Here is a 115,343-nt window from a genome sequence, read left to right on the forward strand (position 1 = left end):
GGTGGCGCGATTGCGGTTGGTCATCCGTATGGCGTGTCGGGTGCGCGGTTGACGGGCCATGCGCTGATCGAAGGAAAACGTCGCGGCGCAAAGCTGGTGGTCGTGACGATGTGTATCGGCGGCGGCCAGGGCGCGGCGGGCCTGTTCGAAGTAGTGTGAACGGGCGCGTTCGGCGGTGAAGTGCGAAAGGCGGGTGCCACTGGTTCAAGCTGATAACACTGAACTGGCAGCGCCCGTTTTTACCCGCGCGCGTTACTGCAAGCCCATGTCCGCCATCGGCAGCTTCAAGCTTCCCTGATCGACGAATCGCGTGGTGCCGGTCAGGCCGCTCGCGAGCTTGCCGCGTAGCGTGTACGGGACTTGCCCCGACTGCATCGCGCCGGGCAGCGCGAGCGCCTGGCGAACCACGGTGAACGCAGGCACGGTCAGCGGCACGCTCACCACTGTTTCGCCGAAGCGCGGCACCGTGCCGCTCTGGTCGCTGACGCCGCTAGCGAACGGCTTGCCGTTCAGATCGAGATCGACCGAGATGCCGTTGAAACTGATCGTGGAGTCGTTCGGATTCTGCACGCGCAGTTTGATGTTGAAGCGCATCTCGAGTCCCTGGTTGTCGATCGGCTCGATGCCGGCCACATTGACACGCAACGGGTCGGCGCCGAACAGCCCGGCGCAACCGTTGAGCGTCAGCGTGACGACCGCGCCGATCGCAACCAGGCGGGCAACGCGGGAGAAGGGTCCGGACAGCAGCGTGCGAACGAAGGACATGACCGGCACCTCGATGGAAGCGGGTTGGTCATGCATTGTAGCCGGGGGCAAAGTGCGACCGGAGACCGTTCAGGCGATACGCCGCAAGCGCGCGTTGACGATACTGCCCAGATGGCGAACGGCTCGATGGAAAACACGGCGGATCGAGTTTTCCGAGCCAGAAGCCTGCACGACGAAGGTCGCGCTACGGGCATCGGCAGCGTGAATCGAAACGACACCGCGTTGCGGCGTCACGAACCGTTCGCCTTCGCGCAAGGTGACCGATGTGGGCTGGACCGTATCACCGAGCCATGCGAGCGAATGATCGCGGAAGCCAAGTTGCAGATCACCTTCCACGGCCACGATCGACGTACCGGCCTGCAGGTCGTGCACGCCGATCTGACCGGCGGCGAGATGAGACAGAGCAGGGGCGGCATCGTCGAAAAGCCGGCCGCTGCTGGATTGAAGTACTGGCATGACTGGCTTCCTGTAAACCGTTTTCATGTCACCCAGCTTATTGAGTCCGTTCGCATGAAAACAGCCACAGCTTTCGACAATCTGAACCGGTACAGGATCGTGATTTATCGCGCTGTATCGGTTGGAATCAGGCCGATCTGTATCTGTCGCGGCGTGCAAACTGTCCGCACCATCGGTTCATGACCCAAGCCAACTTCAATCACACCAATCCGGCCGGAACCCGTCCAGCGGATACCGACCCGCTCTATCGGCAACTCGCCGACCAGTACCGGCGTGCCATCGGCAGCGGCGTGCTGCGTCCGGGCGACCGTATGCCGTCGATGCGCGCGTTCATGCAGCGCCACGGTGTGAGTCTCGCGACGGCAACCGAGAGTTATCGCGTGCTCGAGCGGGCGGCGTTGATCGACGCACGGCCGCGCGCCGGCTATTTCGTGCGCGCGCAGCACACGGCGGCGTTGCCCGCCGCGTCCGAACCCGACCTCGCGAACTTGCCGCGCGCCGCTCAATTCGTCGGCATTCACTCGACGATTTCGTCGATCGTGTCGACTTTCCAGCGCTATCCAGATGCGTTGAATCTTGGCGGCGCAACCGCATCGCCGGATCTTTTCCCCACCGACGCATTGCAGAAGGCTGCACTGCGCGCATTGCGCAGCAAGCCGACGTTGCTGACCGCCGCCGGCCCCGATCAGGGCGATCCGGGCTTGCGGGCAATCATCGCGCGCCGGGCGCTTGCGGCGGGCATCCAGATCGGTCCCGACGACATCATCATGACGCACGGCGGCATCGAGGCCGTGAACCTCGCGTTGCGCGCGGTCACGCAGCCGGGCGACACCGTCGCGGTCGAGTCGCCGTGTTTCTTCGGCTTGTTGCAGGCGCTCGAAAGCCTCGGCCTGCGTGCGCTCGAAATTCCTGTCAGTCCGACCACCGGCCTTTCCGTCGAAGCATTGGCGTTCGCGCTGCAAACCCATCCCGACATTAAAGCCGTGGTGGTCGTGCCGAATCTGCAAAATCCGCTCGGCAGCGTGATGCCCGACGCGCACAAGGCGAGCCTCGTCGAACTGTGCTCGCGGGCCGGCGTTGCGCTGATCGAGGACGACCCGTATCGCGAACTGGTCGATGCCGCGCAGCCGCCGAAGTCGCTGAAAGCGTGGGACACGGATGGCACCGTGATTCATTGCACATCGTTCAACAAGTCGCTCGCGCCAGGGATGCGGGTCGGCTGGCTGAACGGCGGGCGCTGGCATCCGCGAATCGGCATGCTGAAGTTCGCGCAGTCGCGGCATAACGAGCAGTTGTCGCAAGTGGTGCTGGCCGGGTTTCTCGAAACGAACGCGTACGAGCGGCATCTGCGGCGTTTGCGGGAGAGCCTGCGGATTCAGCGTGAGCGCATGGCCGCAGCGGTGGCCGCGTCGTTCCCCGATGGCACGCGATTCACGCCGCCGCGCGGCGGGATGTTTTTCTGGATCGAATTGCCACGCAAGGTGTCGTCGGCGGCTTTTTTTGAGGCCGCTCTCGCTGACGACATTCGCGTGATGCCGGGCACCGTGTTTTCGAACAGCGGGCGCTTCGATCATTTCATCCGCCTGAGTTGTCCGAGCACCGATCTTGATCTCGCGGACGAAGCGATACGCCGGCTCGGGCGGCTCGCGGCGCGGATGCCGGAGCATGCGTCGGTGCCATAGCGGGTATCATTTCCTGCTGCGCGTGGGCGTCCGTGAATTCGAATCGACGTGATTCATCGGGTATGCGTCCAGGCAGTCTGAAGTTCAACGAATCCGTCGATGGCGCTTGCCGCCGTCGGCTCCGAAATCCGAATACCGCAATGACCGATTCCTCTTCATCCACTCAATCCGGCAACGCAACGCTGCCCGAAAGCCCGTTCGTCGACCGGCTCGGCGCAAAACTGCTGTCGGCCGCCGACGGCGTCAGCGAAGTCGTGCTGCCGTTGCAGCCGGACCATATGAACACCTGGGACGTCGCGCACGGTGGCGTCACGATGACGCTCGCCGACGTTGCGCTCGCGATGGCCGCGCGCAGTCTGGCCGGCGACGGCGTGGGCGTCGTCACCGTCGAAATGAAGGTCAACTTCATGCAGCCGGGCCGTGGCGAATTGCGCGCAACCGGCCGCGTGCTGCACCGCTCGACCACGATGGCGTATTGCGAGGGCGAGATTCGCGACAGCGAAGGCCATTTCGTCGCCAAGGCGCTCGGCACCTTCAAATACATGCGACGCCTCGCCGTGGGCCGCGACGTGACGCAGCAGCGCCTGCGCAGCGACCCGTCGGCGAAACCCGGTCCTAGCGACTGATCGTGCCGGCCGTGTCGTTTCGATCGGCCGCACAACCGCGCGCGCGGGAAACGGCGCGCGGGCTTCGCAGAAGTTTCGCTGAGGTTTCACACAACCGCCGTTTAAATCATTCACTGGTCACCCGGCAGATCATCGCCAGCTTATTCACGCATAACTCAAGGAGACGCCCGTCATGACCCAGATCAACCGTCAACTCGTGCTCGCTTCGCGTCCGCAAGGCGCGGTGACGCCCGACAATTTCCGTCTCGTCGAAACGCCGCTTGCACCGCTCGCCGATGGCGAGGTGCGTGTGCGCAATCACTACCTGTCGCTCGATCCGTACATGCGCGGCCGCATGAGCGACGCCAAGTCGTACGCAGCGCCGCAAGCGCTCGACGAAGTGATGATCGGCGGCACGGTCGGCGAAGTGGTGGAGTCGAAGAATCCGAAGTTCGCGGTCGGCAACAAGGTCGTCGGCATGTTCGGCTGGCAGGAATTCGGCACCTCGAACGGCACCGGCATCCAGAAAGTGGACGACACGCATGTGCCGCTGTCCGCGTATCTCGGCCCGGTCGGCATGCCCGGCGTCACCGGCTGGTACGGGCTGAACCGGATCATCGCGCCGAAAGCGGGCGAGACGGTCGTGGTCAGCGCGGCGAGCGGCGCGGTGGGCAGCGTGGTCGGCCAACTGGCGAAGCTGGCCGGCGCGCGCGCGGTCGGCATCGCGGGCGGCGCGGACAAATGCCGCTATGTGGTCGAGACGCTCGGCTTCGATGCGTGCGTCGATTACAAGGCCGGCAATCTGTACAAGGACCTGAAGGCCGCGACGCCGGACGGCGTGGACGGCTATTTCGAGAACGTCGGCGGTGAAGTGCTCGACGTGACGCTCGCGCGGATGAACGCGTTCGGCCGGATCGCGCTGTGCGGCTTCATCGCGGGCTATGATGGCGAGCCGATCCCGCTCAAGCATCCTTCGCTGATGCTCACGCAGCGGCTGCTGGTGCAAGGGTTCATCGTCAGCGAGCATATGGACGTGTGGCCGGAAGCGCTCAAGCAGCTCGGCACACTGGTCGCGCAGAAAAAGCTGCAATATCGCGAGACGATCGCCGAAGGGCTCGACGCCGCGCCCGAGGCTTTCATGGGTCTGCTGAAGGGCAAGAATTTCGGCAAGCAACTGGTCAAGCTGATCTGAACGATGTGAAGTCGCGGCGCGTCGACCACGCGCCGCTCAACCCGGAGTCGGTTATGTTCGAATTCGCAGACAAGGTGGCGGTGATCACCGGCGCGGCCAGTGGCTTTGGCCGGGCGTTCGCGCAGAAGGGGGCGGCGCTCGGCATGAAGCTCGTGCTGGCCGACGTGAACCCCGACGCGCTTGCGCAAACCGTCGATGCGTTGCGTTCGAACGGCGTCGAAGTGATCGGCGTGCCCACCGACGTGTCGAATGCGGCCCAGGTCGAAGCGCTGGCGCAAGCGGCGCTCGACGCATTCGGCAAGGTGCATCTGCTGTTCAACAACGCGGGCGTGGGCGCGGGCGGCTTCCTCTGGGAAAGCTCCGCGAACGACTGGGCGTGGGTGTTCAACGTCAACGTGATGGGCGTCGCGCACGGCATCCGCGTGTTCACGCCGATCATGCTGGCGCAGAACGAACCGGCGCATATCGTCAATACGGCGTCGGTGGCGGGCTTGCTGTCGCCGCCTGCGATGGGGATTTACAACGCGTCGAAGCACGCGGTGGTGTCGCTGACGGAGACGCTGTATCACGATCTGCAACTCACCCAGGCGGGGCAAGTGTCGCAGGCGGCTCAGGGTGCTGCGGATGCATCCGCCGTGGTTCCATTCGTCGGCTGCTCGCTGTTGTGCCCGGCGTTCGTGCCGACCGGTATCGCCGATGCGGAACGCTCGCGTCCCGAGCAATTGCGCAACGACAGCGGACCGACCCGTTCGCAGATCGCCGCCGACAAGCAACTGCAGCGCGCAGTGCGCTCGGGCAAGCTGACCGCCGACGATGTCGCCGACATCACCTTCGAGGCCATCGCCGTGCGGCGGTTCTATATCGTCACGCATCCGGGCATCATGGCGACGGTGGAACTGCGTCACGAGGACATCGAACATTTGCGCAATCCGACCGATCCGATGTCGCTGAAACCGGAAGTGAAGAACGCTAACTGAGCGCGCGGTAATCGCAGCGGTCTGGTGTTTGTCCAAACGCTTATCCGAACGTTTATCCGATGGCCGGCGTGCGGTTCCTCGCGCCGGCTTTTTCAATTTGCGGCGCGTTTGCGCCATCGAACCCACATGCGCCCATGCCGCTGAATCCGAAGATCGAGCAGGTGCTCGATATGATCGCGCGGGCCAGGCGCCCGCAGTATCACCAGATGTCCGCGCAGCAGGCGCGTGCGTCGTACGAAAAAAGCGCGCCGATTCTGGAAATCGCGAGCGCGCCGATGGTCACGCTCGACGATCTGCACATACCGGTCCGCGACGGCGCGGCGATTCGCGCGCGTTTGTATCAGGCGGTCGAACCGAGTTGGGCCGAACCTGCGCCCGCGCTGGTGTATTTCCATGGTGGCGGCTTCACGGTGGGCAGCGTCGATACCCACGACGCGCTATGCAGGATGTTCGCGCGCGACGGCCAATGCACGGTGTTATCGGTCGATTACCGGCTCGCGCCGGAGCACAAATTTCCCACCGCCGTCGACGATGCTTTCGATGCGCTGATTTGGCTTCACGCGCATGCCGCCGAGTATGGCGTCGACGCGAACCGGTTGGCGATAGGCGGCGACAGCGCGGGTGGGACGCTGGCCACAATTTGCGCCGTGCTGGCCCGTGACGCCGGTATCCGGCTCGCACTGCAATTGCTGATTTATCCGGGTACGACGGGTTATCAAAACACCGTGTCGCACGCGCGGCTCGCCGACGGTTTTCTGCTGACCGCCGACACGATTCAATGGTTCTTCGAGCAATACGTACGCGATAAAAGCGATCGTGACGACTGGCGTTTCGCGCCGCTCGACGGCCAGCGCGGGGCGCCCGATTTCCGCGGCGTCGCGCCGGCGTGGATCGCGACTGCCGAATACGATCCTCTGAGCGACGAAGGGCAGGCGTATGCGGAAAAGCTGCGCGCGGCGGGGAATCGGGTGACGCTGAAGTGCTATGCGGGCATGATCCACGAGTTCTTCAAGATGGGTGGATATGTGCCCGAGGTGGCCGCCGCTCATGCAGATGCGGCTGCGGTGTTGCGCAGGGCGTTCGGTATCGGGTGATGCAAGCGACGCCCGGCGGTGTTGCCCAGATCGACTAGCTCTGCGATGCCCAGTGTGTGCTCCGTGAGCCGCGCGCGTGAGCCCAGACAAAGACTGCCCTCACACCATCTCACGCTCGATATTGAATGCAAAGCTGCGTTCAAAGTCTCCGGGCCGCGCGATCCGGTGCGAGCCGTTATCGTCGCTGCGCTCGGCGACGGCCACGCTGACCACTTCGCCATGCGCGCTCACCCTCAACGCCGTCGTGCCACGCGTGCCGTATTCAGGCGTTTCGATAAACGCCGCCGACAACGCCCGCTCCCGTTCAAGCGGAATACCGGTGGACGGCAGTTCGTCATCGCGGGCAAGACGCGGGTCGCGCATCAGATCGATCAGACGTTCGAGCGTCGGCATGGCGTCGCGTGAGAGCAGGGTGCCGAGTTCGGTGCGCTTTTTGACCAGCTTCGGCCACGCAGTATCGAGTACCGCGTTCGAAATGCCGTGCGTACCCGGCGTCAGCAGAGCAGGCGCTGCGTCGGAGCGGTTGCAGTACCACGCGAGTTCGCGGCGCGTCCAGTCGCCGACCAGAAGATTGAAGCCGTTGTAGATGTCGCCGGTTTGCGCAACCTGTTGCAGATACGCGAGCGGGTTGTCGTGAGCGACGCCGTTCGCATCGCGCGCCGAGCCGCTCAGCCAGTCGCTCACCAGCGTGCCGCGCGTCGGCGCGTCGGCGCGCATTTCGTGCGGCGCCCGGTAGTTGGTCAGCGCGGCAAACCGGCCATCACGCGACATGCCGAGCCACGTGCCGCCGCCCACCAGATCGCGGCCCGCCAGCACGCCCGGCGCGTCCTGCCACCAGCTGATCGGATCGGCTGTGCGTCGAAAGAATTCGTCGCGATTTGCGGCGAGCGTGAAGAGCGGGCCGTCGACCGCGTTGGGTCGCCAGTCGAAAACGATCAGGCACATCGGGGACGATCTCCCGCTTGAAGTGAAGGGTGTGGTGAAGGCGCGTGGGTGTCGACGCGTCGACCCGACCAGCACGGACCAGTAAAAAGCGGCGCCAGATTGCGCCGCTTTTTACCATGCACGGGTATTAAACCTCGGTGGGCAAGCCGTACGGCAGCGTGAGGAACCGGAGCGCCGGACCGTCGGCCGCGCCCAGATGCACCGATCCGCTTTCCAGCGACGCGAGCTTGATCTCGACCAGCAGATCGACCCCGCCGCCTTGCGCAGAGGCCGCGTTGACAATCATTCCGCATGGCTGGCCGGGATCGTCTGAGTGGAACAGTTCCGTGCCCGCGCGGACTGCGTCCAGTTCGCCGGCCACATTCGCAAGCGACGTGCGGCGCTTGATCGTGCCGCGATACTGGCTGCGCGCGACCACTTCCTGACCGGGATAGCAGCCCTTGCGGAAGTTCACCGCGCCGAGCACGTCGAAATTGACCATTTGCGGCACGAACTGCTCGACCACCGGCTGCGTGATACGCGGTTCGCCCGCGCGAATGTCGAGCCAGTCCCACACGGCCGGCGACACGCGCGTGAGCTTTTCATCGAGCGACGCAAGGTGCGCGTCGACCTGCGCCTTCGGGCCGATCCACAGATAACGCAGTCGCTCCAACGCGTCGGGCACGCGGATCAGCGAACCGGTCGTGCTGTCGACCTGCACGTGCACGCCGTCGGGCAACGCGTCGAATACGCCGGACAACGCGCGGCGCACGTCGCCCGCCAGACCCACGACGGCCAGTTCGCCGCTCGCGTCGGTCAGCTTCGCCTTGGCCCGCAGCACGAACATCGAGAGCCGTTTCTGCACTGCCGCCTGCACGTCTTTCGACACCAGCAGGCGGATCGTGTCGCCGCTGCGCCACGTCAGGAACGACGCCAGCAAGCGTCCCTTGGCCGAGCAGTAGCCGGCGAGGCGCGCGGTGGCGGCGTCCAGATGCTGGGTGTCGTTGGTCAACTGGCCGTGCAGGAAGCTCGCCGCGTCGTCGCCGGTTGCGTCGATCACGCCGAATTGCGTGAGCGGCATGTAAGCGCCGCGCTGGAGCACGGCCTCGAATTCTTCAGCCGACGGCCGCGGCAGCACGGGCAAGCCAGTAGCTGCTGGGGTTGACGTCGTAGCTGTGGTACCTGATGCAGTGCCTGGAGCGGTAGCGAGCGGTGTGTTCATGGATTCCGGGAACAGTCAATTCTGACTTTGGCTAAGGCAAACAGCTATTATATGCAGTCAAACCACCTCCCGTTCCGCATGTCCCTGTTCAAGAAATGTTTCGTCGCCGGCTCAATTGTCGTTGTGCTGGCCGCAGCCGCAATTGCAGGCGGATATCACTGGGCCACCAGCCCGCTCGACCTGACCCCCGCGCAACTCGACGTCACCGTCAAACCGCACAGCAGCCTGCGCAGCGTCGCGCAGCAGCTCAATCGGGGCGGCGTGCCCGTCGAGCCGGAGTTGTTCGTCGCCATGACGCGGCTGCTCGGCCTGCAGACCGATCTGAAATCGGGCAACTACGAGTTCAAGAGCGGCGTCACGCCCTACGAAGTGCTGCAGAAAATCGCGCGCGGCGACGTCAACGAATACGTTGCGACGATTATCGAAGGCTGGACCTTCAAGCACATGCGTGCCGAGCTGGACGCCAATCCGGCGCTCAAACACGACACGCTCGGCATGAGCGACGCCGATCTGATGACCGCGATCGGCGCGCCGGAAGCGTCGATCGGCAACGGCGAAGGGCTGTTTTTCCCCGACACGTATCTGTTCGACAAGAACACCAGCGACCTCGACGTCTACCGTCGCGCGTACCGGCTGATGCGGCTGCGGCTCGACGAAGCATGGGTCGCACGCGCGCCGGACCTGCCGTACAAGACGCCGTACGACGCGCTGACCATGGCGTCGATCATCGAAAAGGAAACCGGCAAGAAGTCCGACCGGCCGATGGTGGCGGCGGTGTTCGCGAACCGTCTGCGCACGGGTATGCCGCTGCAGACCGATCCGACGGTGATCTACGGAATGGGTGAGAGCTATGCCGGTCACATCAGAAAGAAAGACCTGCAAACCGACACTCCCTACAATACCTACACCCGCATGGGCCTGCCGCCCACGCCGATTTCGCTGCCCGGTGTCGCGTCGCTGCAGGCGGCGATGAACCCGGCGCAGAGCACCGCGCTGTACTTTGTGTCGCGCGGCGACGGAAGCAGCATCTTTTCTGACACCCTCGGCGATCACAACAAGGCCGTGGACAAATACATTCGAGGGCAATGATGGCGCGCGGCAAATTCATTACGTTTGAGGGCATCGACGGAGCCGGCAAGACGACCCATCTCGGCTGGTTTCGCGAACGGCTCGAACAGAAGGTCGCGAGCACCGGCCGTTCGGTGGTCATGACGCGCGAACCGGGCGGCACGCCGCTCGGCGAACAGATCCGCGAGATCGTGCTGCATCAGAAAATGGACCTCGAAACCGAGGCGCTGCTGATGTTCGCACTGCGCCGCCAGCATCTGGCCGAGGTGATCGAACCGGCGCTCGCGCGCGGCGACTGGGTGCTGTCCGACCGTTTCACCGACGCGACGTTCGCCTATCAGGGCGGCGGGCGCGGCCTGCCGCGCGACAAGCTGGAAGCGCTGGAGCGCTGGGTGCAGGGCGGTTTTCAGCCGGATCTGACGGTGCTGTTCGATCTGCCGCCCGAAGTCGCCAACGAACGGCGCAGTGCGGCGCGCGATCCGGACCGGTTCGAGAGCGAATCGACGGCTTTTTTCGACCGGACTCGCGCCGAATACATGCGCCGCGCAGAAGAGGCGCCTTACCGATTCGCTATCATCGACTCTTCGCAGAGCATCGCCAGAATTCAGAAGCAGCTTGAGGAGTTGGTCGCAGGTCTTTGATTTTAAATAAATATAACTGTGATTTATAACTCTGCCATCAAGCTCGTATAGAACTTTAGATAACGGCATCAACTGATTGATTTCAAAGAGAAACGATGATTTATCCGTGGCAAGCCGATGACTGGAACCGCCTGCAGCAGCTGCGCGGCCACTGGCCGCATGCGTTGCTGCTGCATGGACAGGCGGGCATCGGCAAGCTGCGCTTTGCGCAGCATCTGGCGCAAGGCCTGCTGTGCGAAGCGCAGCAGGCTAACGGCGAGCCGTGCGGGAAATGTGTGGCGTGCAACTGGTTCACGCAGGGCAACCATCCTGATTACCGGATCATCGTGCCCGAGGCGCTGGCCGCCGAAGCGGGCCTGAACGCGACTGCACCGGACGAAAAAGCCGACGCCGACGAGAGCAAGAAAACCCGCACGCCGAGCAAGGAAATCAAGATCGAGCAGATTCGCGGCCTGCTCGATTTTGTCGGCGTGGGTTCGCATCGCGGCGGCGCTCGCGTCGTCGTGTTGTATCCGGCCGAAGGGCTGAATATCGCGGCAGCCAACGCGTTGCTGAAGACGCTCGAAGAGCCGCCTGCGGGTGTCGTGTTCCTGATGGTGTCGGCGCGGATCGACCGTTTGCTGCCCACTATCATCAGCCGCTGTCGCCAGTGGCCGATGACCGTGCCCGCGCCGGATGTGGCGACGAAATGGCTGGCCGCGCAAGGCGTCGCCGACGCGCCCGCGCTGCTCGCCGAGGCCGGTGGCGCGCCGCTCACGGCACTCGCACTTGCCAGTGACGAAAACCGCGCGCTGCGCGACTGGACGCTCAAACAACTGGCCGCCGGTCCCGATTGCGACGCGTTCGCATGCGGTGAAGCGCTGCAAAAGCTGCCCGTGCCGCTGGTGCTGGGCTGGCTGCAACGCTGGATGTACGATTTGCTGGCGCAAAGCACGGCAGGCGCACCGCGCTATTTTCCGCAGGCTGCCGGCGCGTTGACGCGCTGCGCATCGCAGGCCGACGCCGGCGCATTTGCGCGCTTCATCCGCACCGTGACGCGTCAGCGCGCGGTCGAGAACCATCCGCTAAATGCGCGGCTGGTGTTCGAGGAACTGTTTATCGGCTACCGCGAGTTGTTCGCATAAAGCCGTTACACGGAATCCGCCTGGCATCGCGCACACTGGCCGTGGCGCGACAGCCGGCCGGCTTCGCGTCCCGTTAAGTTGTCACTGTCTTTCATCACAATCAAACCAATTCGAACAGCACCATGAGCCTTTCCTACCGCGATGCCACGCTCGACGATCTGCCCACCATCGTCGCTATTTACAACTCGACCGTGCCGTCGCGGCAAGTGACCGCCGACCTCGAACCGGTCAGCGTCGAAAGCCGGCTGGCGTGGTTTCACGCGCATGGTCCGCAGAAGCGTCCGTTGTGGGTAGTGGAAGATTCCGAGCAGCCGGGCCGGGTGATCGCGTGGTTGAGCTTTTCGGATTTCTACGGCCGTCCGGCCTATCTGCGCACCGCCGAAGTCAGCATTTATCTCGACGAAAGCGCGCGCGGCAAAGGCCTCGGCAAGCAATTGCTGGCGGCGTCGCTCGCGGCGGCACCGGCGCTCGGCATCGACACCGTGCTGGGTTTTATTTTTGGTCACAACGACGCGAGCCTGCGGCTGTTCCGCGGCTTCGGTTTTGACACGTGGGGCTCGCTGCCGCGCGTGGCCGTGCTGGACGGCGTGGAGCGCGACCTCGTGATTCTCGGCAAGCGCCTCGATACGAAGCACGCCGACCCCGCCGCGCCTGTGAACCAGGCCACCGCCTGAGCCACCTCCGGCCAATTTTTTGCAGGACATCACCATGTTTGTCGATTCGCACTGTCACATCAACTTCGAAGGACTCGCCGACCGCCTGCCGCAAGTGCTGGAAAACATGCGCAGTCATTCGGTCACGCATGCGCTGTGCGTGTCCGTCGATCTGGAGACGCTGCCGTCCGTGCTGGAGATCGCCAGCCAGCACGAGAACGTGTACGCATCGGTGGGTGTGCATCCCGATCACGAGGACATGCGTGAGCCGAGCCTCGCCGAGCTGATCGAACTGGCTGAACATCCGAAGGTGGTCGCGATCGGCGAGACCGGGCTCGATTACTACCGTCTGGAAGGCCGCTCCATTGCCGATATGGAGTGGCAGCGCGAGCGGTTCCGCACGCATATCCGCGCCGCGCACGCGACGAAAAAGCCGCTGATCATCCACACGCGCTCGTCGTCGGAAGACACGCTGCGAATCATGGCCGAGGAGCGCGCGAGCGAGCCGGGCGGCGTGATGCATTGCTTTACCGAGCCGTGGGACGTCGCCGAACAGGCGCTGGCGCAGAATTTTTACATTTCGCTGTCAGGCATCGTCACGTTCAAGAGCGCGACCGACGTGCAGGACGTCGCGCGCCGCGTGCCGCTCGACCGTCTGCTGATCGAAACCGACTCGCCGTACCTCGCGCCGGTGCCGTATCGCGGCAAGCCTAATGAACCTGCGTACGTAAGTTATGTCGGACGCTTCATCGCTCAACAACGCGAGATGCCGGACGAGGCGCTGGCCGCTGCGACCACGCAGAACTTTTTCCGGCTTTTCAACATCCCTTCGCCGAACGTTGCCTGATAGGTTGGCAACGCAATACCGAGCAATATCAAAAGGATAGGGAAGTTTCCTAAAGCAAAACATGAAAACTATTTCGATGTCGACTGTCAGAGTTAATCCGATGTTTGCAGTAAGCGATGTGGCCACTGCAACGCTGGCTTCAATCAGGCGCCGCATGTCGCGTGGCGTTTTTGCCACCACGTTCGCCTGCGCGGCGTTGGCCTCGCTGGTCGCTTCGCCGGCGCACGCCGCGCCGATCGACTCGCTGATCAAGTCGGTCAAGTTCGACGACGTCGACGGCGTCAACAAGCTGCTCGCCAAGGGCATGGACCCGAATAGCGTCGACAACCAGGGCATTCCGCTGCTGGTCATCGCCGCGCGCGAAAAGTCCGACAAGGTCGGCGCGGCGCTGGTCGCCAATCCGAAGACCAACATCGAGATTGAGGATAAGGCTGGCGAGAACGCGATGATGATGGCCGCGCTGGGCGGCGATCTCGACTTCGTCAATCTGCTGATCGCGAAAGACGCCGAAGTGAACAAGAAGGGCTGGGCGCCGCTGCACTACGCGGCTGCGAACGGTCACGACGACATCGTCAAGGTGCTGCTCGACCATTCGGCCTACGTCGACGCCGGGTCGCCGAACGGCACCACGCCGCTGATGATGGCCGCGCGCGGCGGTCACGTGTCGACGGTGAAGCTGCTGCTCGACCACGGGGCGGACCTGACGGTGAAGAACCAGATCGGCTTGACCGCGCTCGATTTCGCGAAGACCTATAAGGAACCGGACGTCATCGAAGGCCTGACTGCACGGATGCAGCAGATGCAGCAGAAGTGACGTCAAGCGGACGTAAGGTGGCGAGCCGGCCATTCAGTCTGCTGATTGACTGGCAGACGCGCGGCTCACCCCCGGTTCACCACCGATTTGCCTGAAGATACGCGGTTGCCAGCCTGCTGCGACCCCGTAAAACAGTGCAAAATGACGACTTTGGCGCGCCGCACGGCGCGCCCTCTGGATGCGGCGAAAGACCGCCTGATAAACGACCCTGGAAAGGAACACCATGCTGCGGGCTTTGATTTTCGCCAGCGCGCTCGCCGTACCGCTATCGGCAGCCGCGTTTACGGGGGGCGACCTCAACAAGCTATGCACGAAGACGGACATAGCATCGCGTAGCGCATGCGCGGCTTATATCGAAGGCGCCGCCGACGGTATCTTCAACACGATCGACGCGATTGGCGGCACCACCGGTCCGCGTGTCGGCCAGTATTTCTGTCTGCCGCCCGACGCTCGCTCGGCCCAATTGACCGACGCCGTGCGCAAATACATCGCTGAAAATCCGAATGTTTCCGGCTACAACGCCAGCACGGCCATTTCGCTGGGGCTTGGCAAGGCATTTCCTTGCCGGAACGGAAGCTGAATTGTAGTGATCTGAAGGGCGGGTGCAGGCGCCGAAGGCCGCAGCTTTCGTCCTGTCCTGAGTTCGAGCTGAAAGCCGGGATTCCGAATGGGCGCGCGCTTCCAGACAACCCGGCCCTCCGGGGCGCCGGGCGCGAGCCGCCGGGACACCTTTTTCACTGTGCGTGGATGAACACCTAAGATGTCGATAACGGTGTCATCGATTTGCCACGCATTTACTGCCGAACCGCCACGTCAGCACGGCCGAAGCCGTGATGTGCCGATGTCGTGATTTCCCCGATTCGACCTGCGTAGGCACTACTGCCGCCGCACCACACGCAACGCCGCCCCCGCGCTTCACGCGCAGCGGTCCTGTCTACCCGTCAAGCCAGGAGGATCACGCCCGTTATGTTTACTTCCGACGACATCAGCCGCCTCGCCGATTCGCCTCTGCATACGTGGCTCGGCACGTTGATCGTCTCGATCATCTGCGCATCCCTCGCCGTGGCCGTTCACCGCTTCGGCTCGCGCATCGTGATGCGCCTCGCGAAGCCTCATCCGCTGCCCAGCGTCATCCTGCGTTATATCAACAAGCCTTCGCTGTTCGTCCTCGTGATCGTGGTGCTGGAAGGCATCTGGGCTGAAGCGCCCGACACGCTCAATTACATCGTGCCGCTGCGCGACGTCACCGCGATCGCGTTGATTGCCGCGCTCACGTGGCTGTCGGTGCGCTCGGCGGCGGCGATCGGCGAGGCGATCATCCGCGCCCATCCGCTCGATACCGCAGACAACCTGCACGCCCGCCGCATCCATACGCAGGCGCGCGTGCTGGCGCGCTCGGTGATGATCGTCATCGTGATCGTCGGGGTCGGCGGTGCACTGATGACTTTTCCGAACGTGCGGCAGATCGGCGCGAGCCTGCTGGCGTCGGCGGGGGTGGCCGGTCTGGTCGCCGGTATCGCGGCGCGGCCGGTGCTCGGCAATCTGATCGCGGGCTTGCAGATCGCGCTGTCGCAGCCGATCCGGCTCGACGACGTCGTCGTGATTTCAGGCGAGTGGGGGCGCATCGAGGAGATCACCGGGACCTACGTGTCGGTGCGGCTGTGGGACCAGCGTCGGCTGATCGTGCCGTTGCAATGGTTCATCGAAAACCCGTTCGCCAACTGGACCCGCAGCAGCTCGCAGATCATCGGCACGGTGTTTCTGTTCGTCGATTACCGGATGCCGCTCGCGCCGCTGCGCGAAGAACTGGCGCGGATCGTCGAGGGCGCGCCGGAGTGGGATCGTCGCGTGCAGGTGTTGCAGGTGACGGACGGCACCGAGCGCGCGATGCAGTTGCGCGCGCTGGTCAGCTCACTCGATTCGGGGCTGAACTGGGATTTGCGCTGCCGGGTCCGCGAAGGGCTGCTGGACTTCATTCAGCGGAACTATCCGCAGTATCTGCCGAGGGCGCGCGCCGAAGTGTCGGCGGAACTGGATGTGGGTCAGGCCCAGCCGCCGGTCGACTGGGTTCCGCGCAGTGCACAGTCGCCAGCGGGAAGTACCGCCGCGAATACCGAGGCGGATCCGGTGGCGAGCCGGATCGGCCGGCATGGTGTTAGCGACGTCGCGGAGAAGGCGAGGGAAAAGGCTTAGGTTACGCCGGGGCATAATCGTACGAATGTGTCGGCGTGATCGATTTTGTGAGCGGATGTAGTGCTTTAAGCGTTTGGGCGGCCTGCATGCAGATTTCGCAGCGAAGCGCACTGAAACTTGCGCCTGGGGCTGACAGGAATGCGCCCTCATCCGCAATGTGCGCATGACAAAAAAGCCTGCATTTTCATGGGCTAATTGCTCGGCAGACTCCCGGACGGCGAAGCCCGATAAGCCGTCGCATAGAACCGATCCCGCCTTCGCGCGGTCGAAACGTCCACTCACTCACGAATCCGGCGCGGCCTTGCGTGCTTCACCAGGCTTCGGGCGGTCGCGGTATCGCAACGTCATTGCGTCAGCGACACGCACCGGGTCCTGGCGCATCCGGCACGCGTCGTGCGAACCAAGGAGGACATGCAAGATGGGCCGATTGATCGTTGTGTCGAATCGCGTTGCAACACCGACGGAAACCAAAGGATCGGCGGGCGGACTCGCGGTCGGCGTATTCGGTGCGCTGAAAGATGCAGGCGGTGTGTGGTTCGGGTGGAGCGGCGATGTGGTCAGCGAGACCGTCGCCAATGCAGGGCCGACCCTCGAACAGGACGGCGCCGTCACCTTCGCGACCGTGGGCCTCACGCGCAAGGACTACGACCAGTACTACCGTGGCTTTTCGAACGCGACGCTGTGGCCGGTGTTCCACTATCGCAACGACCTCGCGCGCTACGAGCGCGAAGAATACGCGGGCTACCGGCGCGTCAACGCATGGCTCGCGCACAAGCTGATCAAGCTGCTCGAACCCGACGACGTGATCTGGATTCACGACTACCATCTGATCCCGTTTGCCGAAGCGCTGCGCAACGAGGGCATCACGAACCGCATCGGTTTCTTCCTGCACATACCGTTTCCGTCGCCGCAAATCCTGCTCAACATTCCGCCGCACGAGGAACTGGTCAAGTCGCTGTCGTGCTACGACCTGCTGGGCTTCCAGACCGCGACGGACCAGGAAGCTTTCCATGATTACGTCACGCGGCACGCGCGCGGCACGGTGAGCAAAGACGGCATTATCGAAGCGTTCGGGCGCAAGCTGCGCACCGGCGTCTACCGGATCGGCGTGTTCCCCGACGAAATCGCCGAACAGGCCAAACGCTACGAAAGCCGCCAGCACGTACTCGACCTGAAGCAGAGTCTTGAAGGGCGCAAGCTGATCATGAGTGTCGACCGGCTCGATTATTCGAAAGGGCTGGTCGAGCGATTCCGCGCATTCGAGCATTTGCTGGAGCGTTCGCCCGAGTGGCGGGGCAACGTCACGCTGGTGCAGATTGCGCCGCCCACGCGCTCCGATGTCGTCACGTATCAGAAGATCCGCCAGGACCTGGAGTACGAAGCCGGGCGAATCAACGGACGCTATTCAGGCCTCGACTACACGCCGATCCGCTATCTGAACCAGCAATACGACCGCTGGAAACTCATGTCCCTTTTCCGCGAATCGCAGATCGGCTTCGTGACGCCGCTGCACGACGGCATGAATCTGGTCGCGAAGGAATACGTCGCTGCGCAGAATCCCGACGATCCGGGCGTGCTGGTCCTGTCGATTTTTGCGGGCGCGGCGGCTGAACTGACTGGCGCGCTGCTGGTGAATCCGCACGACGCGATCGGCATGTGCGAAGCGTTGCAGCGTGCGTTGCAGATGCCGCTCGACGCGCGTCAGCGGCGTCACGAGATCAATATGGCGGCCTTGCGCAAGAACGACCTCGGGGTGTGGCGCGATACGTTCCTGAGCGATCTGCGCAGCGTGCCGGTGCAGAAGCCGGGCAAGGGCGGCGGGCATAAGTGATGGCGCGGGCCGACGTACCGGTTTTCAAGTCTGCTAAAGCAAAAGTAGGGCGGTTCGCAATCGCCATCAGGCCACGGGGGCATGCATGTTGAGCACGTTAGCCGTCGCGGGATACCGGTCGTTGCGCGAGCTGATCGTGCCGCTTGGCCGGCTGAACGTGATCACCGGCGCGAACGGCAGCGGCAAGTCGAGCGTATACCGCTCGCTTCGTCTGCTGGCGGAAACCGCACGTGGCGGCGTGATTACGTCGCTCGCCCGTGAGGGCGGTTTGCCGTCGACTTTATGGGCCGGTCCCGAGCGGTTTTCGCGCGCCATGCTGGCGGGTGAAGTGCCGGTGCAAGGCACGCGCCGTAACGAGCCGGTCAGCCTCCGGCTCGGTTTTGCCAGCGACGAATTCAGTTACGCAATCGATCTGGGGCTGCCTCCGCCCGAAATGCCCGCGAATCCGATACCGAGCAAATTTCTGCTCGATCCGGTCATCAAGCGCGAATGCATCTGGAGCGGTCCGGTGCTGAGGCCTTCGGCGTTACTGGTCGACCGGCACGGCGTGGCGCTGCGTACGCGTGACGAGAATGGCGAATGGCAGACCATTCCGCAGCCCGTCGCAAGCTTCGACAGCATGATGACGGAGTTCGCCGACCCTCGCAGCGCGCCCGAGATGATCACGGTTCGCGAACAGATCCGCTCGTGGCGTTTCTACGATCATTTCCGCACCGACGCCGACGCACCAGCGCGCTTGCCACAGATAGGCACGCACACGCCCGTGCTATCCAACGACGGCGCCGATCTGGCCGCTGCGTTGCAAACCATCCGCGAAATCGGCGATCCGGCCGCGCTCGACGCTGCCATCGACGACGCCTTTCCCGGCTCACGTCTCGACATCGACACGCATGACGGCCGTTTCGAAGTGGCGATGCAGCAGCACGGCCTGCTGCGGCCGCTCAAGGGCGCGGAATTGTCGGACGGCACGCTGCGTTATCTGCTGCTGGTTGCTGCGCTATTGACGCCGCGTCCGCCCGCGCTGCTGGTGCTGAACGAACCGGAGACGAGCCTGCATCCCGATTTGCTGCCGGCGCTCGCCCGTCTGATCGCACGGGCTTCGGTGCATTCGCAGGTGCTGGTGGTGTCGCATGCCGCGCGTCTGATTGCGGCGCTGGAACGCGAGGAGGCTAGCGAGTCGATCGTGCTGGAGAAGCACTTCGGCGCCACCCGCATCGCCGATGCCGACGAGCGCGATCTTCCCGCCTGGAAATGGCCGTCGCGTTAGTCGGCGACGACGGCGCGGATCCACGAGGGAATGTAAGCTGAATGTAACAGCGCGCAGGAAGTGCAAGACTCGGCGCCTTCGTTGCCCGGGACGCGAATAATGGTCGGAAGCCGTCCGCGCAATGACGCAGCTTGGCGCCTGCGCGGACGATCGCATTGATTGGATGTAACGGCGCTGTCATACTCGGCGTCGCTGATGTGCACCGCCACAAGGCGCAAGCCATCAGTCCACGGAGACAGACTATGAAGATTGCGCAGATCGCCCCCTTGACCGAATCGGTGCCACCCAAGCTGTACGGCGGCACCGAGCGTGTCGTGTCGTACATCACCGAGGCGCTGGTCGAGCTTGGCCATGACGTGACGCTGTTCGCCAGCGGCGACTCCGTCACCAGCGCGAAACTCGAGGCCGTCTGGCCGCGTGCGCTGCGCCTCGACCCGGGCATTCGCGACCGCGTCGCGCCGCACATGTTGCTGATGGAACTCGTGCGACGCCAGGCCGAAGACTTCGACGTGCTGCACTTCCACCTCGACTATTACTCGTTCTCGGTGTTCAAGCGTCAGGACACGCCGTTCGTCACGACCATGCACGGTCGTCTCGATCTGCCCGAGCAGCAGCCCGTGTTCGACACCTTCAATACCGCACCGGTCATCTCGATCTCGAACGCGCAGCGTCACCCGTTGCCGCAGGCGCGCTGGCTGACCACCGTCTATCACGGCCTGCCGGAGCAGCTTTACACGCCGCAGCCCGTCGAACAGAAGTACCTCGCGTTCCTTGGGCGTATCTCGCCGGAAAAGCGGGTCGACACGGCCATTCGCATTGCCGGCCGTTGCGGCATGCAGATCCGTATCGCGGCAAAAGTGGACGCGGCCGACCGCGAATATTTCGAACGCGAGATCAAGCCGTTGCTGGACTTGCCGCACGTGGAATTCATCGGCGAGATCGCGGATAACCAGAAGGCCGAATTCCTGTCTGGTGCGCATGCGCTGCTGTTCCCGATCGACTGGCCGGAGCCGTTTGGTCTCGTGATGATCGAAGCGATGGCGTGCGGCACGCCGGTGGTCGCGTTCAATCGCGGCTCGGTGCCCGAAGTGCTGGAAGACGGCGTGACGGGGTTTATCGTCGAAGATGAAATCGGTGCGGTGGCGGCGGTCAACCGTCTGCACAAGATGCCGCGCGCGGGCGTGCGGCAGCGCTTCGAAGAACGCTTCACGTCGCACCGGATGGCCCAGCAGTATGTCGACGCGTATCAGTCGGTGATTCGGGCGCAGAAGCGCTCACGCTTCAAGGTGATCGATACGTCGGGTAGTTGAGCGCACCGGGCGGGCCAATCGGTCCGCACAAAAAAAGACGGCGATGTGCGTGGCACATCGCCGTTTTCATGTCTGCCAGAGATTCAACGCCTGTGTTGACGCTGAACGCCTGCATCGGGGCAAAGCCTCGCCCCGATGACGCAAGCCGGCCGACCCGCTGCTAAACCCAGCCCGAGCTCACGCCTAGATCTTCAGACGCGACACCTTCGTGCCTTGCAGCGACAGGTCGCCCATAAGGCCGGCATTGGTCAGCACGAATACCTCGACCGGCGCGGTTGCCGTGTTCGAGTCGATCGCACCGTTTGCGCCGACCGTGACCAACGCAACCGACGCGTCGCCGCCGACCGACCAGCCATCCGTGTTGCGGAATTTGTCCAGCGCGTCCTGCGTCATGAACAGGAAGATGAGCGCTTTCGACTGCGCACCGGCCTGCAGGCCGAACGAGCCGGAAATCGTACTGTAGTAGCCGACCGTGCTGCCGCCGACGCGCAATGCACCTTCGCCATACTGGCCGCCGACAATGAAGCCGGCTTGCAGAACCGACGGGAACACGAGCACGCCGCGCGCCTTGGAAACCAGTTCACGCGAACCCTTGACGGTGGTGAAAAGCCGCGACATGGTGCCGTCGACGCTGGCATCGATCGACTGACGTTTGGATTCGTTGGTGGAGGCGGTGCCTTTGTTGCTGTCAGTGCCGGTGGTGGTACAACCCGCGAGTGCAAGGCCGCCGAAAGCGAGCGCAGCGGTGGTCTTCAGCATGAAGTTTCGTCTTTGCATCGTTTTTCTCCGTATGGTTCCGGGGCGCAACCCCAGTGGAAGTGCTAGGTCGCGTTTAAGTTATATCACACGCAAGCATAAATGGCGCATTCCGCAGACAGCCGAAAAGCCTTACGCGGCGGGGCTTTGCGGCAAATCGTAAGGCACGCCGAAGTAATTTTGACCGGCTTCGCAGAGTGCGGCGGCGCGCTTCGTACGATGTGTTTGAACAGGTTTTCCATGACGCGCGCCTGGTTGATGACTTTTGCCCACGCCCCGCTGCGAGGCCTGATGAAGGGCTTATGAGCCGGCCTTTTTTACCGATTCTGGATAACAGACTAATCGGCGAAATCGAATTGAAAGTGTTGCGGGGACGCCGCAGTCGCGCCTGCAAGCACGGGTGGCGCAAGGATTCGTTCCGCCGACGCTATCCATGATTGGCCGGGCTCTTCACCGGCGGCGGCCTGCGCAGCGCCCGCCGCACCATGCCGATCAGCACGCCGATCAGGAACAGCACGACCGCCGGCACGACCCAGTAGCCAACGAACGCGTGCCACAGATAAGACATCAGCGTCGAACGCCGAACGCTGTACTCATGGATCGCATCCTTCTGATGCGGCAGATTGGCGGCCAGCACGTCGGCGGGGCAGCCGGCGGCCTGCGCCTCCTCAGGCTTGCCGCGACAGCGCGCGGGAGCACCGGCGGCGCGTTGTGCGTCGGTGAAACTCCAGGTGGACAGCTCGCGGTCGAGGTCGACGGCGTTATAAGCCATTTCCTCGCGGATTTCGTTGACCGCCACGATCGCCACGGGCACGGCCCAGAACACGATGACGACCAGCCACCGCCTCAACCAGCGGTTTTTATGTTTCGATACCATCCTTGCCTCCAATCGATGCTCAGCGGCATCAACGACAAGATGGCGGCCCGTCTAATGTGATTGATTTATATCTGGGGGTGGGCCGTCTCCGCAGCCATCATAGAAGAAAACGGCAGGTTCAGGCGGGCGGACTGTAGCGGGAGGGGCAGACGGACAAAGGCCGCGCCAGACAGCAGCGCGGCCCGATCGGGACGATGCGTGTTTCAGTAATCAGATGAGCGCGAAGAGGGATGTTTGACTTCCGCGCCCGTCATGCATCGCTCATACGGCAATCACACGCAATCAGTTGGCCGGTGCGGACGACAGGCAGCTCTTCATGAATGCCTTGCGGTCGTCGCCTTTCTTGCCGGTGGCTTGCGTGTTGCACGCTTTCATCTTGTCCTGCTGGCTCATCGGTGCAGCGGCCGGTTTGGACGAGAGACACGTTTTCATGAACGCCTTGCGGTCGTCGCCTTTCTTGTCGGCGGCCTGCTTGTTACAGTCGGCCATTTTCGTTTGCTGGCTGTTCTGTGCGAATGCAGGTGTGAACATCGGGGACGCGAGAACAGCGCCGAGCGCCAGCGTAGCAATAGCGGATTGGATTTTCATGTGACACTCCATCGGTGGTGAAAACGTTTTTGGTCGTTCATGCGCGTGGGCGTCAACGGCATCCAGGTACCCCCGGCGCATCCATTATGGCAAATGCTGTCTGCCAGAACGGACAAAAGCGCATTCCGGTTGACAGCCGATTCCGCTCGTTTTCCCTGACTACAAGGGACATCACAGAGGGGTTCACACAGCCTTTCCGTTTGAAACAGGCGAATGGAAATCGTAATAAATTATCGTATGCATTCCAGATCAATTGAAATGGCAATTTCAAACGATTTATTCCATGCTTTATTCAAAGCGGATGAAAAAAATTGAAAATGCTTTTCGCATTGCTGCACATGCACCTGAATAGTAAATCGGAAAAAAATCCCACGGCCGATCCTGCGGGTAATTCTGGCCTCGCAGCCTGCAATGGATCGTCTTTTACCTGTAACCGAAGAAGGCCATAGGAGGTTCTTCATGCACTACCTGTTGATGTATGAGCTTGTCTCCGACTACCTCGACCGTCGCGGCGAGTACCGCGATGAGCACCTGAGACTCGCATGGACAGCGTCCGAACGCGGCGAACTTTTGCTGGGCGGCGCGCTAGCCGATCCTGTCGACGGTGCCGTGCTGCTCTTTAAAGGCGATTCACCCGCAGCCGCCGAAGCCTTTGCCAGAGCCGATCCGTACGTGCGATCGGGACTCGTCGGAAGCTGGCGGGTGCGTGAATGGACGACCGTCGCCGGTGAGGGCGCTACCAAACCTGTGCGTCCCGCATAGCGCGGATAGAGGCATCCACGTATCGATGGGAGGCGGGTGGGAGCACGTGTACCAACACCGAACGCGCGCTTCCCGTCGCGCAATTTCCCTCAGGCATGTTTGCTGCTGAATGCCCGTCAGACTGTGCTACGCCCAGCATCTTCGGCCGGAAACAATACTTCGAAATAGCATCCCGGCCATGCTATAGATTCCTAAATCAATTCAGTGATGCTGCATACCGTTGTGCCGTGCAATAACGTATTCCGTTGCCCGATAACACAGTGCTTTTGTTACCGCAATGCGTGAAGCGACGCAGCGAAAAGGACAAGATTGTTTCTATCCGTAACACTTGTCTCAACCGTATTCACGCAAACCCTGGTGGTGGTATGCTTCGTGCACAAATTCTCCCATGCACGAGTGAGACCACGTTTTGTGCTTCGGAATAGGGACAAACCGCACTAACTCAGGGCGGTATTGACCAGCCAACAGAACGTACAAAACATATTTGTGCAACCGCGGGCTGCACACGAATCGTGAAAGCTGAATTCGTGGCAAGTCCAAAGCCGCGGCCAGGCCAGGCTGCGTGGAGAAAACCCAATGTTTTTCGATGAGCTAAGCAATGACGAATGGGCGCTGCTGGCAGTGCTTGTCTCTGACGAGCCGGCCGTCCGTCTGAACCGACGCGGCCGGCCCCGCGCCGAACCGCGCATCGTCGCGAATGCCGTCCTGTGGATTCTGACAACCGGCGAACCCTGGTCGAAACTGCCAGGCCGCTATCCGTCCGGGCCAACGTGCCGGCGGCGGTTCGAAGAGTGGCAACTGAACGGCACTCTCCTCGAGATGGTTCGGCTGTTGTCGCAAACCGGGCGCACGTTCGCGTACATTCCGCCACCGGCACCGCCGGTTGCGGCCAAACCCGTGGCTCCGGTCACGGAAACGCCCAGCATGCGTGACGAAGGTCTGCGTGGTGTGTCGTGGAAAAGCCCTGAATCGTGGCAGGCGCCTCGTGTGTCGAACACGCTGGGCAACTGGCGCTCGGCCGATCCGATTGCCGATATCACGCGTCAATTGTCCGGTCTCTCGAACGAGGCGCCGGTGGCGCGCGCGCGTCCAATGCCTGCAACGCCGGCAGCGGTCGTTGCGCGCTCAGCGGCGCGCGTCGATCTGCCGGTCAGAACGGGAGAGGCGGGCGCGGTGGGCTCGGCAATGGCGCAACTCGATTTCGCTATTGCGTCGGCACGCCGTACGCCGAATGCGCCCAACGACGACCTTCGCAGTCCACTGTCGATGAGTCTCGCGCCGCGCGGCACGCAGGTGGCCGGCAGCAACGGCTATCTGATCTGTACCGTCGCCGAGCAGGTGCCTGGCGCGATGTATCGCGCGTCGGCGGAAATCGTGAAGGACGGCAAGCGTGTCGAACGCTCCGGCCTGATCGGCCCGCGCTTTGCCGAGGCGGCCGAAGCCGAGCAGTACGCGCTCGACTGGGCGCAGCAGTGGATCGACCGGAAATGCGTCGCGCAGGGAGCGGCAGAGCCTGCTTTGGCGGCGTCGAATCAATCCGCCGAAACGCATGCCGAAACTCATCCGCGCGTGGCTCGTCCATTGCCCGCGCTGCGTCACGTGCCGGAACCCGTCACTGTGAATCACGGCGCGCCGCTGCACGGTCCGATCAATGCGTTTCGCGGACCACTGCGTCGTTATCCGGGCGAACCGGTTGCCGCAACTGTCACGGCGTCGTCCGTTGCGGTGAACGCGGTGACCGACAGCACGGCATCGGATCGTTTTTCGTCGGCCTATATAGAACTCGTCTCCCACGTGGGATGAGCATGTAGTACCCCGCGGCCGGTAGGAGCAACCGCCGCAGGTTCCCGCTTCATTCGTTGTGATCTACCGCTGTTGCCCTGAATGTCGTCCGCGCTGTTGCACGTGCCCGCTGCTGTTGCCGGTGCCTGAGCCTGCCTGACTTGATGAGTCGTCGACGACACCCCGCCGACGACTCCCAATGGCCTGGTTACTGGCGACCGTACGTGTCGTCGAAACGCACGATATCGTCTTCGCCGAGATACGAGCCGGACTGCACCTCGATCATTTCGAGCGGCATCTTGCCCGGATTTTCGAGGCGGTGGGTGACACCCAGCGGAATATAAGCCGACTCGTTTTCGGAGACGATAAAGCGCTCTTCACCTCGCGTGACGAGCGCTGTGCCGCGCACGACGATCCAGTGTTCCGCCCGGTGATGATGCATTTGCAGCGACAGGCGCGCGCCCGGCTTCACCACAATGCGCTTGACCTGGAAACGCTCGCCGGTATCGACGGAATCGTAATTGCCCCACGGACGATGCACCTTGCGATGGTTGGCCGCTTCGGCGCTGCCATCTTCGCGAAGGCGTCCGACAATCTTCTTGACGTCCTGCACGCGCGATTTGTCGGCAACCAGAATCGCGTCCGGCGTTTCGACGATGACGAGATCCTGCGTGCCCACGCAGGCAATCAGGCGTCCTTCCGAGTGGGCGAAGGTCGATGCCGCGCCTTCGAACATCACGCGGCCGCGCGCCACATTCTGATCCGCGTCTTTCTCGGAGATGTCCCAGATCGCGTCCCACGAACCCACGTCGGACCAGCCGGCTTTCAGCGGCACGACCACGCCCGATGCCGCGCTTTGATCGCCGCCGAGTTTTTCCATCACCGCATAGTCGATCGAATTCGACGGCGATGCGCTGAACGCGTCACGCTGCAGGCGGAAGAAGTCGCCGTCCGATTTACCGCCCGCGAAAGCTGCTTCGCAGGCTTCGAAAATGGCGGGCTGGAAGTGACGAATCGCCTTCAACCACGTCGACGCACGCATGATGAAAATGCCGCTGTTCCACCAGTATTCCTGCGATTCGATGTAGCGCTGCGCCAGTTCGAGATGCGGCTTCTCGACAAAGCGGTCGAGTTGGCGAGCAACAATCGACGCAGATGATTCGCCATCCGAATCAACGGCCGCGTTACCGCCTTCAGTTGTGCCAAGCGCCGCGCCGATGCGAATGTAGCCATAGCCGGTTTCCGCGCGGGTCGGCACGATACCCATCGTGACGATATGACCGGCTGCCGCGTGCCTGACGCCTGCAGCAACGGCGGCCTGAAATCCCTTGCCGTCGGTGACCGCGTGATCGGCGGGCATCACGACCATGATGCCGTCCTCGTCCTGCGCGGCGATCGACAACGCGGCCACCGTCAGCGCCGGAGCCGTATCGCGGCCGGCCGGCTCGAGAATCAGACGCGTCGGCTTGCCGCTCGTGCGCAATTGCTCGGCGGTAGTGAAGCGCTGTTCTTCATTCGCGACCACGACGAGTTGTCCACTTAGCGGATAACCCGCTTCGAGTCCATCGAGTCGGCGCGTGGTGGATTGCAGCAGCGAATCGTCGCCGAGCAGTCCGATCAACTGCTTCGGATGCTGCTCACGCGACATCGGCCACAACCGCGTGCCGGAACCGCCCGCAAGAATCACGGGATGAACCTTGAGCTTGACGTTCAGGGGCGTAGCTTGGGTGGACCGGGTGTCGGCAGACTTGGCCGTGACCGGAGCTGTCATGATGAACTCCTCGAGGCTGGGTGAATGCGTCGAGATTTAACACGACTTCTTCAATCAATAAAAGCGCGTTAAATGAAAACTATATAAAACGAATAATAAAATTCACCCGTCGATGAAGGAAAAATGTCCGGTTAATTTATAAAAAAGAAAAATTACCCGAAAAAATTCGGAAGAGATTTTTTTACATCATTTTCTGCGTCAGAATAACGCCACAGGGTGTTGCGTAAGTTTCGTAGGGAAGCTGGCAGTCTTGCCCGCAGATGCTTACAGGACGGCCTGAAAATGCATACGAGAGCGACAAAAGCGGTAACAATTGCCGTACAAAACTCGGAAAAAATGCCGAAATATTGACCGATACAATTTGAGATATTTTGCGGTCTTGCAGCGCGAATTTTAATATCGCTTTATCTATACCTGTACAAGGGTATTCACTCATTCCGACACATCTTTTCTGATCCGGGCATTCCGCTAATTCGGCGGCCGATTCCGGATCGGGAAATGGAAGGGCAATCGCACCGGTTCAATCAGTTTCGCGTGGCGTATTGATTTACGCGACGCGGATACCGGCGTTGCGCGCCCATCCGGCGGACTGACGTGCAACGTAATTTCAACCTGGCAACGGACGACACTTGACTGACGAACTGAGGGGCCGCGCATGCTGAGCGTTCTATCGAGAATCATCGACATCGCCATGGTCGCGCTTGGCGCCGCCATCGCGGCGGCCGTGCACAGCGGGAAAGTGGTGTGGCTGGACGACATGCAAAGCGTGTCGCTCGCGTTCGGCTGCCTGCTGATGGTGGTTTTTTTCCCGGCGCTGGGCATCTATCAATCGTGGCGCGGCAAGCCGCTCTACGACCTGCTGTCGCGCGTCACGGGCGGCTGGCTGATGGTGGAGATCACGGGTGTGCTGATCAGCTTCAGCCTGCACCGCTCGGACGGTCTGTCGCGTCTATGGCTCGTGTACTGGGCGCTCGCCACGGTGGTGCTGCTGATCATCACCAAGGTCATCGTCTATTCGATTCTGCGCGGGCTGCGGCGCGAAGGCTTCAACCAGCGCGCGGTGGCGATCGTCGGTGGCGCGCCGTATGGACGCTTTCTGATCGAGCAGATGCGCAGCCGCCCGGAAGCAGGGTTTAGTCCGGTTGTCGTGTTCGACGAGGACGGCACCATCAATCCGTACGAAGACCCGGATGCGGCCAACGCAATCGACGGCGTACCCGTCGAGCGCGACTATCAACGGATGATTCAACTCGTGCGTCAGCGTTCGATCCGCGAATTGTGGCTGGCGCTGCCGATTTCGAAAGAGAAGGCGATCCATCGCTTCGTGATGGATCTGCGCAACGACTTCGTGAATATCCGTTTCATACCGGACGTGCGCAGCCTCACGCTGTTCAATCAGCCGATGGTCGAATTGCTCGGCGTACCCGCGATCAACCTCGCCGCGTCGCCGATCACCGATCTGCGCGTGCTGCCCAAGCGTGTATTCGACCGGCTGTTCGCGCTTGCTGCGTTGACCGCGCTGTCGCCGCTGATGATCGTGATCGCCGTGATGGTGAAAGTCAGCTCGCCTGGGCCGGTGTTTTTCCGGCAGAAACGCAAGGGCATCGACGGCAATCAGTTCGAGATCTACAAATTCCGCTCGATGAAGATGCACAAGGAAGAGGCCGGCAAGATCACTCAGGCCACGCGCCGCGACCCGCGCATCACGGCGGTCGGCGCGTTCCTGCGGCGCACGAGCCTCGACGAATTGCCGCAATTCATCAACGTGCTGCGCGGCGAGATGTCGGTGGTCGGCCCGCGTCCGCATGCGCTCGAACACGACGACATCTACAAGGATCTGGTGAAGGGCTACATGCACCGCTACCGGATCAAACCAGGCATCACCGGCTGGGCGCAGATCAACGGCTATCGCGGCGAAACCGACCGCATCGAAAAGATGATGGGGCGCGTCAAGCTCGATCTGTACTACATGCAGCACTGGACCTTCTGGCTCGACATCAAGATCGTCGTGCTGACGCTGTGGAAGGGCTTCGCGGGCAGCAACGCGTATTGAGTCCGGGCCGTGCAGAACGCTTTACGCATGACTGCATGGGCCGTACTCCTGAATCAACTTCACCGAATCAACCCTTTTTTCCGAGGTGCAACACATGAACCTGACGATCATCGGTAGCGGCTACGTAGGCCTCGTGACGGGCGCATGTCTGGCCGACATCGGCCACGATGTGTTCTGTCTCGACGTCGATCAGCGCAAGATCGACGTGCTCAACGGCGGCGGCGTGCCGATCCATGAACCGGGTCTGCAGGAGATCATCGCGCGCAATCGCAAAGCGGGCCGCCTGAAGTTCTCGACCGATATCGAAGCGGCGGTCGCGCATGGCGATATCCAGTTCATCGCGGTCGGTACGCCGTCCGACGAAGACGGTTCCGCCGATCTGCAATACGTGCTTGCCGCCGCGCGCAATATCGGCCGGCATATGACGGGCTTCAAGGTGATCGTCGACAAATCGACGGTACCGGTCGGCACCGCTTCGCGCGTGCGCGACGTGGTGGCCGCAGAACTCGCATCACGCAAGGTCGATCACATGTTCTCGGTGGTGTCGAATCCCGAGTTCCTGAAAGAAGGCGCGGCGGTCGAAGACTTCACGCGGCCCGATCGCATTGTGCTCGGTTGCGATGAAGATGTTCCTGGCGAGAAGGCGCGCGAACTGATCAAGCGCCTCTATGCGCCGTTCAACCGCAATCGCGAACGCACGCTGTACATGGATGTGCGCTCGGCGGAATTCACCAAATACGCGGCCAATGCGATGCTCGCCACGCGTATCTCGTACATGAACGAACTGGCGAATCTGGCCGATCGCGTCGGTGCGGATATCGAAGCAGTGCGTCGCGGTATCGGCTCCGATCCGCGCATTGGTTACGACTTTCTGTATGCCGGTTGCGGTTATGGCGGCTCGTGTTTTCCGAAGGACGTGCAGGCATTGATCCGCACGGCGGCCGACCAGGGCTCGAATCTGCGCATTCTCGAAGCGGTCGAAGCCGTCAACGACTCGCAGAAAAAGATTCTCGCGAACAAGATCGTCGCGCGTCTGGGCGAAGACCTGTCGGATCGCACGTTCGGCGTGTGGGGCCTCGCGTTCAAGCCGAATACCGACGACATGCGCGAAGCACCGTGCCGTCCGCTGATCGCGGAACTGCTGCGGCGCGGCGCGACGGTGAAGGCGTACGACCCGGTTGCGATCGACGAAGCGAAGCGCGTGTTCGCGCTCGATCTGAAGGACGTGCCGCAACAGCACGCGCGCCTGCAGTTCGTGAACGACGAGATGGAAGCTGCCGACGGCGCCGATGCGCTGGTGATCCTCACCGAGTGGAAAGTCTTCAAGAGCCCGGACTTCGATTCGCTGAAGCAGATCCTGAAGACGCCGCTGATTTTCGACGGCCGCAACCTGTACGAACCGGATGCGCTGCTCGAACTGGGTATCGAGTATCACGCGATCGGCCGTCAGCACGCACTGCGCAACGCGCCGGCGCGAGTCGGCGCGAACGGCTTGCCGCTCGCGCACGCGGGTGTCGATGTCGATGCGCTGAAAGCCTCGGCGTTCAGCAACTGATCTCGTCGAGTCACATCGAGTGTTACCGGGTCGCCGCGCCACCATTCGCCTCACCAGGGAGCCTGCCATGTTCGCCAACGTTCTGATCGTCTGCCACGCCAACGTGTGCCGTTCGCCAGCCGCCGAGATGCTGTTCAAGGCTCGTCAGCGCGCGGCCGCGGAAGCGGGGCGGTCCACAGCGCCGATCGCGTTTCATTCGGCGGGCCTGCGTGCGATGAACGGTCACGGCATGGACCCGGTGATGCAACGCCTGCTCGCCGAGAAAGGCGTCGCCTCCGGCATTCACTACTCGCGGCGTCTCGACCGGCAACTCGTGCGTTCCGCCGATCTCGTGCTCGTCACCGAGCGTGCACAGGTGAGCCACGTCGAAGCGCTCGATCCGGCCTCACGCGGCAAGGTCTTTCCGCTCGGCAAATGGGAAGACGATTCCGATGTCGCCGATCCATACGGTGGCGAGGAAACCGCTTACAGGGAGAGTCTCGTGCTCATCGAACATCTGGTCATGGGATGGCTGAAAAAAATATGCTGATGAAAAAACTCATTGCAAACTCATTCGCGAATCGCGATTCGAAACCCGGTTCGCCGGTTCATTCGACCGTCGGATCGAAACTCGCCGCTACGCTTTTGCTGACGTCCTTTCTGTCGGCCTGCGCCACCGCACCGGGTAATTACCTCGACACGTCGCGTCTGCAGGACGATGGGCACGCGCCCACCGAGACCTACCCCGTTCATCTGATCGACGCGAATCTGATCGTTGCGCAGGCGCAAGCCGCTGCGTCGAAAACGCAGGTGCTGCCGACCTCGGCCATCAGCGATCCTTCGCAATACCAGTACAAGCTCTCACCGCAGGACATTCTCGGCATCACCGTGTGGGATCACCCGGAGTTGACGACGCCGCAGGGCAGCACGCTGTCGTCGGGCGGCAATACCACGCAGTCGATCGGCGGCGCTCTGCAGCAGCCGTACACGGCTGCGCTGCCCGGTCAGGCCGATCCGTACGGTCAAACCATTTCCTCCGACGGCACGATCTTTTTCCCGTTCGTCGGCCGGATTATGGCTGCCGGAAAAACCACCAGCGAGTTGCGCGAGCAACTCTCGCGCGGCCTCGTGCGCTATATCCGCAACCCGCAGGTCGACGTGCGCGTGCTGTCGTATCGTGGGCAAAAAATACAGGTGACCGGCGAAGTGAAGACGCCCGGTCCGCTCGCCATCAGCGACGTGCCGCTCACACTGGTCGACGCGATCACGCGTTCGGGCGGCACGAATTCGGACGCCGACATCCAGCGTGTGCGTCTTACGCGTAACAACAAGCTCTATGTGCTCGACGCCGACCGCATGCTCGATCGCGGCGACACCACGCAGAACGTGATGCTGCAAAACGGCGACGTGATCAACGTGCCGGACCGTACCGACAGCCGCATCTTCGTGATGGGTGAAGTGAAGACGCCGATCCAGTTGCCGATCATTCGCGGCCGCATGACGATTGCCGATGCGCTCACGCAAGGCGGCGGCATTCTCGACACCGACGCCAATCCGCGTCAGATCTTCGTGATGCGCGGCATGAAGGACCATCCGACCACGCCGGAAGTGTTCCGCCTCGATATGACGCAGCCGGACTCGATCATGCTGTCGTCGCAGTTCCAGTTGCAGCCGCTCGACGTCGTGTATGTCGGCACCGCCGCTTCGACCACGTTCAACCGTGTGTTGCAGCAGGTTCTGCCGAGCGTGCAGACGCTGTTCTATCTGAAACAACTGACGCGCTGAACGTCTGAGCCGTAGACAGGCCCGCATTGCATCGCTCGTCGAGGATGCGATGCGGGACCGAAGCAAACGCCGAGGCCCACCGCTGACGCACAACGCTGAAGCAGAAGCTTAAGCAACCGATACGGGATCGAATTGTGAGCAATCAAATCTCTCCACACATGGCTGCCGGTCCGATCAAGACCGAAGAAGAAGACATTGTCCTCGGACAACTGGTGCAGGTGATCATCGACGACATCTGGTGGTTGCTGGCCATTGCCGGGGTGATCGTCGCGCTGGCGGCGGCGTACTGCTACCTCGCCAAGCCGACGTATTCGGCTGACGCGCACGTGCGTGTCGAACAGTCCGACAACACGTCGCAGGCGCTCACGCAGACGCAAACGGGCGCCGCGATCAGCAGCGGTTCGACCTCGTTGCCGACCGACGCCGAAATTGAAATCATCAAGAGCCGGGGCGTGGTTGGACCTGTCGTGCAGCAGTTGAAGCTGAACTTCAGCGTCACGCCGAAGACCTTCCCGCTGCTCGGCAGCATCGCAGCGCGGATGGCGACACCGGGTCAACCTGCGCGTCCGTGGCTCGGGCTCAAGTCGTATGCGTGGGGCGGCGAAATCGTCGACCTCGATTCGATCGACGTGATCCCGGCACTCGAAGGCCAGAAGCTCACGCTAAAAGTGATCGACGACCAGCACTACGAATTGCGCGCGGAGAACGGCGCGTTGCTGCTGACCGGCCAGGTCGGCCAGCAGGTGCAGGGCGGCGGCGTCACGATGCTGATCAACAAACTGGTCGCGCGCCCGGGTCAGGAATTCACGGTGATGCGCGCGAACGACCTCGACGCGATCACCGCGTTCCAGTCGGCGATTACCGTGCAGGAGCAGGGCAAGCAGACCGGTGTGATCCAGATTTCGCTGGAAGACAAGAACCCCGAACACGCGGCGCTGGTTGCCAATGCGCTTGCGCAGTCGTATGTGCGCCAGCACGTCGAAAGCAAGCAGGAAGACGCGATCAAGATGCTCGCGTTCCTGAAGAGCGAGGAGCCGCGCCTGAAGTCCGACCTCGAACGCGCCGAAGCCGCATTGACCGCGTATCAGCGTCAGTCGGGTTCGATCAATGCGAGCGACGAGGCGAAGGTGTACCTCGAAGGCAGCATGCAGTACGAGCAGCAGATTGCCGGCTTGCGTCTGCAGATGGCGCAGTTGACCGAACGCTATGGCGACGACCATCCGACGCTGGTTGCCGCGCGCCAGCAGATGGCCGAGTTGCAGGCCCAACGCACGAAATACGCGGACCGTTTCCGCGATCTGCCCGCGACCGAAGTCAAAGCCGTGCAACTGCAACGTGACGCGAAAGTGGCCGAAGACATCTACGTGCTGTTGCTGAACCGCGTGCAGGAGTTGTCGGTGCAGAAGGCGGGCACGGGCGGCAACGTGCATATCGTCGATGTCGCGCTGCGTCCGGGCGCACCGGTCAAGCCGAAGAAGATGCTGATCCTGTCGGCGGCGGTGATTCTCGGGCTGATCGCCGGAACCGGCTTCGTGTTCCTGCGCCGCAATATGTTCAAGGGCATCGACGACCCGGATCACATCGAGCGCGCATTCCATCTGCCGGTGTTCGGTCTGGTGCCGCAAAGCGCGGAACAGGCACTTCTCGAAAGCGGTTTTGAGCGCGGCGGTGACCGTCTGCGTTCGGTGCTCGCCAGCGCGCGACCGAAGGACGTGACGATCGAAAGTCTGCGCAGCCTGCGTACGTCGATGCAGTTCACGATGATGGACGCGCGCAATCGCATCGTCATGCTGACGGGCCCGATGGCCGGTGTCGGCAAGAGCTTCCTGACGGCGAACCTCGCCGTGCTGCTCGCGAATTCCGGCAAGCGGGTGTTGCTGATCGACGGCGATATGCGGCGCGGCGTGCTCGAACGCTACATGGGCGGGGCGCAGGATATCGGCCTGTCCGAGTTGCTGAGCGGCCAGATCTCGCTCGAAGAAGCGATCCGCAGCACGAGCGTGGAAGGGCTGAGCTTCGTTTCCTGCGGCCGCCGTCCGCCGAACCCGTCGGAGCTGCTGATGTCGCCGCGTCTGCCGCAATACCTCGACGGCCTCGCGAAACGCTACGACGTGATCCTGATCGACACGCCGCCTGTGCTGGCCGTGACCGACGCGTCGATCATCGGCGCCTATGCCGGCTCGACGTTCTTCGTGATGCGCTCGGGCATGCACAGCGAAGGCGAAATCGGCGACGCGCTCAAGCGTCTGCGTGCCGCAGGCGTGCATGTGCAGGGCGGCATTTTCAACGGCATGCCGGCACGCACGCGTGGCGGTTATGACCGTGGTTATGCAGCGGTTCAGGAATACCTGAGCACCTGATGAAGCACCTGGGCGCCCGCGCCCAGCACCCAGCGCAACGACGATAAAAAAGGACATCACGATGAAAGTGACGGTACTGGTTCCAACTTACCGCCGCCCGGCCGATCTGGCGCGCTGCCTCGCGGCGCTGCAACGGCAGTCGCGCGCGCCGGACGAAGTGGTGGTGGTCGCCCGCGCCGACGACGATGCAACGCATACGTGTCTGCGCGATCCGGCGGTGACGGGCAAGCTGCCGCTGTCGGTGGCGCTGGTCGACGTGCCGGGTCAGGTCGCGGCGCTCAATCGCGGGCTGGACGCGGCCACCGGCGACGTCATCGCAATTACCGACGACGACGCCGCACCGCACGTCGACTGGGTCGGCCGCATTGCCGGCGCGTTCGAAAACGACGCGCGTCTGGGCGCCTTGGGCGGGCGCGACTGGGTCCACGAAAAAGGCCGCGTGCTGGATGGCGAGCGGCCGCTGGTCGGCAAGGTGACCGCGCACGGCAAGATCATCGGCAATCATCATCTGGGCGTGGGCGGCGCACGCGAAGTCGACATCCTGAAGGGCGCCAACATGAGCTACCGGCGCGACGCGGTGCGCAACATCCGTTTCGACGCGCGTTTGCGCGGCGCGGGCGCACAGGTTCACAACGACATGGCGTTCAGCCTCGCCGTGAAAAACGCCGGCTGGAAGTTGATGTACGACCCGCGCGTGGCCGTCGATCATTTCCCCGCCGAGCGTTTCGACGACGATCGCCGCGACGCGCAAACCATGAACGCATTGCGCAACGCCGCGTTCAATTTCCATCTGATCCTGCGCGACCAGTTGCCGCCGCTGCGCCGCGAAACCGCGTGGTGGTGGTGGACGCTGGTCGGCACGCGCGTGTATCCGGGGCTCACGCATGCGGCGCTCGGGCTGCTGTCGAAGCAGGCGGCGCTGAAGCTGTCGCGCTGGCGGGCGGTGCGCACGGGCGCGCATGAAGCGCGCCGGGCGCTGTCCTGACGCGCATGAGACCGGCTAACGCGATAGCAATGCCTATCACGCCCCCTACGCCCACGACGTCCCCGACGTTCGCGCATCGGCACACGGCCCGCCCCAAGGCCGCCGATGCCCCTTTCCACCGGCAGAGCGGAGTGTCTGCATGAGTACGAAAGTTCACGTTCACCTGTTTTACGGCGCCGACCCGCGCTATTACCGGCCCGGCGACGACATCGGCTGCCTGTACGGCTATCACCACGCGCAGTCCGACGCGTTCGCGCTGACCTATTCGCAGGACGCCCGCGAGAGCAAGCCGGTGCGGTTGATCCGCCGCGGCCTGAAGGCGATGCTCGGATTCGACATCATCCATACGTGGCGCAACCGCGCCGAGATGCTGCGCTCGGACGTGATCTGGACGCATACGGAACAGGAGTGGCTTTCTGCCGCGTTAATGCTGCTTCTGAGCGGCCGGAAGGCCGGGGCAGGGGCAAGCCCACTGCTGCTCGCGCAAAGCGTGTGGCTGCTCGATAAGTGGCCTTCCTATGGAATCGTGCGTAGCTGGCTGTATCGCAAGCTGATGACCCGCGCCGATCAGCTGACCACGCTCGCCAGCGAGAACGCCGAACTGTGCCAGCAATATTTCAACCGCGACGCCAAGCCGCTGCTCTACGGGCTGAACACGCAGGACTTCCCGGTCAAGTCGCCGTCGGAGTGGAAGCCGCACTCGCCGATCCGCATCGCCGCAATCGGCAACGACCGCGACCGCGATTGGGAGACGCTGATCAAGGCGTTTGGCAACGATCCGCGTTATACGGTCAAGCTGGCGACGCGGCGGCGGATTCCGTCGTCGCTGCGTGCACCGAATGTCGAGATCGCGCTGTTCTCGGGCATCAAGAAGCAACATGAGCTTTACGACTGGGCCGACGTGATCGTCGTACCGCTGCGGCCGAACACGCACGCGTCGGGCATCACCGTGATGCTGGAAGCGGCGGCGGTCGGCAAGCCGATGGTGGTGACGAATGTCGGCGCATTGCAGGATTATTTTCCGTCCGATGAAGCGGCTTATATCCCGCCGTTCAATCCGCCGGCCTTGCGCGATGCGGTCGATCAGCTCGCGGCGTCGCCCGCCGAAGCGCTGCGCCAGGCGCAAGCCGCCGCAGCAGGTCTGCTCGCGCGCGATCTGACCACGCAGCACTACGCGATGCAGCACGTGCGCATCACGCAGGAGATGCTGCGCGCGCGAGCCCGGACCCAGCCTGAAGGGCAAGCCCAGCAGCATGCCCCGGCGCAACGTGCCGCCACGCGCGAATCGCGCGGAGGACTCTGAACGATGTCGACGATTCCGCGAGCCGAAGCCGCTGTCGCTGTGCGTGCCGCGTCCGGCGGTGCGCAGGAATGGCTGCCGCCGCTGTTGCTGTGGCTGATCACGGCGGTGCTGATCATCGCGCATCAGGGCACCGTGCTCACGCTCGCGTTTCCGGTGCTCGCGATCCTGACAGGCCTGTGGCTGTATTTCAAAAGCCCGGCACGCTACATCGGTTTCATGTGGTGGCTGTGGTTCCTGAGCCCGGAAGTGCGGCGTCTGGCCGACTGGTCGAAAGGCTCGTTCACGCCAACCAGTCTGATCCAGGTCGCGCCGCTCGCGGTCACGATGATCAGCGCGCTGTCGCTGCTGCGCTATTACCGCCTGCTTGCGCAACGGCGCGGTCTGCCCGTGCTGCTGATTCTGCTCGGCCTGATCTACGCGTTCATGATCGGCGTGATGTCGAGCGGGCCCCTCGCGGCCACTTATGACCTCGCGAACTGGCTCTATCCGATCCTGATCGGCTTTCACATCATGGCGAATACGCGGCAGTATCCGCAGTATCGCGACACCATCGTCAACACGTTCATCTGGGGCATGCTGGTGATGGGCGGCTACGGGCTGATCCAGTTCTTCATCATGCCGCCGTGGGACGCGTTGTGGATGCTCGGCTCGCAGATGAACTCGCAAGGCGATCCGGTGCCGATGGGCGTGCGCGTGTTCAGCACGATGAATTCGTCGGGACCATTCGCGTTCGCGATGATGGGCGCGATGGTGTTCGTGATGGCGGCCACGCATCGCGTACGGTGGATCGCCGCGGCGCTCGGCTTCTTCTCGTTCGCACTGAGCCTCGTGCGCTCGACGTGGGGCGGCTGGGTCATCGCGCTGCTGATCCAGCTCGTCAAATCCAACAACAAGGTCCGCGTGCGGATCGTCGCCAGTGCGGTGCTGCTCGCCGGATTGTGCGTGCCGCTGCTTGCGGTCGGCCCGGTCGCCGAACGGATGCAGGCGCGTCTGTCCACCATCGTCAACCTGAACGACGATCAGAGCTACGCGGCGCGCAACGAGTTCTACGCGACCTTCGCGAAAACCGCCTTTACCGACGTATCCGGCGAAGGCATGGGCGCGACCGGCACCTCAACGAAGCTCTCGAACGACGGCGGCCAGCTCGGCCAGTACGGCAACTTCGACAGCGGCGTGATGAACATCCCGTTCGTGCTCGGCTGGCCCGGCACGTTGCTCTACATGTCCGGGATCATCTGGCTCGTGACGCGTGCGGTGCTCGCGTCGTTCAAGCTGCGCGACGACAAGTTCGTCTCAGCGTGCCTGAGCCTGAGCCTCGCGACGTTCGCGATGCTGGTGTTCACCAACTCGCTGGTGGGCACCGGCGGACTGCTGCTTTTCATGAGTGTTTTTTCGATTCTTTCCGCGGTTCATTACGAAAAGATGAACCGCCGACGCACGCTATTTCTCCACGGAGGCACTGATTGAGAGTCGCCATTGTCACGCACGTTGTGCGCCATAACGACGGCCAGGGGCGCGTCAACCACGAGATCGCGCGCGCGGCCCTCGACGAGAACATCGGCGTCACGCTGATCGCCTCGCATGTCGCGCCGGAATTGCTCGCTCATCCGAATGTCCGCTGGGTGCCGGTGAAAATCGGCCGCTGGTGGCCCACCAATCTGCTGCGCCAGCAGGTCTTCGCATTGAAGAGCGCGCTGTGGCTGCGCGCCCATCGCCGCGAATTCGACGTGCTGCACGTGAACGGCTTCATCACGTGGATGCCCGCCGATGTCAACACGTCGCACTTCGTGCATAGCGGCTGGTTCGGCAGCAAGTACTACCCGTTCGGTCTCACGAAGGGCGTGTGGTCCGCGTATCAGTCGGTCTATACGCGTTGCAATGCGTTGCTCGAAGGCTGGGCATACCGTCGCTCGAAGGTGATTACCGCGGTGTCGCAAAAGGTCGCCGACGAGATTCGTGCCATCGGGCTCACGCCGGACAACCGCGTCGATGTGATTTACAACGGCGTCGATACGCAGGGATTCGCGGCGGCCACCGGCAATCGCGAGAAATTCAATTTGCCGAAGGACGCGTTTCTGCTGCTGTTCGTCGGCGATCTGCGCACGCCGCGCAAGAACCTCGGCACGGTGCTGGCCGCGCTGAAGCATCTGCCCGAGCACGTGCAGATCGCAGTGGCCGGTTATCTGCCGGGGAGTCCGTATCCAGAACAGGCAAAGGCGTTGGGCATCGCGCATCGCGTGCATTTTCTCGGGCTCGTGAAAGAGATGCCGGTGCTGATGCATTCGGTCGATGCCTTCGTGTTTCCGTCGCGTTATGAAGCGATGAGTCTGTCGCTGCTCGAAGCGATGGCGGCAGGGCTGCCGGTGGTCACGGCACGCACGGCGGGCGGCGCCGAAATCATCACGCCCGATTGCGGGATCGTGCTCGACGATCCGGACGATCCGAAGGCGCTGGCCGGCGCGGTCGCCCGTCTCGCGGACAACGACGACGCGCGGCGCGCGATGGGCATCGCCGCCAACCAGCTCGCCACCGGTTTCGGCTGGGCGCGGATGGCCGAGCAGTACATCGCGCTTTACCGGCAGTTGGCGGGGCAGCAGAAAAACCGCCTGCGTAGCGAGGCGGAAGCGTCGGCGGTTGCAAAGACCGACGCATTGACGCTGAACACGCTGGCCGGACAGAAGAGCGCCGACTGACAGCGCCGCCTTTTATACAGCTTGTTCAGTGCTTGATCCACACAACTCTCAGAACGCACAGGGGCAATAACCATGACGACTAGCTCAATCAAATCGCTGCAGATCGGGATGCACTGGTTTCCCGAGCGCGCAGGCGGCCTCGACCGCATGTACTACTCGCTGGTCGGTGCGCTGCCGGGCGCGGGCGTCGCAGTGCGCGGCGTGGTCGCGGGTTCGCCGAAAGTCGCGGCCGATACCGGCGGCGCAATCAACGGCTTCGGTTCGGCCGCGCAATCGCTGCCGTTACGTTTGATGGCGGCACGCCGCGCGCTGCGCCAGGAAATCAGCACGTCGCGTCCCGACGTGATTTCGTCGCACTTCGCGCTGTACACGTTTCCAGGTCTCGACGTGACGCGCGGCATTCCGCAGGTCTCGCATTTTCAGGGACCGTGGGCTGACGAGAGCCATGTCGAAGGCGCGGATTCGCTCGGCCAGCGCGCGAAGCGTTATCTGGAGCAATCGGTGTATGCACGTTCTTCGCGGCTGATCGTGTTGTCGGAAGCGTTCGGCAAGATTCTGACTTCGCGCTATCGCATTGCACCGGACCGCGTCCGCGTGGTGCCGGGTTGCGTCGACGTCGAGCAGTTCAATCTGCCGATCACGCCTGCTGAAGCGCGTCTGAAGCTACAGTTGCCGCAAGACCGGCCGATCGTGCTGGCGGTGCGGCGGCTGGTGCGCCGCATGGGTCTGGAAGACCTGATCGACGCGGTGAAGCTGCTCAAGCACACCGCGCCCGATGTGCTGCTGCTGATCGCGGGTAAAGGGCGGCTCGAGGGCGAGCTTCAGGCGCGCATCACCGAAGCGGGTCTCGAAGACAACGTGAAGTTGCTCGGCTTCGTGCCCGACCAGCATCTGGCGGCCCTGTATCGCGCGGCGAATATTAGCGTCGTGCCGACGGTCGCGCTCGAGGGCTTCGGTCTGATTACCGTCGAATCGCTGGCGTCGGGCACGCCGGTGCTGGTCACGCCAGTGGGCGGTTTGCCGGAAGCGGTGGCGGGTTTGTCACCGAATCTGGTGCTGCCGGAGACGGGCGCGAAGGCGATTGCGGATGGGCTGGCGGGCGCGCTGAGCGGCAAGCTCAAGTTGCCGGACGCCGAAGCATGCCGCCGCTATGCGCGTGAGAACTTCGATAATTCGGTGATCGCGAAGCGGGTTGCGTCGGTGTATAGCGAGGCGATTCGCGCGGGTGAGATGCATTAAAACCAATGACGTGCTGCGGAGTGATGCAGCACGCCTTCAGCAAATATTCATCGAATAAAAAAATGGCCCGATCGTAATTCGATTCGGGCCATTTCTTTTGCGGCCACCTGCGTGGCCGCTCGCGTGATCTTGCTACTCGGAATCAGAACGTCTCGTGATGCTCGTTACGGCCGATATCCGCATGAACCATCATGTGGCAAAGCTGTTCCAGCGTGGTTTGCGGTTGCCAGCCGAGCGTGTCACGCGCTTTATCCGCGCAGCCGATCAGCAATTCGACTTCAGCGGGACGATAGAACTTCGGATTCACGCGCACCAGCGTCTTGCCGGTCGCCACGTCGATACCGGTTTCGCGTTCTTCCTTGCCCGACCATTCGATCTGATAACCCGCCGCGGCAAATGCCATGCGCACGAAATCGCGGACCGTTTCGGTGCGGCCGGTGGCGAGCACAAAGGTGTCCGGCTGATCGGCCTGCAGCATGCGCCACATGCCTTCCACGTATTCGAGCGCAAAGCCCCAGTCGCGCTTCGCGCTCAGGTTGCCGAGTTCGAGCGAGTCCTGCTTGCCGAGCTTGATCTTCGCGACCGTGTCGGTGATCTTGCGCGTGACGAATTCGCGGCCACGTAGCGGCGATTCGTGATTGAACAGAATCCCGCTGCTCGCAAACAGGTTGTACGACTCGCGATAGTTGATGGTCGACCAGTGCGCGAACAGCTTGGCGACACCATACGGGCTGCGCGGATAGAAGGGCGTCTCTTCGCGTTGCGGCACCGCTTGCACCAGACCAAACATTTCCGATGTCGATGCCTGATAGAAACGCGTTTTAGGGCTCAGAATGCGCAGCCCTTCAAGCAGATTCAGTGCGCCGATCCCGGTCACTTCGGCGGTGGTCACCGGCTGATCGAACGACACACCGACGAAGCTCTGTGCGGCAAGGTTGTACAGCTCGTCGGCCTGGGTGTTCTCGAGCAGTCGCAGCGTGGAACCGAGGTCGGTCAGATCGTGTTCGACCAGACGCAGATTCGGATGATCGACCACGCCAAGCTCACGCATGCGCCAGAAATTGACGGAACTGGTGCGCCGGTAAGTGCCGGTGACGTGATAGCCCTTTTCGAGCAGCAGTTTGGTCAGATAGGCGCCGTCCTGCCCGGATACGCCGGTAATGATCGCTTTGCGTGGTTGGCTCATAGCTTGCCTTCAATATTGGTTAATTAAAAAAATATTCACGCCGTACTGCCTGGCGCATTTCATCGGCACACCCGGAAGCGCATTTCAGAAGCGCGTTCAGCCAACTTTCGCTTCACTCACCGCGCTTGAAAAAGAGCTTCAGGGCGCACCGTCCAGCAGTCGCCGCACCAGCGGTTCGACGACCTCAAAATCCTGTTCCGCTTTCAACCGGTACAAACCCGGCTTCGGATGCGCGCCGTCGGACATCAGCGTTTTCCAGTCCGGCAGGCTGCTCACATAAGCGAACTGATCGACCAGCGGTACTTGCTGCTCGATGGCCACGCGCCGTGTCATCGCGACCATCGCGGCGAGCCGTGCGTTGAGCCGGTTATCGGGCATCGGATTCGATGTCTGCAAAACCGGCTGTTTGCCCAGCGCGAGAGCGGTTTTTACGAGCGACGTTTGCGTTGCGTAAAACTGCTCAGGCGTCTGGTTCTGCATGACTTCGTTAATGCCGTAATTGATCAATACGATTTGCGCCGGCGATGCCGCGAGACGCTGCGGCCAGGGCAAGCCCGCTGTCGGCCCCGCACGCCGGTTGCCCGTGCCGTCGCGCAACTGCGTGGCCGTCGTGCCGCCCACACCGTCATTCGTGACGCGTACCTGAGCGCCGTGACGTGCCTGCAATTCATCCTGCAGATACGACACGGCGTTTTGCGACTGCGGGCCGCAATGTCCGTTGCTGCAGGTAATGCCGAGCGTGGTCGAATCGCCATACGCTTCGATCAGCACCTGCTTTGACGGTTTTTGCGCGGTATCCGCATGGGCGGCGAGCGTGGTGAGCGCCGACGCCGCCATGCAGATGCTTGCCGTCAACGTCGTCAACCCCGCCAGCCATTTTCGCCGCCTCATGCGCGGCTTTGCGGCGTTTGGCGCGCAACGCTTGCGGTGGCGACGCTTTCACTGGCAGCCCCATGCATGCGCGCCTGCGCTTTCTTCTGCGCCGAGCCGAAAATCAGGCGCTTTTCAAACGCGAACCACGTGATGGTTGCGTACAGCAGCGTGATCGCAAGCGCGAGCGCGGCGGTCGCATAGCGGTTCATATGCAGCGGCCACAGCATGTACAGCACGCTCAGGTGAATCAGATAAATCGTGTAGCTGATCGTGCCGATATAGACCAGCACCGGATTGCACAGCAGCCGTTTGACGATGCCCTTGCTTTGCAGGGCGATGACCACGACTGAAGTACAAAGCACCAACGAAACGCTGTAGAGACCCGCGTTCGACAGCGGCGTATTAGCTGCGCGAAAACGCGGGTAGTGCAGATGCAGCCACGCGAGCACGGCCAGCGCAGCGAAAAATCCGAGCACCGCGAGCCCTTTGAACGGCTCGAGTGCATTGCGATCGCGTCGCACCGCCACCGCCAGCAACGCACCCGCCGCTAGCAGATCCATGCGGAACGGCGTGAGGTAATAGATCGGCCAGAACGAATCGAACCATGGCGTAGCGACTGCGCGCAGCACCGGCACCAGCACGATCAGTGCGGCGGCGACGTAGCCGAGCACGCGCTCGGGCACCAGCAGGATCACGAACGGCCAGAAGATATAAAACTGTTCTTCGACGGCTAGTGACCACAGCACGTTCAGGCTGTCGTGGCCGCTCTGATTCAGCGCATCGCCGATATTCGTCGCGAAAAACGTGTACCAGTACCAGTGTTGCGCCCAGCCGAGGCCGAACAGAATCGACGACACCACCATCAGCAGCACATACGGCGGCAGGATGCGCCGTGCGCGGCGTGCGTAGAAGTAGCCGAAATACGATTGTTCGCGAGCCTTGCGTTCGAGCAGGATGCCGCTGATCAGAAAGCCGCTCAAAACAAAAAACAGATCGACACCCATCCACAGCGGCGCTTTCAATGCGTGCTGCGCGAATACCGCGAGCACGGCGATGGCGCGCAGGCCGTCGAGTTGCACGATGCGCGAGTGGGTGGGCGCGAGGGGCAGTGCGCTAGCAGTCATGAACCGTCCATGGTGTAAAGCGGATGGGCCGGACGAGAGACCGCGCGAGTTCCCGGCATGGCGGGGAGCAGGCGCGCTCATTTCGCGTCGCAACAGAAGTGCAATCGATTCTAGGGAAAATAAAATCGCGAAAAAACGGGAATGAATTGGATAAATGAATCAGATTGCAACAGGGTGTTTCGTTATCCATTCAAAACGAATTTATATGCTTGCGCGAAGCCGATGTTGCAGTGCGTAATAAGTTCTCGGATAGCGCGCCCAGATCGGTAAAGATGGGTTAAAACCGCCGCAGGACGATGCGATCCGCAATGCATTTCGTTTTATTCGATTTTTAAATCGATTTCTTTCACGTTGCCTGAAGCGCCGAATATTTTTGAATTATTTTCGATTTTCGTCGCGGTGTTTTTTCCGCGTAATGTGAGCCGTGCGCAAGGACGGCGATGGATGGCGCGTGGGCCGCATCTGGCGGCGTTGATGCCGGCTTCTTTCGCGCTGCATTGATGTGCTGTTGAAGCGCTGTTTTGCATACGTACCGTCCTGCACGAATCGGCCACACGTTCTTGCGTGGTCTCTGACGGATCGACCCGTCACATCACTGGATTTTTTAACCGCGCGGGCCTGGGCCCGACGCGCGACATGTCGTTGACTGGAGAACTTACTTTGCCCCGTTTCACGTTAAAGAGCTGGCTAGGAGTGCTCGCGTGTGCCACAGGACTGGCGGCCGTATCAGTCAGCTTCACGGCTCGCGCGGAGACGGCTTTGAACGCGAAGACGTCGTGGATCGGCAATACGTTCGGTTTCGGCGACGGCACGTGGGCGCAGATCAACATCACCGCGATTGCGGTCGCGCCTGACGGCAAGGTCTACACGAACGCACCGTGGGACGAAAGCGGCGCCGAGGCCAGCGTGTATCAGAACGGCAAGATGCTCGGCTTCGCGGGCGGCACGCATGGGTGGGGCAACGCCGGCGGCAGCGCGATCGCAGTGAATCGCAAGTACGCGTTCGTGGCGATTGCGGTCGGCAACGAAAAAGGCCGACTGGTGCAACAGGGCGTATGGCCGGAAAAGGGCAAACAGTGGTTCGGTATTTCGCGGCGGGACATCGCCGATATGAAACGCGCCGCGCCATTCCAGCCGGCGGCCGCGAAGGCCGATCCGCATGCGCAACTGGCGGCCGCGTTCCTGATGATGAACGAAGTGCCAACCGGTACGAGCGCGGAAATCGGCGGCCTCGCGGCGAACGACACCACGTTATTCGCGGCCAATACCGCACACGATCAGATCGACGTGTACGACGCCGAATCGATGCAGCAGAAAGGCAAATGGAACGTGCATGAGCCTGGTCGCATCGCGCTGGCGCCGGATGGCACGTTGTGGGTGCTGAGCGGCACGCTCACCGATCGCTCGCCGAAGGTCGAGCATTACACGGCTGCGGGCAAACGCATCGACGAAAACTTCACGCTGCCGTCAGATACGGTGGCCGTCGACATTGCCGTGGACGCACAAGGCCGCGTGCTGATCGCCGATAACGGCCCACGTCAGCAGGTTTTGTTCTTTGCGAAGGGCAGCGGCGGTTACAAGGCGTCGGGTTCGTTAGGCGAGCGCGGCGGCATTTTCAGCGGCGTTGCAGGCAAGCCTGGACCGCAGCGTTTCAACGGACTGACCGGCGTCGGCGTCGATGCGCGCGGCAACGTCTATGTATCGACCAATGGCATTGGTCCGCGTTACGACCCGATCGGTGCGGGCCTCGGCGCGACACTCGAAAGCTATGCGCCGGACGGCAAGCAGAACTGGCAGGTGCAGGGGCTGCTCTTCGTCGATGGAGCGTGGATCGATCCGTCGCGGCCCGACAGCGTTTATACCGGCAACAAGCGCTTCGAACTCGATCTGTCGAAGCCGGCGGGACAGGACTGGAAATATGCAGGCTTTCTGTCGAATCGCTTCAAATATCCGGACGACCCGGTCTTTCATACCGATCAATATCCAGGCCTGCCGATCGCCCGCAAGCTCAAGGGCCGCACGTTCCTGTATCTGACGGACATGTACGCGGATCACCTGAAGATCTACCGCTTCGATCCGCAGCACGACGGCGAGACCGCGATTCCCTCCGGCTTTATCGCCGGACGCGAGCGCGCGGTCGCGAAGGTGCCGAATGCGCCTCCGGGCGGCGACTGGATCTGGCGCGATGCCAACGGCGACGGCAAGTTCGATACCGACGAATTCACACTCAACACCAGCGGCACGAAACTCGCGGGCGGCTGGGGCTGGTGGGTCGACACCGCCGGCGACATCTGGCGCACGCGCGATAACAAGGGCATCTATCGCTTCCGTTTCGGCGGACTCGACGCGAAGGGCAACCCGGTCTATTTGTATTCGAACATGACGCAGTACCCAGTGCCGCAGCCGTTCAACGAACTTCACCGCGCGATCTACGAACCCGAGACCGACACGATGTACGTCACCGGCTACACGCCGGAGATGCCGTTCGATCGCGGCTTCTGGAAAGAAGTGGGCCGCGTGCTGGTGCGTTACGACAAATGGTCGAGCGGCAACCCGGTGCAGCGCTACTCGATCACGTTGCCGTGGCAAACGCAGAGCAAACCCATCGCGACGATCATCGGCCTGACGGTCGAAGGTCAATACATTTTCGGCGTCGAACCGGTCGGCGCGGTGCATGTGTGGGACAAGGACAGCGGCCGCGAACTCGGTGTGATCCGGCCAGGCGCCGAAGTGGGACGCGCGTCCGGCTGGGTCGACGTGCCCAACGGTATCAGCGCGGCCAAACGCAGCAATGGCGAGTACCTCGTGTTCGTCGAAGAAGACGCGCGCGGGAAAGTGATGATGTACCGCTGGAAACCGTGAAGCACATGCACAAGCATCTGCACATGCTCCGGCAAGGCGAACGCAAACGTAGTCAACCCCAAGGCATCCGATGGACAAAGGCATTCTCAAGAACGTAGCGATCAACTTCTTCGGGCTGGTACTGCCGACCTTCGTCTCGCTCGTGACCGTGCCGTCGTATATCAAGCTGCTCGGCGTCGAGCGCTACGGCGTGATCAGTCTCGTGTGGACCCTGATCGGCTACTTCGGGATTCTCGATCTCGGCATGAGCATGGCTGCGCAGAATCACATCTCGAAGGCGCGTGCATCCGGCGACAAGGAAGAAAGCGTGCGCGTGTTCTGGAGCGCGACGTGGCTCAATCTCGCGACCGGCGTGATCGGCGGATTGATCATTTATTTCGGCGCTTTTCTTTACACCGCGTATTTCACGAAGGTGTCTCCCGAGTTGCAGCACGAGGTGTACATGGCGCTGCCGTGGCTCGCGGTGGCGATTCCGATTGCCAACGTGTCGTGGGTGTTTGCCGGGGCGATCAACGGCGCTGAGCGATTTGGCGTCTACAACACGAATCAGACGATCGGCACATTCCTGTTCCAGTTGCTGCCGCTCGGCGCAGCGTTGTGGATGGGCGCGACGTTGCAAAACGTGCTGGCTGCGGCGGTATTCGCGCGAATTCTCGCCGCGATTCTGTTGGGCCGTTCCGCATTGAAGGTGTTGGAAATCCGTCGCGTCATGCCGCCGCAATTCGGCGTGGCGAAGGGGCTGTTCAACTTCGGCGGCTGGATGCTGATTGCCAGCGTCACCACGATGATCGCCGACTCGCTCGATCGCGTGATGCTCGGCACGAGCCTCGGTGCGCGTTTCGTCACGTACTACACGGTGCCGCAGAACCTCGTGACGCGTCTGAACATCGTGCCGACCGCATTGGTGCGCACGCTGTTTCCGCGTCTTTCCGCAGTAGGGCGTGCGGATGCCGACACCATCACGCAGCAATCGCTCGAGTTTCTGAACGGCGTGTTCACGCCGGTCGCGCTGGTCGCGATGCTGGTGCTCGAACCGTTTTTGCACCTGTGGGTCGGCAATGAAATCGCGACCGTGGCTGCGCCGGTGGGCCGCATCATGATCGTTGCCGTGTGGCTCGTCGGTCAGGCGAACGTGACGCGAATCCTGATCCAGTCACAGGTTAATCCGGCCACGGCCGCCAAGGTCGGTTTGTTCGAATTGCCCTTATTTGCAGCGGCTTTGTGGTTCGGCATCACGCATTTCGGTCTGACCGGCGCAGCGGTGGCGGTCGCCGCGCGCGCGCTGTTCGACTACGCGGTGCTGCTGCATTTCTCGGCGATCCGCGCCCGCCAGATCGCGCTCGATATGCTCGCGCACCTTGCTTTCCTGCTGGCCAGCCTGTGGCTCGCCAGCTTCCTCCCGAGTCTTGCCATGGCGATTGCCGCCGGCCTTCTGATGGTTGCCGCCAACGTCGCCTGGTCGATCACGATGACTCCCGCCTTGCGCAATCTTGCGCGTTCACTGCTGTTGCGACTGAATCCGAGGAAAAGCGCATGAACCACGAAGTCCTTGAAGAAGCCGTGCTGAGACCCGCGACGCGCAGCGCCCTGAGCGAACTCACGAGCGTGCCCGGCGTTCAGCCGACGACCCGCCGCGCCGCGATGCGCGCCGATAAAACCGTGCGCATTGCAATCGTGCACGACTGGCTTGTCACCTATGCCGGTGCGGAAAAAGTGCTGGAGCAGATAGTCGCGTGTTTTCCAGATGCCGATCTGTTCAGCCTCGTCGATTTTCTCGACGACCGCAGCTTCCTGCGCGGCAAGTCTGTGACGACTTCGTTCATCCAGAAGCTGCCGATGGCGCGCAAGAAATACCGTTCCTATTTGCCGCTGATGCCGCTCGCGATCGAGCAGCTCGACGTGTCCGCGTACGATGTGGTGATCTCCAGCAGCCATGCGGTTGCGAAGGGCATTCTCACCGGTCCCGACCAGGTGCATATCAGCTACGTGCATTCGCCGATCCGCTATGCGTGGGATTTGCAGCATCAGTATCTGCAGCAGTCGAAGCTGACCAACGGCCCGAAATCCGCACTGGCGCGGCTGATTCTGCATTACATCCGCAACTGGGATATCCGCACGTCGAATTCGGTGGATGGCTTCGTCGCCAATTCCGAGTTCATCGCGCGACGCATCAAAAAGGTGTATCAGCGCGAGGCACAGGTGATTTTCCCGCCGGTCGATGTCGAAGCGTTTTCGCTTTGCACGGAGAAAGAGGACTTTTATCTGACCGCGTCGCGAATGGTGCCGTACAAGAAAATCGACCTGATTGTCGAAGCGTTTGCACAGATGCCGGAGCGCAAACTGGTCGTGATCGGCGATGGCCCCGACATGGAAAAAATCCGCGCGAAGGCGGGGCCGAACGTGGAGATCATGGGCTATCAGCCGTTCAAGGTGCTGAAGGACCGGATGAGCCGCGCGAAAGCCTTCGTGTTCGCCGCGGAGGAAGACTTCGGCATTTCGGTCGTCGAAGCGCAGGCGTGCGGCACGCCGGTGATTGCGTATGGCAAGGGCGGGGCGCTCGAAACCGTGCGCGATCTGTCCGAAACGCGGCCAACCGGCATGTTCTTCGACGAGCAGAATACCGACTCGATCATCTCGGCCGTCAAACGTTTCGATGACAACATCAAGCGTTTCTCTGCAGCAGACTGCCGTGCCAATGCCGAGCAGTTCTCCGCCGCGAATTTCCGCGAACGCTTTTTCTCGCATGTGCGCGCGGCGGTGCCCGCGTTGCGCGGCGCGAAGCTGCCCGCGTACGTGCCGTACAAAGCCGCACCTGTTGCCAGTGCGCCGCGCATTCTCGCCGTCGATCAAAGCGGCGTGCTGGGCGGCGCCGAACTGTCGCTGCTGGAAATCGTGAAGGCGCTGCGCTCGCGCATCGAGGTCGTGCTATTCGACGATGGCCCGTTTCGCACGGCGCTGGATTCGGCGGGCGTCACTGTGAACGTGCTCGATGCGGGCGCGCTGAAAAATGTCCGCAAACAGGGCGGTTCGCTGCCGAAGGGGCAGGCGATCAAGGGGCTGTTGTCGCTCGTGCGCGCGACCGCGCAACGCGCGCGCAACGCCGATGTGATCTACGCGAACACACAGCGCGCGATGGTGATCGGCGCGGTTGCGGGCAAGCTGGCGAGGCGGCCCGTGGTGTGGCACCTGCGCGATATCGTGAGCCCCGAACATTTCGGCGGCAAGCAACTGGCCATCATCAAATGGTGCGCGCGGCTCGGTCTCTCGCATGTGATCGCCAATTCGGCGGCGTCGGCGCGCGCGTTTGCTGAACTCACCCAGTTCGACGAGAAGCGTATCGACGTGGTGTTCAACGGCATTTCGTCGGAGCCGTTCGACGCGTTGCAGAACGTGCCGCAAGACGAACTGCGTGAATTGCTCGGGCTGCCGCAAGACGCGTTTCTGGTCGGCTCGTTCAGCCGGCTCGCGCGCTGGAAAGGGCAACACGTGCTGCTCGAAGCGATGGTTCTGAATCCGCAGATGCACGCCGTGCTGGTTGGCGCGCCGCTGTTCGGCGAGGATCAGTACGAGGCTGAACTGCATGCGTTCGTTGCCGAGCACAATCTGGGCGACCGGGTGCATTTCCTCGGCTTCCAGCACGATATTCCGGCCTGCATGTGTGCGGTCGATGCAGTCGTTCACACGTCGATCACGCCTGAGCCGTTCGGTCGCGTGATCGTCGAAGGGATGCTGGCCCGGCGGCCGGTTGTGGCGGCTCGCGCGGGTGGCGTGCTGGAGATCATCGACGACTACGAAAACGGTGTGATGTGCACGCCGGGCGATGCGCACGGTCTCGCCGACACGCTCGCGGAACTGCGCTCGAACGACGAACTGCGTAACAGGCTGGTCAGGAACGGCTACAAGACGGCGCTGAGCCGCTTCGGCACCGGAACCTATGTCGAAGGCGTCGCGCGGATTCTGAAGGGCGTGGCGGGGCGTTAAACGGATTTTGGGGGGGCTCTTGACGGGCCCTTCCGTGAATTTCTTTCCGTGTGGCGCGGCGATCTCGCCGGAGAGGTATCGGAGGCAAGCACCGACCGTGCTTCACGTCGATGTGAACGGTTTTACGCGGGGGTAGGCAGGGGCTCGGCCGGTTCTTGTCGTTGGCGCAGCGGAGCGAAGATCCATGGACCTTCGCTCCGTTTTTTTATTGCCGTGATCGGCGGCTGTGATCAAGGGCCGAGGTTCGGGGCTGTAAATCGGAACTGCAATTCGGGGCCGAGGTTCAGCCCCGCAATGTCAGGCCGCTTTCTTCGCGGCCTTCGGTTTGAAACTGGCCGACCACTTCATCGCCGGCAACTCCACCAGCCGGTAGAACACGTAGGCAACCGGCACAGCCACCAGCATGTAGGCGAACGACGGCCAGATCGACATCTGCAGCGACGAGCGGAACAGCAGCGACGACAGCAAGACGAATATCGGCAGATGGATCAGGTACAGCGAGAAGCTGAAATCGCCGAAACGCGACAGCAGGCGCGTGCCGAACGTTTCGCGCCGGGTGCCGCTGGGCCGCTCGAGCGCCTTGTAGAGATAGAACGCGAAACCGAGCGCCCACAACTGGAACGCACCGTACTGGCCGAAATGGAACGCGACGCAGCCGAGCACGATAAAAGCCGCGGCCAGCACGTAGAGCCAGATCGACGAACGGGCTTCCGGCGCGCGGCGGGTTCGGGCGTCGGCGATCCATGCACCCAGTGTCCACGAAAACCAGTACGACGTGAAGAACTGGATGTCGTGGCGTTCCAGCACGTAGGCGGACACGACATTGACGACGGCGACGATCGCCAGCACCGAGGTCATGCCGATGCGTCGGCGCAATGCGAATAGCAGCGGATAGATCGCGTAGAACTGCACTTCGAGCGAAAGCGTCCAGAGCGCGCCGTTCGATCCATACGTTTTACCCGCCACGCCTTGCAGCGAAAACAGATTGACGAGAAACGACTGCAAGCCGATCTCGCGAATCTTGTGACTGACAGGCGGCAACTGCAGACTGAACCAGTCGAGCGCAAAAGTCAGCACCAGCGCCGCGAGCAGCACCGGATAGATGCGCGCAAAGCGGCGCACCCAGAAATTGCCGGTATCGAGCCGGTAAGCCGGATTGGCGGCGAGACGCAACGCACCGCCACGGTGAATGCAATAGCCGCTAATCACGAAGAAAATCGGCACACCCGCCGAGCCCCATGCAATCGGAAACGTCAGATAGGCAGCAAGGGCGCCGAGGCTCAGCGAATGGCCGACGCTCTGATGAAACGCCTGCATGCCGACCCACGCAACCTGGCGGCAATGAAAATACGCGACCAGTAGCGCGGCGAAACCGCGCATGGCATCGATCACGTGCTCCTTGCCGGCGCTCTCCGCGCGCACGTCGCTGTGGGCGCGCACTGCGCTCGTGCTACGGGGTGGAGAGAGGGGCAGGGATGAGCCGGCGGCATCCAGTGCTGAGTCGCTCATGCGCGGTCCTTATCTTTCTGACGGAGGAAAAAGCGGATTCCCGGACGCCATGCGCGCCCGCGGTGCCTGACATCCTAGTTCAGCACGCGGGTAAAAAATCGATAAAAAAATGCCGTATCAATTCTATTTGAGTAACCATTTTGTGACGAATTGTAATTGATGATAAGCAGATGCGGCGTCGAATTATTTACCGCTTTTGTCATGTTAATTTTAGTCACGGATTTTCTTGACCAGAGGTGAAGTCATGAACCTGCATTTACTCGCCGGCATTGCCGTGCTGCTGATCCTCGTTGCCGCCTCCGCCTACCGCGAAGCACTGCGCAACGAGCCGATCCGCCGTTACCGGATGAATCCCGGCAAGCTCCCGCCAGTCGACGAAAGCGAATAACGCCTACGTCGCACGCATCACGCACGTCAGTGGTTTTGCCATTGGCGCGCATGGCGCTGCACGTCGAAAACGCGCAGCGCCGTCCCCCGGATATGGCAAAAATTTCAGGGTTTCCGTAAAATAATTCAATTGGAATAAGTCATTATTTCCTGACGTCCGCGTCGGATTATTCATAGTCTGGAATATTGAAGTCGAAATTGATTTATTTATTTCGACGGCGAAATTTTCCTGGATGAACCAGGCTGAAATTTTTGCTAGTCTTTTCCAGCGACATCGATTGGCCGCAAGGCCCGCGACTACACTAACTTCTAACCGATGTGGGAATGCCTACCATGCTGAAAGTCACCAAAGCCGTGTTTCCCGTAGCGGGCCTCGGGACACGATTCCTGCCGGCTACCAAAGCAAGTCCGAAGGAAATGCTGCCGATCGTCGACAAGCCGCTGATTCAATACGCGGTTGAAGAGGCGATTGCCGCCGGCATCACTGAGATGATTTTCGTGACGGGCCGCAGCAAGCGCGCGATCGAAGATCATTTCGACAAGTCGTACGAGATCGAAGCCGAACTCGAAGCACGCAACAAGCAGAAGCTGCTGGATCTGGTTCGCAGCATCAAACCGGCCAACGTCGACTGTTTCTACGTGCGTCAGGCCGAAGCGCTCGGTCTGGGCCATGCCGTGCTGTGTGCCGAAAAGCTGGTCGGCGACAGCCCGTTCGCCGTGATTCTCGCCGACGATCTGCTGCATAGCTCGAAGCCGGTGATGAGCCAGCTGGTCGATACGTTCAACCACTATCACAGCTCGGTGATCGGCGTCGAAACCATTGCTCGCGAAGAGAGCCGCTCGTACGGCGTCGTCGATGGCCGCGAATGGGAAGACAACGTGATCAAGATGTCGGGCATCGTCGAGAAGCCGTCGCCGGAAAATGCACCGTCGAATCTCGGTGTGGTCGGCCGCTATGTGCTGATGCCGACTATCTTCAAACATATCCGCGCGTTGAAGCCGGGCGCGGGCGGCGAACTGCAATTGACCGATGCAGTGCAATCGCTGCTCACCGAAGAACAGGTGCTGGCGTATCGCTATTTCGGCACGCGTTTCGATTGCGGCAGCAAGCTCGGGTATCTGAAGGCGACGGTGGAATTCGCGCTGCGTCACCCGGAAGTCAAGGCGGATTTCGAGGCTTATTTGCAGGCATATATGCAGAATAATGCGCTGGTGAACGAGTCTGCCCAGTACACGGCCGAAGCCGCTTGAAGCAACGTTTATAAGTTGGGCTGGGGCATTCCGTCGTGGCCTCCGGCGGAAATGCCCTGCCAGTTGCAAGGCGCGAGCAATCGCGCTTTTTTTCATTCGCAGGTGTACTGGCGTGCTGAAGGCTATCAGGGTTTCACTACTGCCTGTTCGCACTGATGAAGCTTCTGTGCCGGTAGCGCCATTCAGTAAAAAGGGCGCCGCATAAGCGGCGCCCTTTCTCATTTCAAACCAGCCCTCGCGCCTCAAACGCGGGGCGGCAGCCTCAGCCCAGCTTCTTCACTTCGAGCCGGAACTTGTGCAGCAACGGTTCCGTATAACCGCTCGGTTGCTGGCGCCCTTCGAACACCAGTGCTTGCGCAGCCTTGAACGCAATCGTGTCGAAACCCGGCGCCATCGGCTTGTAATGCGGGTCGCCCGCGTTCTGCCCATCGACCACCGCAGCCATCCGCTGGAACGTCTCTTCGACCAGCTCGCGCTTCACCACACCGTGGTACAGCCAGTTGGCAATATGCTGGCTCGAAATACGCAGCGTCGCGCGGTCTTCCATCAGGCCGACGTCGTGAATGTCCGGCACCTTCGAACATCCCACGCCCTGATCGATCCAGCGCACCACGTAGCCGAGAATGCCTTGCGCGTTGTTGTCGACCTCACTGCGAATTTCGTCGTCGCTCCACTTCGCCGATTCGACCACGGGAATCGTCAGCAGCCCGCTGAGCAGTTCGTCGCGCACGTTGGCATAGTCGGTACGCTCCAGCTCCTGCTGGACCGCCTGCACGTCGATCTGGTGATAGTGCAACGCATGCAGCGTCGCGGCCGTCGGCGAGGGCACCCATGCGGTGTTCGCACCGGCCTTCGGATGAGCGATCTTCTGTTCGAGCATCGCGTGCATCAGGTCGGGCATCGCCCACATGCCCTTGCCGATCTGCGAGCGGCCGCGCAGGCCCGCGCTCAAACCGACCAGCACGTTGCTGCGCTCATAGGCGGTAATCCATGCGCTCGACTTCATGTCGCCCTTGCGCATCATCGGGCCGGCTTCCATTGCCGTGTGCATCTCGTCGCCGGTACGGTCGAGGAAACCCGTGTTGATAAACGCAACACGCTCCGACGCTTCGGCGATACAGGCGAGCAGGTTGACGCTGGTGCGGCGCTCCTCGTCCATGATGCCCATCTTGATGGTGTTGCGCGGCAACTGCAGCAGGTCTTCGACGCGTGCAAACAGTTCGCTCGCAAACGCGACTTCGGCCGGGCCGTGCATTTTCGGTTTGACGATATAAATCGAACCGGTGCGCGAATTCAGCTTGTGCTTGCGGTCGTGCAGCGCGCACAGCGACGTGATCACGGCATCGAGAATACCTTCGGGGATCTCGTGGCCGTCCTGGGTCAGCACCGCCGGGTTGGTCATCAAATGACCGACGTTACGGATGAACAGCAGCGAGCGGCCATGCAGCACGACCGGCGCAGTGCCGTTTGCTGCCACATACACGCGATCTTCGTTCAGACGACGCGTGAAGGTCTTGCCGTTCTTCGTGACTTCTTCAGTCAGGTCGCCGGTCATCAGGCCGAGCCAGTTGCGATACAACAGCACCTTGTCGTCCGCATCGACGGCGGCCACCGAGTCTTCACAGTCGATGATCGTGCTCACCGCCGCTTCGACCACCACGTCCTTCACATGCGCGGAATCGGTCTTGCCGATCGAGTCGTTCGCGTCGATCTGAATCTCGAAGTGCAGACCGTTGTGCTTCAGCAGCACCGCCGACGGCGCGTTTTCTGCACCCTGATAGCCGATGAATTGCGCGGGCGTTTTCAGTTCGCTCCGGCCGCTTTTCAGCGTGACGACCAGCTTGCCGCCTTCGACGCCGTAGTGCGTTGCATCGGCATGTGAGCCGTTGGCGAGCGGCGCAGCCTGATCGAGAAACTTGCGTGCGTAGGCGATGACCGCCGCGCCGCGAACCGGATTGAACGCCGCCTGTTTTTCGGCGCCGTTCGTCTCGGGAATCGCGTCGGTGCCGTACAGCGCGTCGTACAGGCTGCCCCAGCGCGCATTCGCCGCGTTCAGTGCATAGCGCTGGTTCGACAGCGGCACGACCAGTTGCGGGCCGGCCTGCTCGGCGATTTCGGTATCGACGTCCGATGTCGTGGCCTTGACGCTGGCCGGCACCGGCACGATATAGCCGATGCCTTCGAGAAACGCACGGTAGGCGTGCAGATCGCGCACCGGGCCGGGATTCGCGCGATGCCAGCCGTCGAGTTCGGTTTGCAGGCGATCGCGCTCGGCGAGCAGTGCCCGGTTTTTGGGCGCCAGCTCGTGGACGAGGGCGTCGAAACCCGACCAGAATGCGGCGCTGTCGATTCCGGTGCCGGGCAGGGCTTCGGTTTCGACGAACTGGTCGAGATTGGCGGCGACCTGCAGTGCGCCGCGCGGCTTCATCTGAGTCATCGACTGCTCCATCTGTCTGATGGGACCGATGAGGGGGCATCGGTCCGCGTTGTTGCCGGTTAGCTTCGTTATGGCGGAACTGCCGTGGTTACTTTTCTGTATTGCTGGTTCTACTTTCGCGGGTCGTGGCCGGACCCGGCGCTCACGCAGCGATAGCCTGGATACCGGCCTTGGCGACCTGCGCGTCCTGATCCGACTTGACGCCCGACACGCCGACCGCGCCGACCACCTGGCCTTCGACGATCACCGGCACACCGCCTTCCAGCGTACCTTGCAGCGGTGCGCTCAGGAAAGCCGTGCGGCCATTGTTGATCATGTCCTCGTAGACTTTGGTCTCGCGACGGCCGATTGCCGCCGTGCGGGCCTTTTCCGTCGCGATGTACGAGGTGGACGGTGCCGCGCCGTCAAGACGAAGCATGCCGAGCGGATGGCCGCCGTCGTCGGTCACCACGATTGCGACGGCCCACTGATGCTTCTCGGCTTCCGCGCGGGCGGCATCGAGAATTCGGGTCGTTTCGGCAACGGTCAGCACGGGTTTGCTCAGCATAATAAATTTCCTGTCTCGGTGATGGGAGGGATGCTTCTACAAGTTCTGCCCAGTGATTTTATCCAGCGACGTCGCGGTATGAGTTCACCGCTGCCCCGGTGTGCATGGCCAGGCGAGGGGATACGTGTCCGCCTGGGTTGCCGCCGGTCCGTCACGCGGCGAGCGGATCACGCGCCGCTTCGCTAAAGGTGTCGTGCCGGTCGCGGGCTCGCTGCGCGATGAACGCATAGTGCGGATTGCGGTCAGCCGGGTAGGCGCCGTGCCTGAGGATTTTACGTCCAAGCGCGCCGGGAAGAAACGACGGCCTCGCGGCAGATTATTGATGCGCCTTACAATCACGTTTTGAACATAAAAATTCGCGCGCTCCCCACGCGCTCCCCGACCATGCCGACCATCAGCGAGCTTTTCGTCTATCCGATCAAATCCTGCGGAGGTATCGCGCTGCGCGAGGCGCGGCTGCTCGCGACCGGCCTCGAATACGACCGCTACTGGATGCTCACGCACCCGGACGGCGAGATGCTCACACAGCGCGCGTATCCGCGAATGGCGCTGATCAAGGTCGAGATCGGCACCGACATGCTGATCATCCGCGCGCCCGGCATGAGCGAATTGCGCACGCCGCTCGATGCAGCCCGGCTCGACGCGCCGCTCAAGGTGCAGACCAAGGTGTGGCGCGATGCGGCCTACGGGCTCGACACCGGCGACACTACGGCCGGATGGTTTTCAAGCTTTCTCGGCTTTCCCACGCGGCTTCTGCGTTTCGATCCGCAGCGCGAGCGTCAGGTCGACCCGGACTACACGGGCAGCGTCGGCGGCGCCACGACATATTTCGCCGATGGCTTTCCGCTGCTGGTCGTCGGCCAGGCATCGCTCGACGACCTGAACACGCGCCTGACCAGCAAAGGCGCGCCGTCCATTTCAATCGACCGCTTCCGTCCCAATGTCGTGCTGACCGGACTCGATGCGTACGAAGAAGACTATGTGGAGACGCTGAATATCGACGGTGCGACGCAGGCGGAGCAGGGCGTGCAATTGCAGCTGGTCAAGTTGTGCGCGCGCTGCCCGATGCCGACTGTCGATCAGCAGACGGGTGCGCCGAACCCCGACTGGCCGAACGAACCCACCGACACGATGACCACGTACCGCGCGAAGCGTCAGTTCGACGGCGCGGTCACGTTCGGCAACAATGCGCTGATTTCGAGCGGCGCGGGGGCCTGGCTGCGAGTGGGACAAGAGGTCGAAGCGGAAATCGGTTTCGGCGATTGAGAGGATTTGAGGCCGTACACGAAGCAGGATATGCAACCCTGTCCCTCCTGTTGCCCCTCGATTAGCGCTTCACGTTTGCTTCATCCTCGCGATCAACGCCGCAAGAATCACCGGCATCGGCGTGGGTTTGACGAAGTGGTGATTGAAGCCCGAACGCAGCGACTCGTTGGTTTCCTCGGCGCGTCCGAGCCCGCTGACCGCCACCAGCACCGGCGCGGGCGTATCCCCAACGTAGCGGATACGGCGTGCGACACTGCGCCCATCGAGGCGCGGCATTTCGACATCGAGTAAAGCGGCCTGCGGATGCCACGCGCAATATTCGGCGAGCGCGTCCAGCCCGTTGCGCGCGGTGCGGATATCGAAACCGTGCGCGCTGAAGTAGAGCGAGTAGGCTGCCAGCAGATCGGCGTCATCGTCCGCGATCAAGAGGCGAGCGGCTTGGTGAGTGTGCATCCGGCCTCCCAGTTTGTGTTCCTCGTACTGAGCAATTTGAAGTCCCGATAGAATCGAGGCACACAAGTCACTGTTTTTTCAGGCCATATCGGCAAGGGTAACCGGCAGCGCCGTCTTATGAAAAATTTACCGTCTGGAAATAACAGCGACAGCAGGGACGCGGATCTCGCGCGCGATATCGAAGCGGTGCAGCGCATCGACGCGGTGCCGTCGATCCTGCGGCTGATCTGCAAGAACACCGGCATGGGCTTCGCCGCCGTCGCGCGCGTGACGGACGAAACGTGGACAGCCTGCGCGGTTCAGGACGAAGTGAATTTCGGCCTCGCCGCTGGCGGTCAGCTCGAACTGCACACCACGCTGTGCTTCGAGTCGCGTGCCGCGCGAGCGTCGATCGTGATCGACAATTTCGGCAAGGACCCTGTCTATCACAGCCACCACACGCCGCGAATCTACAACCTCGGTAGCTATATTTCCGTGCCGATCATTCTTCCCGACGGCAGCTACTTCGGTAATCTCTGCGCAATCGATCCCTCTCCAGCGGATCTGTCGAATGCGCGCGTCGTGAGCATGTTCGAAGTGTTCGCCGATCTGATTGCGTTCCAGCTTGCCAGCGAGGGGCGTCAGCGGGCCGCGGAGACTGCGTTGCTTCGCGAGCGCGAAACCTCCAATCTGCGCGAGCAGTTCATCGCCGTGCTGGGACACGATTTGCGCAATCCGTTGTCGGCGGTGAGCGCGACGGCTGAACTCCTGGCGCTGCGCAAGAGCGAGCCGGATCTCGTGAAAATCGGCCAGCGTCTGAAGGCGACCACGTTGCGAATGGCGCGTCTGATCGACGACGTGATGGATTTTGCGCGAGGCCGGTTGGGATCGGGCATCGGCGTGTCGATCAACGAGGTCGACGATCTTGAGATAGCGCTGCGCGTGGTGATCGCCGAGGCGCGAGAGGCGAATCCCGACCGCGTACTCGCCGACGACATTGCGATCAACGTACCGGTGCGTTGCGATCGCACGCGGGTTCAGCAGTTGCTGTCGAACCTGCTGGGCAATGCTGTCACGCATGGCGCGGCGGAGTTTCCGGTGCGGGTGCAGGCACGGATCGACGGTGGCGAGTGGGTGCTGACCGTGGTGAACGGCGGGAATGCGATTCCGCCGGATGCGTTGAGCAAGGTCTTCGAACCATACTGGCGGCCGCCTACCAGCAAGCCGGGTGGCGGCCTCGGGCTGGGTCTGTATATCTGCAAGCAGATTGTGCTGGCGCACGGCGGCACGCTGGAATTGAGTTCGTCGGCGGAGGTAGGGACTTCCTTTGTCGCGAGACTGCCTGCCGGGGTTTGATGCTCCGACGGCGCTTCAAACGGCGTTCAGGCGCGTTCCGGCGACCACGGCAGGGGTTGCCTACACCTCGCCTTACGACCTCGCGTCAGGCTGCCTGAGCGACGACTCCGCCGTCTACTTCTCCTGCGGCGCTTAACGCTGTCGTGACGTCTTCATTGCGCAGCGCCCATTCCGGCTCCACGCTCTCGCCAATCGCGCTGCCGACCAGAATCACGGCGGGACTGTCGAAACCTGCGTCGACGGCATCGGTCGCGAGTCGGCCAAGGCGTGTGAGCAAGCGCCGTTCGTCGATTCCGCCCGCCCACTGAACGACGGCTGCGGGGGTATCGGCGGGCAAACTCGCCAGCAAGGCGCTCGCGATTTTCTCGATACGCCGCATGCCCATATAGATGGCCAACGTGGTGCGGGTCGCGGCCAGCGCGGCCCAATCCGGCTCGCCGTGGTCTTCCGTGTGCGCGGTTACGAAGGTGACGCCATGACAATGCCGCCGATGCGTCAGCGAAATGCCCAGCCCCGCCGCCGCTGCGAATCCCGATGAAACGCCATTGATTATCTCCACCGCGATTCCGGCTTCGCGCAAGATCGCAATTTCTTCACCGGCCCGGCCGAACAACAGCGCTTCGCCGCCTTTTACCCGCACTACGTGCAGACCTTTGAGCGCATAGCGCCGCATCAGACGCTCGATGAACGCTTGTGGCGTCGAGCGGCAACCACCGCGTTTGCCGACCCGAATCACACGAGCCTGCGGCGCGAGTGTGGCGATGTCGGGATTGGCGAGGTCGTCGAGCAGCACGACGTTAGCGGCTGCGAGCGCTTTGGCGGCTTTGAGCGTGAGCAGATCGAGATCGCCGGGGCCTGCGCTCAATAACGTGACCTTGCCAATGTTTGTGTTCATCGCGGAGTCCTTCGCTTGCTGAATGTTTTTTGCACGGCCCGGCAATAGCCGTATTGCCGGTGCCAAATAAAAACGGCGTCCGCTCGCGATGCTCGCGAGGGGACGCCGTTGTCCGTTGCTGCTGATTGTTAATGGCTACGCGTTGGTCGCGCGCCTGGTTCGAGCGTGTTCAAGCCACTTCGATACATACAAAGCGCAGCGTTGTGCTTCGTATAGATGATGCGATTGCTTCACGTCATTGCGACCTCATTGCCGCAGTGACTCGCGTTGAACAATGCAAGGACCACGCCACCTGTCACGCATCTATACGCGAATCGTTGCGGCGATTGGTTTGTATTGCCAGGAGCGTACCGTCGACGCACCGCCCGCGCGCATCGCCCCGCACGCGGGCAGTGCTGCGCCGCACCAGCCAAGTGCCTCGCTGCATCAAAACGCGTCGCGCACCTTCACCGCAACACACTCGTTTCACTCACCTCTAAGCCCCGCGCGACGGCCTTGTCACGCGTATTTCGTGTGCCTGGCACAGGCTTTGCATAAGCCGTGCCATCGGACCAACGTGGGTCCGGCGCGGGTGCAACACAAAGTACTCGCTGTAGCACAGGTCAGGACAATGGCGTCCCCCGAATCCAGTCGTCGACTGGGTTTGCGGGACGCCATTTTTATTTCCGGAACCGTTTCGCCAGCTATCACATGGCGACGCCCGACGCCCCAGTACATTGAGGACACCGCGCTCATGAAAATCATCGTTATCGGTCACGGGATGGTCGGCCACAAACTGATCGAGAGCCTCGCGCAAGACGCGGCGCATGGTCTCGACATCACCGTGCTGTGCGAGGAATCGCGGCCGGCCTACGATCGCGTGCATCTGTCCGAGTTCTTCGCGGGCAAGACGGCGGACGATCTTTCGCTGGTCGAGCCGGGCTTTTTCGAGCGGCAGAACGTGCTGCTCAAGCTGAATGCGAAGGCCGTTGCGATCGATCGCGATGCGCGCACGGTGACGGTATCGACCGGCGAAACGTTGCCGTACGACAAGCTCGTCTTTGCGACCGGCTCGTATCCTTTCGTGCCGCCGGTGCAGGGACGTGAGCGCAAAGATTGCTTCGTGTACCGAACCATCGACGATCTCGAAGCGATGCAGGAATGCGGCGCACGTTCGAAAACGGGCACGGTGGTCGGCGGCGGACTGCTCGGACTCGAATGCGCGAAAGCGTTGCGCGACATGGGTCTGCAAACGCACGTGGTGGAATTCGCGCCGCGCCTGATGGCCGTGCAAGTGGACGACGGCGGTGGCCGCGTACTGCGCACCAAAATCGAAGAACTCGGCGTGACGGTGCACACGCAGAAAAACACCACGGCAATCGTCGACGGCGAAGCGGGCACGCACCGCATGCAATTCGCGGACGGCACGCATCTCGACACCGACATGATCGTGTTTTCCGCAGGCATTCGTCCGCGCGACGACCTCGCGCGCGAATGCGGACTGACGCTTGGCGCGCGTGGCGGCATCGTGATCGACAACGCTTGCCGCACCAGCGATCCGCATATCTACGCAATCGGCGAATGTGCGCTGTGGAACGGCCAGTTGTTCGGCCTCGTTGCACCTGGCTATGAAATGGCGCGTGCGGTAGCGAAGCAACTGCTTGGCGACTCCGCCGAATTTGCCGGTGCCGACATGAGCACGAAGCTCAAGCTGATGGGCGTCGACGTGGCGAGCATCGGCGACGCGCACGGCAGCACGCCGGGCAGCCGTGCCTATCAGTTCAGCGACGAACGCAAACAGGTCTATAAAAAGCTGGTGGTGTCGGAGTGCGGCAAGTATCTGCTCGGCGGAGTGATGGTCGGCGACGCGAGCGAGTACGGCACCCTGCTGCAGATGATGCTGAACCGCATTGAACTACCCGCGTCGCCGGAATTCCTGATCCTGCCGCAAGCCGACGGCAACGCAAAACCGGCGCTCGGCGTCGAGGCGTTGCCTGCTGCCGCGCAAATCTGCTCGTGCAACAACGTGTCGAAAGGGGATCTGTGTGCGGCCGTTTGCGCGGGAGCCACCGACATCGGCGCACTGAAATGCGCAACCAGCGCCGGTACGTCATGCGGCGGGTGCGTGCCGCTCGTGACGCAGGTGATGAAAGCGGAGATGAAAAAGCAGGGTCTCGCGGTCAACAATCATGTGTGCGAGCACTTCGCGTATTCGCGTCAGGAGTTGTATCACATTGTGAGGGTCGAGGGCGTGCGCAGCTTCGGCGAGTTGATCGCGAAGCACGGCCATGGACTCGGCTGCGATATCTGCAAGCCGGTTGTGGCGAGCGTTCTCGCGTCGTGCTGGAACGAATTCGTGCTGAAGAAAGAGCATGCGTCGTTGCAGGACACCAACGACTATTACCTCGCGAATATCCAGCGCGACGGCACGTATTCCGTCGTGCCGCGTATGGCAGGCGGTGAAGTGACGCCCGACGGTTTGATCGCGGTCGGGCAGGTCGCGAAGAAATACGGCCTCTATACGAAGATTACCGGTGGTCAGCGGGTCGATCTGTTCGGCGCGCGCGTCGAGCAATTGCCGCTCATCTGGGAGGAACTGATCGCCGCCGGTTTCGAATCGGGGCATGCCTATGGCAAGTCGCTGCGTACGGTTAAGTCGTGCGTCGGTTCGACATGGTGCCGCTATGGCGTCGGCGATTCGGTGGGTCTCGCGGTCGAGATCGAGAACCGCTACAAGGGTCTGCGCACACCGCACAAGATCAAGTTCGGCGTGTCCGGCTGCACACGCGAATGTGCGGAAGCGCAGGGTAAGGACGTCGGCATCATCGCGACGGAAAAGGGCTGGAATCTGTATGTGTGCGGCAACGGCGGGATGAAGCCGCGTCACGCCGAACTACTCGCGTCGGACCTCGATAAGGAAACGCTTGTCCGTTATATCGACCGCTTCCTGATGTTCTACGTGCGCACCGCCGATCGCCTGCAACGCACCAGTGTGTGGCGCGACAACCTCGAAGGCGGCCTCGAGTATCTGATCGACGTGGTCGTCAACGATCGCCTCGGCGTGGCGGACGAACTCGAAGCGGAAATGCAGCAGGTGGTCGACACCTATGAATGCGAGTGGAAGAAGGCGGTCACCGATCCTGAAACGCGTAAGCGCTTCCGTCATTTCGTCAACAGCGGCGAGTCCGACAGCAACGTCACTTTTGTCGAAGAGCGCGGCCAGATTCGTCCTGCGACACCGGCTGAACGGGAATCGAAGCAATCGGCGCTCGCGGCGATTCCGGTTGTCGTCGAAATGGTCTGACTCGTTTTTCCACCTACCTGTACCCCTTATCTGGATCTTCGTCATGAACAACGATCGTATGCCACGCCCCTGGACGCCCATCTGTCCGATCGACGACATCGTACCCAACACCGGCGTCTGCGCGCTGGTCAACGGTGAGCAGGTGGCGATTTTTCGCGTGAATAGCGGCGATGACACTCAGTCTGTCTACGCGATCGAAAACTTCGATCCGGGTTCGCAGGCTGCGGTACTTTCGCGCGGGCTGATCGGCAGCCTCGGCGAACGGATCGTGGTCGCGTCGCCGATCTACAAGCATCACTTCGATCTGCGCACTGGCGAGTGCCTGGAAACACCGTCGTATTCCGTCAGCGCGTTCGCGGCGCGAGTGGAAAACGGCCAGGTGTGGGTCGCGGCGTAAAGCACTGATTGACTGATTTCTTTAACCACATCGTCCGATATGTCCTCCTCTAGCGTAAAAACCGTGTGCCCCTACTGCGGCGTTGGCTGCGGAATGGTGCTGCACGTCGAGGACGGACAGGTCGTGAAAATCTCCGGCGACAAGGAGCATCCGTCCAATTTCGGCCGGCTGTGTACGAAAGGGCAATCCGCTCATGTCGCGTTGCGAAAATCGGGCCGACTGGAAGGCGCGTTCGTCCGCCATGCACGGGATGCCGATCCGGTGCCGCTGCCCATGGCGCAGGCAATCAGCACGACCGCCGCGCGTCTTCGCGGATTGCTCGATCAACATGGACCGGACGCGTTGTCGTTTTACGTCTCGGGACAGATGTCGATCGAAGCGCAGTACCTGATCAACAAACTCGCGAAGGGCTTTGTCGGCACCAACAACATCGAATCGAATTCGCGCCTGTGTATGGCGAGCGCGGGTAGCGGTTACAAGCTCTCGCTCGGCGCGGACGGTCCACCGGGATCGTACGAAGACTTCGATCACGCCGATCTGTTTTTCGTGATCGGCGCGAATATGGCCGACTGTCACCCGATTCTGTTTCTGCGCATGATGGACCGCGTGAAAGCCGGGGCGAAACTGATCGTCGTCGATCCGCGCCGCAACACGACTGCGGAGAAGGCCGATCTGTTCATGCAGATCAAGCCGGGCACCGACCTCGCATTGCTGAATGGCCTGCTGCATCTGTTGCACGAAAACGGCCATACGGATGCCGCTTTTATCGCCGACGCCACCGAAGGCTGGGACGCGATGCCGGAGTTTCTCTCGGCGTACACGCCGGAAAACGTTGCGCAGATTACAGGCCTTGCCGCCGACGATATCCGCCGCGCGGCGCAGATGATCGGTTCGGCCAAAGAGTGGATGAGTTGCTGGACCATGGGCCTGAATCAGAGCACGCACGGTACGTGGCACACCAACGCAATCTGCAACCTGCATCTGGCGACGGGAAAAATTTGCCGTCGTGGAAGCGGCCCGTTTTCGCTGACGGGACAGCCCAACGCAATGGGCGGCCGCGAAATGGGCTACATGGGGCCCGGTTTGCCGGGGCAGCGTTCCGTGCTGGTGGAGGCCGACCGCGCGTTTATCGAAGACATGTGGCGCATTCCGAAGGGGACGTTGAAGACCGAAGTCGGCAAGGGCACGATCGACATGTTCACGCGGATGGCCGCAGGCGAGATCAAGGCGTGCTGGATCATCTGCACGAATCCGGTGGCGAGTGTCGCGAATCGGCAGAACGCCATTGCCGGTTTGCGCGCGGCCGAACTCGTCATCGCGCAGGACGCGTTCCTCGACACCGAGACCAACCGTTACGCCGACGTGTTGTTGCCCGGCGCGCTGTGGGCCGAAGCGGAGGGCGTGATGATCAACTCCGAGCGCAATCTCACGCTGATGCAAAAGGGCATCGATCCGCCGGGCGCTGCGTTGCCGGATTGGCAGATCATTGCGCGCATCGCGTGTGAAATGGGTTTCACCGACGCGTTCACCTACGCGAGCGCCGAGGAAGTTTTCGCGGAAATCACCCGCGCTTCGAACCCGAAAACCGGCTACGACCTGCGTGGTGCGAGCCATCATCGGCTGAAGGAAACGCCTTTGCAGTGGCCGCTTTCTTCCAGCGAATCGAGCGATCGCAATCCCGTTCGCTATCTCAACGACGGTGTGAGTCAGACGCTCAAGGAACTTGCCGACGGCAGTCGCCCGCGACTCGTGTTTCCGACGGGCAGCGGCAAAGCCATGTTTTTCGCCCGCACGTATGCACCGCCCGCCGAATTGCCCGATCGCGAATTTCCGATCGTACTGAACACGGGCCGCTTGCAGCATCAATGGCACACGATGACCAAGACCGGCAAGGTCGCGATGCTCAACAAGCTGAACCCGGGGCCGTTCGTCGAGATTCATCCCGAAGACGCCGCGACGCTCGGCATCAATGCGAAGGCGCCCGTCGAAATCCGCTCGCGCAGAGGCCGTGCGGTACTGCCCGCCGTCATCACCGAACGCGTGAGCGCAGGCAACTGCTTTGCGCCGATGCACTGGAACGACGTTTTCGGTGACGACCTGTGCATCAACGCGGTGACAAGCGATGCGATCGACCCGGTCTCGCAACAGCCCGAACTGAAGTTCTGCGCGGTCGCACTGAGTCCGGTCACAGTCGACGCGATCGAGCCGCTTACGAATGACGACGAGTTGTCGACTGATGCACCCCTAGCCGTTGCCGCCAGCGCGGCACAAACCAGCGCTCTAACGGCAAGTGTCGAGGATCAGGTTATGCCCCGTATCGAAGCACTCAACAATCTTCTGCAATTGCCACCCGTGCCCGTGCCGTCGTTCAGCGAAACGGAAAAAGCCTACCTGGCCGGGTTTGTCGGCGGATTGCGTTCGGTGGAAGCGCAGGGCGGCGATAGCGTGCCGGTGTTGCCCGCCAGCGCGCCGTTCGATGCCAGCCATCGCCTGTATGTGGATGGTCTGCTGGCGGGGCTTTACAGCCGTAGCAGGACTGCGGCGGCATTGCCTGCTGCTGCCTCGCAACCCGAAGCAGCATCGGCATCCGGCGTGCGTATCGTGCGCGCGCGGCCCAAGGTGACCTTGCTGTGGGCCTCGCAAACCGGCAACACCGAATCGCTCACCGAACGCTATGCCACGCGTCTGATGGAGTCGGGATTTGAAATCCGCACGTCCTGCATGGACGATTATCAGGCGGCGTCGCTCGCGAAAGCGCAATACGTGTTGCTGATGACGAGTACTTTCGGCGACGGCGATCCGCCCGACAACGCGCAGAGTTTGTGGACCCAATTGAGCGCCGACGATGCACCGCGTCTCGACGGCGTGCGTTTTGCGGTGCTCGCGCTCGGCGACCGCAACTACGATCAGTTCTGCGGCCACGGACGTCGCCTCGATGAACGACTCGCCGCGCAAGGTGCGCTACGCCTGATGGACCGTGTCGATTGCGACGGCGAGTATCAGGAAAGCGCGGACGCCTGGCTCGAACGCATCATCGTGCGGATCAATGAAGAGGATGCCGCTCTGCATGCGGTGCCGCCGGGTGGAATGATCAACGCGGTCGTGCCCGGTGCCGTGCCGACCAAGACGCGTCCGGCCGCTTCGCGCGTGGTCGGCAATCTGCGCCTGAACCGGCAGGGCGCGGCGAAAGATACGCGCTATGTTTCTCTGAATACAGGCGACGCCGGCCTCGAATACGAAGCAGGCGATGCATTGGGCGTGTGGCCCGTCAATTGCCCCGAACTGGTGAGCGAGTTGATCGACCTGAGTGGCGCGAGTGCGGACGCGCCCGTGCAGGTGCCCGGTGCGGGCGAGATGCGTCTTGCCGATGCGCTCGGCAAACACTACGAAATCGCTCGACCGGGTAGCGACGCACTCGCATTTATCGCAGCGCGCAGCAGCAATGGCGCACTACGCGATCTGCTGACGCCGGAGCGCAAGGCCGATCTCAAGCAATGGCTGTGGGGCCAGCAACTCGCCGACGTATTGCACGAATTTCCGGTCAGCCTCGGCGCTGCCGAATTGACCGGCATGCTCAAGCGTTTGCAACCGCGTCTCTATTCGATTGCGTCGAGCCCGAAAGCGCATCCCGGCGAAGTTCATCTGACGGTTTCTGCCGTGCGCTACAGCAATGGCCGTCGTCATCGCAAAGGCGTGTCGTCGACGTTTCTCGCCGACCGTGCGGGCGATATCGACGTACCTGTATTCGTGCAGAAGTCCGCGCATTTTCGGCCGCCTCATCAATCCGTCACGCCAATGATCATGGTTGGCCCCGGCACCGGCATCGCACCGTTTCGCGGCTTTCTGCACGAACGTCGTGCACGCGGCGATCAGGGGCGCAACTGGCTGTTCTTCGGTGAGCAGCACGCGGCCACCGATTACTACTATCGCGACGAACTCGAAGCCATGCGGGACAGTGGCGTACTGACCCGCCTCGACGTCGCGTTCTCGCGCGATCAGGCAGAAAAGATCTACGTGCAGGACCGGATGCGTGAACAGGGTGCGCAACTGTGGGCATGGTTAGAAGAGGGCGCGCATTTCTACGTATGCGGCGACGCGAACCGGATGGCGCGGGATGTCGATGCTGCGCTTAAGGAAGTGGTGGCCACACACGGCGGCATGAGTGATGAAAAAGCACTCGACTACGTCAACCGTCTTTCACGAGAAAAGCGCTATGCGCGCGACGTTTATTGATCGCATCAGCGCTTTGAAATAGCGCTTGAAACACGCGGTCGTTGAGCTTTAAAGAGTACGCAATCGAGTTTCAAAAAGATGGACCCGGATGGCATGGAGGTTGCATGTTAAAGCCGGTATTTTCAATAACGTGACATGCCGGTGCATCGCAATCAACGCCATTGCCGGACAGTCGAAAAATCAGTTTTGTGAGGATGTCTGATGAAAAACGTAATGACCTCGCTGAAGAGCGGAGACTGGCGCGCGCTAGTGGCGTGCTTCCTCTATTTCGACACCGGTTTCACCGTGTGGGTGCTGTATGGGCCGCTCGCGCCGTTCATCAGCAAGAGCATCGCGATGACACCCGCACAACAGGGTTTGCTGGTCGCCGTACCAGTGTTGTCGGCGGCGATTTTGCGCGTGACACTCGGCAATCTCTATCAGTCGGCGCATGGCAAACGCATTGCGCTGATGGGCGTGTTGCTGTCTGCTGTGCCGACCATCGTGCTGCCGGCCATGCAGTCGGTGCCGTCGTATAACGTGCTGCTGGTGCTGGGCGTATTCCTCGGCGTGGGCGGTGCGAGCTTCGCGGTCGCGTTGCCGATGGCGGGCAGCAATTATCCGCCAAAGGTTCAGGGTCTCGTGCTGGGTCTCGCCGCTGCGGGGAACATCGGTGCGGTGCTCGACGGTTTCCTGTTCCCGCAACTGGCAACGCACTATGGCTGGCAGATGGCCGCAGGCGGCGCCTTGCCGTTGCTCGCGATCGCTGCGATCACGCTGTATTTCTGGGCAAACGATACGGGCATCAAGTCCGGTAGCGCATTGCGCGCATTCGGCAGTTTCGCGGTCACGCTAGTCGGTTTGATCGTGCTGGTGCTGCTGGTTGAAGCGGGTCTGTTCGGTTCGGGAAAAACGGGCGTGCTGCTGTTGCCGGTGATCGGCGCGCTGCTCGCGATTGCAGTGTTGCCGAAACGCTATCGTTCGGTACTCGGTGAGCGCGATACGTGGGCAATCATGCTGGTGTATAGCATCACGTTTGGCGGTTTCGTCGGCATGTCGTCGTATGTTTCGCTGTTGCTGACCAATCTGTATCAGTTGTCCAAGATCGACGCAGGTCTGTTCATGGCATTGCTCGCTGCGACAGGCGCAATGGTGCGTCCGCTGGGCGGCCTCGTCGCCGACAAGGTGTCCGGCGTACGCGCGCTGACCTTCCTGCTCGCGATCATTTCGCTGTGCGACTTCGTGTTTGCCGCCGCCATGCCGTCGATGGCGGGCGGTATCGCGCTGCTGTTGTGCATGTACGTGGCGTTCGGCCTCGGCAATGGCGCAACGTTTCAACTGGTGCCGCATCGCTGGGCGGGGCGCACGGGCTTGATGTCGGGTATTGTCGGCGCGGCGGGCGGCATTGGCGGCTTCTATCTGCCGGTCGTGATGGGCATTGCGAAGGAAAGCACCGGCAGCTATCAGATGGGCTTTGCGACCTTCGGCGCCCTGGCCGCGTGCGCGTTTGTGGCGATTGTCGCGCTGCGTCGTCCGTGGATGGCGTGGTCGATGCACACGGGCGTCGTGCATGCGCATGCTACGGAGTGATACGGTGCTCGCCAGCGCGCGCATGCGCTGGCGGCACTCGCGCTTTTGGAGCAGCGGGGCGCCTGGCAACGCAGGCGATTAACGATAAACGCCGAATCCCTGCTCATAAAAAATAGGCAGTCAACTCCTTGCATATTGCCGATGAGGTTTCTAATATGCAGTCAGGAGGCTGCATATGACCACATCGACCGATCGCATCGAAAAGCAGATTCTATTAAAGGCGCCACGCTCCAGAGTGTGGCGCGCGTTGTCCAATGCCGAGGAATTCGGCACCTGGTTCGGCGTGAAGCTCACCGGCAAGCAGTTCATCGCGGGACAGAAGACGGAAGGCACGCTCACGTATCCGGGCTACGAGCATATTGTCGTGACCGTATTTATCGAGCGGGTCGAGCCTGAGCATCATCTGTCGTGGCGCTGGCATCCGGCCGCGATCGATCCATCATTCGACTACGCGTCGGAGCCGACCACGCTGGTGGTATTCGAATTGACCGAAGTCGAGTCGGGCACCTTGCTGCGCGTCGTCGAATCGGGCTTCGACAACATACCCGCGTCGCGGCGCGAAGAAGCGTTCCGTATCAATAACGGTGGCTGGGACCATCAGATCACCAACATCGAAAAGCATGTCGCCAACGGATAAATCGAAATCGGGCAAAGCCGGCGGAAAACTGACTACGTCCGCGCTGCGAAAATCCGCACCGATTTTCGCAGCGCTCGGCGACGAAACGCGTCTGCGGCTCATTGCGGTCTTATGCGCGGGCAGCGCGATGTCGATTGCGCAATTGACCGCCGGCACGGACATTACGCGGCAATCGGTGACGCAGCATTTGCAGGTGCTGGCCAATGCGGGACTGGTGCGGGATGTGAAAATGGGGCGTGAGCGGCTGTGGGAATTCGAAGCCGCTCATCTCGACGAAGCACGCCGCGCGCTCGATGTGATCTCGCAGCAATGGGATCAGGCGTTGGCGAGATTGAAGGCGATGGTGGAGGAGTAGGAGCCGGCCTTCGCCAAAACCGGCGAGCGTTTAACGCGCCGGCTTTAACTAAAGCACGTTAGAACTTGTGACGCAGCGCAACCCGCACGGCAACCTGCGTATCCGTCGATGAAGGCGCCTGGGTGCCCGGAATAAACGCGTTGTCGAGAATCGAATTAGTCGAGTCGCCCGCGACCTTCTGATAAACGCCCTGTACATACACATCGGTTCGCTTGCTGATGTTGTAATCCGCCATCAGACCCGCCGAGTGAATCTTCGGCTTCACGCTGCCCGACGACGCGTCGTAATTCACCATCGAATACACGTACTGCGCGCCGACAAAGAACGCTGGCGTGATCTGGTATTTGCCGTTCAGTTCGAAGTTCTGGTACTTCAGCGTATTCAGTTGCACGCCAGCCGCAGCCAGCGGAAGACCGATGTAGCCATTGCCGGTCGGGTCGTTATAGGTCGAATTGGTGTACGCGAAACCGGCGGTTGCGGAACCGAACGTGTAATTCACGCCGCCGCCAAACACGCGCATGCGTCCGGCGATAAAACTCGCGTCGTTCGCGGTGATCGCACCAGTCGAGCCCACGCCCGGGTTGTTCGCCTGCATGTAGGCGGCCGCGACCAGCAGGCCGCCGTTCACATACTGGCCGCCGAAACTATATGCGCGATTGTTCGCGAAGTTGGTGTCGTTGCTGAAGCTGTAGACGCCGCCAAACTGGAAGCCCGCGATGTCCGGGCTCGCGTATTTCACGCTATTGCCGAGCCGGAACGAGTTGTCGGTGTTGTCGTTGTCATACGGATGCGCGAACAGGTAGCCGGCCCAGTTGCCGTTCGCCGTGGTCTGCGCAAGGTAATCGACCACCGAGTCATATTGCCGGCCGAGCGTCAGCGTGCCGTAGCTGTCGTTGCTCAGACCGACGTAAGCCTGGCGGCCGAACATGCGGCCACCCTGGCCGAGCTTGCCCGAGCCCACGTCGAAGCCGTTTTCGAGCTGAAACACGGCCTTGTTGCCGCCCCCCAGATCCTCCGAGCCCTTCATGCCCCAGCGGCTGCCTTGCGCATAGCCGCTAGCCATTTCCCACACCGCGCCGCCTTTGGCGTTGTTGGTGTAGTCGATCCCTTCGTCGAGTACGCCGTACAGGGTCACGCTGCTTTGCGCGAACGCCGACGTGGCCGACAGCGCTGCGAATACGGCGAGAGTGGCGCGGGCAAGTTGGTTCTTTTTCATTTCAGAGCTCCAGATGTTGGTATGAGCGGTCTTTCCGGGTCGATTGGGTCGACTTCGGAAGGCCGCTGTTTTTTTGGCGAAGCCCGGATTCTGCATATCGAGATGGGTTTCACGTATGAGGCAAATCCCTGGATAAACATGATTTTTTCGAATGTTTGTCCTCAAAATTATTCGCTTGTGGCCCGTGGCAACGAGGAGAAAAATTCGAATCATTCACCTTTGGCATGAAATCGATAGCTGAAGGCCATGCGGTTTTTGTACCCAGCATCTCAGGAGACGACATGCGACTCGATCGGAATTTTGCTAACGGCCGGTTTATCGACCCTTCGACCGAACCCGCCGGCAACGAGCACATCGCCGTCTACAACCCGGCCACAGGGGCCGCGATTGCCCACGTCACGGGTGCGACGCAAGCCGAGGCGATTGCCGCTGTGGACGCCGCCGCCGTCGCGCAAAAGGCGTGGCGCAAGCTGCCGTCCGCCGAACGCGCCGTGTATCTGCACAAGCTCGCGGATGCGCTGACCGAATGCGCGCCGAGCATTGGCGCAGCGCTCGCGCTGGAGTCGGGCAAGAGCGTTGCCGACGCGACCAACGAAGCGATTTACGCAGGCCAGATCACCCGTTATCACGCCGAATGGGCACGCCGCATTGAAGGCGAAGTGATTCCGAGCGATACGGCCGACGAAAATCTCGTGCTGCACCGCGAGCCGATCGGCGTGGTGGCGTGTCTGATTCCGTTCAACTACCCGGTCTATACGTTCATGCGCAAGGTCGCGCCTGCGTTGATCGCCGGTAACACGGTGGTGGTGCGTCCGAGCAACAACACGCCGACCTCGGCATTCGAAATCGCCAAAGCAGTCGAAAAAGCTGGCTTGCCCGCGGGCGTCGTGAATATTCTCGCGATGAATCATGCGACCGCCGAAGCGCTTTGCACGCATCCGAAGGTCGGCATGATCACGTTGACCGGCAGCGTCGGCGCGGGGCGCAAGGTGCTCGATTACTGCAAGGCGAACATCGCGAAGCCGTCGCTCGAACTGGGCGGTAAAACGCCCGCGATTATCGAAGCCGATGCCGATCTGGATAAAGCCGCGCGCGATCTGGTTGCGTCGAAAACCACTCACTGCGGGCAGCTTTGCACGGCAATCGAACGAGTCTATGTGCATGAAAGCGTGCACGACCGTTTCGTCGCGTTGCTGAAACAGCACATGAGCGCAGTGGAATCCGGCGACCGCAGCGAACAGCCTTCGCTGATGGGTCCGCTCGTCAACGAAGCATCGCGTCAATCTATTCACGCGATGGTCGAGCGCGCTGTCGCGGCAGGCGCCAAACTCGAAACCGGCGGCAAACTGCCTCAAGGCAAGGGCTTTTTCTATCCGGCGACGTTGCTGACGAATTGCCGTCAGGACATGGAAATCATCCAGGAAGAAACCTTCGGCCCGATCATGCCGGTCGTCAAATACAGCACGCTCGACGAAGCGCTCGAGATGGCGAACGATCACCAGTTCGGTCTGTCGTCGGTGTTGTATACGGAGAACTATCGCGCTGCGATGAAGATCGCCAACGGTATCGAAGCGGGCGAGTTGTATGTGAACCGCACGCCGGCCGACCCGTATCAAGGCTTTCACGCAGGCTGGAAACGTTCGGGTCTCGGCGGCGACGACGGCAAGCACGGCATGCTCGAATTCACGCAAACCCGTCTCGTGGTCATGAAGTACTGAAGTTGAAAACCGAAGCGGCGCGCGTTGCACTTCAATCACACTAATCCCGACGCGCGCTTTCTCTTTAGCCCAAAAAAGGCAGCACACACGCTGCCAATCCATAACAAAACATATTGGAGACCCGGCGGCCCGGTGGACCGGCGCTGCGTCTCTCAGGAGCGCTCACGTGTCGTCACAGCCCGTTCAAACCCATGCCGCGTCCGCATTAGGCGACGCACAAGCCGCGTTGGACAAAACCAAGGCGCAACGTTATATCCAGTTGATGCTGCTGGTGCTGGCCGCCGGCGCGATCTATCCGATTCTGTATCTGCGGCAGGTGTATCAGCCGACGATGCTTGAAGTGTTCCACATCACCGATAGTCAACTGGGCTATCTGTATTCGTCGCTGGGGACGATTTTTCTGCTGAGCTATCTGCCGAGCGGCTGGCTTGCCGACCGTATCGCGCCGCGTCTGCTGATCTGTTTTTCGCTGATCGCAACGGGTCTGCTCGGACTGCTTTATTCGACCGCGCCGTCGTTTCATATTCTGATGTTGATCTTCGGCGGCTGGGGTTTGTCGACGGGATTGACGTTCTGGGCCGCCGTCATCAAACGCGTGACGATGATTGCCGGTTCGCAGGAGCAGGGCCGTTTCTTCGGTTTGCTCGACGGCGGACGCGGACTCATCGAAGCGATGCTTGCCACCATCGCAATCACTTTGTTCGCGTGGGTCACGCAGACCAAGGGCGAGCCGGTTGCAGTCGGCTTCAGAATGGTCGTCTACCTGTATGCGTTTCTTTGCATTGCGCTGGGTGTCGTGCTCGCTCTCGTCAAGGACCCGCAAGGCACCGACGACGCTGTTGCCAATCGCGCGGCACGCAAGCGCAGCAACGTGCTGGTCGAGTTGAAAACGCTCGCGGCTATTCCCGAGTTGTGGCTGGTCGCGGCAATCGTGTTCTGCGGTTATCAGGTGTTCTGGGCAACCTACAGTTTTTCCGCGTATCTGCACGAAGGCGAAATCGGCCTCACGGTCGTGATGGCCGGCACGATAACTACGCTGAAATTGTGGATGCGTCCTATTGGCGGCATTGGTGGGGGCTTTCTCGGCGACCGTTACTCGAAGGTGTCGGTGCTGGTCATCGCGCTCTTTCTCGCTGCATTGTCACTGCTCGGTCTGATGGCGGCACCGCGCATTTCGAGTCACGTGCTGCTGGTTTTCCTCGTGCTGTTCATCGGCATTCTGACTTACGCGATTCGCGGGCTGTACTGGTCACTGCTCGATCGCTGCAATATTCCGGCTACCACGATGGGTCTCGCCATCGGCCTGATCTCGGTACTCGGTTATTCGCCTGATGTGTTCCTGCCGTTGATCAACGGCTATCTGACGCAGACGTTCCCGGGCGTCTTCGGCTATCAACTGTACTTCGGCTATGTAGCCGCAATGGCGGCGCTCGGCGGTTTCGCCGGGCTCGCGCTGAGAAACATGCTTAACCGTAAAGAGGGTGCGTAAATGAAAGTTGTCTCGCTCGAAACGCATATCGTCGCTGTACCGCCGCCGCACGTTGGCGGCATGTACTGGATCTTCGTCAAACTCAAAACCGATTGCGGTATCGAGGGTGTCGGCGAAATCTATTCGGCGACGTTCCATCCGAAAGCGATGACCCACATCATCGACGATGTATTCGGTCGCTATCTGCTCGATCACGATCCGCATCATATCGAGCGGCTTTGGCGCGAAGCGTATTCGAGCGGCTTCACGCAACGCCCCGATCTGACGATGATGGGCGTGGTCAGCGGCCTTGAAATGGCCTGCTGGGACATCATCGGCAAAGCGGCGAACAAGCCGGTGTATGAGCTGCTTGGCGGTATGGTGAATCAGCGGCTGCGTTCGTACACGTATCTGTATCCGAAGAACAGCCGTGGCGAATACGACTACGACGATCCCGATCTCGCAGCCGAATGTGCGCTTGAAAACGTCAAGCGCGGCTTCACAGCGGTGAAGTTCGATCCGGCCGGTCCGTACACCGCGTATTCGGGTCATCAACTGTCGATGGAAGTGCTCGACCGTTGCGAAACTTTCTGCCGGCGCGTGCGTGAAGCGGTGGGCAGCAAGGCCGACCTGCTGTTCGGCACGCATGGGCAGATGGTGCCGTCGTCCGCGATCCGGCTTGCAAAGCGACTCGAAAAATATGACCCGCTGTGGTTCGAAGAACCCGTGCCGCCTGGACAGGAAGGCGCAATGGCGCAGGTCGCAAAACACACCAGCATTCCGATTGCCGCCGGCGAGCGTCTTACCACCAAGTATGAATTCTTCAAGCTGCTCGAAGCGGGCGCTGCATCGATTCTGCAATTGAACGTGGCGCGCGTGGGCGGCCTGCTCGAAGCGAAAAAAGTCGCGACGCTGGCCGAGGTGTATTACGCGCAAATCGCGCCACATCTGTACAACGGGCCGATTGGCGCAGCCGCGAGTATTCAGCTTGCAACGTGTACGCCGAACTTCCTGATTCAGGAAAGCATTGGCACGTGGGACGGTTTTCACGCAGCCGTATTGAAGAAGCCGATTCAATGGGAAGACGGTTACATCATTCCGTCGCAGGAAGCGGGCTTGGGTGTCGAGTTGAACATGGAAGTGGTGAAGCAGCACACCCCGTACACCGGCGAGCGTTTGCATCTGCAAATGGCCGCACAACCTGCCGACGTGAAAGATCTCGCGCCGGCCAGGGGTTGAAGCCACCCCTCGCTTTTATACGCATCCAATAGATTGAGCGCCTGCGGGCGACATAGAGCATGAATTACGACTACATCATTGTCGGCGCGGGATCGGCGGGCTGCATTCTCGCCAATCGTCTGTCGGCGTCGGGCCAATATTCGGTGCTGCTGCTCGAAGCGGGCGGCAAGGACAGTTCGTTCTGGTTCAGGATTCCAGTGGGTTTCACGAAGACGTACTACAACGAAACCTACAACTGGATGTACTACAGCGAACCGGAAAAGGAACTCGACAACCGGCCGATTTATTGTCCGCGCGGCAAGGTGCAGGGCGGTTCAGGCTCGATCAATGCGATGATTTACGTGCGCGGCCAGCCGCACGATTTCGACGATTGGGCGGCGGCCGGCAACACCGGATGGGCATTTCGCGACGTGCTGCCGTATTTCCGCAAGCTGGAGTCGCATCCGCTCGGCAATACGGAATATCACGGCGCTGACGGCCCAATCCGTATTTCGCCGATGAAAGACGCGGTGCATCCGATTTGCCACGTATTTCTGAAAGGTTGCGATCAGGCGGGCTACCGACGCAGCGACGACTTCAACGGTGCGCAATTCGAAGGAGCCGGCATTTACGACGTGAATACGCGTAACGGTCAGCGTTCGTCGAGTAGCTTCGAGTATCTGCACCCGGCGCTCTCGCGGGAGAACCTGCGCGTCGAGCGTGATGTGCTGGTGAACCGCGTGCTATTCGACGGTAACCAACGCGCGATTGGCGTGAGCGTCATGCAGAACAGTGTTGCGCGTCGCTTCGTCGCGAATCGCGAGGTGATTCTGTCCGCAGGCGCGGTCGATTCGCCGAAGCTATTGCAGTTGTCGGGCGTGGGCGACAGCGCGTTGCTGGCGAAGCATCGCATTGCGCTTGTCAAGGAACTGCCCGCAGTCGGCCAGAATCTTCAGGACCATTTGTGCGTGAGCTTCTACTATCGTTCGAGCATGAAGACGTTGAACGACGAAATGCGTCCGCTGCTTGGCAAGCTTAAACTCGGTCTGCAATACTTGCTCACACGTAAAGGGCCGCTTGCGATGAGCGTGAACCAGTCGGGTGGATTCTTTAAAGGAAGCGATAAAGAAGCGCAACCGAATTTGCAGTTGTACTTCAATCCGCTGTCGTACCGGATTCCGAAGAGCAATAAGGCGAATCTCGAACCCGAACCCTATTCAGGCTTTCTGCTCGCGTTCAATCCGTGCCGGCCGACCAGTCGAGGTTCGATCGAGATCGCGTCGAATCGCGCGGAAGACGCCGCGAAAATCCGCATCAACGCACTGACCACGGAGAAGGATATCGACGAGGTGATTCAGGGTTGCGAACTCGTCCGCAAGGTGATGTCGTCAGCGGCGTTGAAGGCCGTCACGGTCGAGGAAATCTCGCCGGGGCCGCAGGTGAATACGCGTGAAGGCTTCCTGCAGTACTTCCGCGAGCAATCGGGCTCGATCTATCACCTGTGCGGTTCTTGCGCGATGGGTGACGATCCGCGTACGTCGGTGGTCGACGCGCGTTTGCGCGTGCATGGAATGACGGGCTTGCGCGTGGTCGATGCGTCGATCTTCCCGAACATCACGTCGGGTAATATCAACGCGCCGACCATGATGGTGGCGGAGAAGGGCGCGGAGATGATTCTCGACGATGCGGCGAGTCAATCCGCGTATCAACCGGCGGTCGCCGAGATGGCAACAGCCGCCTGATAACGCACGTAACGCACGTACGCGCGCGTCACTTCACGAGGTTGACCGAACTCAAGGGCGCCGATTCCGACGAATCGAGCGCCCTTTCGCTTAGCCAGATCTCCTGTTGCAACCAGTCGCGAAACAGCGCGACGTGCGGCAATTCTTCCTGTTTGTGCTTCTCACGCGTGACGAGCCAGTACGATTGATGTCCGTCGACGTGCGTGTTCAGTACCTGCACAAGCTGACCCTCGGCCAGTTCCCGCGCAATCATATGACGATCGGCAATAGTCACGCCGAGCCCGTCGATAGCCGCGCGGATCGCGTGGTCCAGCAGATCGAACTCGTAACCGCCGCGCGTATCCACGTTGTCGATGCCGGCGGCCTTCAGCCAGTGCTGCCACGTGAGATAACGCTGGTCCGCGCTCGCGAGTACATGCAGCAACGTGAACTGGTTCAGATCGATCGTCGCGCGGCCTGCCTGACGGGCGAGCAGGCCTGGCGCGCACACGGCGACATGCCGCTCGTTCATCAGCAGACGGTTATCGAAGCCTTCCCATTCGCCATTGCCGAAGCGAATCGCGCAATCGAGCACGCCGGATTCGGCGAGATTGTCGTCGATGCGGGTTGACAGGCTGAGTTCAAGATGCGGATACGCGTCGCGCAGACGCCCAAGGCGCGGCATCAGCCAGCGGCTGGTGAAAGTAGGGGGCGCATTGATACGCAGCCGGTTACGGTGCGTTTTCTCCTGCAAACTGCGCACAGTCAACTCGATACGATCGAACGACTGCTGCAGCGCCTGCAGCAGAATGCGACCCGCCACCGACAGTTCCAGATGATGATGGTGACGCTGCAACAGCGTCTCGCCGAGTTGCGCCTCGAGTTGCCGCACTTGCCGGCTAACCGCGCTTTGCGTGACGTTCAGCAATTCCGCTGCACGAGTAAAGCTGCCCGTGCGGCCAGCCACTTCGAAGGCTTTTAGCGCATTCAGCGCGGGCATTTTGCGTTTCAAGATGTTTTACGGAAAGGTGGCGCGCGACGGCGCGAGGTTCCCGTATTTTACTGCTTGCCCGTGCGGCATTTGCCGGACATATGCCGCGTGTTGCTCATGCGCAGCACAGTCCGACACTTCTTACACCGCACGGATGACGCGCGCTCAATAAGCAATACAGACCGACTTGCTCTCCGTATAGGAATCGATGATTGCCTTACCGTGCTCGCGGCCGATTCCCGATGCCTTGAAGCCGCCGAAAGGCATCGCCGGATCGACCATGTTGTGCGTATTGACCCACACCGTGCCCGCTTCGATTCCGTCGACGAGTCGCAGTGCCTTGTCCAGTTGATTGGTCCACACGCTCGCGCCCAACCCGTATTCGGATGCGTTTGCCTGAGCCAGCACCTCGTCGATATCGTCGTACGGCATCGCGACGAGAACCGGGCCGAACACTTCTTCCTTCACCACCGACAGCGGTTTGCACGCGCGATTGGCAATCACGGTCGGACGCACGAAATAGCCGTTGCTGTCCACCCGCGCATCGTTGGACAAAATCTCGCCGCCTTCCTGCTTGCCTTGCGCAATCATGCCGACCACTTTGTCGCGATGTCGAGCAGAGACCATCGGGCCCATTTGCGTCGCCGCGTCGAAGCCCGAACCGAGTGAGATGCTGTCGGCCACTGCCGCGATGCCTTGCACGACTTCGTCGTAGATCGAACGTGCGACGTACAGGCGCGAGCCTGCGGTGCAAACCTGTCCGTGATTGAAGAAGATCGCGCCTGCCGCGCCCTCGATCGCTTTACGGGGATCGCAGTCATCGAGCACGATCACGGGACTCTTGCCGCCCAATTCGAGCGACGCGCGTTTCAGATCCTGCGCACATTGACGGCCGATAATACGGCCCACTTCGGTCGATCCCGTGAACGTCACCTTGTTCACCAGCGGATGCCTGACCAACGCAGCGCCCGCAGTTTCGCCCCGTCCGGTGACCACGTTGAACACGCCAGCAGGGAAGCCCGCTTCGTGCGCCAGTTCGGCGAGGCGGATCGCGGTCAAAGGCGTTTCTTCGGCGGGCTTGAGCACGACCGAGCAGCCGCATGCGAGCGCCGGAGCGATTTTCCAGACAGCCATCAGCAGCGGGAAATTCCACGGAACGATCGCGGCGACGACGCCTGCGGGAACGCGCCGGGTCGATGCGTTGTAGCGTGTGCCCGGAGGAAACGGAATCGACAGATCGAAGGTCGTGCCTTCGATTTTGGTCGCCCAGCCCGCCATATAACGCAGCCATTGCACGCTGCCCGATACTTCGAGCATCTTCGAAAAGCCGATCAGCTTGCCCTGGTTCAAGGTTTCCAATGTCGCGAGTTCGTCGGTGTGCTGCTCGACGAGATCGGCGAGTTTCAGCAGCAGACGCTCACGCGCGGCTGGCGGCATTCTGCGCCACGCATCGGATTCGAATGCCGCCTTCGACGTCCTGACCGCATGATCGATATCCGATTCCGACGCGTCGGGAATCTGCGCGAGTTCTTCCGACGTCGCAGGATTGAACACCGGAAAAGTTTTACCCGAAGTGCCGTGCGTTTTTTCGCCATTGATAAACATGGTTTGCGGCAAATTCACAGCAGGATTGTGTTCGCTCATGGTGCTTTGTCTCCGTTGAATCGGCTGTAGATAAATGACGTGTTGCTAACGCGAAGCGTGTGCTTCATGGTGATAGCGATGTGCCTGCGGGCGACGTGCGCTGCCGAGCCGATGAGTGACTAACGACGCAGCACATATTAGATTCGCTGCCGCGCTGAGCGCGAACAGCACGACGAAACCGTCGCCGAAAAAATAAGGGGACGTCGATAACGCTGCCCCCGTTACCATCCCGATGTGATGTGCAATACCGGGACATGTCGCGTTTAACGGGCTATTTACGTTGCCGCGCAAATTCGCGAGTGCGGGAATCGTCAGGCAGTCAAGAAGCAGGAATACTTTTGATGCGAATGGTGCGAGAGTCGGGTTGTCGGAGCTTGCTAGCAGCCCGATCAATACGGCTCTCGTGAGGTACAGCGCGATCAGCATGCCGTTGCTGCCGCTACGCGAGCGGTCCGCCACGCAGGCCAATGTGCAGACTGCAAGGAACTGAAGCGCGATCTGCCACAGCGGCTGCGCGCCGCTCGCGCCGCATAGCGCGAATAGCTGGAAACGCGCAAGGCTGCCGCTCGATATTCCCGCGAGCAATGCGAGTACCGCGGGCATGGCAGTCGAACCTGTGTAGCGAATCGTTGCAGCGGGGGTGTCGACATGACGATCTTCGTTGACGTGCGTTCGATTCGAGCGGTGCCCGTAAAACAGCAGAACGCCGCCCATCACGATCATCCACACGGCGGCGGCATTGCCGTGCTGAAAGCCGTTCAGATACGTGGGCAGCGCATTCATCGCACACATCGTGGCGATTAGTGTCGCGGCGGTTTTAAGCGTGGTGTATCGGCTCGATAAACGTGCCATCAGCAAGGGCACGCCCATCATCGCCGCGAGCGCCAGCGCACTCATCCACACCGCGCCCGCTTGCTGGCTCAAGCCTGCCTGCATCGACAGCGCAGCAGCGCCGCCAGCAACGAGCACGCACGCCGCACCGGCCGCGCAAGCGGCCAGCACGCCCGAGTCGCAAGGAGCACGCTGAGCGTCGCGCATCGCGTTCGAATCAGTGCTTGCAGCAGCCATGATCCGCGGACTTGCCATCTTCGACGCTCTTCATATCGCGCTCGGCCGGCAGGTCCATCGTCGGGTTGGCCGAGAAGAAGTTGTTTGGCTTGAGCATGAAACCCGCGTACTCGACCGGCATCACCGGAAAGTCTTCGGGCTTGCACACATGCGTATGACCGAAGCTATGCCACAACACGAGGTCTTCGTTCTCGATGTTGCGATTGGCCTCGATATAGCGCGGCAGCCCGTCGCCGCCCGAATGCTGGTTCGGATAATCGCCGCTTGCATAGCGCTCGGCCGGGTCGAACGGCGTGACCCACACGTGACGCGTAGCAAAGCCGCCACGTTGACGAACCTTCGATTTTTCGTCGGCTAGCATCAACGGCGAATCGTTGACGATCAGCTTGTAGCCCGGATTTGCGCCGACTGCATTCTTCACATTCGGATTGGTGACTTTCCAGTAACGGCCCGTCCTGCCGTTGGCGAGTCGCGCTGCTTCGCTCTCAGTCCTGAACACCTGTTTCGTGGTGTCGAACACGTTGCCGTACGGATTCGATTCGCCCATTGGACGCGGCACGAATTCATGTTCGGAGACCCTGTTGCGCTCGCCGTCCACCATCATGTGCATGCGTGCATTGAAGAAGTGCTGGTGCGTCGGGCCGCCGAGATTTGGCGTGATCATGCCGCCCCACGGATACGTGTCGCCGTCTGCGACTGCGGACGTTTGCACGATGCCGGTTAGCTTGCATTCGAGTTGAATCGTACCGTCCTGGTACAGATACCAGTAGAAGCCATAGTCGTAGTTGCCGACGGTAGCGAAGAAAGAAATCACGAGGCGTCGCGAACGGCGCATTTCGAATACGCCGGTGCGGAATTCGTAGTGTTTCCACAGCGTGCCGTAATCTTCTTCGTGCATGCACACCGCGTTTTTCATCACAAACGCATTGCCGAAATCGTCAGCGGAAGGAATGTCGAAATAGCGGATCGTGCCCAGACAGTCACAACCGAGTTCAAGCTGGTTCGCCAGTTTGCCGAGACCGTATTCGCCTGCGTCGAATGCACTTTTCCAGTAGTGATTCGTGGTCGGATCGGAATAGGGCACGCACATTTCGGTGACGCTCGCGCGGTAGATAATCGGCCGCGTGTTCTTGCCGTCGTCCCATGACAGTTGATGCAACACCAGCCCCTCGCGCGGGGTGAAGCCGACACGGAAATTCCAGTTCTGCCAGTTCACGTGCCAGCCGTCGATCTTGAAGCTCGGGCCGTCGGGTTGATCGATCGACAACGGCTTCAGCGTCTTGCGCGGCTCGCCCAGACTCGGCGTGTCGTAGTTGTGTTTCGCGCGCGGAATCGGAATGATGCGGCCGTCGTCCACCAGTTCGATCACTTTCTTTTCCAGCAGATCGACCACGGCCATCACGCCTTCAATCGGATGCGCGTAGCCGTTGTCGGTCAGCGTCTCGCGGTAGTAGCTCACGCAACGCACCAGACGCCGGCCGTTTTCGTTTTCACGGTCGAATGCGCCCGCAGAAAACGGATCGACCTGCACACGTTCCAGATCTTTTTCGCTGAGGCCGCGCTTCATGATCGCCACGCGCCATGCTTCGTCGTTCTTGACGATCTGCTCGGCGTTCATGAAGTCGTCGATCATGATCGGCGGCTGCCCATAAGGTGCTTTATCGAACGGCATCACACGGCGTGACGCGATTCTTTTTTCTCTCAGGTCCACGTCGAATTCAATCGTTGCACCATTGGAGCGATCGATCGCCAGCACGAAAGCCGTGCGCGAAAAGTACTCGCCGGTCTTGAACGCGACCACTTCCGCTTTCGGCGGCTCGCGCAATTCGACCATCGGAAAACGCGCGTGACTATCGAGTTTTTCGGCTGCCTTGACGAGGTCGCAGGCAAGCTGCATTTCCTCGCCGCTCAACGGATCGAGCGGATGAACGGGGTTGTGAGCAGCTTTCGTGACATTCGTGTTCATAAGGTTCCCGTAAGGAAGTTTGCTGGACCGTACAGCGCGCTCGCGGACCTGAGCGACGAGCGGCAAACGCTGAGTCGATGGCAAATCGTAGGAACCCAATAATATTTTCGCGCTTGCTTATCGCGCCATTTGGACGATAAAGTGCGCCAGGAAGGGATGACCCTGGCATCTCGAAAGCGAAGACTGAGAGGAGACGCTCGATATGAAAAAAGTCACGCTCAACGGCAATTTCCCGATGGTTCGCGCGGCGGTCATGGGACCGGTGGTGCGCGCACTGGATCAATCAGGCGCCGATTGCGATGCGCTGCTGGAAGCATTCGGCATGAGCCGGCGGCTGCTATCCAATCCGTATGAGATCTTGCCGCTCACGCGATATGTGGCGGCATTCGAGCGCGCGGCGGAAGTACTGGACGAAGCGTCGCTCGGCTTGCGACTGGGCAGCGAGTTGCAATTGACAGAACTCGGGCCTGCGGGCCTCGTGTTTCTTTCTTCGCCGACGCTGAACGCGGCGATGCGAAAATTCACGCTTGCGCTTGCGTCGTGGCAGAACACGACGACGTGTGAAGTGCTGCGCGACGACGAATGGCCGATCTGGACTTATCAGATCGCGAGTCCGCAAATCTGGCCGCGTCGTCAGGATGCGGAGTACAGCATCTCGACGATGTGCCACATGATCCGGCTCGTGCGCGGCTCGGCATGGAATCCGGTGGAGGTGCACTTCGAGCATGCCGCACCGGCGGACCTCAAACCGTTTGCACGAATCTTTCGCGTACCGGTGCGCTTTCAGCAGCCTTTCAATGGCATTATTCTGCGTCCGCAGGATCTGGACGCGGCGCTGAAAAGTGCCGATACGCAAATGGCGCGGATGATGGAGCGCCACGCGACCGACCTGATTGCAAACGACGCGATTCAGCACGGCATTGTCGAGCAGGTTCGCGATCTGATCACGCGACGGCTCGCGCATGAAAAGCTGATCGTCGCGGATATTGCAAAAGATCTCGGCCTTTCGCATCGCTCGTTGCAACGGCACCTCGCGCAGGAGGGCACGTCCGTGCGTCAGATTCTGCGTGAGGAGCGGCAACGCAGCGTGGAAGGCCTGCTGGAGCGCGACGAACTGACCAATGCGGCGATCGCACGCGCGGTCGGTTACGCCGATGCAACCGTGTTGTGGCGCGCGACGCGCAATTGGAAAAAATAAAAGTACGCGAGCAGAAGCAGAGGCTTTCACTACTGAAAGCCTTTAGCGAAAACCGCAGGCAAAAGCCGAAACACTCCGGCTTCCTAAGCAATCATCGGTCGATTAAGTACAAACCCGCGAATCCCGCAATCGCGCCGGTATTGGCGCGGTTTATCGAAAATTTGGCGCGGTTCGCGAAGTCGTTTTATTTTTTAGCTACCTAACATGCGCTCAGCCCGAAGCATTTGACGTCGGTTAAACGAGCGCCATGACCAGCAATAAAAAGGGTTCTGGCGAGTGTCAAACTAGCCAATAACATAGAGGCAGCGATGAACGAACCCTATTCGCCGACCACCCTGGTCGACGCGGAGAACCCCGTGGAATTGAAGGGCAATACGCTGGGCTTGTGGCAGATCGTGTTTCTCGTGATATCCGCGGCCGCGCCGCTGACCGGCATGCTCGGCGCAGTGCCGCCCGCGATCAGTCTCGGCAACGGTGCGGGCATTCCCGGCGCATTCGTGATTGCCGGTGCGATTCTGTTGATCTTCAGCGTCGGCTTTGCGTCGATGAGCCGGCATGTGGTGCGCGCGGGCGCGTTCTACGCGTATATCACCGCCGGACTCGGGCGTCCGCTCGGCATGGCGGGTGCACTCGTCGCGCTGATGTCGTACACCTTCATCCAGATTGCGCTATACGGGCTCTTCGGTTTCTTCTGCACGGTGATCCTGTCACCACTTCTTCACACCGCATTACCCTGGTACGGGTATTCGCTGATCTGCGTGGCGGTGGTGCAATTCACCGGCATTCGCGGCATCGATCTGAATAGCCGTTTGCTCGGCGTACTGATGTGCCTCGAACTCGGCATCCTGTTGCTGCTGTCGATCGCGATTCTGATTCACGGTGGCGGCCCTAACGGCCTCACACTCGCGCCTTTTTCGCCGGACCATGTATTCAGCGGCCATCTGGGCATTGCGGTGATGTTCGCGTTCGCGTCGTTCATCGGCTTCGAGGCGACCGCGATCTACGGCAAGGAATGCCGCGATCCGAAAGTCACCGTGCCGCGCGCAACGTATGTGTCGGTCGTGCTGATTCTCGTGTTCTTCGCCTTCGTGACGTGGACGATTGTCTGCGCGTACGGTCTCGCGGACGTCGTCACGGTCGCCACCAAACAACCCGGCGATTTCTGGTTCATTCAGTCGGGCAAGTACCTCGGCGGTGCCGTCACGACCGTGATGAGTTTTCTTCTGCTCAGCAGTATTTTCGCGAGTCTGCTGTCGTTTCATAACACGCTGGTGCGCTATATCCACGCATTGAGTATGGAAGGCATCCTGCCGCAAGTACTCAACCGGGTGCACGAAAAATACCGTTCGCCGTATGTCGCGAGTTATCTGCAAACGGTGTCGGTGTGTGTGCTGCTCGGGCTTTATATCGCAGCGGGCAGCGACGTGTTCAACATCGTGTTTAGCTGGAGTTCGGCACTCGGCACGATCGGCGTCGTGATGCTGCAAGCCGTGACGAGTTTTTCGGTGATCGCGTTTTTCCGCAAGACGCGCAAGGACACGCGTGTGTGGCACTCGTTGATCGCGCCGTTCGTCGGCGGCATCGGCCTCGTGTATATCGGCGTGATTCTGGTGCGCAATCTCGACGCGCTCAGCGGCTCCGATAGTCCGATCGTCAAGTCGTTCCCGTGGATCGTGTTCGCCGTAGCGCTCATCGGCGTGGTGATCGGTCTCATCCTGCGCAAAAAGCGGCCGGATATTTACGCAGGCTTCGGCCAGTAAATCGTCCGCGCAAAACGGCGAAAACCACGCAACGTCCGCGAAAAAAGCAGTCAACCTCACTTCCGGCAGACAACCATGGCAGACAAATTCGTCAAGCGCTCGGCGCTTGCGCTGGCCGCGCTCGGCCTTTCGATCGGCGCACACGCGCAATCTTCAGTTACGTTGTACGGCACAGTGGACGCCGGTCTCGTCTACACGACCAATCAGCAGACGACGCACGCCGACGGCAGTACCAGCGGCCACGCGAACTATCAACTGGCGGGCGGCAATCTGGTGCCGTCGCGCTGGGGCCTGATGGGCACCGAAGATATCGGCGGCGGCACCACCGTCAATTTCACGCTGGAGAACAGCTTTCTGACCGGCAACGGCGCGATGCTGCAATCGAATACGCTGTTCAACCGCAATGCGTGGGTCGGCGTGAGTAACGGCACCTATGGTTCGCTGACGCTCGGCCGTCAATACGATCCCTTTTCCGATTATCTCGGCGCTTACGCGTCGAGCAATAACTGGGCGACGCTCTACGGCTCGCATTTCGGCGACGTCGACAACCTGAACGAAGCGTTCAATTTCAATAATTCGATCAAGTACATCAGCCCGAGCTTCGGCGGTCTGACGGTTGGCGGCCTGTTCAGTCTCGGTGGCGTCGCGGGCAATTTCTCGCAGAACAAGGGATGGTCGCTCGCTGCGAATTACGCCAATGGCCCGTTGTCGCTGAGCGCGGGTTATCTCGAGCTGAATCAGCCTTTGCAGGCTGCGTTGGGGGGCACCAGCGGCTATATCGGCGACTTCAGTTGCGCTAATGAGAGCGCGTCGTTCTGTCTGCTGCAGGACGCGAGCAAGGTGCGGATTTTCGGGGCAGGGGGCTCGTATGCGTTCGGCAAGGCCAGTGTCGCGCTGACCTATACGCACACGAAGTTGTCGCAGAGCCAGTACTTTGCGACTGCGGCGCGGCCCGACGGCGCGGATATTTCGTTCGACATCGCCGAATTGAATACGACGTACGCGCTCGCGCCCGATCTGCAATTAGGTTTCGCGTACATTTTCAACGACGCCAAACCGTCGGGCGGTTCGTCGACGCGAATTCACCAGGTGAACCTGGGCGCCGTGTACAGCCTCTCGAAGCGCACAGCGGTCTATGCGGTCGCGATCGGGCAGAAATCGTCGGGTGCGGGCCTGGGGATCAATCCGTCGACAGGAGACACAGAGAACCTTGCGCAGATTCCGAACATCGTCAATTCGGACACAGACAAGCAACTCTCCGTGATCGTCGGACTGCGGCATAACTTTTAAGCCGCGACTGCGCTGCACGACGTGTGCAGCGCGGCCAACCTAATCCGCTATACGCTTGTCGGCCAGTGCGCTCTGGCAATCGGCCAGTACCTGTTTGAGCAGGCGCGCCTGCGGATCGATTTCGTCGGTGTCGAGTATTTCCTCGACGGCGTCGCGCGCCCAGTCGGTATCGACAAAACGCGCATGGCGTCTGGCGATTTCGACAGCGGTGGCCGACAGCTTCGCGATGCAAAGCCAGTCGGCTTCGCGCGAGCGGCGGTCGAGCCATTTGTGGGCGGCCTGCACGTGAAATGCCGCGTCGGGCCAGTCCTCATTCAGGTAATAAGCACCAAGACTTCCGCATGTGAGCCAGCACAACAGCTCCAGACGGTCACGTGGACTCAGATGATGGCGTACATCACTCATGGCGACGCTCGCTGCTGAAAGTTGCTTTCCGATGAGGACGACGGTTTGCCGCCCTTTGCTTACAGCAACAATATCACGCTGAATTGACCAGCGGCAATGCCTGAGCGCCCTTGGCTCGCCGTCGCTGCGCAAGCCGTGCAGCCGGTGTGTGGGCTACCGCACGGCTAGCGCGTGGCGACGACGAAAAGCCGTGGAAACGGCAGCAGTACCGTGCCGTCCGCGAGCGCCGGATAGGCCTTCGCGATCTCGTTGCGATATTGCCGCAGGAACGCGTCGCGCTGCGTGTCGTCGAGGCTGGCCAGGAACGGCCGCAGCGCGCTTCCCTTGAACCATTCGACCACCGCATCGGCGCCGCCCGCGAGCGGGTGGTGATAGACGGTGCGCCATACGTCGACACGCGCGCACAGCGGCTTGAGCAGCGCGTAGTACCAGTCGGCACCGAGCCGCAGGGTGCGCTCCACGCCCTTGAGCCTGTCCGCCCACGGCCCTTGCGCCGCGACTTCGCGCATCAGACGGTGCGCCGGTTCGTCGAGATTGTCGGGCATCTGCACAGCGAGGCTGCCGCCCGGCGCGAGTTTGTTCACGAGCGACGGAAACAGCCGCTGATGGTCGGGCACCCATTGAAACACCGCATTCGCCAGGATCACGTCGTACGGCCCAACGGCGTCCCACGTCGATACGTCGCTCAACTCGAAGCGGCATTGCGGCAGGCGCTGGCGGGCCGCGTCGATCATGTCGGCGGAACTGTCGATACCGCTGACGGCCGCGTCCGGCAGATGCGCGGCCAGCATCTCGGTGGAGTTGCCGGGGCCGCAGCCGATATCCACAGCGACTCGCGCCTGCGTGGCGGGGACCGCCGCCAGCAGATCGCGGACCGGACGCGTGCGCTCGTTTTCGAACAGCACGTATTGCTTCGCGGCCCAGTCCGGGTTCGATGCCGTCGATGTGGATGTCGATGTCATATGGCGCTCCTTTGTATTGTTGGGGGCAGGATCGTCTGAGAGATCAGGTTGGCGACGGTCCACAGCGATCCAATCCGCTCATTTTCAGTGTCGAATCGGGCAGAGTAAAATGAATTTATCATTCCGATTCCTGCATTTTTCTAATGAAAATCGACACCCTCGGTGTTCAGGCTTTCGTCGCAATCGCGGATCGCGGCAGCTTCCAGAGCGCGGCTGATTCGCTGCATGTCACGCAAACGGCCATCACGCAGCGTCTGCGCAAGCTCGAAACGTTTCTCGGCGTCACGCTGATCGAGCGGACCACCCGCTCCATGGCGCTAACCGAAATCGGCCGCAGTTTTCTGCCGCAAGCACGCCGCCTGCTTGGCGAACTTGCCGACGCACTGGTCGAAATCCGCGAGACCGGTGTGGCGCGTCGCGGCGACGTGTCGATTGCATGTGTGCCGACAGTCGGCGTGCAGTATTTGCCGCGCATTCTTCAGGCTTATTCGGCGCGTTATCCGCATAACCGGATCAGGATTCTCGATCACGCTTCGTCGGCGGTCGAGGAGGCGGTGCTGCGGCGTGAGGTGGAATTCGGCATCAATATCGCGCGCGATCATCATCCCGATCTGGACAGCGTGCCGCTCACCGAAGACCGCTACGTGCTGATCTGTCGCGACGATCATCCGCTCGCGAAACGGCGGCGCATCGCGTGGGCGCAATTGCAGTCGTATCCGCTGATTTTCGCGGGCGAGGTCAGCGGCAATCGCGCGTTGCTCGACGTCGCACTGGAAACGAGCGGTCTCGCGCTGCGCTCGTTCTATGAAGTGCAGCGCAGTTCGACCGCGGTGGGCCTCGTCGCGCAGGGCGTTGGCGCGGCGGTGGTGCCGGGGCTGGCGATTCAGAAGGGCGCATACCCGGCGGTGCGGACGATCGAACTCACGCAGCCCGTGGTGTCACGCACGCTCGTGCTGGTCGCGCGCAAGACCGCGCAACTGTCGCCGGCGGCGCAGGCGCTGTACGACATGATCCGGGAGCAGGCGACGCTGAGCGGCTGACGTGCATGCCGCCCGCAAAGCGTCGCTTGCGAGGCACGGTGCGCTACGCGAAATCGGTCGAGCGCGACAGCGCTTCCCACGCGTCGATCTCCGTTTGCAATGCGGTGAGCTTCGCTTTCACCAGATCGACCGCATCGTTGCCGAGCAGCAGATGCACCGGCGGATTAGGCGCCTCGACGATCTTCAGCAACGCCTGCGCCGCCTTGCGCGGATCGCCCGCCTGATTGCCGCTCTTCGACTCGCGCGCCGCGCGCACGGGATCGAACAGCGCGTCGTAATCGGCGATGCTGCGGCCCGAGCGCACCATCGAGCGGCCGGCCCAATCGGTGCGGAAGGAGCCGGGCGCGACCGCCGTCACGTGAACGCCGAACCCGGCCACTTCTTTCGCCAGCGTGTCGCTGATGCCTTCGAGCGCGAACTTGCTGCCGCAGTAATAGGCAATGCCGGGCATCGTAATGAAGCCGCCCATCGACGTGATATTGACGATATGTCCGTGACGGCGTTCGCGCATGGCGGGCAGCACCGCCTTGATCATCGCCACCGCGCCGAACACGTTGACGTCGAATTGCCGCCGCATCGCGTCCAGCGGCGATTCTTCGAGCGTGCCTTCGTGCCCGTAACCTGCGTTGTTGACCAGCACGTCGAGCGGTCCGATGGACTCGCTCAACGCCGCCAGCGCGGGTGGGATCGCGTCGAAATCGGTCACGTCGAGCACGACCGCGTGAGCGCGTCCAGGGGCGAGCGCGATGAATGCGTCGCGTGCGCCTGCGTCGCGCACCGTACCGGCGACGATATGGCCCGCGTCAAGCGCCGCTTGCGCGAAAGCACGTCCAAAGCCGGAACTGACACCGGTAATCAGAAACGTTTTACTCATGATGTTTCACTCCTTGAAGGTTGCCGTCGATTGAATCCGGCACAGGACTGAATGGTAAAAGCGGCGGCTTCGCGCGCGAATGCCGGTTCATCTGTGGTGATTGCCTGATTCTATGAACGCGTGGATTTTTCGACGCGCCCATGGCACATTGCAACCTGACCGGCAACAGGGGGCCAAAGCCGACGTGAAGCTGAATACAAGTAATCCGACTATCCGGCAGCGCATGGTGAGCCTGCTCGACACGCTGGCGCCGCTGGAGGGCTACAACCTGACCGCGTTGCCCGACGTGCGGTTTCTGCGCTCGAATCGTCCGCTTGCGCGCACCCCGGTGTTGTACGACCCGGGCATCGTGATCGTGTGTCAGGGGCGCAAACGCGGCTTTCTCGGCGAGACCGTCTATCTCTACGATGCACAGCACTATCTCGCGGTGTCCGTGCCGGTGCCGTTCACGATGGAAACCGACGCAAGCGCCGCGCGCCCCCTGCTGGCGATTTATTTCCGCCTCGATTTCCGGCTCGCCGCCGATCTGCTGCTGCAAATCGACGAGCGCGAAGGCGGCGTTGCCTCGACGCCCCTCGGCATGGTGTCGTCACCGCTCGGCGCCCGGCTCGGCGCGTCGGTCTTGCGCTTTCTCGAAGCGATGAGCGTGCCATTGGAGGCGGAATTGCTCGGCCCCGCGCTGGTCCGCGAAATCTACTTTCATGTGCTGACCGGAGAGCAGGGCGGTTCGTTGCGCGCCGCGCTCACCGCGCAGGGACAGTTCGCGAAAATCGCACGGGTGATCCGCAAGATTCACGCGTGTTATCGCGAGCCGCTCGACATCGGGCAACTCGCGCTCGAAGCGAATATGAGCGTGCCCAGCTTTCACGCTCACTTCAAAACCGTCACACGTACGTCGCCGATGCAATACCTGAAGTCGACCCGGCTGCATCAGGCGCGGCTTCTGATGGTGCGCGAAGAGACCACCGCGGCGCTCGCGAGCGTGCAGGTGGGCTACGAAAGCACGTCGCAATTCAGCCGCGAGTTCAAGCGGCTATTTGGCCGCACGCCGGTCGAAGAGGCCGAGCGGATGCGAAAAAACTTCGCTATACCGCCGCCCGCTCCGGGCTCGATTTTCGTGGCGTCGCATTAGTGCGGCTTGCACGCCGCAGGCTGCTGCGACTCATCAATCTCAACCCTTCGTCAAGACCCGACCCGCCATGCTGCAGATACTCGGCAAGACTTCATCGATCAACGTTCGCAAGGTTCTGTGGACCTGTACCGAACTCGGACTTTCATTCGAACAGGAAGACTGGGGCGCGGGATTCCGCTCACCGGACACGCCGGAATTTCGCGCGCTCAATCCGAACGCGATGGTGCCCGTGATCCGCGACGGCGACTTCGTGCTGTGGGAGTCGAATTCGATCATCCGCTATCTGGCGGGACGTTATCGCGGCGAGTCGCTTTATCCGGCCGATCCGTGCGAGCGAGCGCGCTGCGATCAATGGATCGACTGGCAGGCGAGCGAGTTGAATCGCTCGTGGAGTTACGCGTTTCTCGCGCTGGTCCGCCATTCGCCCGCGCATCAGGACTCGCAGCAGATTGCGTTGTCCTGCGCCAACTGGTCGAAGCACATGGCGATTGTCGAAAGGCAACTGGAACACACCGGCGCGTTTATCGCGGGAAACGCTTTTTCGCTCGCGGACATTCCCATTGCGCTGTCGGCCAACCGCTGGCTCGAAACGCCGCTGGAACATGACGATTTCCCGGCGCTGGCGGCGTATATGACGCGGCTCGGCGAGCGGGAAGGCTATCGCAGCTACTGCCGGAACGGCACGCCATAAAAGCCGTACGCCGGGCATGCGCGCGCCGTTGCATGCCCGCAACGCTTACAACCATCCTTCTGCGATGCTTACGAATTTATATCCGTGCGGGTCTCCCTGCGCACCGCCTGCCGACTCACCTACAATGGCGGCTTTTGCGACATGAACTGAAGGTTCGACGATGCGGGTTTCAAAATTTGCGCTGGCTCTGCTGACGGCGTTTTTCACCCTGTTTTTCACCGTGAATGCCAGCGCCGAAATGACGGCCGCCCAATACAAGAAATGGGCTCACAGCGATAACAACTCGGTCTACGCGGCCTATATCACCGGCACGATCAACGCGTTCGGCTGGGCTAACGGCGATCTGGCGGCGCAGAAGCAGCCGCAGCTGTTCTGTCCGCCGCAAAATCTCGCCATCGGCAATCAGAACGTGTACCCGCTGCTGGACTCGTTTTTCACGAACCACCCCGGTATTTCGGACGATTTCCCGATCGGCCTCGTGATTCTCCGCGCGCTTCAGGGCGCGTTTCCTTGCAAATAAGGTTTTGTGTGGGCCGGCAGCGCCGGCCGCTTCGCTGAATCACGCAGCGGTTTCAAGCCGCTGCCAGCAATTCACGCGTTTTCTGCCTGGCGTCGGCGTTTTCCACGCCGGGCAGAATCTCGACCACTTCGAACAGACGATCCCAGATCGGCGTATCGCGCAACGCTTCGACGACCCTTTCGTACGCGTCATGGCTTTTTGCGTCCCACACCCAGATATCGGTGACGCGCGCCGAATAGAACTCGATGTCGTAGAAGCGCAGGCTGACTTCGCCCGCATGCTCTTTCAGAATCGGCACGAGGTGCTCGTTGAGCAGGCGGGCGCGCTCGTCGCCGGGGCAGGCGAGCCATTCGGGCCGCGTTTTGACGAGCATGAATACGGTCAGTACGGTGTCCTGGTCAGATGAAGTCATGATGGTCGATTCCAGATGAGTGTCGGATAAGTGCCGTTGAAGGCGTGCTGTTTTCGCGAGAACACCGTTAGAATACGAGTGAACACTCATATTTAAAACTCGCATTCCAGCCATGGCCAAATCCACCGCAGAACAGCATCTGAAGCCCCGTAAATCACCGGTTCAGCGGCGCTCGGCGAAGACCGTCGAGGCCGTTCTCGAAGCGGCGGCTCGCATTCTGGAGGCGCACGGTCTGAACGGTTACACGACGAATGCGGTGGCGGAGCGGGCCGGCGTCAGCATCGGCTCGCTGTACCAGTACTTTCCAAATCGCGATGCGCTGACGGTGGCGCTGATCGAGCGCGAGACCGCGCAACTGATGGCGGACATCGAGGCCGCAGCGCAGCTGGAAGGCTCGCACGACAGCGTGCGGGCGATGGTGCAGGCGTCGGTCGCGCATCAGATGCGCAGGCCCGAACTGGCGCGGATCATCGACTTCGAGGAGCGCAGACTGCCGCTCGGCGAGCGCGATCAGCGGGTCGCGGACACGATTCACGGGATGCTGGTCAGCGCGCTGACCGTCAAAACGGGCGCACCCGAACTCGGCGACGCGAGCGAAGTCGCGCACGATCTGCTGGCAATCGTGCACGGGATGGTCGACTACGCGGGCGAGCGCAGCGAACGCGACGCGGCTGCGCTGGAAGTGCGCGTAATGCGCGCGGTGGATGGCTACGTGGGGCAGTCGCGCGTCGTCAGCGGCGACGCAACATAGCAGCGGGCCAAAAGAAAAGGGGCCACGCGGGCCCCCTGGGAATAGCAACAGCAACAATGCATCGGCTAAGCGGGGCCGCTACAGCCCCGCATCACCTCAAACCTGCACCAGCTTCGGAATCTGTACGTCCGGGTTGACGTCCGCTTCGTAATCCACGCCGGCGATCTCAAAGCCGAACAGACGCAGGAAATCGGTCTTGTAACCGGCGAAATCGGTGAGTTCGTAGATATTGTCGTTCGTCACCTGATCCCACAGTTCGAGCACCTTGCCTTGCACTTCGGGATCGAGTTCCTTGTAGTCCGCGCGCAGACGGCCTTCATCGTCGACATGCGGCGCGGCGCCGTACAGGCTGTCCTTGTACAGGCCATAAACCTGCTCGATGCAGCCTTCGTGCGTGCCTTTCTCCTTCATCACCTTGAAGAGCAGCGACAGATACAGCGGCATCATCGGAATCGCCGAGCTGGCTTGCGTCACGACCGCTTTCAGCACCGACACGCGCGCGTCGCCGCCTTTGGCAGCCAGTTTCTCGCGAATCCCCAGCACCTTCTGGTCGAGGTCCTTCTTGGCCGCGCCAATCGAGCCGTTCCAGTAGATGTCGTGCGTGACCTTTTCGCCCAGGTATGTGAACGCGGTGGTCTTCGCGCCATCCGCGAGCACGCCCGCTTCGAGCAGCGCGTCGATCCACATCTGCCAGTCTTCGCCGCCCATCACCGCGACCGTGTGGTCGATTTCGGTCTGCGTGGCCGGTTCGAGCACGGTTTCCTTGATGACTTCCTTGTCCGTGTCGATGCCGCGCAGATTCACGGCCTTGCCCACCGGCTTCAGCGTCGAACTGAAAGTTTCGCCGGTTTTCGGATGCGTGCGCTTGGGCGCGGCGAGGCTGTAGACGACCAGATCGACCTGACCCAGATCGCGCTTGATCACCTCGATGGTGCGCTGTTTGACTTCGTCGGAAAAAGCGTCGCCGTTGATGCTGGTCGCGTACAGGCCTTTCTCCGTGGCGAATTTCTCGAACGCGGCGGTGTTGTACCAGCCGGCCGTGCCCGCCTTGGTTTCGCTGCCGGCGCGTTCGAAGAACACGCCGAGGGTGTCCGCGTCGCTGCCGAACGCGGCGCTGATGCGGGCGGCAAGGCCATAGCCGGTCGACGCGCCGATCACGAGCACCTTCTTCGGGCCGTTCGCAATGGGACCGCGTGCCTTGACGTACTCGATCTGTTCCTTGACGTTGGCTTCGCAGCCGACCGGATGAGTTGTGACGCAGATAAAGCCACGCACGCGCGGTTTGATGATCATGAAGCACCTCTTGTCAGAATTGGCGACATTATAGTGGCCCTCGCTTTATGCGGGATCGATTGCCAGTCAGGCGAGCCGGGATACCCGCTGAACGCCGCAAAAATCGGCGGCCGCCGCGCGTCTTGGTAGGATTGCGCCTTTCCAGGCAGACGGTAGCAAGTGTGAAGCGCATCATCCCCCCCATTCTGGCAGCTCTCGACAAAGCGCTGACCCTCGCGAATCCGCTTGTCGCACAGGCTTTGTGGCACCTGCGCCATCCCACCCGGCGCGGCGTGGCGTGGGCTGTCGCCGCGCTGCCGGTGCTGTTGCTGCTGTATGTGCTGATCCTGATTCCGTTCACGCCGAGCATCGGCGATATCCGCAAGGCGAAGATCGAACAACCCGCGCAGATTCTTTCCGCCGACGGCAAACTGCTCGCCGAATTCAAGCCGTCCAACCGGGAGTGGGTGCCGCTCAAGGAAATCTCGCCGAACGTCGTGAACGCGCTGATCGCGACCGAAGATCACCGTTTCTACCAGCATTGGGGGCTCGACTGGCGACGGACGGCGTCAGCGGCGCTGCATACGTTTTCCGGTAACCGCCAGGGCGGCTCGACCATCACGCAGCAGCTCGCGCGCAATCTGTATCCCGACGAAATCGGCCGCGCGCCGACCCTGACCCGCAAGCTGAAGGAAGCGATCACCGCGTTCAAGATCGAAGCGCTCTACAGCAAGGACGAGATTCTCGAAACCTATCTGAACACGGTGCCGTTCCTGTACAACGCGTACGGGATCGAGATGGCGGCCCGCACCTATTTCGGCAAGTCGGCGTCCGATCTGAACGTGCTGGAGAGCGCGACGCTCACCGGCATGCTCAAGGGCAATAGCTATTACAACCCGGTACTGAATCCCGAGCGCGCGCTGGACCGCCGCAATACGGTGCTCGGCCAGATGGTCAAGTACGGCAAGCTGACGCCCGCCGCGTATCAGACACTGAGCCGCCGTCCGCTGCGAATCGATTTCGAGCGTCAGACGGAGCCGCCCGGACCCGCGCCGCACTTCGCGCAGCAGTTGCGTAAATGGCTGGCCGCATGGGCCGACCGCAACGACTACAACATCTATTCGGACGGACTGGTGGTGCGCACCACTATCGATTCGCGTCTGCAGAGCATGGCGACCCAGGCGGTCACGCTGCAGGGCAACCAGTTGCAGGGCATCGCGAATTCGGCGTGGGGCGCGCGCGCCGGCTGCTCGGGCGCGAAAGACCTGATGCCGGTTTTCCTGCGCGAAACGCCCGACTACCGCGCCGCAAAAGATGCGGGCCTGAGCGACGAAGACGCGCTGAAAAAGCTCACCGCCGACCGCGCGCTGGTGCAGTCCGTCTGCGACGCAAAAACCCGCGTGCAGGCCGATTTCCTCGCGATGGACCCGCGCAACGGCCAGATCAAGGCATGGGTCGGCAGCCGCGATTTCAGCCAGGACCCGTTCGACCACGTGCAGCAGGCACGCCGTCAGCCGGGCTCGACGTTCAAGCCGTTCGTCTACGCGGCAGCCTTCGAAGCGGGCGCACAACCGGCCGATACGCTGGTCGACAAGCCGGTGGAAATTCCCCTCGCGGGCGGCGAAGTCTGGCGTCCGGGCGACGAGGACGAACCGAGCGAACGCAAGATCAGCCTGCGTGACGGCCTCGCGTATTCGCGCAACCGCATCACCGCGCAATTGATGGAGCAGGTCGGTCCGAACAAGGTCGCGCGACTGGCGCGTGCAATGGGCGTGCGCGACAGCGAACTCGACCCGGTGCCGTCGCTCGCGCTCGGCACGAGCCCGGTCACGCTGAAGGAAATGGTGTCGGCGTACGGCACGATCGCCAATCTCGGCGGCTATGTCGAACCAGTGATGGTCACGCGTATCGAGAACCGCAAAGGCGACGTGCTCGCCGATTTCGAACCGGTCGCGCCGAAGCAGGAGTTGCCGGTGTCGACCGCGCGCACCCTCGTCGACGTGATGCGCGACGTGGTGAGCCGGGGCACGGGTTCGGCGATCCGCAGCCGTTTCGGCGTGCGCGGCGACGTCGCGGGGAAAACGGGCACGACGCAGGGCAACGCGGACGGCTGGTTCATCCTGATTCAGCCGCAACTGGTGGCGGGCGCATGGGTCGGTTTCAACGACAGCCGCGTGACCTTGCGCAGCGATTATTGGGGGCAGGGAGCGCATAGCGCGCTGCCGATCGTCGGCGATTTCTTCCAGCGCGCGCAGCGTTCGAGGCTGATCGACACGCGCCTGAAATTCGATACGCAGCAGGAGCCGGGCTGGTTCGCCGAGCGCACGGGCAGGTTGAAGGACTGGTTCGAGCATCTGTTTGCGGGATCGGCGCCGAAGACCGACGCGAAGGTCGTGGCGTCGCGTGGGTCGGCGCGGCACGGGTCGGTGGCCAGGCCGGTGGAGCCGGTTGCGCCGGCGGCTTCGGTTGACAGGGGCGCGTCGGTTTCAGCGGCGGCATCCGGGTCGACAGTCGAGCCGCGTGCGCTGCCGCCGATCCTGCCGGCGCCGGGGTTGTCGATTGAGCCGGGCAATGGAGCCGTCGACGGCGAAGCGCACGGTAACGGTGAACCGGCTCTCGCGCCGACACCTACGCCGGACGATGCCGTGCCGCCGGACGCGGGAAATTCTTCGAACGTGGGCGCGGGCGGAAATAGCGCGCAGTGACAAGGCGATAGTTGAGACGGACGGGGCGCGCCATGACGAGGAGATTGCATGGCGCGGTCAACGATGCCCGCGCCCATCCCGGCTAAAGACCCGCCCGCAGAGAAAAAACCGCCTCCGCGCTACGACCGCGCCACCTTCGCCCCACCCGCAGTCCCCGCGTCAGGCATCCCCGAAGACGCCTCGAGCGATGGGTCGTGATGCAGCAGCAACACGGCAGCCACGCCCACCAGACCCGCGCCCGCGAGGCACAGCAGCCCCGCACCGAAGCCGCCGGTGCTGTCCTTGATCCAGCCCATCGCGAACGGTCCGAAGAAACCGGCCAGATTGCCGAGCGAATTGATCGCGGCGATCCCGCCCGCTGCCGCCGCGCCCGACAGGAAGGACGCAGGCAAAGTCCAGATCACCGGCAGACAGCCGAAAATGCCGAACCCGGCGATCGACAGCGCGATCATCTTCAGCACTGGATTGTCCAGCCCGGCCGCCGCCGAAATCCCGCCCGCCGCGACTAGCAGCGCAATCGCCACGTGCCACTTGCGTTCGAGCTTGCGATCCGAGTGACGCCCCCACAGCACCATGCTGATCACGCCGACGATATATGGCAACGACGTCACAAACCCCGTTTGCAGATTGGTGAGCCCGAACGACTTCACGATTTGCGGCAGGAAGAAACTCAGCCCGTAGTTGGTTGCGTTCGCGCCGAAATAGATCAGCGCGATGGCGAGCACGCGCGGGTTGATCAGCGCTTCCTTCACGCTGAACGCGTGCACCGATTCGCGATGCGCACGTTCCTGCTTCTGCCGCGCCATCAGCCAGTCGCGTTCTTCGTCGGCGAGCCAGTGGGCGTCGGCGGGCTTGTCGGTCAGATACAGCAGCACGCCGAACGACAGCAGGACCGCCGGCATCGCCTCGATCAGATACAGCCATTGCCAGCCGGCCAGTCCGGCCCGGCCGTCCAGCGACAGCAGCGCGCCCGAAATCGGCCCGCCGATCACCGTGGACAGCGGAATCGCCGCCATGAAATAGCCGACCACGCGGCCACGATACGCGGCGGGAAACCACAGCGTCAGCAGGAAAATGATGCCGGGGAAAAAGCCCGCTTCGGCAATGCCCAGCAGAATCCGCAAGCCGAAAAACACGTGTGCGGCCGACATGCCGGTCCAGTGCGCGATATTGGGAATGAACGCCATCGCGCCCGCGAGAATCCCCCACGTGAACATGATCCGCGCGATCCAGCGGCGCGCGCCGAAGCGCTCGAGCAGCAGATTGGATGGGACTTCGAAGAAAAAGTACGCGATGAAGAACACCCCTGCGCCGAAGCCGAAAGCACTCGCCGAAAAATCGAGCGCCTTGTTCATTTGCAGTGCAGCAAAACCGACGTTGACGCGATCGAGATAGGCAATGAAATAACACAGCATCAGGAACGGCACGAGCCGCGCCATCACACGTTTAATAGTGCGTGTTTCGAGCTCCATCGATGTCTCCTCCGGTTTGCGTCCGGGTCGTTAGATTGATGTCGTTACAGACTAGTCGCTTAAAAGCATTTCAGGAAATGTTTTATGAAAGCTGTGTGGCCGCGCTTACGCAGGGCTGCCGCGACGGCCGAACGCTCAGGTCCACGGAATGTGAACCTTGTCGAGATTGCGGTCCAGCTGGTACGCCGCGCTGATCAGAGCGAGGTGCGTCAGCGCTTGCGGAAAGTTGCCGAGCGCCTCCCCGCTGGTCGCGACTTCTTCCGAAAAGAGGCCGACGTGGTTCGCGTAAGCGAGCATTTTCTCGAACACGAGCCGGCCTTCGTCAACCCGTCCGGCACGCGCCAGTGCTTCGGCGTACCAGAACGAACACGCGCTGAAACCGCCTTCGATTCCCGGCAGGCCGTCGAGCGTTGCGCCGCGCGTGTAGCGGAAAATCAGCGGATCGACTTTCAGTTCGGCGCCGATCGCGTCGAGCGTACCGAGCCAGCGAGGATCGGTCGGGCCAATGAAGCGCACCAGCGGCATCATCAACGCCGACGCGTCGAGCGTCTTCGACTCCGGCGTCTGCACGAACGCGTGCAGTTCGTCGTTCCAGAAATGTTCGTGGATGTCCCGATGAATCGCATCGCGCGTATCGAACCAGCGCTTCAGCGGCGCGGGCAGCGAGCGCTTTTCCGCGAGACGCAGCGCGCGATCCACCGTCACCCAGCACATTAGCCGCGAATGGAGCAGGGGCCGCAAACCGTTGCGGAATTCCCAGATGCCGTGGTCCGCTTCGCTCCAGTGATCGACCACGTAGTCGACCGTGCGCGTCACGTCACGCCAGCCGTCATACGAAATAGCGGCGCCGTATTTGTTGTACAGATAGATCGCGTCGAGCAGCGCGCCGTACACGTCGAGCTGGGTCTGATCGCGCGCGGCATTGCCGATCAGCGGGACGGCGGGCGTGCCGTTTGCGAGCGTGGCGACTTCGGTTTCGGCGGGCGGTTCGTTGCCGTCGACGGTGTACATCACCTTCAGTGAGCCATCGGAATCGCAATGGCGGCTGCGCTCGGCGATCCATTTCATGAAGTGCCGCGCTTCGCCGGTGTAGCCAAGACGCAGCAGCGCGTAGACCGAAAACGCGGCGTCGCGAATCCACGTGAATCGGTAATCCCAGCGACGCGAGCCGTCGAGCGCTTCGGCAAGACCGAAGGTCGGCGCGGCCACGATGGCGCCGTATTCGCTGGAACTGAGCAGCTTCAACGTGAGGGCCGAGCGCATCACGACTTCGCGGTAGCGTCCGCGATAGGTGGATTGCGCGGACCAGCCTCGCCAGTAACGGATCGTGTCGGCCAACACCGTTTCGCAGTCGAACGGGTCGTCACGCAACGCGTCGGCGTCGCCGAAGACAAAGCCGGCGGACGCGCCGTTCTCCAGTTCGAATTCGGCATGCGCCGCGCCCTCGCTTGTGTCGATGGAAAGAGGGTGGGTGCTGTTCAGCCGCAGACGCAAGTCGCCTTCGGCGCTGCTGAATTGCACCGCGTGTCGTTCTACCAGGTCGACAGCGGGGACGCTGCGCGCATAAGCGAAACGCGGCTCGCAACGCATCCTGAAACGCATGTGACCGTGCACCATCCGCACCACGCGAATCACGCAGTTCGGCAGCGGTGCGCCTGGGTTCGCGGAGGGTTGGTCGGGGCCGTTTTCATTGCCGTCCTCGTTGCCGTTTTCAGGCACCGGCATGAAGTCCATCAGCTCGCACACGCCTTCGCCGGTCATGAAGCGCGTCAGCAGCACGTTGGTGTCCGGCATGTACATCTGTTTGACGTTGGCCGCGTCGTTCTCCGGCGCGATCGAGAAAGCACCGCCCTGCGACGGCTCCAGCAGACCCGCAAAAATGGCCGGCGAATCGATGCGTGGAAAACACATGAAATCGATCGAACCGCGCAGCGACACCAGCGCGGTCGTTTTCATATTGCCGATCAGGCCGCGTGCGTCGAGCGGCAGCGCAGGTCTCGAAGGGATGGGGCGCTCGTCGGGCATGGCAGCACACTCCAGGAAACGGCATCGGCGGGATTGCCCTGGTGCGGACCACGACGCGTCGTATGCAGGCACACGCCGTGCAATAGAGCAGAGGAAAGTGACAGGCGCCGCACTCCGCGAATCTCAACAGTGTTAGCAACGGCCGTGCCGCAAATCTCACGAACGCCGCGAACCGCCACGCGGACGCGATTGTTCAAGTGTCCGCAACAGTGTTTCCGTACGAATCGGCTGATCTCTTACGCGCGATTACGGATAATTTCGATCTTGGTGAAAGGTTAAAACGAGGGTAGGTGTGACATGACGAATCGAGATTCAATCGATCTTGACGGTCTATCGATGAAGAACAGAGCGTCGCTCGCGCTGTCGGAGAAGAACCCGTGGCCGGCGCGAATGCGCGGCCTGGTGGTGGCGCTCGCCGCGTGTGCGAGCCTCGCGGGATGCGCGTCGGGAAGCGACGTCGCCGCCACTGACAAGCCCGGCACTTATACGGTGGCGGCCAGCGCGACTGGCGGCAGGATGGCGTGGGCTCGCGCGCATGTTCATGCGGTCAACGAGGCACGCGATTACTGCGAGAAACAGGGTATGCAGAGCAGCGTCACGACGGAAACCGTCAGCGGCGTGCAGACGATGGAAGCACACGCATCGTCGGTGAACTTCGAGTGTCATCCGAAGTTCTAGCGTGAAGCGTGCGATGCGTTCTCGTCAAAGACAAACGCACCGCACGAAATCAGAGACGCGTCAGAACGAAACCGCCATCCCCAGCATGCCGACGAACTGCGAATTCGTCGACGACGGCGTGGTGTTTTGCGAATCGCCCACTACCGGTGCGGCCTCGATCACCGCGCCCGTGCTGTCGAGCGTCTGACCGCTCGCGTGCTGCCACGCTTCGACCGCATACAGCGTCGTGCGTTTCGACAGACGGTAGCTCTGCTTCAACGACACCTGCTGATAGCGCGCCGCGTTCGCGACACCGTTCGCCTTCGATGCAAACGTGTACGAGTAACCGGCGGCCACGTCCGTCGCGGGCGTGATGGTCCAGCGCGCGAATGCGCCGTACGTGTTGAACGTTTCGGTATTGACGAAGATCGAACGCGAGCCCGGCAGATAGCGGACATTCGAATACGTCAGGCCGGTCAGCACCGGGCCGAACTGGTAGTTCGCCGAAATCGCCGCATGGCGCACCGAGCGCGCAGTCACGTAGCCCTGATTCACTGCGGAGACGCCGAATCCGGTCGTCGACGACGAATCGAATGCTGCCGTCGTCTCGCTGGTTTGAGCGTTATCCATCTGCAGATAACCGGCCGCGATGGCAAACGGACCGTTCGTGTAACGCACTGCGCCGCTCCACGTCTGACCACGCCCCGTGCTGCCCGCGATGCCGCCGAACGCATACATCGCGCTCGCCTGCAAACCGAACCACTGCGGCGACACGTACAGCACCGCGTTATTCGTGCGGATCGTCGTGTCGAGACCGTCGATATCGCCAGGATGCGCGCCGGTCGCGCCGGTCAGGTAAGTGCTCGACGAGAGCGGCCCGACGAACTGGAAATAGGCGGTGTACTGGCGTCCGAGCGTGACGGTGCCGTAATCGCGATTCGACAGCCCCACGAACGATTGACGGTTGAACAGCAATCCGCTCGACGCGCTCGCCCCGGTGTTCGGATCGTAGCCCGCCTGCAGATCGAAGATCGCGGACGTGCCGCCGCCGAGATCTTCATTGCCTTTAATGCCGAATTTCGACGAATACAGATTTCCCTGTCGAAGATAAACGTTCGAATGGCCTTTCTGATTGTTCACGTAGGTGAGGGCATCGTCGACCACGCCGTACAGGGTGACGCTGCTTTGCGCACTGGCGGGAAGCGCTGCGCCGCCGGCGGCGGCAGCAAACAACGTCTTGAGGATGACGTTGCGGGTATTACGTTGTTGTTGTTTCATCTGTCCTGCTGGTGATTACCTGTTGCCTGTTATTGCTTTGCCCACGCGACGCGTACGGATCGTGCCGACAGCACGAAACGGACGCACCGCGCGGGTACCGCGCTCAGCGCATTTTTGCCACGTTCGCCGCGGTCGTCGTGGCGGCCGGGTTGCCGAACTGCGTGGACAGGAAGTTCACCAGCGTGGCAACGTCGGCATCGCTCAACTGATCCGCGAAACCGGGCATGGCGACGTGAACCTGGTTGGTCTGGCGGCTCACGCCGTGCAGCACCACCATGGTCAGATTGTTGGGCGTCGCTGCGCCGAGGGCGGTATTGTGCAACAAAGACGGATAAGCGCCAGCGGAATCGCCACCCACGCCCGTGCCTTGCCAGCCGTGACAACTCGCGCAATTGCCGTTGTACAGCGTGCGGCCGTCGGCGGGAGCGCCGCCGCCCAGCACCGTCAAGGCCTGATTGCGGATCTGGCTGACCGACTGGATCGGCGAACCGAACGAGAAGCGCGGCTGCGTTTCACCGTTGTTGTGCGCCGGGACCGTGCCCAGGAAAACCGCCATCGCCTTCAGGTCTTCTGGGGTGAGAAAGCGGGTGCTGTTCTCGACGACTTCGGCCATCGGACCCGCGGCGTTCGCCTTGCCGGGCGCTGCACCGTCACGCAGATACGCGATCAGCTCATCCTGGCTCCAGCCGCCGATACCGGCGTTCTTGTCCGGCGTGATGTTGAACGCGGTCCAGTTGCCCAGTTCCGCGCCCGCCAGCGACTTGCTCGACAGACCCTGCATGAAGTTACGCGGCGTATGGCACTCCTGGCAGTGCGCGAGCGCGCCGACCAGATACGCGCCACGGTTCCACTCCGCGCTCTTCGTCGGATCTTCCTGGAAGCGGCCCGAACTGAAGTTGAACAGGTTCCAGAACATCATCGCCCAACGCTGGTTGAACGGGAACGACAGCGTATTCTCAGGCGCGGGCTGCGCAATCGGCGCGACCGTGCGCAGATACGCGCGAATCGCGAGGATGTCCGCGTCGGTCAGTTGCGTGTACGACGTGTACGGCATCGCCGGATACAGGCGCTTGCCGTCCTTCGACTTGCCCTCACGCACCGCGCTGATGAAATCCGCGTCGCTCAACTGGCCGATGCCGTGCACCGGGTCCGGCGTGATGTTGGTCGAATAGATCGTGCCGAACGGCAGATTGAACGGCACGCCGCCCGCGAACGGTTTCGCCTTGTTCGACGTGTGGCACGCGATACAGTCGGCCGCACGCGCAAGATATTCGCCGTGCTTGATCTGCGCGGCGTCGTCGGCATGGGCGAGGCCGGTGAAAGCGAAGCTCGCGAGCGTGGTCAAAGCGGCCGACGGCAGCCATTTCAGCAGCACCTTGCGAAGCACATTGATGCCGCGTTGAGGTTGTGTGTTTGTCATTGTCCGCGCCTCACGCATGCTTCATTTCATCGATCAACTTGTCGGCCAGACGCATCGACAATGCGGCCAGCGTCAACGTGCAATTGACCGTGCCCGCGCTCGCCATCGTGCCGCTCGACGCGATGAAGAGGTTGTGGTGATCGTGCGAACGCAGATCCTTGTCGACCACCGAGTCGCGCGGATCGTTGCCCATGATCAGCGTGCCCATGATGTGGTTGTTGTTGAAGTACGTATCGTCGAAACGCACTTCGGTGCCGCCGAACAGGCTCGCGATATTCGCGTAGTGGCCGCGCGCAACCTTGGCTGCACGGTTGATGTAGTCGTCGATGTGGTAATGCACTTCCGGGCGCGGAATGCCCATCTTGTCCTTGAACTCGGTACTCGCGGTGATGCGGTTTTCCGGGTCCGGCAGGATGTCGAAGAAGCTGTTCACGACGACCCAGCGCGAGCAGTATTCGCGAATCTTTTCGTCGAGTTCCGCACCGTACACGCCCTTGCCGATCAGGTAATCGGTGACTGCGCGCATCGGCGAATAATTGCCGACGTTGATTTTCATCGACGAGTATTCGGAACGCGTCGGACCGTCGCGCAGATTGTTGATGCACGACAGACGCATCGGGCCACGGCCCGGCCACATCGGCTCAGCCGAGAGGAACGTGACCGACGTGCCGGGGTGATCCATCAGATTGCGGCCCACCTGGTCCGAGCTGTTGCCGATACCGTTGGCGAACTTGTCGCTCTTCGAGATCAGCATCAGTTTCGGCGTTTCGATCGCGTTCGCCGCGAGCACGAAAATCTTGCCCGTCACGCGATGCGTCGTGCCGTCCGGGTCCTTGTAATGCACCGCGACGATCTGCGCGTTCGCGTCGTGTTCGATGCGATAAACCACCGCGTTCGCCAGCAGACGAGCCTTCGCGGCTTCGGCTTTGCGGATCGCGGTTTCGCCGGTGTACTGTGCCTCGATCGGGCAGATCGGCATGCAGTTGCTGTTGCCGCAGCACGCGGGGCGGCCGTCGAACGGCGCGGTGTTGCGCGCGGCCGGTTCGGTCACGTGCGCATAGCCCGCCTTCTCGACCACTTCCTTGAAGCGCCGGTCGAAATCCGACAGCGGCAGCGCAGGGTGCGGGTAGGGCTTCGAGCGCGGCGAACCGAGACCTTCATCGGGACCGCCAACGCCCATTTCGACTTCGGCCTCGTAGTAATACGGCTCGATGTCGTCATAGCTGATCGGCCAGTCGCGGCCTACGCCGTACAGGGTCTTCAGCTTCATGTCGTTCGGCAGCAGGCGCCACGATTGCGCGGACCAGTGCCACGTCGTGCCGCCCACCATCCGCAGATAACCGGCCTTGTACGGCTCCGGCCCACGCTGGATCAGGTAGTCGTTATTCGGCGAGTACTGTGGATGCGGCGCGTGTTCAGTCGGCGGATACGGCGACTGGAAGTCGGACTTGAACGGACTGTTGCGATAGTTCTCGACGACGCGCCAGCGCTCGATGCGCGGACCGGCTTCGAGCATCAGCACGTCGATGCCGGCTTTGGCGAGTTTTTGCGCGATCTGCCCGGCGGCGATCCCGGCGCCGACGATCACGACGTCGGCAGAGTTATTCGATGGCATGGCGGTTCAGACTGGAAGGGGGGATCGGGGTTGCGTGATCACGATGACGCGATCACGACTGCGACAGGCGCGGCGGTTGCGCCCAGTAGCCCGGCACGCCGCGCGCAAAGCTCGGCATCACGATGACGTCGGCGATCGGCGGATACATCAGCGCCTGCTCGTAAGCGACCGTGCGCGCCTTCGCGCCGGTGCCGACCACGCCGAGGTACCACGCGGGCATGACGCGTTTCGGCACGCTCGCGAGCGTGGGCTGGCTGCTGTCGAGCACCTGTTGCAGGCCGTTCGCAGGCGTCTTCGAACTGGCGACGAAGTCGTTCAACTGCGTGACCTGCTGCGTGAAATGCGGATCGCCGTCGACGAGGCCCGCGAAAATCGCATGACCGATTTCGACGTCGAGCGAAGTCTTGCCGGTCAGGTATTGCGACAGACGCATGAACGCCGCGAAGTCCGCATCACTAGCGCCGGCGGGGGCATTTTGCGCAAGGGCGCTGCCGAGACCCGGCAAGCCGGTATGTCGCGCGAGGCCGACGAGGCCTGCTGCGGCGACGATCGCGGAGCCGAAAATGAACTGTCGACGCGAAGGCGTAAACGACAATGAGGACGAAAGCGAAGGCGACTGCGATTTGCCCGAGGACTCATTCTTTGGCATTTCGTTTTTCTCGTGAGGAAGGTGGTGTCCGTAGCACTGGTGCGATGCATCGACGATGCTCGACACCTGGCCGGACGACGCCGCAATTCAGGCCATCGGTCAGCAATGGACAGCCCGACTAGCAACGCATTCACCTGAATGTTCTTATCAGATGCCTACCCGGATCGCGGTCGTCACGGTGGTTTAACTGGTTAGTACACGGAAGACCGGCGGCATTCTACTTCAAGCGATAAATTGATGCATCTGGCAAATCGGGAAATTATTATTGCTATCTCCGTAAAAATACAGCGGTGTATCTAAACGATTGATGGCTTGCGTACTCACGCTATATGGAGGAGCCCTTGGCGCGCAATAGCTGGAAAATCCAGTCTAGGAAAAAAACGGGCGCTATGGCAACTTTCGACGCGAGAATAAAAAACAACGGATTCGACTGTTGTTAGAGTGACGTGAAAGCCCGTGCGAATGCGTGGGCGAGGGGGATGCGGGCAACTAGCCAAAGAAAAATCGGGACGCGTAGTGCGCCCCGACATTAATCCGCGTTTGAAACTGAAGTCATTGCGACTTCAAATACGGTTATTTTTTATCGAACGTGACGAGGTTTTTATCTTTCGTGTCGGCCACGAAAATGGCGAGCAATTTTGCGGGTTCGGTCGCGCTCGCATTTTCACTAACCGTGTGATGAACGCCCGGCTTCTCGGTCCAATATTCGCCCGCGTGATAGACGCGCTCTTCGCCATTGTTGACCTGGCTGCGGATCGCGCCCGACAACACATAGCCCACCACGAAAGCCTGTCCGTGACGATGCGACGGCGATTTGCCACCCGGCGCGTAGTCGACGACCAGCGCGGTCATGGTCTTGCCCGGCACGTTCGCGATGGCTTCGGCGAACGCAGGGGTGATCGTTTCGCGAGCAACCGCCGCGCTGGCCGGCTCGTCCGCGAACGCAGCGGGCGCTGCACCGGCGAGAGACAAACTCGTCAACGTAACCGCTGCGATAAATGTGCGCATGTTCATCGCGTTACTCCTCACAAGCCGTCATGGCTTCGTTGTTCGCTTCGGTGCTCCTGACCGATTGAGCCCAATCCGCCGCCACCGTGTCCAGTTCGCCGCGCGCCCGCTCCAGCGCCTCGGTACGCGCTTCCGGGTTCGCAAACTGCAGCGGCTGCGCGTCGACGAAAGCCGGATCGGCGACGCCGAGGAAACCGAACGCCGCTTTCAATGCAGGCGTGAGTGCGTCCATCGACGAATATTGGGTGCCCGGACGCAGATCCGCGCCGCGGCTCGTGATGAACAGCACTTTCTGACGGCCGAGCTGGCCGACCGTGCTGCCGTCTTCGGCGAAAACGTAGGTGAGGTTGGTACGCGTCACGCTGTCGATGAAAGCCTTGAACGCCGACGGCATCGACCAGTTGTACATCGGCATCGCGAACACGAACGCGTCGGCGGCGAGCAGGCGCGCGCACAATGCATCCGACGACGCCAGCGTTGCCTTCATCGCGTCCGTACGCTGGTCGGCGGGCGTATAGGTTGCAATCGCAAATGCTTCGGTGACGTGCGGCGGGGTATCGACCGTCACATCCAGATAATCGATTTCCAGATCGACGTGCTGGTCGCGCAGACGCTCCAGAAAATAACGGCTCAATGCGCGGGAGTTGGACCGCTCGCGCTTCGCGCTGGCATCGACGTGCATGATCTTCATGATTTCCGTCCTTCCGATAGTGATTTGACCTGACCGCAGATTAGTCGCTTGAGTGGCTTTGTTAAATGACCGGTTTCGGTTAATTTCAGGTGACCACTTGGGAGAGCCCGAACGAGTGCCGCAAATGAAACACAGAAGTGCGGCAATCGATTTTGACAATATCTGACTTTGCAGATAAAGTTCCGCCCATCAACCTGGAGGCTTCGATGAACCACTACTCGCCGGAAAATTTCAGCCTGACGCAGAGCGTGGGGTTCTCGATCACCAAGGCACGCAACGTGTTGATCACCGAGATGGATGCGGCGCTCAAGGAACTCGACATCACCAGTCAGCAGATGGGCATTCTGTTGTCGTTGGCTCGTGAGCTCGCGACCACGCCGTTCGAGTTGTCCCGGCTGCTTGGCATCGACACCGGCCTGATGACGCGCATGCTCGACAAGCTCGAAACAAAGGGCCTGCTGGAACGCTCGCGCAGCGTCGAAGACCGCCGCGTCGTCAACCTGACGCTGACGAAAGAGGGGGCCGCCGTCGCCGCGCAAGTACCGGAAATCGCGCCGGGGGTCCTGAACCGGCGCCTGAGGAAATTCAGCAAAACCGAATTCGAGGAATTGCGCCGCCTGCTCAACAAGTTTCTCGCCGACTAGACGAAGCGACAGAAAGCACCGCAAGGCAACACCAGGCAACGCGATCAGGCCCGACGCGGGAACGCGAAGCAGGGCAACCCGCTGTGACTATCCACAGCGTTTTTAACATCCAATTATCTGACAGGTCAGAAAATGAAATCACAGTTAATCAGGCAGGCAGCCGGGCCGCGCGTCGCGAAGGCCGGCGTGACGGTGATCTTCGCGGCGGTGCTGTCGGCCTGTGCGAATTACGCCGGCATTTCCAGCGATAAACAGATGGCGCAGCCGCAGACCTACGCGACTCAACAAAGTCTTCCGCAAGACAACGGGCATTGGCCGGCTGCCGATTGGGCCGACCAGTTCGGCGACGCTCAACTGAAAGATCTGCTCGCGGAAGCGCTGAAGGGCAACCCGTCGATCGAACAGGCAAGGGCGCGAGTCGCCGCCGCTGCCGCCTATAGCGACACGGCCAAAGCCAGCACGATGCCGCAGGTCGGCGCGACTTATTCGTTCACGCGACAACAGTATTCGAGCACCGCGCTCGTGCCGCCGCCGTATGCCGGTTCGTGGCAGTCGGAGAACAAAGGCCTGCTTTCCGCTTCGTACGATCTCGACCTGTGGGGCAAGAACCGCGAGGCGCTGAAGGCGTCGTTGTCGCAATTGCAGGCGAGTCAGGCCGACGCCGAAGTGGTCAAGCTGTCTCTCACGTCGGCCACGGCGCGGGCGTACAACCAGCTTGCACGGCTCTACGCGTTGCGCGATATCGCCCAGCAGGAAATCACACAGCGCGAACAGATCGACCGCATCACCGCGCAGCGCATTGCCAACGGGCTGGACACGCAGGTCGAGCGCAAGACCGCGCAGGCCAATCTCGCGACCAGCCACGCGACGCTGGCGGCAATCGACGGCAGCATTCTCACCACACGCTATCAACTGGCCGCGTTGCTCGGCGCCGGGCCGGATCGCGGTCTCGCAATTGCGCGGCCTGCGATGGGTGTCGGCGATGAAGTGCATCTGCCGGACAACCTGCCTGCCGATCTCGTGAGCCGCCGTCCCGACCTGGTCGCCGCGAAATGGCGCGTCGACGCGTTGACCCACGACGTGAAAGAGGCGAAGGCCGAGTTCTATCCCGACATCAACCTGAGCGCGGCGATCGGGCTCGACGCGTTCGGCTTTGGCCGCTTTTTGACCGCGGCGAGCCGGACGGCGTCAGCGGGTCCGGCGATCCATCTGCCGATCTTCGACGGCGGCCAGTTGCGTGCGCAGTTGAAGGGCCGTTATGCCGATTTCGATTACGCCGTCGCCAGCTACAACCAGACGCTCGTCACCGCGCTGTCAGAGGTTGCGACGCAACTCGCGCAGATCCGCTCGACCGACCAGCAACTCGGCGACGCGCAGGCCGCGCAAGACGCCGCCAGCAGCGCCGATCAGTTGGCGCTGACGCAATACAAGGCCGGTCTCACGAATCAGTTGACCGTGCTGAACGCCGACACGACCGCGCTCGCCGCCGATCAGCAGGTCGCCAATCTCAGGATGAACCGGCGCGATCAGCAGATTGCGCTGGCGGCGGCGCTCGGCGGCGGTTATGTCGATGGCGACGACCCCGTGGCGAAATCCGCGCAATCCGCGCAATCCGATCAACCCGTCGTCGCCGCGCGCTGAGACGCGCCCGCGACATCCACACAGTCAGTCAGGAGCCAGAAAATGAGCGATACGATCGATACGGTCCGCACGAAGGAGCCCGCGGATCACACCCAGGATGCGGCCAGTCAGGCGCAGCCGTCCACGAAACGCAAAGTGCTGCTTAGCCTGCTCGCCGCGAGCGTAGTGGTGGCGGGCGCGGGTTACGGCGCGTACTACTTCACGGTGGGCCGCTATCACCAGTCCACCGACGACGCGTATGTCAGCGGCAACCTCGTTCAATTGACGCCGCAAGTCACCGGCACCGTGATCGCGGTGAATGCCGACGACACGCAGATCGTCAAACAGGGCGCACCGCTCGTCACGCTAGATAACGCGGACGCGAAAATCGCGCTGTCGAACGCAGAGGCGACCCTCGGCCAGACGGTGCGCCAGGTCAGCGGCCTCTACGTGAACAACGACTTCTACGCGGCGACGGTCGCCCAGCGTCAGTCCGATCTCGCCCGCGCGAACGACGACCTCAAACGCCGTCAGGCGGTCGCCGACACGGGTGCCGTGTCCGGTGAAGATATCGCGCATGCCCGCGATGCGGTCAGCGCCGCGCAAGCCGCACTCGACGCCGCCCGCCAGCAGGCCGAAGCCAATCACGCGCTGACCGACCGCACGTCGATCGAACAGCATCCGAACGTGCAGGCCGCTGCATCGAAAGTGCGTGACGCCTACCTGAATTACGCACGCAACACGTTGCCCGCGCCTGTGACCGGCTATGTCGCGCGGCGCTCGGTGCAGGTCGGTCAACGCGTCGCGCCGGGCACGCCGCTGATGGCAATCGTGCCGCTCGACGGCGTGTGGGTCGACGCGAATTTCAAGGAAGGCCAGTTGACCCACATGCGCATCGGCCAGCCGGTCACGCTCTCAGCCGACGTGTACGGCTCGGGCGTCAAGTATCACGGCCGGGTAGTGGGCTTTTCAGCGGGAACGGGCTCTGCATTCGCCGTGCTGCCCGCACAGAATGCAACGGGCAACTGGATCAAGGTCGTGCAGCGGTTGCCCGCCAGGATCGCACTCGATCAACGCGAACTGGACGCGCATCCATTGCGGATTGGCCTGTCGATGCAGGTCGATGTCGACACGCACGAAGAGTCGGGCGCGCAACTCGGCGCGGCGGTCAATACGTCGTATCGCACCGACGTGTTCGCGCAATACGGCGATGAAGCCGATGCGGAGATCGCGCGCATCATCGCTCAGAACATGCCGGCGACGCGTGCAACGGTGGCTGGAACGCCCGCGAAAAATGCGCTACGTAAAGCGGGCTGATAATCGCAGATGCAGATTTAGCTCTTGCAGCAAGCAAAAATCTCAGCAACACGGGTCATATTTTTTGCCCATTTAACTGATAAGTCAGATATTTTTACCTTTGTCGACAGGTGACGAAATGAATGGATCGGGCAACGCAGCCACGCTGCCGCCTTTGACCGGCGGCAAGCTCGTGCTGGCAACCGTGGCCGTGGCGCTGGCTACGTTTATGAACGTGCTGGACTCGTCGATCGCGAACGTGGCGATTCCGACGATTGCCGGCAACCTGGGCGTCTCGGTGGACGAGGGCACGTGGGTGATTACGCTGTTCGCCGCCGCCAATGCAATCTCGATTCCGTTGACCGGCTGGCTCACGCAACGTGTCGGACAGATCAAGCTGTTCGTCTGGGCCATCCTGCTGTTCGTGCTGTCATCGTGGCTGTGCGGGATCGCGCCGACGCTGCCGATACTGCTCGGTGCGCGCATTCTGCAAGGCGCAGTGGCGGGCCCGCTGATTCCGCTGTCGCAGGCTATTCTGCTGGGCTCGTATCCGAAGGAAAAAAGCTCGCATGCGCTGGCGTTATGGGCGATGACCGCCACCGTCGGCCCGATCGCCGGCCCGGCGCTCGGCGGCTGGATCACCGACAGCTATTCGTGGTCGTGGATTTTCTACATCAACATTCCGGTCGGCCTGTTTGCCGCGAGCGTGACGTGGGCGATCTACCGTACCCGCGAAACGCCGACCAAGCGCTTGCCGATCGACAAAATCGGGCTGATCTCGCTGATCGCGTGGGTTGGCTCTCTGCAGATCATGCTCGACAAGGGCAAGGATCTGGACTGGTTCAACTCGCCGGTCATCGTCGGATTGACCGTGTTCGCCGCGATCAGCTTCGTGTTTTTCGTCATCTGGGAGTTGACAGAAAAGAACCCGATCGTCGATCTGAAACTGTTTGGGAAACGGAATTTCCTCGGCGGCACGATTGCGATTTCGGTCGCCTATGCGGTGTTTTTCTCGAACCTAGTGCTGTTGCCGCAATGGATGCAGGGCTACCTGAATTACCGTTCGGTCGATGCAGGTCTTGCCACGGCGCCGCTCGGTATCTTCGCGGTGATTCTCGCGCCGGTCATGGCGAAGATCATGCCGAAATCGGACGCGCGGGTATTGGCGACGCTGGCGTTTCTCGGTTTCGCGGGCGTGTTCTTCATGCGTTCG

General features: G+C 61.7%; 95 protein-coding genes (2 of these 95 only partly in view). 60 read left to right on the top strand and 35 right to left on the bottom strand.

What is annotated here, in order from left to right; all coding sequences use genetic code 11:
* Positions 1–159: the 3' portion of an acetyl-CoA C-acyltransferase gene (locus BLS41_RS08905; RefSeq protein WP_074763967.1), read on the top strand. Its footprint begins 1,020 nt before the window's first position; 159 of the gene's 1,179 nt are visible here — the last part of the coding sequence; the start codon falls outside the window, past its left edge; its stop codon occupies positions 157–159.
* Between the two features lie 93 nt (positions 160–252).
* On the opposite strand, the gene BLS41_RS08910 is transcribed toward BLS41_RS08905, so the two are convergent.
* The gene (locus tag BLS41_RS08910; protein ID WP_074766394.1) at positions 253–765 is read right to left on the bottom strand and encodes an LEA/WHy family protein; all 513 of its coding nucleotides are present in this window, start codon (positions 763–765) and stop codon (positions 253–255) included.
* A gap of 69 nt (positions 766–834) precedes the next feature.
* Positions 835–1,221 carry a hypothetical protein gene (locus BLS41_RS08915; protein WP_074763968.1) on the bottom strand — a complete coding sequence of 129 codons (387 nt, stop codon included), beginning with the start codon at positions 1,219–1,221 and terminating at the stop codon, positions 835–837.
* 179 nt (positions 1,222–1,400) lie between these two features.
* Between BLS41_RS08915 and BLS41_RS08920 the strand changes: the two genes are divergently transcribed.
* The 5 genes from BLS41_RS08920 (at position 1,401) to BLS41_RS08940 (ending at position 6,771) form a co-directional block, all read left to right on the top strand.
* Positions 1,401–2,903, top strand: coding sequence for an aminotransferase-like domain-containing protein (locus BLS41_RS08920; RefSeq protein WP_074763969.1), 1,503 nt, complete (start codon positions 1,401–1,403; stop codon positions 2,901–2,903).
* A gap of 140 nt (positions 2,904–3,043) precedes the next feature.
* Positions 3,044–3,529, top strand: coding sequence for a PaaI family thioesterase (locus tag BLS41_RS08925; protein ID WP_074766396.1), 486 nt, complete (start codon positions 3,044–3,046; stop codon positions 3,527–3,529).
* A 172-nt stretch (positions 3,530–3,701) separates the two neighbouring features.
* Positions 3,702–4,700, top strand: coding sequence for an NADP-dependent oxidoreductase (locus BLS41_RS08930; protein ID WP_074763970.1), 999 nt, complete (start codon positions 3,702–3,704; stop codon positions 4,698–4,700).
* A 53-nt stretch (positions 4,701–4,753) separates the two neighbouring features.
* A complete protein-coding gene (locus BLS41_RS08935) occupies positions 4,754–5,677 on the top strand; it encodes an SDR family oxidoreductase (RefSeq protein WP_074763971.1) in 924 nt (307 codons plus the stop codon).
* Positions 5,678–5,811: 134 nt separating this feature from the next.
* Positions 5,812–6,771 carry an alpha/beta hydrolase gene (locus BLS41_RS08940; RefSeq protein ID WP_074766398.1) on the top strand — a complete coding sequence of 320 codons (960 nt, stop codon included), beginning with the start codon at positions 5,812–5,814 and terminating at the stop codon, positions 6,769–6,771.
* Between the two features lie 99 nt (positions 6,772–6,870).
* Here the strand turns inward: BLS41_RS08940 and BLS41_RS08945 are convergent, their stop codons facing one another.
* Entirely contained in the window at positions 6,871–7,716 is an 846-nt protein-coding gene (locus tag BLS41_RS08945) for an NRDE family protein (RefSeq protein WP_074763972.1), read from the bottom strand.
* Positions 7,717–7,843: 127 nt separating this feature from the next.
* On the bottom strand, positions 7,844–8,917 hold the full coding sequence (ygfZ, locus tag BLS41_RS08950) for a CAF17-like 4Fe-4S cluster assembly/insertion protein YgfZ (protein ID WP_074763973.1): 1,074 nt from the start codon (positions 8,915–8,917) through the stop codon (positions 7,844–7,846).
* A gap of 78 nt (positions 8,918–8,995) precedes the next feature.
* Here ygfZ and mltG point away from each other — a divergent pair, with 78 nt between their 5' ends.
* The 11 genes from mltG (at position 8,996) to BLS41_RS09005 (ending at position 20,665) form a co-directional block, all read left to right on the top strand.
* Positions 8,996–10,006, top strand: coding sequence for an endolytic transglycosylase MltG (gene mltG, locus BLS41_RS08955; protein WP_074766401.1), 1,011 nt, complete (start codon positions 8,996–8,998; stop codon positions 10,004–10,006).
* Positions 10,006–10,626, top strand: a complete 621-nt coding sequence (tmk, locus tag BLS41_RS08960) for a dTMP kinase (protein WP_074763974.1) — start codon at positions 10,006–10,008, stop codon at positions 10,624–10,626. The genes mltG and tmk overlap by 1 nt, the downstream gene beginning before the upstream one ends.
* A 95-nt stretch (positions 10,627–10,721) precedes the next feature.
* Positions 10,722–11,750, top strand: coding sequence for a DNA polymerase III subunit delta' (locus BLS41_RS08965; protein ID WP_074763975.1), 1,029 nt, complete (start codon positions 10,722–10,724; stop codon positions 11,748–11,750).
* A 122-nt stretch (positions 11,751–11,872) separates the two neighbouring features.
* Entirely contained in the window at positions 11,873–12,424 is a 552-nt protein-coding gene (locus BLS41_RS08970; RefSeq protein ID WP_074763976.1) for a GNAT family N-acetyltransferase, read from the top strand.
* Positions 12,425–12,458: 34 nt separating this feature from the next.
* The gene (locus BLS41_RS08975) at positions 12,459–13,250 is read left to right on the top strand and encodes a TatD family hydrolase (RefSeq protein WP_074763977.1); all 792 of its coding nucleotides are present in this window, start codon (positions 12,459–12,461) and stop codon (positions 13,248–13,250) included.
* Positions 13,251–13,350: 100 nt separating this feature from the next.
* Complete coding sequence (locus BLS41_RS08980) at positions 13,351–14,064, top strand: ankyrin repeat domain-containing protein (RefSeq protein WP_253189639.1); 714 nt, start codon at positions 13,351–13,353, stop codon at positions 14,062–14,064.
* Between the two features lie 223 nt (positions 14,065–14,287).
* Entirely contained in the window at positions 14,288–14,644 is a 357-nt protein-coding gene (locus tag BLS41_RS08985; RefSeq protein ID WP_074763979.1) for a Rap1a/Tai family immunity protein, read from the top strand.
* A 386-nt stretch (positions 14,645–15,030) separates the two neighbouring features.
* Positions 15,031–16,257 (top strand): mechanosensitive ion channel family protein, encoded by a 1,227-nt coding sequence (locus BLS41_RS08990; RefSeq protein WP_074763980.1) that lies wholly within the window; start codon positions 15,031–15,033, stop codon positions 16,255–16,257.
* Between the two features lie 418 nt (positions 16,258–16,675).
* Complete coding sequence (gene otsA / locus BLS41_RS08995; protein ID WP_074763981.1) at positions 16,676–18,088, top strand: alpha,alpha-trehalose-phosphate synthase (UDP-forming); 1,413 nt, start codon at positions 16,676–16,678, stop codon at positions 18,086–18,088.
* Positions 18,089–18,173: 85 nt separating this feature from the next.
* Positions 18,174–19,355 (top strand): AAA family ATPase, encoded by a 1,182-nt coding sequence (locus BLS41_RS09000; RefSeq protein ID WP_074763982.1) that lies wholly within the window; start codon positions 18,174–18,176, stop codon positions 19,353–19,355.
* Positions 19,356–19,597: 242 nt separating this feature from the next.
* Positions 19,598–20,665 (top strand): glycosyltransferase family 4 protein, encoded by a 1,068-nt coding sequence (locus BLS41_RS09005; RefSeq protein ID WP_074763983.1) that lies wholly within the window; start codon positions 19,598–19,600, stop codon positions 20,663–20,665.
* A gap of 183 nt (positions 20,666–20,848) precedes the next feature.
* Here BLS41_RS09005 and BLS41_RS09010 read toward each other — a convergent pair whose 3' ends face one another.
* The 3 genes from BLS41_RS09010 to BLS41_RS09020 form a co-directional block, all read right to left on the bottom strand.
* Complete coding sequence (locus tag BLS41_RS09010) at positions 20,849–21,442, bottom strand: BPSL1445 family SYLF domain-containing lipoprotein (protein WP_074763984.1); 594 nt, start codon at positions 21,440–21,442, stop codon at positions 20,849–20,851.
* 406 nt (positions 21,443–21,848) lie between these two features.
* A complete protein-coding gene (locus tag BLS41_RS09015; RefSeq protein ID WP_074763985.1) occupies positions 21,849–22,298 on the bottom strand; it encodes a hypothetical protein in 450 nt (149 codons plus the stop codon).
* A gap of 282 nt (positions 22,299–22,580) precedes the next feature.
* Positions 22,581–22,886, bottom strand: coding sequence for a PsiF family protein (locus BLS41_RS09020; RefSeq protein ID WP_074763986.1), 306 nt, complete (start codon positions 22,884–22,886; stop codon positions 22,581–22,583).
* A 459-nt stretch (positions 22,887–23,345) separates the two neighbouring features.
* On the opposite strand from BLS41_RS09020, the gene BLS41_RS09025 reads away from it, so the two are divergent.
* Together BLS41_RS09025 and BLS41_RS09030 are read left to right on the top strand one after the other, a co-directional pair.
* Positions 23,346–23,648, top strand: a complete 303-nt coding sequence (locus BLS41_RS09025; RefSeq protein ID WP_074763987.1) for a YciI-like protein — start codon at positions 23,346–23,348, stop codon at positions 23,646–23,648.
* Positions 23,649–24,224: 576 nt separating this feature from the next.
* On the top strand, positions 24,225–25,451 hold the full coding sequence (locus tag BLS41_RS09030) for a transposase (RefSeq protein WP_074763988.1): 1,227 nt from the start codon (positions 24,225–24,227) through the stop codon (positions 25,449–25,451).
* A 187-nt stretch (positions 25,452–25,638) separates the two neighbouring features.
* On the opposite strand, the gene BLS41_RS09035 is transcribed toward BLS41_RS09030, so the two are convergent.
* Positions 25,639–27,201, bottom strand: coding sequence for a mannose-1-phosphate guanylyltransferase/mannose-6-phosphate isomerase (locus BLS41_RS09035; protein WP_074763989.1), 1,563 nt, complete (start codon positions 27,199–27,201; stop codon positions 25,639–25,641).
* Positions 27,202–27,856: 655 nt separating this feature from the next.
* Between BLS41_RS09035 and BLS41_RS09040 the strand changes: the two genes are divergently transcribed.
* The 10 genes from BLS41_RS09040 (at position 27,857) to BLS41_RS09085 (ending at position 41,153) form a co-directional block, all read left to right on the top strand.
* On the top strand, positions 27,857–29,254 hold the full coding sequence (locus BLS41_RS09040; RefSeq protein ID WP_074763990.1) for an undecaprenyl-phosphate glucose phosphotransferase: 1,398 nt from the start codon (positions 27,857–27,859) through the stop codon (positions 29,252–29,254).
* Positions 29,255–29,348: 94 nt separating this feature from the next.
* Positions 29,349–30,809, top strand: a complete 1,461-nt coding sequence (locus BLS41_RS09045; RefSeq protein ID WP_074763991.1) for a UDP-glucose dehydrogenase family protein — start codon at positions 29,349–29,351, stop codon at positions 30,807–30,809.
* A gap of 67 nt (positions 30,810–30,876) precedes the next feature.
* Positions 30,877–31,338, top strand: a complete 462-nt coding sequence (locus BLS41_RS09050) for an arsenate reductase/protein-tyrosine-phosphatase family protein (RefSeq protein ID WP_074763992.1) — start codon at positions 30,877–30,879, stop codon at positions 31,336–31,338.
* On the top strand, positions 31,332–32,573 hold the full coding sequence (locus BLS41_RS09055) for a polysaccharide biosynthesis/export family protein (protein ID WP_074763993.1): 1,242 nt from the start codon (positions 31,332–31,334) through the stop codon (positions 32,571–32,573). Before BLS41_RS09050 ends, BLS41_RS09055 begins: the two co-directional genes overlap by 7 nt.
* Positions 32,574–32,731: 158 nt before the next feature.
* Entirely contained in the window at positions 32,732–34,933 is a 2,202-nt protein-coding gene (locus tag BLS41_RS09060; protein ID WP_074763994.1) for a polysaccharide biosynthesis tyrosine autokinase, read from the top strand.
* 61 nt (positions 34,934–34,994) lie between these two features.
* Positions 34,995–35,918 (top strand): glycosyltransferase family 2 protein, encoded by a 924-nt coding sequence (locus BLS41_RS09065; protein WP_074763995.1) that lies wholly within the window; start codon positions 34,995–34,997, stop codon positions 35,916–35,918.
* 139 nt (positions 35,919–36,057) lie between these two features.
* On the top strand, positions 36,058–37,221 hold the full coding sequence (locus BLS41_RS09070) for a glycosyltransferase (protein ID WP_074763996.1): 1,164 nt from the start codon (positions 36,058–36,060) through the stop codon (positions 37,219–37,221).
* 3 nt (positions 37,222–37,224) lie between these two features.
* Positions 37,225–38,688, top strand: a complete 1,464-nt coding sequence (locus tag BLS41_RS09075) for a glucose-6-phosphate isomerase (protein WP_074763997.1) — start codon at positions 37,225–37,227, stop codon at positions 38,686–38,688.
* Positions 38,685–39,914, top strand: a complete 1,230-nt coding sequence (locus tag BLS41_RS09080) for a glycosyltransferase family 4 protein (RefSeq protein ID WP_074763998.1) — start codon at positions 38,685–38,687, stop codon at positions 39,912–39,914. The genes BLS41_RS09075 and BLS41_RS09080 overlap by 4 nt, the downstream gene beginning before the upstream one ends.
* A gap of 72 nt (positions 39,915–39,986) precedes the next feature.
* Positions 39,987–41,153, top strand: a complete 1,167-nt coding sequence (locus BLS41_RS09085) for a glycosyltransferase family 4 protein (RefSeq protein ID WP_074763999.1) — start codon at positions 39,987–39,989, stop codon at positions 41,151–41,153.
* A 142-nt stretch (positions 41,154–41,295) separates the two neighbouring features.
* Here BLS41_RS09085 and gmd read toward each other — a convergent pair whose 3' ends face one another.
* The 4 genes from gmd to BLS41_RS38300 all read right to left on the bottom strand — a co-directional run bounded on the left by gmd (position 41,296) and on the right by BLS41_RS38300 (position 44,863).
* Positions 41,296–42,339 (bottom strand): GDP-mannose 4,6-dehydratase, encoded by a 1,044-nt coding sequence (gmd, locus tag BLS41_RS09090; protein ID WP_074764000.1) that lies wholly within the window; start codon positions 42,337–42,339, stop codon positions 41,296–41,298.
* A 138-nt stretch (positions 42,340–42,477) separates the two neighbouring features.
* Entirely contained in the window at positions 42,478–43,230 is a 753-nt protein-coding gene (locus BLS41_RS09095) for an SGNH/GDSL hydrolase family protein (protein ID WP_074764001.1), read from the bottom strand.
* Positions 43,227–44,336: an acyltransferase family protein gene (locus tag BLS41_RS09100; protein WP_074764002.1), complete on the bottom strand. Its 1,110-nt coding sequence runs from the start codon at positions 44,334–44,336 to the stop codon at positions 43,227–43,229. Before BLS41_RS09100 ends, BLS41_RS09095 begins: the two co-directional genes overlap by 4 nt.
* 320 nt (positions 44,337–44,656) lie before the next feature.
* The gene (locus tag BLS41_RS38300) at positions 44,657–44,863 is read right to left on the bottom strand and encodes a hypothetical protein (RefSeq protein WP_143026236.1); all 207 of its coding nucleotides are present in this window, start codon (positions 44,861–44,863) and stop codon (positions 44,657–44,659) included.
* Between the two features lie 133 nt (positions 44,864–44,996).
* Between BLS41_RS38300 and BLS41_RS09105 the strand changes: the two genes are divergently transcribed.
* The 3 genes from BLS41_RS09105 (at position 44,997) to BLS41_RS09115 (ending at position 51,179) form a co-directional block, all read left to right on the top strand.
* Positions 44,997–47,198: an NHL repeat-containing protein gene (locus BLS41_RS09105; protein ID WP_074764003.1), complete on the top strand. Its 2,202-nt coding sequence runs from the start codon at positions 44,997–44,999 to the stop codon at positions 47,196–47,198.
* 70 nt (positions 47,199–47,268) lie between these two features.
* On the top strand, positions 47,269–48,735 hold the full coding sequence (locus tag BLS41_RS09110; protein ID WP_074764004.1) for a flippase: 1,467 nt from the start codon (positions 47,269–47,271) through the stop codon (positions 48,733–48,735).
* Entirely contained in the window at positions 48,732–51,179 is a 2,448-nt protein-coding gene (locus BLS41_RS09115; protein ID WP_074764005.1) for a glycosyltransferase family 4 protein, read from the top strand. Before BLS41_RS09110 ends, BLS41_RS09115 begins: the two co-directional genes overlap by 4 nt.
* 297 nt (positions 51,180–51,476) lie before the next feature.
* Here the strand turns inward: BLS41_RS09115 and BLS41_RS09120 are convergent, their stop codons facing one another.
* Complete coding sequence (locus BLS41_RS09120; RefSeq protein WP_074764006.1) at positions 51,477–52,688, bottom strand: acyltransferase family protein; 1,212 nt, start codon at positions 52,686–52,688, stop codon at positions 51,477–51,479.
* A gap of 244 nt (positions 52,689–52,932) precedes the next feature.
* Between BLS41_RS09120 and BLS41_RS38960 the strand changes: the two genes are divergently transcribed.
* Both BLS41_RS38960 and galU read left to right on the top strand, forming a co-directional pair.
* Entirely contained in the window at positions 52,933–53,076 is a 144-nt protein-coding gene (locus tag BLS41_RS38960) for a hypothetical protein (RefSeq protein WP_171910212.1), read from the top strand.
* A 332-nt stretch (positions 53,077–53,408) separates the two neighbouring features.
* On the top strand, positions 53,409–54,326 hold the full coding sequence (gene galU, locus BLS41_RS09125; RefSeq protein ID WP_074764007.1) for a UTP--glucose-1-phosphate uridylyltransferase GalU: 918 nt from the start codon (positions 53,409–53,411) through the stop codon (positions 54,324–54,326).
* A 262-nt stretch (positions 54,327–54,588) separates the two neighbouring features.
* On the opposite strand, the gene BLS41_RS09130 is transcribed toward galU, so the two are convergent.
* Positions 54,589–56,763: a malate synthase G gene (locus tag BLS41_RS09130; protein WP_074764008.1), complete on the bottom strand. Its 2,175-nt coding sequence runs from the start codon at positions 56,761–56,763 to the stop codon at positions 54,589–54,591.
* 142 nt (positions 56,764–56,905) lie between these two features.
* Positions 56,906–57,310 carry a heme-binding protein gene (locus tag BLS41_RS09135; protein ID WP_074764009.1) on the bottom strand — a complete coding sequence of 135 codons (405 nt, stop codon included), beginning with the start codon at positions 57,308–57,310 and terminating at the stop codon, positions 56,906–56,908.
* A gap of 384 nt (positions 57,311–57,694) precedes the next feature.
* Between BLS41_RS09135 and BLS41_RS09140 the strand changes: the two genes are divergently transcribed.
* Positions 57,695–58,576: an MOSC domain-containing protein gene (locus tag BLS41_RS09140; RefSeq protein WP_074764010.1), complete on the top strand. Its 882-nt coding sequence runs from the start codon at positions 57,695–57,697 to the stop codon at positions 58,574–58,576.
* Between the two features lie 69 nt (positions 58,577–58,645).
* On the opposite strand, the gene BLS41_RS09145 is transcribed toward BLS41_RS09140, so the two are convergent.
* Positions 58,646–59,029, bottom strand: coding sequence for a response regulator (locus BLS41_RS09145; RefSeq protein ID WP_074764011.1), 384 nt, complete (start codon positions 59,027–59,029; stop codon positions 58,646–58,648).
* A 117-nt stretch (positions 59,030–59,146) separates the two neighbouring features.
* Between BLS41_RS09145 and BLS41_RS09150 the strand changes: the two genes are divergently transcribed.
* A complete protein-coding gene (locus BLS41_RS09150) occupies positions 59,147–60,364 on the top strand; it encodes a sensor histidine kinase (protein WP_074764012.1) in 1,218 nt (405 codons plus the stop codon).
* Between the two features lie 85 nt (positions 60,365–60,449).
* Here BLS41_RS09150 and cobA read toward each other — a convergent pair whose 3' ends face one another.
* Complete coding sequence (gene cobA / locus BLS41_RS09155; protein ID WP_074766403.1) at positions 60,450–61,259, bottom strand: uroporphyrinogen-III C-methyltransferase; 810 nt, start codon at positions 61,257–61,259, stop codon at positions 60,450–60,452.
* Between the two features lie 733 nt (positions 61,260–61,992).
* Between cobA and nirB the strand changes: the two genes are divergently transcribed.
* The 6 genes from nirB (at position 61,993) to BLS41_RS09185 (ending at position 71,733) form a co-directional block, all read left to right on the top strand.
* Positions 61,993–64,542, top strand: a complete 2,550-nt coding sequence (gene nirB / locus BLS41_RS09160) for a nitrite reductase large subunit NirB (RefSeq protein WP_074764013.1) — start codon at positions 61,993–61,995, stop codon at positions 64,540–64,542.
* Positions 64,543–64,585: 43 nt separating this feature from the next.
* Positions 64,586–64,939, top strand: coding sequence for a nitrite reductase small subunit NirD (nirD, locus tag BLS41_RS09165; RefSeq protein WP_074764014.1), 354 nt, complete (start codon positions 64,586–64,588; stop codon positions 64,937–64,939).
* Positions 64,940–64,978: 39 nt separating this feature from the next.
* Positions 64,979–69,172 (top strand): bifunctional nitrate reductase/sulfite reductase flavoprotein subunit alpha, encoded by a 4,194-nt coding sequence (locus BLS41_RS09170; RefSeq protein ID WP_074764015.1) that lies wholly within the window; start codon positions 64,979–64,981, stop codon positions 69,170–69,172.
* Positions 69,173–69,373: 201 nt separating this feature from the next.
* Positions 69,374–70,741 (top strand): MFS transporter, encoded by a 1,368-nt coding sequence (locus BLS41_RS09175; protein WP_074764016.1) that lies wholly within the window; start codon positions 69,374–69,376, stop codon positions 70,739–70,741.
* Positions 70,742–70,916: 175 nt separating this feature from the next.
* Entirely contained in the window at positions 70,917–71,378 is a 462-nt protein-coding gene (locus tag BLS41_RS09180) for an SRPBCC family protein (protein WP_074764017.1), read from the top strand.
* Positions 71,362–71,733, top strand: a complete 372-nt coding sequence (locus BLS41_RS09185) for an ArsR/SmtB family transcription factor (RefSeq protein ID WP_074764018.1) — start codon at positions 71,362–71,364, stop codon at positions 71,731–71,733. The genes BLS41_RS09180 and BLS41_RS09185 overlap by 17 nt, the downstream gene beginning before the upstream one ends.
* 58 nt (positions 71,734–71,791) lie before the next feature.
* Here BLS41_RS09185 and BLS41_RS09190 read toward each other — a convergent pair whose 3' ends face one another.
* On the bottom strand, positions 71,792–72,949 hold the full coding sequence (locus BLS41_RS09190; protein WP_074764019.1) for a porin: 1,158 nt from the start codon (positions 72,947–72,949) through the stop codon (positions 71,792–71,794).
* Positions 72,950–73,230: 281 nt separating this feature from the next.
* On the opposite strand from BLS41_RS09190, the gene aldA reads away from it, so the two are divergent.
* The 4 genes from aldA (at position 73,231) to BLS41_RS09210 (ending at position 79,095) form a co-directional block, all read left to right on the top strand.
* Positions 73,231–74,667 carry an aldehyde dehydrogenase gene (gene aldA / locus BLS41_RS09195; RefSeq protein WP_074764020.1) on the top strand — a complete coding sequence of 479 codons (1,437 nt, stop codon included), beginning with the start codon at positions 73,231–73,233 and terminating at the stop codon, positions 74,665–74,667.
* Between the two features lie 166 nt (positions 74,668–74,833).
* Positions 74,834–76,156 carry an MFS transporter gene (locus BLS41_RS09200; protein WP_074764021.1) on the top strand — a complete coding sequence of 441 codons (1,323 nt, stop codon included), beginning with the start codon at positions 74,834–74,836 and terminating at the stop codon, positions 76,154–76,156.
* On the top strand, positions 76,157–77,374 hold the full coding sequence (locus BLS41_RS09205; protein WP_074764022.1) for a mandelate racemase/muconate lactonizing enzyme family protein: 1,218 nt from the start codon (positions 76,157–76,159) through the stop codon (positions 77,372–77,374). It begins immediately after the preceding gene.
* A gap of 59 nt (positions 77,375–77,433) precedes the next feature.
* On the top strand, positions 77,434–79,095 hold the full coding sequence (locus BLS41_RS09210) for a GMC family oxidoreductase (protein WP_074764023.1): 1,662 nt from the start codon (positions 77,434–77,436) through the stop codon (positions 79,093–79,095).
* 28 nt (positions 79,096–79,123) lie between these two features.
* Here the strand turns inward: BLS41_RS09210 and BLS41_RS09215 are convergent, their stop codons facing one another.
* The 4 genes from BLS41_RS09215 to BLS41_RS09230 all read right to left on the bottom strand — a co-directional run bounded on the left by BLS41_RS09215 (position 79,124) and on the right by BLS41_RS09230 (position 84,743).
* On the bottom strand, positions 79,124–80,074 hold the full coding sequence (locus BLS41_RS09215) for a LysR substrate-binding domain-containing protein (protein WP_074764024.1): 951 nt from the start codon (positions 80,072–80,074) through the stop codon (positions 79,124–79,126).
* A gap of 156 nt (positions 80,075–80,230) precedes the next feature.
* Positions 80,231–81,709 (bottom strand): phenylacetaldehyde dehydrogenase StyD, encoded by a 1,479-nt coding sequence (styD, locus tag BLS41_RS09220; protein ID WP_074764025.1) that lies wholly within the window; start codon positions 81,707–81,709, stop codon positions 80,231–80,233.
* A gap of 45 nt (positions 81,710–81,754) precedes the next feature.
* A complete protein-coding gene (locus tag BLS41_RS09225; RefSeq protein ID WP_074764026.1) occupies positions 81,755–82,777 on the bottom strand; it encodes a hypothetical protein in 1,023 nt (340 codons plus the stop codon).
* Entirely contained in the window at positions 82,758–84,743 is a 1,986-nt protein-coding gene (locus tag BLS41_RS09230) for a primary-amine oxidase (RefSeq protein ID WP_074764027.1), read from the bottom strand. Before BLS41_RS09230 ends, BLS41_RS09225 begins: the two co-directional genes overlap by 20 nt.
* 202 nt (positions 84,744–84,945) lie before the next feature.
* Here BLS41_RS09230 and BLS41_RS09235 point away from each other — a divergent pair, with 202 nt between their 5' ends.
* The 3 genes from BLS41_RS09235 (at position 84,946) to BLS41_RS09245 (ending at position 88,991) form a co-directional block, all read left to right on the top strand.
* Complete coding sequence (locus BLS41_RS09235) at positions 84,946–85,941, top strand: AraC family transcriptional regulator (protein ID WP_074764028.1); 996 nt, start codon at positions 84,946–84,948, stop codon at positions 85,939–85,941.
* A gap of 308 nt (positions 85,942–86,249) precedes the next feature.
* On the top strand, positions 86,250–87,701 hold the full coding sequence (locus BLS41_RS09240) for an APC family permease (RefSeq protein WP_171910213.1): 1,452 nt from the start codon (positions 86,250–86,252) through the stop codon (positions 87,699–87,701).
* Positions 87,702–87,776: 75 nt separating this feature from the next.
* On the top strand, positions 87,777–88,991 hold the full coding sequence (locus BLS41_RS09245; RefSeq protein WP_074764029.1) for a porin: 1,215 nt from the start codon (positions 87,777–87,779) through the stop codon (positions 88,989–88,991).
* Positions 88,992–89,030: 39 nt separating this feature from the next.
* Here BLS41_RS09245 and BLS41_RS09250 read toward each other — a convergent pair whose 3' ends face one another.
* Positions 89,031–89,396 carry a hypothetical protein gene (locus BLS41_RS09250; RefSeq protein WP_074764030.1) on the bottom strand — a complete coding sequence of 122 codons (366 nt, stop codon included), beginning with the start codon at positions 89,394–89,396 and terminating at the stop codon, positions 89,031–89,033.
* Positions 89,397–89,560: 164 nt separating this feature from the next.
* Positions 89,561–90,358, bottom strand: a complete 798-nt coding sequence (gene tam, locus BLS41_RS09255) for a trans-aconitate 2-methyltransferase (protein ID WP_074764031.1) — start codon at positions 90,356–90,358, stop codon at positions 89,561–89,563.
* A gap of 143 nt (positions 90,359–90,501) precedes the next feature.
* On the opposite strand from tam, the gene BLS41_RS09260 reads away from it, so the two are divergent.
* Positions 90,502–91,398, top strand: a complete 897-nt coding sequence (locus tag BLS41_RS09260) for a LysR family transcriptional regulator (RefSeq protein ID WP_074764032.1) — start codon at positions 90,502–90,504, stop codon at positions 91,396–91,398.
* 43 nt (positions 91,399–91,441) lie between these two features.
* Here the strand turns inward: BLS41_RS09260 and BLS41_RS09265 are convergent, their stop codons facing one another.
* Positions 91,442–92,272 (bottom strand): oxidoreductase, encoded by an 831-nt coding sequence (locus BLS41_RS09265; RefSeq protein ID WP_074764033.1) that lies wholly within the window; start codon positions 92,270–92,272, stop codon positions 91,442–91,444.
* A gap of 223 nt (positions 92,273–92,495) precedes the next feature.
* Between BLS41_RS09265 and BLS41_RS09270 the strand changes: the two genes are divergently transcribed.
* From BLS41_RS09270 to BLS41_RS09280, 3 genes are all read left to right on the top strand, one after another.
* A complete protein-coding gene (locus tag BLS41_RS09270) occupies positions 92,496–93,404 on the top strand; it encodes an AraC family transcriptional regulator (RefSeq protein ID WP_074764034.1) in 909 nt (302 codons plus the stop codon).
* Between the two features lie 67 nt (positions 93,405–93,471).
* On the top strand, positions 93,472–94,095 hold the full coding sequence (locus BLS41_RS09275) for a glutathione S-transferase family protein (RefSeq protein ID WP_074764035.1): 624 nt from the start codon (positions 93,472–93,474) through the stop codon (positions 94,093–94,095).
* Between the two features lie 160 nt (positions 94,096–94,255).
* Complete coding sequence (locus BLS41_RS09280) at positions 94,256–94,615, top strand: Rap1a family protein (protein WP_074764036.1); 360 nt, start codon at positions 94,256–94,258, stop codon at positions 94,613–94,615.
* A gap of 52 nt (positions 94,616–94,667) precedes the next feature.
* Here BLS41_RS09280 and BLS41_RS09285 read toward each other — a convergent pair whose 3' ends face one another.
* A complete protein-coding gene (locus tag BLS41_RS09285; RefSeq protein ID WP_074764037.1) occupies positions 94,668–95,027 on the bottom strand; it encodes a darcynin family protein in 360 nt (119 codons plus the stop codon).
* 112 nt (positions 95,028–95,139) lie between these two features.
* Here BLS41_RS09285 and BLS41_RS09290 point away from each other — a divergent pair, with 112 nt between their 5' ends.
* Positions 95,140–95,778, top strand: a complete 639-nt coding sequence (locus BLS41_RS09290; RefSeq protein WP_074764038.1) for a TetR/AcrR family transcriptional regulator — start codon at positions 95,140–95,142, stop codon at positions 95,776–95,778.
* 96 nt (positions 95,779–95,874) lie between these two features.
* On the opposite strand, the gene fabV is transcribed toward BLS41_RS09290, so the two are convergent.
* Entirely contained in the window at positions 95,875–97,071 is a 1,197-nt protein-coding gene (fabV, locus tag BLS41_RS09295) for an enoyl-ACP reductase FabV (RefSeq protein WP_074764039.1), read from the bottom strand.
* A gap of 161 nt (positions 97,072–97,232) precedes the next feature.
* Here fabV and BLS41_RS09300 point away from each other — a divergent pair, with 161 nt between their 5' ends.
* Complete coding sequence (locus BLS41_RS09300) at positions 97,233–99,755, top strand: penicillin-binding protein 1A (RefSeq protein ID WP_074764040.1); 2,523 nt, start codon at positions 97,233–97,235, stop codon at positions 99,753–99,755.
* 119 nt (positions 99,756–99,874) lie between these two features.
* Here BLS41_RS09300 and BLS41_RS09305 read toward each other — a convergent pair whose 3' ends face one another.
* Both BLS41_RS09305 and BLS41_RS09310 read right to left on the bottom strand, forming a co-directional pair.
* Entirely contained in the window at positions 99,875–101,227 is a 1,353-nt protein-coding gene (locus tag BLS41_RS09305) for an MFS transporter (protein ID WP_074764041.1), read from the bottom strand.
* A 135-nt stretch (positions 101,228–101,362) separates the two neighbouring features.
* Positions 101,363–103,252: a glycoside hydrolase family 15 protein gene (locus tag BLS41_RS09310; protein WP_074764042.1), complete on the bottom strand. Its 1,890-nt coding sequence runs from the start codon at positions 103,250–103,252 to the stop codon at positions 101,363–101,365.
* A 390-nt stretch (positions 103,253–103,642) separates the two neighbouring features.
* Here BLS41_RS09310 and BLS41_RS09315 point away from each other — a divergent pair, with 390 nt between their 5' ends.
* Complete coding sequence (locus BLS41_RS09315) at positions 103,643–103,930, top strand: hypothetical protein (RefSeq protein WP_074766407.1); 288 nt, start codon at positions 103,643–103,645, stop codon at positions 103,928–103,930.
* A 60-nt stretch (positions 103,931–103,990) separates the two neighbouring features.
* Here the strand turns inward: BLS41_RS09315 and BLS41_RS09320 are convergent, their stop codons facing one another.
* From BLS41_RS09320 to BLS41_RS09345, 6 genes are all read right to left on the bottom strand, one after another.
* Complete coding sequence (locus BLS41_RS09320; RefSeq protein ID WP_074764043.1) at positions 103,991–105,187, bottom strand: porin; 1,197 nt, start codon at positions 105,185–105,187, stop codon at positions 103,991–103,993.
* Positions 105,188–105,290: 103 nt separating this feature from the next.
* Positions 105,291–106,607, bottom strand: a complete 1,317-nt coding sequence (locus BLS41_RS09325) for a c-type cytochrome (RefSeq protein ID WP_083379945.1) — start codon at positions 106,605–106,607, stop codon at positions 105,291–105,293.
* A gap of 10 nt (positions 106,608–106,617) precedes the next feature.
* Positions 106,618–108,222, bottom strand: coding sequence for a GMC family oxidoreductase (locus BLS41_RS09330; RefSeq protein WP_074764044.1), 1,605 nt, complete (start codon positions 108,220–108,222; stop codon positions 106,618–106,620).
* A gap of 52 nt (positions 108,223–108,274) precedes the next feature.
* Entirely contained in the window at positions 108,275–108,871 is a 597-nt protein-coding gene (locus tag BLS41_RS09335; protein ID WP_074764045.1) for a sugar dehydrogenase complex small subunit, read from the bottom strand.
* A 573-nt stretch (positions 108,872–109,444) separates the two neighbouring features.
* Entirely contained in the window at positions 109,445–109,885 is a 441-nt protein-coding gene (locus BLS41_RS09340) for a cupin domain-containing protein (RefSeq protein ID WP_074764046.1), read from the bottom strand.
* Between the two features lie 4 nt (positions 109,886–109,889).
* Complete coding sequence (locus BLS41_RS09345) at positions 109,890–110,570, bottom strand: FMN-dependent NADH-azoreductase (RefSeq protein ID WP_074764047.1); 681 nt, start codon at positions 110,568–110,570, stop codon at positions 109,890–109,892.
* A gap of 206 nt (positions 110,571–110,776) precedes the next feature.
* On the opposite strand from BLS41_RS09345, the gene BLS41_RS09350 reads away from it, so the two are divergent.
* The 4 genes from BLS41_RS09350 to BLS41_RS09365 all read left to right on the top strand — a co-directional run.
* Positions 110,777–111,214: a MarR family winged helix-turn-helix transcriptional regulator gene (locus BLS41_RS09350; protein ID WP_074764048.1), complete on the top strand. Its 438-nt coding sequence runs from the start codon at positions 110,777–110,779 to the stop codon at positions 111,212–111,214.
* Positions 111,215–111,346: 132 nt separating this feature from the next.
* Positions 111,347–112,855 carry an efflux transporter outer membrane subunit gene (locus tag BLS41_RS09355; RefSeq protein WP_074764049.1) on the top strand — a complete coding sequence of 503 codons (1,509 nt, stop codon included), beginning with the start codon at positions 111,347–111,349 and terminating at the stop codon, positions 112,853–112,855.
* 42 nt (positions 112,856–112,897) lie between these two features.
* Complete coding sequence (locus tag BLS41_RS09360) at positions 112,898–114,151, top strand: HlyD/EmrA/EmrK family protein (protein ID WP_074764050.1); 1,254 nt, start codon at positions 112,898–112,900, stop codon at positions 114,149–114,151.
* Positions 114,152–114,269: 118 nt separating this feature from the next.
* Positions 114,270–115,343, top strand: partial view of a DHA2 family efflux MFS transporter permease subunit gene (locus BLS41_RS09365; RefSeq protein WP_074764051.1) — the 5' portion only. 489 nt of this gene lie beyond the right edge of the window; the window shows 1,074 of its 1,563 coding nt (coding positions 1–1,074); the start codon lies at positions 114,270–114,272; the stop codon falls past the right edge of the window.

The organism is Paraburkholderia fungorum (assembly GCF_900099835.1).
Taxonomy (GTDB): domain Bacteria; phylum Pseudomonadota; class Gammaproteobacteria; order Burkholderiales; family Burkholderiaceae; genus Paraburkholderia; species Paraburkholderia fungorum_A.

Bases quoted from the DNA above. Each gene is read 5' to 3' on its own strand.
- BLS41_RS08910 (WP_074766394.1), bottom strand. From the start codon at position 765: ATGTCCTTCGTTCGCACGCTGCTGTCCGGACCCTTCTCCCGCGTTGCC.
- BLS41_RS08915 (WP_074763968.1), bottom strand. From the start codon at position 1,221: ATGCCAGTACTTCAATCCAGCAGCGGCCGGCTTTTCGACGATGCCGCC.
- BLS41_RS08920 (WP_074763969.1), top strand. From the start codon at position 1,401: ATGACCCAAGCCAACTTCAATCACACCAATCCGGCCGGAACCCGTCCA.
- BLS41_RS08925 (WP_074766396.1), top strand. From the start codon at position 3,044: ATGACCGATTCCTCTTCATCCACTCAATCCGGCAACGCAACGCTGCCC.
- BLS41_RS08930 (WP_074763970.1), top strand. From the start codon at position 3,702: ATGACCCAGATCAACCGTCAACTCGTGCTCGCTTCGCGTCCGCAAGGC.
- BLS41_RS08935 (WP_074763971.1), top strand. From the start codon at position 4,754: ATGTTCGAATTCGCAGACAAGGTGGCGGTGATCACCGGCGCGGCCAGT.
- BLS41_RS08940 (WP_074766398.1), top strand. From the start codon at position 5,812: ATGCCGCTGAATCCGAAGATCGAGCAGGTGCTCGATATGATCGCGCGG.
- BLS41_RS08945 (WP_074763972.1), bottom strand. From the start codon at position 7,716: ATGTGCCTGATCGTTTTCGACTGGCGACCCAACGCGGTCGACGGCCCG.
- ygfZ (WP_074763973.1), bottom strand. From the start codon at position 8,917: ATGAACACACCGCTCGCTACCGCTCCAGGCACTGCATCAGGTACCACA.
- mltG (WP_074766401.1), top strand. From the start codon at position 8,996: ATGTCCCTGTTCAAGAAATGTTTCGTCGCCGGCTCAATTGTCGTTGTG.
- tmk (WP_074763974.1), top strand. From the start codon at position 10,006: ATGGCGCGCGGCAAATTCATTACGTTTGAGGGCATCGACGGAGCCGGC.
- BLS41_RS08965 (WP_074763975.1), top strand. From the start codon at position 10,722: ATGATTTATCCGTGGCAAGCCGATGACTGGAACCGCCTGCAGCAGCTG.
- BLS41_RS08970 (WP_074763976.1), top strand. From the start codon at position 11,873: ATGAGCCTTTCCTACCGCGATGCCACGCTCGACGATCTGCCCACCATC.
- BLS41_RS08975 (WP_074763977.1), top strand. From the start codon at position 12,459: ATGTTTGTCGATTCGCACTGTCACATCAACTTCGAAGGACTCGCCGAC.
- BLS41_RS08980 (WP_253189639.1), top strand. From the start codon at position 13,351: ATGTTTGCAGTAAGCGATGTGGCCACTGCAACGCTGGCTTCAATCAGG.
- BLS41_RS08985 (WP_074763979.1), top strand. From the start codon at position 14,288: ATGCTGCGGGCTTTGATTTTCGCCAGCGCGCTCGCCGTACCGCTATCG.
- BLS41_RS08990 (WP_074763980.1), top strand. From the start codon at position 15,031: ATGTTTACTTCCGACGACATCAGCCGCCTCGCCGATTCGCCTCTGCAT.
- otsA (WP_074763981.1), top strand. From the start codon at position 16,676: ATGGGCCGATTGATCGTTGTGTCGAATCGCGTTGCAACACCGACGGAA.
- BLS41_RS09000 (WP_074763982.1), top strand. From the start codon at position 18,174: ATGTTGAGCACGTTAGCCGTCGCGGGATACCGGTCGTTGCGCGAGCTG.
- BLS41_RS09005 (WP_074763983.1), top strand. From the start codon at position 19,598: ATGAAGATTGCGCAGATCGCCCCCTTGACCGAATCGGTGCCACCCAAG.
- BLS41_RS09010 (WP_074763984.1), bottom strand. From the start codon at position 21,442: ATGCAAAGACGAAACTTCATGCTGAAGACCACCGCTGCGCTCGCTTTC.
- BLS41_RS09015 (WP_074763985.1), bottom strand. From the start codon at position 22,298: ATGGTATCGAAACATAAAAACCGCTGGTTGAGGCGGTGGCTGGTCGTC.
- BLS41_RS09020 (WP_074763986.1), bottom strand. From the start codon at position 22,886: ATGAAAATCCAATCCGCTATTGCTACGCTGGCGCTCGGCGCTGTTCTC.
- BLS41_RS09025 (WP_074763987.1), top strand. From the start codon at position 23,346: ATGCACTACCTGTTGATGTATGAGCTTGTCTCCGACTACCTCGACCGT.
- BLS41_RS09030 (WP_074763988.1), top strand. From the start codon at position 24,225: ATGTTTTTCGATGAGCTAAGCAATGACGAATGGGCGCTGCTGGCAGTG.
- BLS41_RS09035 (WP_074763989.1), bottom strand. From the start codon at position 27,201: ATGACAGCTCCGGTCACGGCCAAGTCTGCCGACACCCGGTCCACCCAA.
- BLS41_RS09040 (WP_074763990.1), top strand. From the start codon at position 27,857: ATGCTGAGCGTTCTATCGAGAATCATCGACATCGCCATGGTCGCGCTT.
- BLS41_RS09045 (WP_074763991.1), top strand. From the start codon at position 29,349: ATGAACCTGACGATCATCGGTAGCGGCTACGTAGGCCTCGTGACGGGC.
- BLS41_RS09050 (WP_074763992.1), top strand. From the start codon at position 30,877: ATGTTCGCCAACGTTCTGATCGTCTGCCACGCCAACGTGTGCCGTTCG.
- BLS41_RS09055 (WP_074763993.1), top strand. From the start codon at position 31,332: ATGCTGATGAAAAAACTCATTGCAAACTCATTCGCGAATCGCGATTCG.
- BLS41_RS09060 (WP_074763994.1), top strand. From the start codon at position 32,732: ATGGCTGCCGGTCCGATCAAGACCGAAGAAGAAGACATTGTCCTCGGA.
- BLS41_RS09065 (WP_074763995.1), top strand. From the start codon at position 34,995: ATGAAAGTGACGGTACTGGTTCCAACTTACCGCCGCCCGGCCGATCTG.
- BLS41_RS09070 (WP_074763996.1), top strand. From the start codon at position 36,058: ATGAGTACGAAAGTTCACGTTCACCTGTTTTACGGCGCCGACCCGCGC.
- BLS41_RS09075 (WP_074763997.1), top strand. From the start codon at position 37,225: ATGTCGACGATTCCGCGAGCCGAAGCCGCTGTCGCTGTGCGTGCCGCG.
- BLS41_RS09085 (WP_074763999.1), top strand. From the start codon at position 39,987: ATGACGACTAGCTCAATCAAATCGCTGCAGATCGGGATGCACTGGTTT.
- gmd (WP_074764000.1), bottom strand. From the start codon at position 42,339: ATGAGCCAACCACGCAAAGCGATCATTACCGGCGTATCCGGGCAGGAC.
- BLS41_RS09095 (WP_074764001.1), bottom strand. From the start codon at position 43,230: ATGAGGCGGCGAAAATGGCTGGCGGGGTTGACGACGTTGACGGCAAGC.
- BLS41_RS09100 (WP_074764002.1), bottom strand. From the start codon at position 44,336: ATGACTGCTAGCGCACTGCCCCTCGCGCCCACCCACTCGCGCATCGTG.
- BLS41_RS38300 (WP_143026236.1), bottom strand. From the start codon at position 44,863: ATGCAAAACAGCGCTTCAACAGCACATCAATGCAGCGCGAAAGAAGCC.
- BLS41_RS09110 (WP_074764004.1), top strand. From the start codon at position 47,269: ATGGACAAAGGCATTCTCAAGAACGTAGCGATCAACTTCTTCGGGCTG.
- BLS41_RS09115 (WP_074764005.1), top strand. From the start codon at position 48,732: ATGAACCACGAAGTCCTTGAAGAAGCCGTGCTGAGACCCGCGACGCGC.
- BLS41_RS09120 (WP_074764006.1), bottom strand. From the start codon at position 52,688: ATGAGCGACTCAGCACTGGATGCCGCCGGCTCATCCCTGCCCCTCTCT.
- BLS41_RS38960 (WP_171910212.1), top strand. From the start codon at position 52,933: ATGAACCTGCATTTACTCGCCGGCATTGCCGTGCTGCTGATCCTCGTT.
- galU (WP_074764007.1), top strand. From the start codon at position 53,409: ATGCTGAAAGTCACCAAAGCCGTGTTTCCCGTAGCGGGCCTCGGGACA.
- BLS41_RS09130 (WP_074764008.1), bottom strand. From the start codon at position 56,763: ATGACTCAGATGAAGCCGCGCGGCGCACTGCAGGTCGCCGCCAATCTC.
- BLS41_RS09135 (WP_074764009.1), bottom strand. From the start codon at position 57,310: ATGCTGAGCAAACCCGTGCTGACCGTTGCCGAAACGACCCGAATTCTC.
- BLS41_RS09140 (WP_074764010.1), top strand. From the start codon at position 57,695: ATGCCGACCATCAGCGAGCTTTTCGTCTATCCGATCAAATCCTGCGGA.
- BLS41_RS09145 (WP_074764011.1), bottom strand. From the start codon at position 59,029: ATGCACACTCACCAAGCCGCTCGCCTCTTGATCGCGGACGATGACGCC.
- BLS41_RS09150 (WP_074764012.1), top strand. From the start codon at position 59,147: ATGAAAAATTTACCGTCTGGAAATAACAGCGACAGCAGGGACGCGGAT.
- cobA (WP_074766403.1), bottom strand. From the start codon at position 61,259: ATGAACACAAACATTGGCAAGGTCACGTTATTGAGCGCAGGCCCCGGC.
- nirB (WP_074764013.1), top strand. From the start codon at position 61,993: ATGAAAATCATCGTTATCGGTCACGGGATGGTCGGCCACAAACTGATC.
- nirD (WP_074764014.1), top strand. From the start codon at position 64,586: ATGAACAACGATCGTATGCCACGCCCCTGGACGCCCATCTGTCCGATC.
- BLS41_RS09170 (WP_074764015.1), top strand. From the start codon at position 64,979: ATGTCCTCCTCTAGCGTAAAAACCGTGTGCCCCTACTGCGGCGTTGGC.
- BLS41_RS09175 (WP_074764016.1), top strand. From the start codon at position 69,374: ATGAAAAACGTAATGACCTCGCTGAAGAGCGGAGACTGGCGCGCGCTA.
- BLS41_RS09180 (WP_074764017.1), top strand. From the start codon at position 70,917: ATGACCACATCGACCGATCGCATCGAAAAGCAGATTCTATTAAAGGCG.
- BLS41_RS09185 (WP_074764018.1), top strand. From the start codon at position 71,362: ATGTCGCCAACGGATAAATCGAAATCGGGCAAAGCCGGCGGAAAACTG.
- BLS41_RS09190 (WP_074764019.1), bottom strand. From the start codon at position 72,949: ATGAAAAAGAACCAACTTGCCCGCGCCACTCTCGCCGTATTCGCAGCG.
- aldA (WP_074764020.1), top strand. From the start codon at position 73,231: ATGCGACTCGATCGGAATTTTGCTAACGGCCGGTTTATCGACCCTTCG.
- BLS41_RS09205 (WP_074764022.1), top strand. From the start codon at position 76,157: ATGAAAGTTGTCTCGCTCGAAACGCATATCGTCGCTGTACCGCCGCCG.
- BLS41_RS09210 (WP_074764023.1), top strand. From the start codon at position 77,434: ATGAATTACGACTACATCATTGTCGGCGCGGGATCGGCGGGCTGCATT.
- BLS41_RS09215 (WP_074764024.1), bottom strand. From the start codon at position 80,074: ATGCCCGCGCTGAATGCGCTAAAAGCCTTCGAAGTGGCTGGCCGCACG.
- styD (WP_074764025.1), bottom strand. From the start codon at position 81,709: ATGAGCGAACACAATCCTGCTGTGAATTTGCCGCAAACCATGTTTATC.
- BLS41_RS09225 (WP_074764026.1), bottom strand. From the start codon at position 82,777: ATGGCTGCTGCAAGCACTGATTCGAACGCGATGCGCGACGCTCAGCGT.
- BLS41_RS09230 (WP_074764027.1), bottom strand. From the start codon at position 84,743: ATGAACACGAATGTCACGAAAGCTGCTCACAACCCCGTTCATCCGCTC.
- BLS41_RS09235 (WP_074764028.1), top strand. From the start codon at position 84,946: ATGAAAAAAGTCACGCTCAACGGCAATTTCCCGATGGTTCGCGCGGCG.
- BLS41_RS09240 (WP_171910213.1), top strand. From the start codon at position 86,250: ATGAACGAACCCTATTCGCCGACCACCCTGGTCGACGCGGAGAACCCC.
- BLS41_RS09245 (WP_074764029.1), top strand. From the start codon at position 87,777: ATGGCAGACAAATTCGTCAAGCGCTCGGCGCTTGCGCTGGCCGCGCTC.
- BLS41_RS09250 (WP_074764030.1), bottom strand. From the start codon at position 89,396: ATGAGTGATGTACGCCATCATCTGAGTCCACGTGACCGTCTGGAGCTG.
- tam (WP_074764031.1), bottom strand. From the start codon at position 90,358: ATGACATCGACATCCACATCGACGGCATCGAACCCGGACTGGGCCGCG.
- BLS41_RS09260 (WP_074764032.1), top strand. From the start codon at position 90,502: ATGAAAATCGACACCCTCGGTGTTCAGGCTTTCGTCGCAATCGCGGAT.
- BLS41_RS09265 (WP_074764033.1), bottom strand. From the start codon at position 92,272: ATGAGTAAAACGTTTCTGATTACCGGTGTCAGTTCCGGCTTTGGACGT.
- BLS41_RS09270 (WP_074764034.1), top strand. From the start codon at position 92,496: ATGGTGAGCCTGCTCGACACGCTGGCGCCGCTGGAGGGCTACAACCTG.
- BLS41_RS09275 (WP_074764035.1), top strand. From the start codon at position 93,472: ATGCTGCAGATACTCGGCAAGACTTCATCGATCAACGTTCGCAAGGTT.
- BLS41_RS09280 (WP_074764036.1), top strand. From the start codon at position 94,256: ATGCGGGTTTCAAAATTTGCGCTGGCTCTGCTGACGGCGTTTTTCACC.
- BLS41_RS09285 (WP_074764037.1), bottom strand. From the start codon at position 95,027: ATGACTTCATCTGACCAGGACACCGTACTGACCGTATTCATGCTCGTC.
- BLS41_RS09290 (WP_074764038.1), top strand. From the start codon at position 95,140: ATGGCCAAATCCACCGCAGAACAGCATCTGAAGCCCCGTAAATCACCG.
- fabV (WP_074764039.1), bottom strand. From the start codon at position 97,071: ATGATCATCAAACCGCGCGTGCGTGGCTTTATCTGCGTCACAACTCAT.
- BLS41_RS09305 (WP_074764041.1), bottom strand. From the start codon at position 101,227: ATGGAGCTCGAAACACGCACTATTAAACGTGTGATGGCGCGGCTCGTG.
- BLS41_RS09310 (WP_074764042.1), bottom strand. From the start codon at position 103,252: ATGCCCGACGAGCGCCCCATCCCTTCGAGACCTGCGCTGCCGCTCGAC.
- BLS41_RS09315 (WP_074766407.1), top strand. From the start codon at position 103,643: ATGCGCGGCCTGGTGGTGGCGCTCGCCGCGTGTGCGAGCCTCGCGGGA.
- BLS41_RS09320 (WP_074764043.1), bottom strand. From the start codon at position 105,187: ATGAAACAACAACAACGTAATACCCGCAACGTCATCCTCAAGACGTTG.
- BLS41_RS09325 (WP_083379945.1), bottom strand. From the start codon at position 106,607: ATGACAAACACACAACCTCAACGCGGCATCAATGTGCTTCGCAAGGTG.
- BLS41_RS09330 (WP_074764044.1), bottom strand. From the start codon at position 108,222: ATGCCATCGAATAACTCTGCCGACGTCGTGATCGTCGGCGCCGGGATC.
- BLS41_RS09335 (WP_074764045.1), bottom strand. From the start codon at position 108,871: ATGCCAAAGAATGAGTCCTCGGGCAAATCGCAGTCGCCTTCGCTTTCG.
- BLS41_RS09340 (WP_074764046.1), bottom strand. From the start codon at position 109,885: ATGAACATGCGCACATTTATCGCAGCGGTTACGTTGACGAGTTTGTCT.
- BLS41_RS09345 (WP_074764047.1), bottom strand. From the start codon at position 110,570: ATGAAGATCATGCACGTCGATGCCAGCGCGAAGCGCGAGCGGTCCAAC.
- BLS41_RS09350 (WP_074764048.1), top strand. From the start codon at position 110,777: ATGAACCACTACTCGCCGGAAAATTTCAGCCTGACGCAGAGCGTGGGG.
- BLS41_RS09355 (WP_074764049.1), top strand. From the start codon at position 111,347: ATGAAATCACAGTTAATCAGGCAGGCAGCCGGGCCGCGCGTCGCGAAG.
- BLS41_RS09360 (WP_074764050.1), top strand. From the start codon at position 112,898: ATGAGCGATACGATCGATACGGTCCGCACGAAGGAGCCCGCGGATCAC.